This window comes from Leptospira sp. WS58.C1 (assembly GCF_040833995.1).
Taxonomy (GTDB): domain Bacteria; phylum Spirochaetota; class Leptospiria; order Leptospirales; family Leptospiraceae; genus Leptospira_B; species Leptospira_B cinconiae.
Genome location: NZ_CP162137.1, coordinates 2,823,015 through 2,938,357, shown reverse-complemented (window position 1 = coordinate 2,938,357; position 115,343 = coordinate 2,823,015). Strand labels below are relative to the sequence as shown.

Here is a 115,343-nt window from a genome sequence, read left to right as displayed (position 1 = left end):
CGGCGGGGGAGTCAAGAGCTCCGGCGCAGAAGATCTGATCTCGAAATTGGCTAAGACCCAGGATATTCCTGTAGTTTGCACTTTGATGGGTTTGGACTCCTTTCCTCAAACTCATGAATTGTCTTTGGGAATGCTTGGTATGCATGGCGCTCCTTATACGAATCGATTATTATCGGAGTCGGATCTTCTTTTGGCGTTCGGGGTTCGTTTTGACGATCGAGCCACAGGAAAGTTGGAAACATTCTGTCCGAACGCAAAAGTGATCCATGTGGACATCGATTATAAGGAAATCGGAAAGTTAAGAAAGCCGGATTTCGGATTCTGTTCCGACCTAAAATATTTTTTGGAGAATATGGGAGATTTCCCCACGCATAAAAGAGAAGAATGGAGAGAGCAAATCCGTTCTTATAAGGAATTGTATCCTTTAAATTCGATTCCTAATTCGAAAGGTTTTTCTCCTCGGGATATTATTTTGTCCGTTTCAAGATCCTTAGGTCCGAATGCAAGGGTCAGCACGGATGTTGGACAACACCAAATGTGGGTAGCCCAATATTATCCTTTCCGTAAAAGCGGAACCTTTTTAACTTCCGGCGGACTAGGCACTATGGGTTTTGGTCTGCCTGCGGCAATCGGGGCTTCTCTTGCGGATCCCAATTCTATGATCGTTTGTTTTTCAGGAGACGGCTCTATCCTGATGAATATCCAGGAATTGGATACTCTGAGCGAGTTGAAATCGAATATTAAAATTATAATATTCGATAATCGTAATTTGGGACTCGTTCGTCAACAGCAGAATTTGTTTTACGGTAGCAGGTATAACGGGAGTTCCTATCCTCCCCATTCCAAGTTTTCCAAAATCGCAAACGCTTTCGGAATCCCTAGTTTGGATCTGGGAGAGGCCGGAAAAAGTTTAGAAGACCTGGAGGATTTCCTGAAAGAGAAAGGTCCCGGGCTGATCGTTGTCCCGATCGATCAGGACCTTCAAGTTCTTCCAATGGTTCCTCCCGGAAAAAGTAATCTGGAGATGCTCTTAGGTTGAAAAACTCCGTTTACATACGGTTTTATTTACAAAATGATTTCTCGGTCGAAATTTCGGTCGAGAAATCAGGAGATCCTTTATTTTCGTCCGTTCCGTCTATCTTTACTTTTAGTATCTCTTGGTGGCCCCGCCCGGGCCAAATCGTACTTTAATATTCCTTTTTTCTAATGTGTTGCAAGGCCTTTCGGGCCTAATATTAAGGAGACGACTATGTCCATAGAAATACAAAATATCAGAAAAGAAGCAAGTTCACTTTTTCCAAGACCTATTCTCCGGCCATTCCCCTTAAAGGAACAAGGTGTCATGGAATATTTCCGAAAACTAATGGAGGAAACCGAGGTTGCACTCTTATTCGAAAGTTTGGGACCGGAATCGGATAATTCCAGATACAGTTTTATTTCGGGCTTTCCTAAGAGGATCTTCAAAGCAAAGGGAGACCGATTGGAATGTAACGGAGAAGAGATCGGTAAAGGAAATCCATACCGGTTGTTTTCCGAAATTTTTCCTCCCCGAAAATCTTTCTTAGAATGTACGGAAGCGGGCGGGGGAGGTCTCTACGGTTATCTTTCCTATGAGGCTGCTAACGATATGGAGCCAAGTCTCCTTCTCAAAGAACATCCCAAATTTCCTAAGTTTTGTTTTGTTTGGATGGAAGACGGGATCCTCTTGGATAGAAGGACGGGAGAATCCAAATATTTTCATTACGGAACGGATCGATACTCTTTGTTCGAAGAGATTTTTAAAAAGAAAAACCCCGAAAAAGGAAAATTCCAATCAGTCGATTTAGGTTTTTCTAAAACAAAGGCGGAACACAGAATGATGGTGGATGAAGTTTTAGAAGAGATCCGAAAAGGAAATACCTTCCAATGCCAAGTGGGCTTTCGAAAAACATTTTTGGTAGGAGATGGCGAGACTGCCGTATCCGGAAGAAGAGGTGATTTCGAATTATACAAATCGGTGCGAAAAATTAATCCTTCCCCTTTTATGTTTTTTATGAGTTTTCCGGGGGAAGTTCATCTGGGAGCGAGTCCCGAACTTTTATTTCGTTTAAAAGATGGACTTGCGGAAAGTTTTCCCTTGGCCGGAACCATTCGAAGGGGAGCTGACGAAGAAGAAGACCGAAAGTTTGCGTTACAACTTCTTTCCGATCCGAAAGAGATCGCAGAACATAATATGTTAGTGGATCTGCATCGAAATGACCTGGGAAGAGTTTCCAAATTCGGAACCGTAAAAGTGAGAGATTCCTTCGCTCTCAAAAGGTTTAGCCATGTGCAGCACCTCTCTACGGAAGTTTCAGGAATTCTAAGAGTCGGTCAGGATATGTTTTCCGGATTGGCTTCTTCTTTCCCTACCGGAACGTTAAGCGGTGCTCCAAAGATAGAATCCATGAAGATCATCCATAGGATAGAAAACGATCCGAGAGGTCCTTATGGAGGGGCCGTAGGAAAGTTCGGTTTCGATGGAAATTGTTCCTTTTGTATTCCGATCCGAAGTTATTTCAGAAAGGAAGAAGAGGCAGTTGTCCGAGCCTCAGGTGGGATCGTAATGGATTCGGATCCGGACGCGGAATACGAAGAGATCGGTCATAAATTAGGAGCTGTTTTGAAAGCGATAGAGGCAATCCAATGAAAGTTTTGATAGTGGACCATCACGATTCATTTTCCTATAATTTATTTCAACTCGTCGGAGAAATTTTAGAAGAAGAGTTCCCATACAGATTTAGATTGGATGTGATCCGTCAAAATGAAACGGATGTTTCTAAAGTTTTAAAGGAAAGGTACGATAGAATTCTACTTTCTCCAGGACCCGGAACTCCGGAAGAACCTGAATATTTCGGCTGTTCCATGGAGATCTTAAAACAATTAGGAGGAGAAATTCCTATCTTAGGAGTTTGTCTCGGAATGCAAGGGATGGCTTATTTTGCTGGAGCAAATATTATAAAAGCGGAATATCCTTTGCATGGAAAGATTTCCGAGATCAAAACGGACGGTAAAGGAGTTTATCGGGATCTTCCTACGAATCTCAAAGTGATGAGGTATCATTCTTTAGTCGTGGATGAGAACTCTCTGGGAAAAGAATGGGAAAGGACCGCCTATGCAGATAACGAACTGATGGGTATACGGAATCTAAAAAAAAGAATGGAGGGTGTACAATTCCATCCTGAGTCATTCGCTACGGAAGGAGGAAGGAAGATGCTTTCGAATTTTTTAATATAACAGTCCATCCGAAATGGGCTGCATATCGATCCCCTAAGTTTGAGGACTGAATAAGACTTTAGGAAGCAATAGTGGAAGGAAAATTTTTCAAAAATTCTCGGATCTTTTCTCCGAGGTCCTCTAAACGGAAAGGTTTTCCTAAATAATCGTCCATGCCGGCCTCTGCACATGCTTTTCTGTCTTCCGGGCTATCATGGGCAGTGACTGCAATGATCCAAGGAACCTTTTTGGTGCCGGGTTTCTTCTTTAGGATCCTTGCAGTTTCTAATCCGCTCAATTCCGGCATTTGGATATCTAAAAGAAGAAGATCCACATCTTTCTCCTCCCAATAAGCCAAGGCGTCTATTCCGTTGGAAACAATCGTACATTGTAATCCTAACTTCTCCAGCATCTTTTGGATTAACTTTTGGTTTACGGGATTGTCTTCCGCGACAAGTACTTTCAGTTCCCTATGTTCGGAAAAATCGAAATTACTTCGATTTTTAGATTCTGCTATTTTAATTTTTTCCGAAAGATCCGCTTTTGGAAGGGTCATTTCTAAAACGAATCTGGAACCTCTCCCTAATTCACTTTCCGCGAATATATTCCAATCCAATGCCTTACAGATCCTTTTACACAAAGAAAGCCCTAAACCTGTGCCACCGTATTTTCGGGAAGTGGAAATATCGGTTTGAGAAAATGCTTCGAATAAGGCCGCCATCCTATTTGTTTCAATGCCTATACCGGTATCTTTTACACTTAAAGAAACTGTAATATCGATCTCGCTTTCGGATCTTAACTCCAATTCTACGGTAATCCCACCTTTTTCCGTGAACTTCAAAGCGTTGGAAACTAAATTGGAAAGAATCTGTCTGATCCGTATGGAATCCGATTTTACGTCAATACTTTCCCTTGCAGGGGGAAAGATCGTTTTAAATGCCAATCCTTTCTTAAATGCCTTGTCGGAGGCTTCTTCCGCATATCTTTCCAGAAGAGAGATCATGTCGAATTCTTTAAAACTAAAATGTAAGGAACCGGATTCGGCTTTGCTGAAATCAATTACGTCATTGATCAATCGGATCAGATGTTCGGAACTCTCCGTTAAGGAATTTAAATATTCCTTATGAAGTTCCGGATCCTCAGTTTGATGTAGTAGATCGACCATTCCGAGGATACCATGTACAGGTGTCCTGAGTTCATGGTTCATATTGATAAAGAATTGTTCTTTCGCTTTTTGTAATTCTAATGCCACAGCCTGTAGTTGGATCAGCGACTGAGATTTGGCATCTAACTCCATGAAAGAAACCACTGAATTTGCCAGCGCTTCTAAAGCTTGTATTTCCACCTCGGATATTTTTTTAGGTTGTGTATCTAATACACATAAGGTGCCCAGAACGTAACCATCAGGGGTTCTTAATGGAGCGCCGGCATAGAATCTAATATTCGGTTCATTTAAAACAAGGGGATTTTCCCGGAATCTATCATCGTTTAAAGCGTCTTCGACAACCAAAACTTTATTTTCGTAAACGGCAAATTGACAAAAGGAAATTTGGCGAGGAGTCTCTTTGACATTTAGACCCATTCTAGCCTTGAACCATTGCCTTTCTGAATCGATGAGGGAAACCAATGCGATAGGTGTTCCACAAATTAGGGAGGCAGCCTTGATAATACCGTCGTATTTTTCCTCGGGCAGAGTATCCAGAATTCTATAACGTTTTAATGCATGTACCCTTTCGTCTTCGTTTTTGGGTAAGGGAGCGACGCTATAAGGAAGATTTTCCATAACCAAATACGATACTCTTTAGGACGAAAAAATAATGTAGTATAATCTACATTTAAAAGTAAAAACACAAGCATTTATCCGATCAATAATTTATACTTAAGGTTAATCATGTATCACTTGAAAATTACGAATTCCTAAGATTTTACCTTGGGAAAGGATCTCCTGCAATTTTCGAATATCCCTTCTCGTATTTTTGAATATCTTGCAGAAGATCCAGTATCCGAAAATTTTATATAATCCGGACAACTCCATTTGACTTGTAAAGAGGATCTTAGTATCCGTATCGGAACCTTTTGGGTCAGGGTAGAAGGAGAATGTCTCGGTCTGATCCGAAAATCTACTTTTGATCCGGAATACCAATCTACTAGGATATTTTGATTCTATAATCCTGTATTCGAACTTACACGGGAAAAACCAAAATCTAACTTTTACTTGAAAACCGGAAGTACTTTCATTCTTCTTAAAAGAGAGGATGTTTCCAGACCAGTCCGGAAAACGTTCGAAATTAGAAACGTAATCGAACGCTCTACTTAAAGAGATCGGCACAGTAAAAGCAATCGTTGTCGTCGCCATGGAAACTTCTCTCTTACCTTAAAAAGAATTCCCTTAGGACTCTTTTTTGAGTCCAATGTAATATAGGGAGGAAATATGGGTTTTAGACGAATAACCGGAACAAGAATCGCCGAAAAAACTATCGAGGGTGGAGGATTTCCAGTCCGCAGACCTTTTCCAGTTCCGCAATTTTCTTATTGGGATCCTTTTTTGCTTTTGGACGAAATGGGACCGGTTGTTTATGAACCTGGTAAAGCGATCGGAGCTCCCGATCATCCTCATAGAGGTTTTGAGACCGTTACGTATCTATTGTCCGGAGAAATGGAACACAGAGATTCCTGGGGACATGCCGGAAAATTAAAAGAAGGTGGAATTCAATGGATGACTGCGGGGGCAGGCCTTGTGCATTCGGAACTTCCTTCGGCTGATTTTCAATCCAGAGGCGGAAGAATGCACGGATTCCAGATATGGGTCAATCTCCCAAGGGATAAAAAACTTATTTCCCCGAAATACCAGGAAGTGGATTCTTCCGAGTTGCCTGTGGCAGAAAAAGACGGTGTTTGGGCAAAGGTGATCGCAGGAGAACTTTGGGGAACGAATGCAGTGATCCAAACTCAGACACCGATTACGTTCTTCCATTTGAAACTTTCTCCGGGTTCCTATGCTGAAGTGCCTGTACCAAAAGATTATAATATTCTGGTATATCCTTTCGTGGGGGAAGGTACTGTTATTGATACGGATGCCGAAGTCGATCTCGTAGAAGGGGAAACAGTCTTCTACCAAGGGGGAGAAGGTAGTATAGGCCTAAGAGCTCCTGAAAATTATGCCTGGGAAATTTTGATCCTTGGAGGACAACCTTTGAACGAACCTGTGGCACGTTATGGCCCTTTCGTGATGAGCACTCCTCAAGAGATACAACAAGCCTTCGAAGATTATTCGGCTGGAAAAATGGGGACAATATAATTCCCCATTCATGGAAGAAACCCAAACCAAAAAATTAGCAGTGATCGGCGGCGGCGCCGCCGGTTTTTTCGGAGCTATCCAGACTAAAATTCTTTCGAAAGAACGAATATCGGTCCAACTATACGAAAAATCCCCTAACGTATTATCCAAAGTGAAAATTTCCGGAGGAGGACGATGTAATGTCACCCATTCCTGTTTCGATCCGGAAGAATTGTCCAAACGTTATCCAAGAGGGGAGAAGGAACTCAAAAGAGCATTCGAGATGTTCCAGCCCAAGGACACGATCCGTTTTTTCGAATCCAGGGGAGTAAAATTAAAAACGGAAAGTGACGGTAGGATGTTCCCCGTCACCGATAATTCCGAAACCATCATCAATTGTTTATTGGAAGAAGCGAAAAGATCCGGAGTCAAGATACGTACTAAAATTTCTATATTAGGAATTTATAAAAATGAAGATCCGAACGGTAAAAGGTTCAGGATACAAACCGAGGAAGGAGAGGAATATTTCGATTTCGTTCTGGTCGCAAGCGGTTCTTCTCGTAAAGTATGGGGATGGCTGGAAAATATGGGACACACTATAGAATCCCCGGTCCCTTCTTTATTCACATTCGAGATATCAGATCCGTTATTGGACGGATTCCAGGGACTGACAGTTCAGGACGTAGAAATCATATTCAGAAATTCTAAACTAAAACAAAAAGGACCGATCCTTTTTACTCATTGGGGATTAAGCGGTCCTGCGGTCCTAAAACTTTCCGCTTGGGCGGCACGTGAATTATTTGATACCGATTATAAAGCGGAACTGCTCGTAGATTGGGTGCCTAATCTCTCTAGACAAAAATTGAGGGAGATATTTTTGGAGAAAAAAAAGGATAGTCCTGCCAAAAAACCGGCAAGTCGTTCCGAGTTCGATCTCCCGTCCCGATTTTGGGAAAGGGTCTGGGAGAAGTCCTGCGGTCCCGAAAAAAGATGGTCCGAAATCTCTTCCAAAGAATTACACCAAGCGGAAGAAATTTTAAAGAGAACCGTCTTGAAAGTTTCCGGCAAGGGAGTTTTTAAAGAAGAGTTTGTGACTTGCGGAGGGGTTCGCCGCAAAGAGGTGGATTTTTCCAAAATGGAAAGTAGACTCCATCCAGGGCTTTATTTTGCGGGAGAAGTATTGGATATAGACGGGATTACGGGCGGATTCAATTTCCAAAATGCGTGGACCACTTCTTATATTGCGGCAAAAGCTATGGCTGATATTTAGTTCCAAGGATCCGGATAAGAACTAAACCCTAATCGATTTCCGTCGGGATCCTTAAGATACTTCGTAAAATCCGTTTTTTCTATAAATGAATTTCCGAATAGGGAATCTATCAGATCTCTTTCTTCCTTTTTTGTGGCGGAGAAGATCAATGCATGGGGAGCTTTGGATATTTCTTCCTTTTCGATCATGATACGGATGGTTCCCGCTAAAAACCAAGAAGATCTAAGTCCACCGTCCCGGTAAAAATGATCTTTTTCGAAGGATAATCCCGGGATGGATATATAAAAATTTTTTAATGTTTCAGGGTTTTGAGTGGAGATCGCGATATGATGGATCATTCCATAATCACCAGATCCGAATATTCTGGGTGTCGCTTCAGATAGGTTTGTACAAAGGAACAATTCGGGATAACTTTTTTCGTTTCGGCCCTTGCAGTCTTTAGAGCAGCTTCCGCAAGCTGGGAAGCGATCCCTTTCCCTCTAAAATCGGTCGGAACAAAGGTATGATACAGGTCCCAAACATGGGAGCCTATCTCCCTATAAACTAGGTGAGCTTCTCTTCCGTCTTGTAGGATCAGGAATTTTTTGCCGGCGACATCGTGTTGGACTGAGTTCATTTTGCCCTCTATGGATTCGACTCTCTTCGGGTAAGCTTTGCAGAGCTAAAACAATATAAATCGATCAAGTTTTAAAAATCAAGCAAACGGAGGTTCCGCCGATATTTTTCAGATCAAGCTCGGCCTTAAGTTGGTTGCATAAAGAACGAATGATCATTAATCCCAATGAGGAATCCTGGTCGTATTTTTTGGAAGAAGTCTGGCCGAACCATTCTTGGATGCCAGGCATTCCTACACCGTCGTCTTTCACGGTAAGATGGATCTTATTCTCCTTTACCTTTAGCTGAACGAAAATATTCCCTTTGGCTTCACTCGGGAACGCATGCTTTAGGGAGTTTGACATCAACTCGGTTACGATCAAACCGCAAGGGATCGCCTTTTCCATAGAAAGTCTAACCGGATCTAGATCCGCATCGAAGCCGATCCGATTCCCGGAGGGAAAATAAGAAGTAACTAGGTGTCTTAAAAGGGATTCCAAATATGTCTTCATATCCACATTCGCAAATTTGTCCTGCTTGTAGAGATGATCATGGATCATCGCCATTGCAGTAATCCTATTCTGTGCCTTGGACAGAATTTCGGAAGTAGCCGATTCGCCGGAATACATGTTTTGTAAGTTCAGCATTCCGGAAACGATCTGTAGATTATTTTTGACCCTATGGTGGATCTCGTGAAGTAACACTTCTTTTTCCCTTAAATTTTCCTCCAAGGTCCTTTCTATTTCGATCCTTGTCGCGATCTCTTTTTCTAGAATACGCTTAGATCTGTATATATGAGCTTTTCTTAATCTAAGATTGGTAAGGTATTCGTGTCTTCTTTGTACACTTTCCTGTAATCCTCTCATTAGAATAGTAAGGGGAACACATACGATGGTATTTGCTATTAGAAAGTTCAAACCAACGACATATAATCTTTCCGGAGCCATGTGCCAAGGAAGGTTCATGTAAAATTGCGCTCTGGATGCAATAAAGACCGCGATCATATTCGCCAAAAGACCGAGTAGAGAAGGGCTCAAACCGAATAAAACTCCTGCAAGTACCGGAAAGGGAAACAACCAAAGTAATCCTCCACCTTCCGGCCCTACAAATATCAAAAGAGATAGTCCTAAACAATAATTCATCGTAAGGACTAAGGTAGCTTTAACGGAAAAATTTATTCCTTTAACCAATAGAAGAAGGTAAACCAATCCAAGTGAGAACGAATCTATCCACAATACTTCCGTCTTACCTTCCTTCCATGCGAGATACACGCTCGGAAAATACACCACTGTCCCAAGTATTGTCATAGTGAATAAGATAGAAGTTAAGATGAGTTCTCTCCAAAAGGAAAGTCCGGAAGAGACCGGAGCTTTTGGAGTTAGATATCCTTGGATCGATTTGAAAATCCGATCAAGTGGACCGGACTTTTGTCCTTTTTCCATATTTGTTATGAATAGACTACTGGAATCTATCAAAACAATGATACTCTAGTTCGAATAAAAAGCGGTAGAGAATTTTAATTGTTTCTATTTTCATAATGAATTATGTAAGATCCTTTTTCTCTTCTTTAAGTAATAGGTGGAAATCGAATGAATATTAGACCCTTATGGTTAGGCTTTTGATTTTTCAGTCATCTAGATCGTTTTTTAAAACAATTTTTCGTCGTGAAAATTGCACGTTATTCGAAAGACTGAACGATTCTTAGGATAAAAAAAAGAGGCCCGAGGACCTCTTTCAAGTTGGTAGTTAGGTATAATTGGTATGACTTATTTTTTAGAAATCGCTCCGTCCAAGGAAAGTTTTCCTCCTCCCTTGATCACTAATGCTAAGGAGATCGCTACCATCAGTAGATGGAATTCGAAACCTTCTCCTTTTTGGCTTCCTGCCCAGTTCATAAAGAAACCGTATTCTGCGTGAGGTAGTATTGCTACCGTCATTGCGACTCCGATCCCTGCTGCGGCAACTCTTGTTAGAAGACCGGAAAGTAATCCGATTGGCCCCAAAAATTCTGCGATAAATAAAAGTATTACTAAAAAACCCGGAAATCCTGCACCGGTTAAGTATGCGTATGTTCCGGAGAATCCGTATCCGCCGTACCAACCTAGTACCTTTTGTGCTCCATGTGGGAACATCACAACTGCGAGAGTCACTCTTAGGATTAACGATGTTATATCCGCGTCCGTTTTGAGAATTTTCTGAATCATGCTCACCTCCTAAATGATTCGTGTTCATATAGTCTATTGGTTAATAGTTTATTATTAAAGTAATGGGCCGAAAAATCCGAAAAACATAGATCCCTCCTAATTATTACGCGGTTTTGAGTCCGACAGTCTTACAGATCTGTCCTAAATTTTTGAGTTCTTCATCGCTGAGGCAGGACATCTTGCCCTTCAGCTGTTCCAAATAATCAGGGAAAGAAGTCCCGATGAGCTCCTTTCCTTTGTCGGTAAGATTGATAATAAAATAACGTCTGTCCTCTTCGCTTCTAACTCGGAGTACTAAATTTCTTTTTTCCAAATTGTCTATGATCTGCGTGATATTTCCCTCGCAGGAAAATATTTTTTGACCGATCTCTTTTTGGCACATCGGGCCCAGATGGTAAAGAGTTTCCAAACATCCGAATTGGCCGCTTGTCAGATTGTATTGGCTGAGGAATTTTTCCTCCATTGTGCGGATAGAATCCGCACAACGACTCAATTTGATGTAGGCATCGAGCACCTTTACATCCCTTGGTTTTCCTTTATAATGAGTGGCCATAATACTTTAAGATTGAACTATTAATGTATAGACATCCCAGAAAGAAAAAAGTCAACAAAAAAAGAAGATTAACCCGGTCGATTACGCCCCGGTGGGGTCCCAACAGGTCCGGAAGTCCTCATTCCAGGTTTCCATTTCAATCAGATCCGGCTCACTGAGCTTAAAATCGAATACTTGGGAATTTTCCAAGATCCTTTCTTTTTTGACCGATTTAGGGATAACTACCAGGCCTTTGTCGATTGCCCATCGGATTAGGACTTGCGCGGGAGTTTTTCCGTATTTTGATGCGAGCGCAACGAGTTTAGGGTCGGAAATTTTTTTGCCATGGGCGAGGGGGCTATAAGCTTCCAACATTATATTATTTTTTTTGCATGTGTTCAATAGTTCGTTTTGATTTAGGAATGGATGGTATTCTACTTGGTTCACTGCGGGAACGATCTCCGCATATCGGAATAGTTCCTGTAAATGTGGAACGGTATAGTTGCTTACTCCTATCGCTCGGACCAAACCTTCTTTATATGCTTTTTCTAATTCTATCCAGGCTTGTTTTCTGGTACCTGCAACCGGAAAATGAATTAGGTATAGATCGATCGTGTCCAGACCTAAGGTCTTTAAAGATTCATCCAAATATTTTCGCGGATTTTTTTGGTCGCTATTCCATAACTTTGTTGTGATGAATAATTCCTTTCTGGGGACTCCGCTCTTCTTGATCGCTTCTCCCACATCGGATTCGTTCCCGTAAATTTTTGCGGTGTCTATATGCCTATATCCGAATTCAAGTGCATTTAAAACAGAATCTATACATTCTTTTCCGGATCTTGTTTTCCAAACTCCCAGCCCTAAGACCGGCATCTCAACTCCGTTGTTAAGCCGGACGGATTGATCTAATACTAAATTTTGCATTTGTTTTTTTAGACTCCTGAAAAGAAAGATCGGATGATCCTTATCCCGAAACTATGTGATTTATTTTTTGGGGGAAGAAGCTAATTCCGAGAATGTCAGGGATTCTTCTCTTAAGTTCATGACGGACTCCAGAACATTCTCCGCAAATACCAGATCGTTATACCCCGGACCTTTTGGTAACCAGGAGCCCAAGGTTATAATTCCCAGAAGTTCCGCATCTCCTGGGAGTTGTTTTGCGGAAATATTTACGGCTTGGACATTGTAAAGAATATCCAAAAAGTTCCTTTGCCTGAGTCCATTAGAAGATTTTAATGCGACACATAGGATCTGATTATCTTTTTCCATTCGGATCGTGCGTACGTTTCTAATGTAAGTAATAGGGATACTTCTTTCCTTGTACAATAAACTGCTTAAAATGGGGATCCTGGTGGAGTAACGTAATTTTAATTCGAATGAATTTGCGATTATTTCCGTTTTTTTGAATAGAATAAAAATAGTCATCACGGTAACGACCCCTAAAAAGATCGCCGAAAACGGAATAAAGAAGATGAGAAAGATCAGATTTTCGGAATTTCCAAGGAAAGAATGTAAGATCGCGAACCATGCTCCGTAAAACAATGACGGAACTAGGATGGTAATGAAAGTTTTTCCTGCAGATTTAGGTTCTATAATTTCGATCTTAGTTCCTTGGTCTTTATATTCCGTTTTCACCCATGGAGAAGGTTCAATTATTTTTGGATCTTGCCCTTTAGGTATATCTTTTGTTTCCGGATCAGTGAGGAGTAGTTCGGATCTGTCCCAAATCGGAAGCGGAAGTTTTGTTTTAAAAAATTCTAATCCTTTTTTAAGAGAGTCCGCATCTCGGAAAGTTTCCAACAAGATACACCCTCCGTCTCTATGTAACAAATACAAGTCCCAGTATTTCCAAGTGCTGCCGGTAGAAGAGCTGCTACCGGAAGAGGAAGATCTTTCCATTCTGAACAATATCATATAAGAGATAAATTCGGAAAGAGGAAGTTCTACATCGGATTTACCAGTCTCTCTTAGGGAAAGTAAATAAGTATCCGTTTGGATCTCTATGGTTCTTATTATATGAGATGCTTTTCTGTAACTTCTCATCGTAATGATAAAAATAGTAACGAGGGAAATACAGAAAAAGAATCCGAATCCGGGGAAGATCTTATCTTCTGCTGTGAGGAATAGCACACCGAAAAAAAAGGAAGCAATACTTCCGAATACGCCGAAAGTTAAGATCCCGATAGTGAATATACATCCGCTCGAATAGGGGTTTTTGGTTTCTTTACGAATTCTATCCGATTCGGATATCCAAGAGTCCAAGCTCATAATAAAAAGACCTGAGATTAGGGAAGACTCTAGGAAAATCAATTTTAAAACGAATCCTTCTTGCATTTTGGTTCGGATCGGATTCTTTGTTCGTCATGCAAATTAGTACTGCTATTTCGGATTTAGTATTGGCAATCTTTGCCGCATGGGCCGGTCTTTCCGTCCAGTCTTCCGCTAAAGGAAACGTTTCTAAAAAAGGAGGAGCCTACGGTCTTTTTTTGATCGGTTTAGGAGCTCTTCTTGGCGTGGTTTTTTTCTTAGGAGGAAATTGGATCAGCCCCATCTACAGACCAATCGTTCATATTGCAGGTGTGGTCGGAGTTCCATGGATCGGGATCGCTTTTTTCCATGCCGGCTTCGGAAAGATAGACGGAAAAACTTGGAATCTGCTTAGCCTGATCCTATTAGTTTTAGCTATATTAAGTTATCTTTATCCATTAGGTTTGTATTCCACTTTGATCGGAGCGATTGCGTTGATCGCTGTTTTAGTGGTATGTATCCAAAAATACAAAGGATCTAATAAAACGACCGCATTGTATGGGATTGCAGGAGCGCTTCTATTCATTCTATCCGGACTTGTGATCGGAACCGTTGGAACGATTGCAGGACTCCCTAGAGTGGATCTCTTTCATTACGGATTAGCTGCCGCCTCTTATTGTTTAGGTTATTCTTTAAAAAGGATCGGATAATATTCGAAAACGCCGCAAAGTTGTACTCGGCCGCGGCGTTTGCCCGCCTTTTTATTCTACGATCCTTTCTTCGGATTTTTCTAATATACGATTTTTTACCGAATTCGATTTCGGATAAATTTCCTCAGTTCCGGTATCATTTTGTTTTGAGGATCTATGGGAAATTTCAGGGAGCAATTCTATCGAGATCGATCTGGTTGCTCCTGCGGCCGGCTTTGTAAAATTGGCCAAGGTATCCCCTCCTTTGATGATCGTGTGATTAGGTTGATTGAGCACGGCAAATATTATATGTTTTGCATACGTTAGTCCGGCTCTGCTTCTGGGAGGAGCTAAAGGCTCCATAGGGATCCATCCGAAGGAAGGATGCCATACTTCCGCGATCTTATGATTTAGCTCTACTTTTTCTCCTACAGGGAGCCAGTTCCAAGCCATTCTCGCCGGTATCCCGGCGCTTCTCAGTAGGGAGATTTGAGCATAACTATGCTCTGTACAAGAGCCGTGACCGTTTTGAAGAACTGTAGGTGCAGGATCAAATTTTCCATCCTGTTTATATACCATATTCTTACGGATGTATTTATACACCGCTTGGATATATTCCTCCACATTCGGAGTGGAAGACTTGAGTTCTTCTTTGATCCGAACGATCTCAGGATCGGAGATCTTATAAACGGAAGCATCTTCAAGATACTGTTTCCATTCGTTCGGTACTTTCCAATCTTCCCAAGGAGTTTGAAAGCGAGAAAGGCCTGAATCTATATTATATCTTACTAATTTAGCTGAATATACGGTTTCTTCCCAGGTTTGTCCCGAACTTAAGGCGGGGATCGGAATAATCAAGGTGCGATTATTCTGTTTGTCTTCGGTTAATTTTCCGTTCGGATGGAATTTTTCATCGTTCAGCACTTGGGAAGAAGTTTCCTGAGGCGGAATAGCTACGGCAATTTCCGTTTCCGGTGAATTTTCCTTCGGAGTGATCTTTAAATTGAAACGTACCATATCTCTGCTTGGAGAGAATCGATAGCTTAAATTTCCTTTTAATACGAGATTTTCCTCTTTTCCGGAATAATAATCGTTACCGATCCGTATTAGATTTTGATAGACTCCCGATTCCGGACTGAGAACCACTAGATCGTTTTTAAAACAGGATAGTTTTCCGGCTTCTTTTGATCCCAAATGGACCGTAAAACTGTTTTTGATCCGGTTCAAAATCGGATCATAAGAATGAAGATTTGTACCATCCTTGGAATACCAAAAGAAAATCTCTTTTCCGGAACAATCGAATGCAAAGGGTACTTTAGGAAGAGGCAAATCCTTTTGTTCTATCTCCGTTCCGGTTTCCTTATCATACAGAATGAGTTTATTTTCTCGGATCTCGAAAAGTTTTCCTTGGAGAAAGCCTATATTTCCCCAAGCGACTCCTGTTTGGTAAAAAGGGATCTTTTTCTTAATTTCGAACGAGCCGTTCTGCAATATGATGATTTCTTTTTTAAGTCTTACGTAAATTTGCCCTTCTTCCTTATCGAATGCAAGACCTCTAACCGTTTCCTTTAGATCCAACCGATTTGTAGTTCCACTCTTAATGTTTCGGATGATCAAACCCCCCGTGTTCTTTCCGTTCGTATCCGGAAAATTGGCGGGTAAAAAAAGTTCTTCTCCTATTAGTAAACTTCCTTGAACGGATTTGATCTTTTCTTCGGGAGCTAAGGGAGAAGGTGAGAATATTTCAGGAATTGCGGCTTCCCATTTCATGGAAGAATAAGCGGGTTCGGAAGCCAATTCAACAACGAATAAACAAAGGAATAGGGGGATCGAAAAAAGAGGAAGTCGTAAGCAGTTCATCCGTTCTTTGGACGGATTTCAGGTATAAAATCAAACCGGCTTAAGCAGGGATCTGTTCGGAAACCTGGGTCACCCAGGAAGCATAATAGTTGGATAATGTTCTGAGGAACATGAGATCCATATCATTCTCCGTCCCGATGGCACGTAATGCGTTTGCATATTGTGTCCTGAAATCGGTCAGAGTCGCAGTGTCTTGGATGTAATTTCGCATAGACTGAGCCTGTTCCGGACCAAAGCCGTATTCGGTAGACCATTTATCGATCAGGGTCCCGCAGTTGTACTTTCTGGAAAGAAGGATTTGGGCCAAAATATTTCGGAACATATTCTCGATGGAGACGATCGTGATCTCTCTATGATTGATCGAGATCTCAGTGATGATATCGTCCTTTTTATCTATCACTGCCTTGGAAGTCCCCATCTTATTGAAGTATTTGGAAAGGTCGTTATAAGCTCTAAAGTGTTTTAAGATCAGTTCCCTATCTTTTACATCCACCGTTCTTTGGTCTTCCGGATGACTCATCTCTTGAAGGATAGACTCTATCACTTGGAACATGATATCGAAAGTAAACTGAGTGGACTTACCTAATAAATATCGGATCTCATTTTGAAAAGCTGCATGAATAGAAGCAAAGAACGGTTCTAACTTTTCCGGGCTAAGGACGGTAGAAGTTTTGAATACGGAGATCATGTCCCGAACAAACTTTGTTCTGTCTAGAATCGGGAAAAGTTCCGGGTGATTGGAATGGGTGCGAATAAATGTCTCTTTAACTACTTTGACCGCGCCTCCCCGAACTTCTTCACTTCGAAACAATACTCGATAGAGAAGAACTGAGATCTCTCGGGAAGTTTTTTTATCTTTCAGAGTTTTTAAGTCGGAAGTTTCGAGATTTTCTCTACTTCCTGCATGCTTGCTCTGGATTTCTCCCATAAAATGGTTATGCCGACTTTCCCGAACGATTGTTAGGTCGATCTTGGTACGAAAAAGTTAATTGTAAAGCAGATTTGATTGATAGGGTAGAAATCCCATTGATTTTTCATCCGAGCGTTCGAAAATCGAGCGAAATCTATGCAAAAAATTATCGGACCCGAAAATCAAGTACACTATGGAGTGTGGGATGGTCCGATCGAATTCAATCATCTTGATTTTAGTCTTCTGGATTTTTTCGGAAAAGAGATCAAAGGGCTTAAAAAGAAGTTCGCGTTCCATTCTTTCAATTATCTAGGGATCTTGATGGAAGATTGTTTGGTCGGGATCGCGGCTGTAAGCCTAGGCTATGCGTATAACGTGTTTGCCTACCTGTATAAATTCGATCAGGGTAAGGTTTACGAATTCGACGTAAAAGGACCCGACTTAGGTCTTGCCTTAAAATTCCCAGCCAATCCGGATGAATATACAATCTCTTTCAAAAAGGGAAAGTCCTTCTTGAATATCCGAAAGTCCCATTCGGAAGGGAAACTTCTACTCGATGCAAACTTTGGAAATAAACTGGAGATCTCCGGAGAATTTCCTTACTCTCTTAGCACTCATAATCCTCTGAGAGTGTTAAATCCGTCCGAGCCTAGTCGTTGGACTTTTACTGAAAAATGTTCTCCTTTAGTTCCTGATCGTATCAGTGTCAAATATGAGAAGAAGGAACTGGTCCAAGATCCTTCCAGGACTACAATGGTCTATGACTGGTCCGGCGGTTATTTGAGAAGAGAGACAAATTGGTACTGGGCCGCTTTCTCTTCGGTTCTTCCCGACAGGACAAAGATCGGAGCTAATTTCGCTGCCTTAGTAAACGAAAGTTTTTTTCCCGAAAATGCCTACTGGATCGATTCCGAAAGACAAAGAGTGAGCAGATGTATATTCGATTTTTCTCATAAAGATCCTTATAAACCGTGGAGACTTTGGGACGAAGACGGACGGATCCGTTTGGAATTCGAACCCAAGGGGGAGAGAAGGGAAAAAGTGAACCTGATCTGGACTAAATTGTATTTCAGGCAATTTGTGGGAAAATTTTCAGGAAGTTTCAGGCCGGATAAGGGAAGGGAAGTCCAGATTAAGGATGTCTGGGGTTTTACGGAATTCCATAGATCCCTTTGGTAGTATTCGAAATTTGAAATCGCTCCGTATTCTATCCATAGATCTTTTGCGGGGTTTGACTGTTGCCGGAATGATCCTAGTGAACAATCCCGGGACTTGGTCCAATATGTATTGGCCTCTCAAACATGCAAAATGGGACGGATGTACGCCTACGGATCTGGTGTTTCCTTTTTTTCTTTTCGCAGTAGGCGCTTCCATTCCTTTTTCCATATCAAATGGAATACAAGAATTTCCTAAAATACTAAAGCGTGCATTCATTCTCGTCTTTCTAGGGTTGGTCTTGAATTTTTTCGGTGAATGGAGTTTTTCCAATCTTAGATTTCCGGGAGTTTTGCAAAGAATAGGATTTGCCTATTTTTTAGGGGCTGTTTTATACGGAGAGAAAAATCTAAAAGTCAGGATCTTTCTATTTTTATCATTATTGGTCGCGTATTGGTATTTATTGGAATTTGTACCTCCTCCCGGAGCCTCAGAACCCAGTATGAAAGAAGGAAAAGACTGGGGGGCTTGGATAGATAGACAATTATTCGGCCAAGCACATTTGTGGAAATTCGGTAAAGTCTGGGATCCGGAAGGACTTTTAACTTCCTTCGCGTCTATCGTATCGGTCTTCTGCGGGATCTTTACTGGTGAATTCGTAAAAGCCTCTTCGGAGAGGAAAGAATCTCCGCTTTCTGTGTCCGGGAAAATAGCGTTAGGCGGGTTTATCTTATTACTGGTAGGTGGGATCTGGGGAATATATTATCCGATCAACAAAAGTTTATGGACAGGGACTTATTCTCTTTGGACCGCGGGCTGGGCTCTGGTCGTTATTTCTCTATTTACAGTTTTAGAAAAATATAATATACTTGGATTTGGTAGCCTACAAAGTTTTTTACTTCCATTCGGTAAGAACGCTTTATTGGTATTTTTCGGTTCGGGGATATTTGCCAGAAGTTTAAATATCATCATGGTCACTTCTCCGGAAGGAAAAAAAATCCCATTGAAGAACATGATTTACCAAGAATATTATAAAAGTTGGATAGAATCTCCCGAGTTGAGTTCTTTCCTTTATTCGGTTACCGTGCTGGTCTTATGGTTTTTGATCCTTTTCTTTTTGGATAAAAAGAGATTATACTGGAGAATTTAAGGACCGACCGAGTGTTTTACCTCGGCAAGAAGGTCTTTGTCGTTAAAAGTTGAAATTTGATAATAAAAATAAAAACGCCGTTTCCCCGAGGAAAAACGGCGCTTATAAAATTCGAAAAATTAGAAATTAGATCTTTTCGATTACGGTTGCGATCCCCATTCCTCCGCCTATACAGAGCGTAATGAGTGCGTAACGTTTATTCCTTCTTTCTAATTCGTCTAGTGCGGTCCCGAGAAGAATAGCACCGGTTGCTCCTAAAGGATGTCCCAAAGCGATCGCTCCTCCGTTTACGTTGATCTTTTCCAGAGGGATTCCGAGAGTTTTTTGGGTATACAGCACAACGGAAGCGAATGCTTCGTTGATCTCCCAAAGATCGATATCTTCTACTTTAAGACCCGCCATTTGTAGAGCTTTTTTGGAAGCGGAAACAGGTCCGGTTAACATGATGGTCGGGTCCTCTCCCGTTGCAACTGTGGAGAGTATCTTTGCCCTCGGTTTTAACCCGTATTTTTTGATCCCTTCGTCGTTAGCTATCAAAACGGAGGCTGCACCGTCCACGATCCCGGAAGAATTTCCTAGCGTATGAATATGATTGATCTTTCCTACCTCAGGATAGGATCTTAATGCGATCGCATCTAATTCTTTTTCTCCGATAGTTTTGAAAACCGCTCCTAAGCCAGAGAGGAATGTGTAGTCCGATTCGATACGAGGATTCTCATCGGTATCTACTACTGTTCCATCTTCTAATTTAATAGGAATGATCGATTTTTTGAATGCGCCTTCTTTTATCGCTTTGTCCGCTTTCAGCTGGGAAGATTCCGCGAATTTGTCCGCTTCTTCCCTGCTGATATTGTATTTGGTTGCGATCAGGTCCGCAGAAATTCCTTGAGGAACAAGATTATAATGTTTTTGTATATTAGGATTTCCTATATTAAAATCCCTGTCCCCCAGGTCTGCTCCCATTTTTACACGGCTCATGGATTCTACTCCACCGCCTAACCCCACGGGAATTGCTCCTGATTGGACATGGTTTGCGATATTGTTTACGGCTTGTAATCCGGATCCGCAGAAACGATTTACCGTATATCCCGGAACGGAATTAGGCCATTGCGCAGCCATAACCGCATAACGAGCTATACATGCTGCTTGATCGTCCACTTGAGAGACACAACCTAAGACAACTTCTTCTACGATTTCTGGCTTTAATCCGTTTCTCTCTTGGATTGCTTTTAAAGTAGAGGCCGATAATTCTTGCGGGTGAACCGAGGCAAGTGTTCCCCTTTTTTTACCTTTCCCTCTTGGGGTGCGAACCGCATCGATTACGTATGCGTTGGACATAGTATTTCTCCTATAACGAAAGCCGTTCGGTTATTCTTGAACTTATGTTCAAAAACGAAATATGCTTCCAGCTTTAGTTTAGAAGAAAGGAGGGAAATGCAAGCTACTTCTTTTTATCCGAAGATTACTTTATCAAAGACCCGAAAATACCAGCAGTCTCCTTTTAAGTTTTCATAAAATCCGTTATGACCACCGTACTTTTGGATATATATCCTAAGCTTGGAACTTTTAGGTAGTTCCCTGAATTCGTCGGGGCGTATGATAGGATCGTCGGCGGATGTAACTATAGTTAGATCCACTTTAAGTTTTTCGAAATCTTTTGGACCCAATGTATAGGAATTAAAATAGTCGTCTGAATTTTTAAACTCAGAGGAGGATGCAACAATTCGATCCGTCATTTCCATAACTGTTTTCCCCTGCATGATATTTTGATAAGGATGTAGATCGGGGAAATGAACGTTCTTTTTCGCCAGAGATTGTCTCCATTTATCCAAGAAATACTTTCCTATAATCAGCTTAGAATCCATCATTTCCGTCGCGGACTTCGGATGAAGCGGAGGGCTCACGGCTATACAATGTTTTAAATTCGGGATACTTTGTTTGTTTCTGGAATGTTCTCGTGCGACCCGAATTGTAAAATTACCCCCCATAGAAAATCCGCCCAGGTAAACGGGAAGTTTAGGTCCGAATTCTTTGGCAACTTTGCGGATCGCTTCGTATGTCTCTCGTATTAAACTTCCATTAAATGGTTCCGGATTCAGATGATGAGTATTCCCATGATCTCTTAAGTTCAACCGGAAGATCGAAATTCCCTTATCGTAAAATCTTCTGGAAGTCCTTTGGATATAATTGGAATCCATACTGCCTTCCCAACCATGTATAAGTACGAGTAATGCTCTATTATGTATAGACTTGGAATAATGACCTAATAAACGAACACCTTTCCCCGCATCTATTACCACCGGAGAGGCGGCCTTATCCATTGGATGGTCAGGAATATTCTGCCTCATTAAGGAAGCGAGAACGGTTTGAACAAAAGGATGCCTGAGATGGATCGGAGGTTTAAAGGGACGAAGTGTGTCCATGTCGACAATTTTACGGATCAGTTCTTGTTAGACAAGCATTCGTCGGAGAAAATCGGAAAGAACTTTGTACAATTGTTTCGGTTGGAATGGTTTACTGATAAAACCTTCTTTTCCATGTTGAGTACATTTTTCATAAGCTTTGGACAAGGAACTAACGGTAACTGCGAAGATAGACGTTTTTGTATTAGAAGAATTTAAAGCGTGTGTCGCTTCCGCCGTATGATATCGGTCCATCTCCGGCTTTTGTAGATCCTATAGGATCAAGTCGTATTTTTTTATCGTTCGTATCTAATTATTTTTTTGCTTCTCTAGCGCGTAAGGCTAAGTCGGTTTTGATGTTTTACTCAAATGTTTCGATAGGATCTTCACATTGATCTCGTTCATCTTCGCAATAAGCACTTTAAATCATTTAGGATAACGAAGATCCGGAAAAGGACCCTAGTTCTCTATTAGAAGATACTAAATCCGTAGAGAAAACTGGGGATATACTCGAAAAAGGAAAGTTGGAACAGAAATTTTTTACCGTAAGAGAAAGTGAAAAATACTTCGATCAGGGAATCTCTTCCTCAGTTCCGAAGTTTAAGAATTCATTTTCAGGATTTTGAAGGGTTCGTTCCCAAATTTCCGATCTTGAAGAATAGGTTTCTAAAATTTCCGACTCTTTTTGCCTGGATTCCAGCTTTTTACATAGGTCCAGGAAGGGGTCACGAAGGGAAGAAGCTCCACGTATGCTCATATCCAGATTTTCCAATAATGAGACTCAGTATCAATAAAATCTTTTCCTTTTGAAAATTTTTCTGTTGACATAGGAAACAAAAAAAAGAGATTTTGTTTCCTATGGATGGAAACAAAATACACTATAAATGTTTCCTTTTGGGTTTTATGCAACATAGACAGAAACGATCGACCATTCATAATATGTTAAGCTTAGGCATTTTCTTAAGCGCTCTTTCTATCTCCGGAGATACAAGGGACGATTTGGAGAAGGAAGGAGTTTGGACCACCACTTCTCTGATCCGTTATTCTTTAGAGAATTCAGTGCAGGCAAAAATGAGCCGACTGGATTTGGAAAACTCGGAGTATGATTGGGAGAAGGAGAACGGTAAATATAATTTTATCGGGACCTTAACCGCCAATACTCAAAAGACGAATAACTTACCGCTTCCTCAATACACTCTGCAAGGTAGAGAGATTACAAGCAATACGATCTCCGCTGGTCTATCAAAAGTTTTTAATACAGGAACCACCGCGAGTGTAACGGTGTCCGATAACCGTTACGAAACAGACGCGGGGAAAAGACCGGAACAACAAGGAACGATCGCCCAACAATTCGCGCAACCAAGCCTTCACTTTGCGAATCTTGGTTTTACTTTGAAGCAGGAATTATTGAAGAATATTTTCGGATACCAGCAAAGAAGATCCTTAGAGATCAGTAGGAGAAATTCCGCAGTCAGAAGATTGGATGCGATGAATAATCTGTCCAGGTCCGTGGTCCAATCTCTATTATCTTTTTGGAATTTGTCCTTGGCGGACGAAAATCTCAAAACCGCAGAGTTACTGGTCAAGAGTGTGAAGAATGTAAAGGATATCACTTCTTCCAAGGTACGCATGGGAGTGGCGGAAGATTATGAGTCCGGGCAATGGAACGCACTTTTAATTACTGCGGAAAATCAACTCAGACAAGCGAAACTGGACAAGGATAGAATTCGCAGGGACTTATTGGTCTCTCTCGGAAAAGATCCGGAAACTAAAGTGAATTTTTCCTTAGTGCTGGATGATTCTCTTCCTTCTTTGGGAGCTGAAGATTCCGAAACGGAGGAAGCATTTCAACATCGATACGATTTCAAAAGTATCGCATTACAAAAACAGAATGCGGGGTCCGCTCTTGAGATCTCTAAAAACGGATTATTACCTTCTCTTTATGTGAGTGGTACTTATAATTCTCGCGAATATGATCGTAATTTTCCCCAGAGTTTTGACGGTATTGGCGCCGGAAGATTTACCCAAAATTCCGCAGAGATCAAGATGGATTATCCTCTTGGGAACGATACTGCAAGGGCGGAATATAAGAATTCCTTAACACAAAGCAGAAAGTTGGACCTACTCTTGGAACAAACAAAAGAGCAGGTCAAGACGGATGTAAGACAAGGATTGCAGAAAATCGGTACCACTTACGAGATCTTGGAAGAGTCCAAGAAAAATCTCGCTCAAGCGGAGAAGTTTTACTCGGGTATTCTGCCCAGATACCGATACGGAAGGGCCACATCCGTAAACGTTAAGAACGCATTGGACCTAGTAGCTCAGGCTAGATACGGACTGATGCAGGCTAAAGTGAATTATAACTCGGCGCTCGTACAATACGAGCTCTCTAAAGGTACACTATTTCGCAAATACGGAATGGATGCCGAAGAAGTTCTGAACCAATCCATCGGAGATCAAAAATGAATTTTGCAGAGCTATCGATCAAAAGACCGATATTTATTACCTGTACGGTTCTCATCATTCTTGTTTCGGGATATCTTTCCTTAAACAAATTAGGTGTGGACCTTTTTCCTAACGTAACCATTCCGGTAGTCACTGTGACTGTGCCTTATCCGGGAGCGGCCCCCAACGAGATAGAAACTCTGATCGCAAAACCTGTGGAAGACGAACTTTCCACGATCTCCGGAGTAAAAAGGATCCGCTCTACTTGTAGTGAAGGATCCGGAACCATTATCCTCGAGTTTACTTTGGAAACCGACGTAAAATACGCGGAACAACAGGTGAGAGATAAGGTGTCCGCGGTAAAACCTAAATTGCCTAACGATATTAAAGAACCTGTGATCAGAAGGATAGATCCTGCCGATCAGCCTATCATCATTCTCGCATTAAATGCGAACCTAAGCGAGGCACAGATCTACGATATCGCGAACGAAGAGATCAAACAAAATCTTTTAACCGCAAAGGACGTAGGAAATATCACGATCTATGGCGGGAGAAAAAGAGAGATCCATGTCGAATTGGATAGGCAAAAATTAAGACAACATATGATCCCTGCCTCCGTGGTTTCCAATCGTTTGGCTTCCGGCGGGACAAATATCCCTGCAGGTAAGGTGAGTAAAGCTGATTCCGAGTTGGTATATAGGACCATCAACGAATTCAAATCTCCGCAAGAGATCAGAGATACACCTATTTCCTTATTCGGGAACGAGGTCCCGGTTAAGATCGGACAATTGGGAGAAGTGGTAGATACTTTAGAGGACGAAAGTACTCGCGCGTACTTTAACGGTAAGAAGGCAGTCTTTTTGCTGGTGTTCAAACAATCCGGTTCCAACACAGTTGCGGTCGCTCAAGAAGTGAAAAAAAGGATCGATGATCTGAACAAAGAGCTCGCCAGAAGAGAAGGCGGCGCAGTTCTTTCCATCGCAAACGATAACTCCATTCAGATCGACGACAATATCTACGACGTAAAAGAAACGATCATCATTGGTATCGCACTTACGATTTTAGTAGTTCTGTTATTTTTGGGAAGCGTAAGATCCACGATCATCACAGGACTTGCGTTGCCTAATTCACTTTTAGGCGCGTTCATTTTGATGGCGGTGGCCGGATTTACGGTTAACGTGATGACACTCCTGGCATTAAGTTTGGCTGTTGGACTTCTTATAGACGACGCAATCGTTGTTCGGGAGAATATTTTCCGGCATAGAGAAATGGGTAAGACTGCAAGAGAAGCTTCTACGGAAGGAACAAAAGAAGTAACATTGGCGGTGATAGCGACCACTATGACTGTGATCGCGGTATTCTTACCGATCGCATTCGTAAGCGGTGTAGTAGGGCAGTTCTTAAGAGAATTCGGACTGACAGTATGTTTTGCTCTTTTGATCTCTCTATATGACGCTCTTACAATCGCTCCGATGTTATCCGCTTACTTTGGCGGAAAAATTTCGGGATCTCATGCACATACCGCTCATGGGAATTCTTCCGCTTCTCCGGAATTCTTGAGTGTTCCCACAGAAGGAAAGAAAAATAAAAAAAACGTCGCTACTACAACTTTGGAAGAGATTGCATTCTCCAAGATCAGAGCGCAAGAGGCTCCGAAAGGATTTGTATCCAGAATATTCTCCGCTTTATTCGAACTCTTGAAATTGGTCTTCGGAGTTTTAGGAAGAATTCTTTCCCCTATCGAAAAAGGATTAGATTCCGTATTATCCGGATTTAACGTATTCCAAACTTGGTTGGAGAACGTATATGCAGGAGTTTTAAAATTCACTTTAAAACGTCCGGTGTTCATCTTAAGCGGAGCGGTATTGATCTTTGTTGCTAGCTTGATGCTGACTAAGTACATTCCTAAAACATTCTTACCTGCGCAAGACCAAGGAAAATTCCAAGTTACTTTGGACATGCCGCCTGGTACTTCCGTACAAAAAATGGCGGAGATCGCTCAGGATGCTTACAAAGAGATCTCTTCTCATAAAGAAGTAAAATTGGTAGCGATGTTCAATACGAACAGGACAACCACCATGTTCGTGGAAATGATCCCGGCAAAAGAAAGGAATATGAACACATCCCAATTCAAGGACCTTCTTCGTAAGGAATTGGAATCATTCTCCTATGCAAATCCGATCGTTAAGGATGTGGATAACGTGGGCGGAGGACAAAGACCGTTCACTTTGGTAGTCAGCGGACAGAACGGAAAAGTGGTGGAAGAATATTCCAGAAAACTTTTCGAAAGATTAAGAGAATCTAAAGCACTTTTGGACGTGGACACAAGTTACAGAACGGGCGCACCGGAATTTAGAGTTGTGCCGGATCGTCAGAGAGAAGTTCTACTCGGTATCCCCGGTACTGTGATCGGAACGGAGTTGCGGACTCTCGTGGAAGGAACGACTCCTGCAGTCTACCGCGAGAATGGAGTGGAATACGATATTCGTGTTCGATTGAAAGAAGGGCAGAGAGATCTAAAGGATAACTTCTACAATTCTTTCGTGCCAAACTTCAATAATATGATGATCCCGATCCAGAACGTTGCAAAAGCGGAAGAGACCACAGGACTTGCAACCATCAACCGAATGAACAGAAACCAGTCCGTGGAGATCTATGCGGACGTTAATCCCGACGGACCTGGAATGGGGGGAGCCATGGAAGAAGTTGCAAAACTTACCCAAACGGATTTGCCTCTTCCTCCCGGAGTTCGGATCGGATATACCGGACAAGCGGAGAACTTTAAGGAGATGGGAACTTCTCTTGGGATCGCTATGGGACTTGGGGTGTTATTCATCTACATGGTCTTAGCTTCTCTTTATGAAAGTTTTATCACACCGATTGCGATCATGTTGGTGCTTCCTCTTGCACTTTGTGGCGCGTTTATCGCACTCTTCTTAACCCAAAAGTCCTTGGATATATTCTCTATGATCGGGCTAATCATGCTCATCGGGGTGGCTACCAAAAACTCGATCTTACTCGTGGACTTCACGAATCAGCTCATCCAAAGGGGAGTGGAAATGAAAGAAGCGATCATAGAAGCGGGAAGAGAACGTCTTCGTCCGATCTTAATGACCTCGTTCGCTTTGATTGCGGGAATGGCTCCTATCGCGATCGGATTAAACGAAGCGTCCAAACAAAGGACGAGTATGGGAGTTGCGATCATAGGCGGATTGATCTCTTCTACCATACTTACGTTAGTAGTCGTTCCGGCGGCGTTCTCTTATATAGAGAAGCTGAACCAGTTGGTCCGTAGAAATTCTCCGGATCCGGATGCACGATAAATATCATGGATTTCACCGAGAAAAAAGATAGGCTCCGAGTATTACTCGGGGCATCTCGGGTCTTTCAGCGGAGAGGTTATGCGAAAACGAGAATGGAGGACTTCGTAGAAGAGTCGAAAATTGCAAAAAAGACATTAGTTGAATATTATCCGAACAAAGAAGAAGTTTTAAAGGCTGTTGCCGATTATCGTCAAACAAGGGCCGCCTGTAAATTGAAAAGAATTCGAAACAATCAAGCTCTGGACTTCTCCAAACGATTCGTAAGGATGAGAAAGGAGTTATTGGATGTTTGTAAGCCTAGCCAATTCGAGTTATGGAAGGAATTGCAGGATCAAATTCCGGAAATATGGAGAATGGTGAAGGCAAAAAGAGTCCAAATCATAGATAGAGAGATTGAAAGCTTATTGGACGAGGGTAAGAAATTAGGAGAATTCAGAGCGGACTTGAGGCCCGACTTGTTCATCATGGCATTAATCGCCTGTTCGGACGCGATTTATAAGTGGGAACAAAGCCCGACCGAGCGTCGGGCCAATATAACCGAACTGGACAATATTTTTCTTTATGGCATAATACGCAGAGGAAAGAAGACGTTAAAATCGTCTTGAGATTGAAAAATCGTTTCCTAAGCGAAAGGGGGATAATAAAGTGCATAGCGCCGTGGAACAGGAACTAACCCAAGAGAAGGACGAAGTCCGTCAGAGAATATTCGAAAAATCGTTCGAGCTATTTTTACGATACGGTTTTGCGAAAACTCGAATGGAAGAGATCGCCCGAACTCTTAGGATCAGTCGCAAAACACTTTATAAACACTTCGCCAATAAACATGAATTGTTAAAAGAAGTGATGACTGATAAACACCTCAGAATTCACGGACGTATCGAAGGGATCTTCCAGGACCCGGAAAAATCCATTAAAGAAAAGATCCAGTCGATGAGAGGTTGTCTTTCCTCTGAGATCCCTCACGGAATGAACGAATTTTTAAGAGAGATCCGTGACCAAGCTCCTGACATTTGGAAACAAATACAGTCTCTAAAAGAAAAAAACATCAACAGAACGATGAGAAAGATGATCGAGACCGGCATCAAGAACGGGGAAATTCGTTCCGATGTGAATCCGGATATTGTGCTCCTCATCCATTCAGCAGCCTCCGAAGCAATGTTCGATCCTAACTTCTTAGCACAGACTCCCTATTCTATCCGAGACCTGGTCCAAGAGCTGGACAATATTATCTTTTACGGGATCGTAAAAAGAGACGATCTCTAGGATTTTACATTTCGATTTCATAATTTACGTTCGAAACGTTTCTTTTTTTCCTAAAAAGATTCGCTTAGTTTCACCATTTTTCGGATCTTACCCGTTATAACCGATTTCCGTCAAAGGCGGTTTCGGATATTTTTTTCCAATGAGCATAATCCTTTTTTTTCTCGGATGGATCCTCTCGTCCGTTTTTGTATACTTTCTTTTCTTACGATTGAAAGGACCAGGTAGAATAGGTACCGTACTTCTATCCGTAACTGCCCCTTTAGTATGGATGGGGATCGTTTCCTTTCTACTTACTATGCTTGGGATCTATAGCATAGAGAAGATCATTCTTTCTTTATATATTTTTTTTGTTCTTTCTGCCGTTTGTGTATTTTCCTTAAGAAAAGTAGAAGTCCGTAAATCGATCCGACTCGAGATCCGAAAATACGAACTTGTATTTTTAATTTTATTCTCTTTAGCGGCTTTGTATCTATATGCAGGATTTCCTACCTGGTATTTGGATGGGGGAAGGGACCAAGGACAGTACGCGACATTCGGTATAGTGATCTCCAAGACCGGCGGTTTAAACTTAGAAGTGCCGGATACAAAACTGATCCGTGAGATATTTGAAAATTCGGTACAGGTGGATTATCAATCTATCGCGTCTGAATTCAATCTAGGACTTTCGAATTCCGAAACCTATCGTTCTCCTCGTTTTTTCCATTTTCTCCCTGCGTATTTAGCGATCGGTTACGATCTGTTTGGAATGGAAGGACTTGTCCGAGTCAATGCGGTTTTTGGATTTTTTTCGGTGTTCATTTTGTATTTAGTGATCAGAAGAATTTCAGATCCTTTGTCTGCATTCTTTATTTCCATTTTGTATGTTCTAAACTCTTCCCAGTTATGGAATGTAAGATCAACATTATCGGAGGTGATTTCTCAATTTTTAATCGTATTTACCGCTTATTTAATCCAAATATTCTTTCGGGAAAAAAATCCGATCCCTATGTTTTTTATCGGGTTTGTCTTTGGGATTAGTTCCTTTACAAGGGTGGATAGTTATGTTTATCTCCCCGCTTTGATGATCTATTCCGCGTTTCTATTGGTGTTTTTCGAAAAACATTTTAAGAATTCTTTATATTTAATAGCATCATTTATTTTGATGAGTATGCTGTCATTTGTTTACGCATACTTTTATTCCAAAGTTTATATTTACCATTTATGGGGACATAGGTTTCTAAAAATGATAGGACTTGCTTGGATCCTATCATTGTCTTTACTCTTGGTAGAAGTGATAATTTGGAAGAAGGGCCGCTTAATTTTACGGTGGTTTCGGGATTTTATTCGGAAAAATGAAAGAATATTAAGAATTTCTGTATTATCTACTCTTTTTTTGATTGGCTTACTAACATATTTTCTAAGACCGATGTTTTCATCTTCCGTGCCCAGATTGGCAGCCGCTCAATATCTTACATCCAATTCTTTATCCGTATTTTTCTGGTATGTCCCTTTCTGGTTGTTCGTATTTTTAATTTTTACTTTCGATTTATTCGTTTTTCAGAAGAAGCATGTTCATTCTTCTTTCATATTTTTTATAGGGATCTTTTTATTGATCGTTTACCTATTAAGTCCAAGCATAAGACCGGACCATTTTTGGGCCTCTAGAAGATGGATGCTTTTTTCAATTCCATTCGCGACCTTTGGGTCCGTTATTGGGATTAGAAATATTCCATACTTAAAACAGAGTTGGAAAACCGCATTATTGATAATTCTGGCCGGTGCAGGGATCGTTTATACGATTTGGAGATCTAAACTCATCCTTTTCCAATCAATGATGGATGGATATGTGAGTGGATATGAAACTTTTGCAAAAACTACTCCTACCGATAATTCTTTCTATTTTACTACGAAGCGACAGATCGCAAGTCCGCTAAGATATATTTATGGGAAGAACATATATTTGATCAATGATACAGAGGAATTTTTACAGAAAGTCTCCAAGTTACTTTCTTTCGGAAAAGATGTGTATGTGATTCAAAATGGGGCATTGTCCGGTGCGGATCCTAATTTAAAATTTATACATACAGCGGACTTGATCCTCAAAGGAAGTTTTCCTGCGGAGTCTATCCAAAGATATCCCGAATTTTTATATCATAAAAACTTAAATTTACAGACGTTTAAACTAGAAATCTCTCATACAAGGGTTCTGCCAGATCCGATCAGGTTCGACTGGATCCCTGCGGAAGCAGGATTTTTTTCCAGAGTAGGAGAAATTAATCCGGATGGCACGATCTCCGCAACGAGACACCAAGGGCCTTTGGTATATGGACCGTTACTTACTTTGCCAAAAGGAAAATACAAAGTAGAATTTTTCGGGAAAAATTTATACAGAGCTCGGTTCGACGTGGTTTACAATGAAGGTTCTTCAATTTTATCTCCCGAAGCAAAAGGAAAAGAGAGTAATTCTAAATTTTTAACTTTTGAAATTAAAGATCCCCTTATCGATGATATAGAATTCAGAGTTTTTGTAGAAGGTAAATCCGGGGTCCAGGTTCGCAAAATAACATTGAAAAATATTTTATGAAATTAAAATATTTGATGTCCTAAAATATTATCGATCAATATAATCGAAAAGATTCAACTTTGTAATTTATTAAAGGATTTAGTATGAAATACGTATATTTATCTTTAATACTGATGTTTCTTACTTTTAGTATTTCCGCAGGAGATAGGGAAAAAGACGAAAAATGTACGATGGATATCCAATGCGGATTCGGTCTTCAATGTACAGGAGGAGTCTGTACAAAAAAATCCGAATTTGATCACGGCAGCAGCGGAAAATCCGGAAACGAATGTTCTTCGGACGCGGACTGTATCGGTTCCGGATCCTGCGTTAGAGGAACTTACGGAAAAAAATACTGCACTGGCAACTAGATTTGGTTTCCTAAAGTGTCCAATCTATAGCTGAAAAAGAGTCTTGGAACTGCAGGTTATATCACTAAAATTTCAGTCCAAGTAAATTCTACGGATTGGAATACTCCGAAGACACAAATATTCTAAGTTCTATCAATAACGTTTACCTAAACGGAGTCCGTATCGCAGCGCTGAATGAAGAAGGGACTACTGCATATTTCCTGACGGATCAAGTAGACTCTGTTGCTCATGTCTTGGACGAAGGAGCTCATACTTTAAGCCGTATGCAATATGAGCCTTATGGAGAAACTCTTGTCCAAAGAGGAAATCAAGACTTAACTCCTAAGTATAACTCGCAAGAATTAGATCGAGAGACTAATTTCTATTTTTATAACGCAAGGTATTATGATCCGCAGATCGCAAGATTTACGAGCGCGGATACGGTTATTGATGGGGCGCGTAGTACCCAAGGATGGAATAGATTCTCGTATGTGGCAGGGAATCCGATTAGATACAAGGATCCGACTGGGCATGTTCCTTGTATTAGTATCTGCATTGAAAGCCCAAAGACATTTAAAAAAGGAGAAGTAAATCAAATACTTGAAAAAGATTTACTAAATGAAAAAGATCCGACATTGGCAAAAGGTGTTCGCGATTTTCTTCAAAATAGTAAATTGAATGCTAAGAGTGGGATTCAGAAGCCTTTAAAAATGCCAGAAATATTAATTGGGTCAAAATATTATTATAAATTAAGACATATTGATGCAGAAAATCGGGGAATTAAACCTCCGGATTATTATATGAATTATGGTGATACATATTTAAATGTCTTTTCAAATGAAATTCGCCCTGTTTTGTCCGAAACAGGAAAGAACTGGTTAGATAATGCCAGAAAAAATTTACAAGTCGAATTAGAAAAGATCCTTAAGACGGAAGGCATCGAAGCGAAGGATGATGGAGCTGTGATTAAGACATTAATATATGATTCACATATTCCCGCATATGAAAATGCAGGTCTATATAAAGATACTAATCTCTTGGAAAAAATACTTATAGGAGCAACTCCGCGCCTCCGAGATGGTTTAGGGAGTTCAGATGGTAGAAAGCAGATGGGAATAGTTTTAGGCCATTATATGCTCTTTGAGCTGGAAAATGTTGGAAAATATGCACCGTAATATAAAAGATAAAGAAAGGAAACTAATGAAAACTTCTCTTTTTATACTTTTAACGAGATTTTCCCTTATTTTATATATTTCCTTTCATATATTTTTTTGCAGTTTTGGTGTAATAAAAAACGAAATTAACGAATTGCCAAGACTAGTTTTCAATTTCCGTCATGCGTCAGATGTATTGTTCATAAATGATGACATTCTTTTCTTTAGTTGTGAAGAGCGATATTCTGATGGTTTATTTCGTACCTTTGTTTACAAAATTTCATGGGGGGAAGGTTGGAATAAACTCCGAGAAATACGAGGATGTCTTATACAGGCAGCTGTAAAGCAGCAGGATGACAATATCGTTTATCTTTTAACAGAAAAGATTAGTGAAAATCGAATTCTATCAAAAGTAGGAATTGCAGATTTCCATTTTGATTTCAAAAAAGAAATTTATGCTACAAGTGTATCCCAAATTACTAGATTTTTTTTGGGAAATAATCATTTAATTGCTATATCGGAAGAAACGTTAGATGCTTTTAGAAAGGAACGTTTGTGGATAGGGTCCACTGAGAAAAAGGGCGGAAAAATTCTCATTGGCGAAGGATTGGGGTTACATTTTCAAAATAATTTAATTATAATTGATAATAATTTAGTTTTATCGAAAGGTTCTGAGTTATTTGTTAATAAGGGTTTCAATATTTATAACCCGAAGAAAATTTCATTTTCGGAAGGAATTTTTAATATTTCCAACGTTGATCAAAAGATCTTTATCACTTTCTTAAATACAAGCGATTATATTGAAGTTTTGGAGCGATTCAAATTAAGATATCGTATTTTGAGTTCGAATAAAGACTGGAAGTTTGCAGATTCGATTTTTTATGCTGAAAATAATAAAATGATAGCTCTATTTATAGCGAAGGAAAATGATAATTCGGGGATTTCTTATAGAATTGGCGTTTCATGTGATAATGGAAAAAATTGGACTCTTCAAAAATTTCCTGAAGAATCGTTAAGAGTTCACAATTTCTATATTGCAAATGATTTTATTTATTTGGTAAATTATAGAAATTTAATTAAAATAAGCCTTAAAGATTTGAAATGCAATTGGCAATGATATATTGACAGGACATTTTGTTCGGAAGATGTATTGCATTAGTATTTTCTTTGCGTTTTATTTGAAAAAACTGAATATAGACTGTAGAAAGAATTTGCGGATTTTTCATAAAGTGAAGTCTTGTAGCTTTGGAACTGTGAAGAAAAGGAAACCATTAATGAAGGCGAAAGATTAAGTCATATGAAAGTTTTCACTGAATGAAACGTAATGAACCTGCCTGAATTGCGTAGAAAACGAGGAATCCTTTATATAAATATCTAATTTTTAATAAGAAGTTCATTGTCATCATTCCGTCGGATCTTCTACAAACAGTGGCCGTTCTTATCGGCTGACTTTTGCACTTGTTCGTAAATCTTACCCAACGCCTGCTTTACAGACTGTTTCCAGCCTAATTGTTTAAATTCATTTTCCATTCTGTAATCTACTCCAGCAACATAATCCGATTCACCGACAGGCCAACCTTGTCATTCCAGAAGTGCAAGGGTAGAGGGTTCACATCGGACTAAGTCGATCTGCGATACTTTGTAAGCTATGAATTCGGAAAACTTTTTCTGAGGTGATAAGGTTTTGAATATCTTGTACGTTTCCTAATTCAAAAACTGTTCTACTTGCCAATCTAAGATGGTAGCTAAAGAAATTTTAAGAGAGAGAGTATTAAACTCTTTTTAAAAATCGACAAAGGCTTAAGCCCCCTCTATTAGCCTCAATTTCCCCAACTCACTCTTGATCTCCTCAATCGATAATTCTCCTCCACCATAATTTTCCGAAATCGATTTTAAGATCGGCTGCAATTTAGAAGCTTCTTCCTTGGACACAGAGATCCCGGATTGCATTAAAATTTCATAAATTGCCGATTTTCCGGATTGACTAGTAAAAGCGATCCGGTCTCCTTCCGGTCTTCCGATCAGGTTCGCGTCGAAAGCTCGATAGGCTCCTTTTTTCATATCTTTTGTTTTGGAAACTCCGTCTTGGTGGATCCCGCTTCTATGAGCGACCACATCCTCTCCGATCAAAGGCGCTTTTTCCGGAATAGGAACACCTGACATCCTGGAAACAATCCTGGAAGTCTCATAAATAGTCTGAAGATCCAAGTCTACTTTGACTCCACAATTATGAAGGGCGATCGCTACTTCATACGTATTCGTATTCCCGGCTCTTTCTCCCAAACCGTTTAACGCTGTTTCCAATTGTACGGCGCCTGCAAAAAAACTTTCCACTGTGGTGGCTGTTGCCATTCCTAGATCGTTATGTGTGTGGACAGAAATTTTACTTCCTTGGGGCAAGGATTCGGCGACTTTACGGACCATTGCTACAAATAAATAAGGTCTATATCTTTCCACTGTATTCGGAAGATTTACAACATCTGCACCTGCATCCAAGGCGGCCTGGAACGCTTCGACTGCAAAATCCATATTTTCCAAGGAATCCCCGAAATGTTCTCCGGAGAATTGTACCTCTCCGTAATTTCCGGCCAATTTACGTGCGTAAGAAACGGATCGTATTATGTTTTCTTTAACAACTTTTTCTGAAATTCCCAATACGTTGCGGATCGTAAAATCGCTGATCGGATACACGATATGAATTCTGGGACGAGGGGCCTTTCGGATCGCCTCCCAAGAAAGATCTATTTCCTTCTCCACTGCTCTGGAAAGACTGGAGATTGCAACATTCTCCGGGGCCAAAGAAGAAAGATAAGAGCATGCTTCGAAGTCTTGTTTACTTGCGGAAGCGAAACCGACCTCTATTCCTTGTACACCTAACTTTAGAAGTCTCTTAAATATGATCTCTTTTTCTTCCAGATTCCAAGGTTTTCGTAACGCTTGGTTCCCGTCTCTTAGCGTAACATCCATAAAGAATGGAGAGACGGGAGGAGTTTTCAATCCTTGTCCGGGGTTGATCATCTCTTGGATGGAAGGATACTGGGTCGCTATATCGGCATTCGATTTTTGTTCCATGGGCATTCTCTTTTTTCCGGTCTCAAAGGCGGGGATTTTGCCGGGAGAAAGGCCCTGATACAAAAAAACCCGCTCAGAGGAGCGGGTTTTTGCACGCGCAAGATTTCCGTCCTCTCAACTCGAAAGAAGGAGTAAGAGGAGACCGAGCAAATTAGCTTGGAAGAAATTCTGCGCCATACTTACCTTTAGACTCGTTAAATCGGAAAAAGAAGTCAAGTAAAAAAGAATTTAGGACCTATATTAAGAATACTTTAAAATATCCTTGAGCGAGTTTTTTACCTTCCCCTCCGCCTGCACATCCTGTGCAGAGCTCCGGGTCGCTCTGCCGTCCTGGCTCGCTCTCAGGTAAAAAACTCTCTCAAGGAGACTGTTTTGTAAAAGTTTTTGCGATAGGTTCTAAATTCTTTTTTAAAAGTTTTGGGCGACTCTTCGCTTTGCTCAGAACGCGCTGCTTCGGGCTACGCTAACGCTTCGGTCTCTTCGAGACTTCCCCTGCGCATCGCTGTCGCGGTCAGAGATCTTCCTCTCTTTGGAGAAAACTCCAGATGCCGCCTTGCTCGAATTGTTTCTCTTCCAATAATTGTTTGAGTTGGAGATATTCTTTTTTGACTTGGTCAGGGATGCCTACGATCTCTAATTTGCGGAAAGTTTCCCTGGCCTCTTCGAATCGATTGGTCCTTACATAACAAATCGCTAATGCATATAGAGTGGGGGAATCGGATAACTCAGACTCAGGTAGTCCTTTTAGTAGATCTAAGGCACGATCAAACTTGGAAGCACCGGTATAAACAGCGGCTAAATTTTTTCTAGCGAAAATATCCGTATCGTCCAATTCCAATGCCTTTGAAAGATGGAACTCCGCTTTCGGTTTATCCTTTTTTCGAGCAAATAAAACTCCAAGTCCTACCCAGGCTTGGACATGCGCAGGTTCCAGACGGATACATTCCTGCAATGCGGATTCTGCCGGAACCATCTCTCCCAATTGAGAAAGGCACATTCCTAAATGAAAAAATGCGTTAGGGTTATTGGGCTCCGAGTCCGTCCATGCGATCAGTACGGATTTGGCGGAATTCGAGTCTCCTTTTTTCAGATAATCCAATGCGGTTTTCAGTCTTGGATCCATTCTTTTTCCATTTCTTTTCTTCCTTTCGGATACGACTATCTTTTTACCCGGCTTTTTCGCTGGACAGAAATTCTTTACGGGGTTTCATAGAGGTGCAGGGCTTTCTATGAATTCATTCGATAAATATTCTTTAATACTTTTCGTTTCCGTTCTTTTTTTCCTCGTATCCTGTTCCGGAGCCGAAAAGAAAAATCCCGAAGTACAATTGCCGGCTTCCGGAGAACAAAGAGCCGAAATGCCGGTTTTAGTCCAATTCGAAGATGATTTGGAATACGACGTAAAAACTTTAATGGCAACCTTTGCTACTGGTACCGAAGGTAAGGATAGAAAGTTAGACAGAGAATACGCTCAATTTCCTATCTTAGTCGGGACAGGCGCTAGGTCCAAAGAATTGGAATTAGAAGGTACTGTCACGAGAAGAGTTTCATGGAGCAAATCCGAAAGAAAGGAAGTGTTTATCACTATCGAAGGAAATAAACTTACTCATAATTGCGGTTTGGGTATTACGGATCGATCTGTAGGACTCTCCGATCCCGCTAAAAAACCGTTTAGATCCGTTCGGTTGTTCTTTCAAAGTACGGGAGTGAGAGATACGCCTCGTACGGGATTTGCCTGGGTTCTAGGGCTCGGAACTTATTTACTGTATCCATTGATCTTTACCGGCTTCGTGGTCGAAGAAATGGACTGTGGCTTGGTTGTCGAAGGTTAGAATCGTATTTTTGCTTTCCGGATCCGTCTAATAGGAAGAATATAACAGAAAGGAAGAAGAATATGCCTTATATGGCTGTCGGATCTCGACAAATATTATATTCCGATTCTTCGGCTCCTGCATTGGTAGGCGACCAACCCAGAGAAGTAGCTTCCGTTTCGGACAACGCGATCGTGCAACCGCAAACGGTAGTCGTGCCTCCGGGGGGATTACCTCCTCATTTGGGACAGTTCCTCGATTCAACAGTTTAAGGACATAGATGTATAGACTTCTTTTTTCCGTTTTACTCCAATCCTTGGTAGTAGTTTTCGTCTTCCCTCTGATCGATTCCAGCTTTCGTGTCAGCAATAACGTTTGGGACGTAATAGTAATCGTTCTATTCTTCGGATTTTTAAATTTTATTTTAAGATGGTTCCTGGTATTGGTCACTTTTGGTGTAGGATATCTGGTCTATCTTTTTACCTTGGGACTTGCCGGTCTTGTGGTCAATGCCATCGTTCTATTCTGGGTCGCAAATATCTTTCCCGATAAAATATTCGTACCTGGTTTTTGGGCCGCCTTCTGGGGAGGAGCAATTCTTACCTTGGCAAACTACGTAGCCAAAAGGGAAAGCAGGGAAGAATATTCCGGACACGAACGTAGAAACAAAAAATCCCATTAGATTTTCCGAATGATTCGAGAGATCCAAGCAATTTTTAAGAACGACCCGGCCGCTAGAGGATTGGAATTCATACTCTATCCGGGATTACATTCCATACTTATGCATAAGTATATTGCATATCCTTTATATAAAATAAAATTAAAGTTTTTTGCCAGATTTATCTCTCAGCTCAATCGTTTTCTGACAGGTATCGAGATACATCCAGGTGCAAAGATCGGAAAAGGATTATTTATAGATCACGGGATGGGGATCGTTATAGGCGGGACTGCGGAAATAGGGGACGATTGTATCTTATTTCACGGGGTCACCTTGGGTGGAACAGGGAATTACCAAGGTAAACGTCATCCTACCGTAGGAAACAATGTACTCATCGGCGCTAGGGCAACAATTTTAGGTCCGGTGCATGTAGGTAATAATGTGAAGATAGGTGCGGAAGCAGTGGTCATCGATCATGATATTCCGGACGATTGTACTGTAGTTGGAGCTCCCGGAAAGATTGTCCGCTTAAAAGGGAAGAAGGTAAGGATCTCACTTAAAAAGACAAAACTATAAACTATCTCTGAAATGCTTTAACGTAGCCTGGGGTGGACTCTCTGCCCTCCCCTTCGCTTGCACCTCCTGTGCAAACCTCCGGGTCGCTTCGCCATCCTGGCTTCGCTCTCGGGCAGAGAGTCCACCCCAGGAGACTATTTTACAGAAGTTTTTGAGATAGATTATAGTTTAGATTTCTATAATACTTTCTTTAATGCGGAAAGCATTTCCTCTTCCAATTCGTTAAAATATTTTGGATCATGGGTCATCACATAAAACTGCGAATTTCCCTGAAATAGTTTTAAAAAAAGTTCCGCCTTCTTTCTGGAATCGAAGTTTGGAGGAAGGAAAGAAGCCCTCTTATTTTTTTCAAAATAGTTTTCTAAACAGGAGATCCAAGACCCTAATACGGAAGAACTTCTTTCCGCCAGGTCCCGTTCGGGTTTATCTAAACTTCCCATAAATCGAGCGAGAGGACATCCGAAATACTTTCCGGACTTGACTTGTTTTTTTAAAAGAGCCATCCATCTGTGCACAAACTCTTCCGGAGTTGCGGATCTCTCCATCAGACGTTCCCAGCCTTCTCGAAAATCCTTGCCTTGGCGCTCTAGGTATTCTTTTCCCAGGTCTTCTTTAGTTTGGAAATATCTATAAAAACTTGCCTTATGCGACTCCGACTCGTCGATTACCTGATTGATGGAAGTTCCCGCATAACCTTGAGAATACATCAAACGAACGGCGGTGGATGCTATCCTTTCGAAAGGACCTTCTCCAGAGACCGGTTCCGGTTTTCGTTTGCTCATCGGACTAAAATAAAATGATAGACTAACTGGTCTATCCTATTTTTATGAGGACGATTCGTAGATAGACTGATTGGTCTATTGGAGGACAGCCATGCAACAATTGTTATTTTCTAAAAGAAATCGGGTAGAATGGGAAGAAGTCCCGGATCCTAAACTTTCCGGGCCGAACCAGGCCTTGGTCCGTCCCTTGGCGGTTGCCAGATGCGATTTGGATCTTCCTATTTTGAGAGGGCAGACAATATTTCGTCCTCCCTTTCCTTTGGGCCATGAGTTTGTGGGGGAAATTCTAGAAACAAGCGAGGAATTGGCTTCTCTTTTTCCAAAAGGGACTCGGGTTGCGATTCCATTCCAGATTTCCTGCGGTCATTGTGCGAATTGTGAAACAGGTCTGACTAAAAGTTGCAGTACTGTTCCTCATACAAGCGCTTATGGAATGGGGAAAGGTGCGAAAGAATTCGGCGGCGCGATCTCCGATTCCGTTTTAGTTCCTTATGCAAGAGAGATGTTGATCCCTTTTTCGAATCAGACCGATCCAGCGGCGATCGCAAGCATAAGCGATAATATCGTCGAAGCATGGAAGTTAGTCGGCATTCATCTCAAACAAAACAAAAATAGATCCGTGTTAGTGCTGGGAGGTTTTGCTTCTAGTATAGGCTTATATACTGCGGCTCTTGCAAAACATATGGGTGCCGAGGACCTTGTATATGTGGACATGGATAAAAAACGTTTAGAGATCGCCGAATCTTACGGAGTGAAAGTGGAACAGGTGACTTCCTTTCCGAAAAGTTTCGGTAAGTTCGATATCGTCGCGGATGCAAACGGAACGGCGGAAGGTTGGGATTGCGGTCTTAGATCTCTCGGAATAGAAGGGGAATTCGGATCGGCTTCCATTTTCTGGACCAATAGTATCCCCATCCCTTATTTAGAATTATATAATAATGGTGCCACTATTCGGTTGGGCAGAGTTAGATCCAGAGAATGGATCCCGGAAATTTTGAGATTGGTAGAGGAAGAAGGTTTCGATCCTTCAAAGGTCACTACACGTAAAGCATCCTGGTCGGAAGCTGCGGATGCTTTCCTCGAAGAGGAGACTAAATTGATCGTTGTCAGATAACGTACATTGGCACTCAAGGACGAGGAAACTCGTCCTGATTTTTTAATATTGTCCTATCGATCTGAAATAATCCCCCAATAGTCCGTCCACTTCTTGAAAGGAAGAATACCCTTTTACCAAGATCCCCCTATCCAAACCGTCCGAAAATACCAGACAAGGAAATCCGGTTACGCCTAAAATGTATCCGTAATTAAAATCGTTTCTGGTTTCCATAAGTGTTTCTTCTCTATCATACAATTCCTTGAATTCATCTAAAGGCAAAGAAAGTTCGGACGCGATCTCCGAATATGTTTCGAAATCGCCAGGATCCTTTCCTTTGGAATGAAAATTTTCTAAAAGTTTATCTAAAAAGGCAAATGATATACTAGGATTGATCCTTTGGGCTGTGATGACTGCTCTGGAGCCCGGCTCGGAATCGTATTTTATACTTCGATTTTGGAGTATATCGTAGTGGAAACTTCTTTTAGAGATTCGTTCCACCTCTTTCCAGAGGTATTTTAGTTTTTCAGTAACCTCTGCATCCGAAAAATTTTCCACCTCCGGTCCGTATTTTAATCCGCCAAGTACTAATGTGAATTCTATCTTGTCGGAGTATTTTTCCCTGATCTTTTCAAAAACGGGGGAGAAACCGTAACACCAGGCACAAATCGGATCGGCAACGTATAGGATGGAATGTTTGGTATCCGGGCGTTTGAATTCTAGGCTCACGGATAACAGAGATAATTCTCCTTTTATCTTTTCCAACTAAAAAAGGCGGGAACATGTCCCGCCTTCCATTCCTTTTCAAATAGGAGGATTCTTTTTAGATTTCGTTCGGGTGTTTGACGTAGTAGAGCGACAGCCATACTACCCCGAAAAGTACCCCCGCGTAAGCTAGGATCGCAGTTGCGATGTCAATCATAGGAAGAACTGCTGCTATAGGCGTTACTTTAGCCGCAGTAATCTTCGTAGCCTCACCAAGAATTAGGAAAAGACCTCCCAATCCGATTAGGTGATAGCGATTCATCGCATCCTTGGATACTCGGGCAAACCGGGCAAACACAGGAACAGCCAAAAGCGCTAATGCGAAGATGGTCACTGTATCCATGTTCATACCTCCTTAAGGTACTAGGTTAGACACCCCGAGGTGATCTCACATTTCATCACAGTTGAAAATTTATTTTAAAAAAACATCATGTAATATAACGATCGATTAATAATAAATTTAGGTTCGTAGTTCTTAAGGGTTAAATCCTATTTTTATTTTATGTATTACGAAAGTAATGGATCCGTAGAGTTTTCCATCTGAATAATTAGTATATTATAATACTATAATGAAATATCAATCTTGTTTGAATGTGGGGTATTCGCTGGTGGAACTTGCTCCTTTGTGGCGATCATACGGTGTTTCGGTCTATCTTTCTGATTATAATTATGGGTTCGGGAGTGTAGGGTTAGATCCGATCAAACTTAATAATAGAGGTTTAAGATTCATCGAATCGTAATCTAAAAGAAAGATTTTTTTTTCGACCTGAAACTGCCGTTAAGTATGTTCGTGATTCAGTGGACGTATTATCGTACTATTTGGAAACCTATGAAGCCTGTAGAAAGGCCTTCTTATCCTACAGAAAGCAGTTAAGATCCAAGTTTGCCCGTTTCAACTATGAATGTCTGGAGATCCCGAAGGACGGGGGAGAATTGGATGTGTATTATTTAGGAGAAAGGAAAAAAACCGCAAAACGTCTGGTCATCATGAGTTCCGGCATTCACGGCATAGAAGGATTTGCGGGATCCGCATTCCAACGCCGATGGATTGAGGAGTTCTTACTAGATGAAAAAAGTTCTTATAAACTTCCTAAAAATTCCGACTTTTTAATCTTACATGGTATCAATGCACACGGTTTCAAGAACTTTATGCGAGTGAACGAAAGGAATGTGGATCTAAACCGAAACTTTGCTTTAAAAAGAGAGAAACTACACAAGAAGTTCAAAAACAAAAAGTATAGAAAGATCCGGAGTTTTTTAAATCCTTCTTCCGAGTTCGGATCTTTTTTATTTGAGTATATGTTTTTCATTATCCGATTTTTAGGCGTTGTAATCCGCTTTGGCGCTAAATATGTTTTGGATGCGGCAGTAAACGGGCAATATGAATTTCCAAAGGGGATCTATTACGGAGGCAGAAAACCCGAACCTGTGGTTCGAGTTTTAAGAAAATATTTTAAAAAAATCTTAAAACCTTACGATCGTATTTTGATCTTGGACTTCCATACGGGTTATGGGGCTAAAAATGGTCTTAGTCTAATGCATAATGCCGAAAGCGGTTCGAAAACGGACAAAAATCTCAAAAAAGTTTTCGGTGATTTCGGTCTTCTTTTAAACGAAGGAGAGGAGGATTTTTATCGGACCTCCGGGGATTTTACGGACTTCTTCGGTAAAATTTTTGCGAAAGAAAAGGATCTTTTCCCGATCACAGTGGAACTGGGAACATTCGGAAATTTGAATGTGATGGGAGCTATCCGCGGGAGTTTTTTGATGATCAGCGAGAATCGTATCCGATTTCACGGTTCCAGGTCGGAATTAGAAGCGGATAAGGTGAGGGAAGAATTTAAACAAATGTTCTATCCGAGCCGGGAGGACTGGAGACTTGCCGCCATGGATCATGTTTTCGGAATTGTTCCGGAAGCGATTACCAGGTTTTCTAAATTATAAATCTGCAGTGAGTTCCGAGTTTTAAAAACTGATAGGCTGTATCCTTCGCACTGATCGAATACGGAAGTAAAGATATGATCTCAAACTCTATCCACGATCAAAAGAGTAACATCGTCTTCGAAATCGGATCTATGACAATAGGTCCTGCACTCTTTAATCAAACTTTCCGCAGCTTCCGCAGAATGGGCCTGAGAATGGTTTCGGACCGCTAAGGTGAGCAAATCTTCGCTATATCTTCTTGTTCTCTCCGAGTTGGAATGTTCAGTAAGTCCATCCGTATATAATACCAATCTGTCTTGTGGCTGGAAAGAAGTTACATATTCTTCAAAGAATAGGTCCGGGATCACTCCAACTAACTTTCCTTTGGTTTCCAGATGTAAGGAATTTCCTTCCGATTTTCTGTACAAGATAGGAGGATTATGGCCTGCATTAGTATAGGATAAAGTATTTGTACCTGTATGGATGATTCCATAAAATGCGGTGAGAAAATTCCCCGCTAATTTATTATACAATGCATAGTTAAGCGCCGTGAAAAATTTGGAAGGGCTTCCTAATGTCTCCGAGTCGAAGGTGCTTACGATCGTATGAATGACTGTGGCAACGACGGAAGCGGAAAGGCCATGACCGGAAACGTCCGCGATCAGAACAGCACTACGATTCTCGTCTAATTTAAGAATATTATAAAAATCTCCGCCGACATTATCGTACGGAATATGTTGCACTCCGAATTCCAGGCCTCCAATGTAAGGAAGGCTGGAAGGAAGTATCTTGTGCATCACTTCTCTGGCCCGTTTTAATTCTCTGTCGGTATCCAGGACTTTATGGAATAGGTTTGCATTTTTAATGGTGACACTTAGCCTATTTGCGATCGCACCCAGCATTTCTAGATCTGCATGCGTGAATGCAAATCCTGAATATTTATTGTTTACGCTGATGACTCCTAGTAGTTCCCCTCTGAATAATAACGGGGCGGAGATAAGTGAATTCGCTTCGAATTTGTATTTAGCACTTTTATCGTATCTTGGATCTTCATCCAGATTTTGGATCAGCAAACTTTGTTTTTCATTCGCAACCCACCCTGAAATCCCTTCTCCGTAAGGGACCTGTATATTGTGGATCGCTTCTTCCGGGATTCCTCTGGCAGCCAGCACACGAAGTACTTCTAACGTTGGATCCGCTATGTAAATGGTACCTGCTTTTGCTTCTAAAAATTCCAGCACCTTGTCTAAGAGCCAATTTCCTAATTCATTGATACTCTTTTCCGCGACGGTTAACTTTTCAAATTCGTAAAGTAATCGCAGTTCCAATACTCTCTTTTTCAGAGTTTCATGAGCCTGTGCATTTTTGATTGCGATTGCAGCCATCTCGGAAAGGGAATTGAGCACCTCTATATCCGAAGTTTCGAAACTTCTGTTGTCGGATTTGTTCAGTATTTCCAGAGTTCCGATCACTTTATCCTGGACGAATAGAGGGACGCATGCAAGTGATCTGGTCCTAAATCCTGTTTTTTGGTCCAAGGCGGGATTGAATCTGGGGTCCGTATATGCATCTTCCAGGACGATTGCCTTTTTTTCTTTGGCTACCCAGCCTGCGATTCCCTGTCCGGGTTCCAGTCTTGCATATTTTTGGATGATTTCACCTTTTTCACCCAAGGCAACTTCACAATATAAAAATCCGTCTTTCTCCTCCAAAAGAAAAAGGGAGCTTGCTTCCGCTTCCAACAGATCTTTGGAATACAACATGATCAATGGTAGAAGTTGGTATAGGTCTAAATTTGCGTTTAGGATCGTACTCGTGTTCAGTAGACTTTTGTATTTTCTGGCTTCCGAGTCAATGGTGGACATAGATGGGGCAAGACTCTCACGTATCGGCGAGTAAGTCAACGGATTGTCGTTTTCTGTAGGAACAAAATGTGAGAAAGGCGGTTTTTAGCGGAACTCTTACTCCTTTTTTCGGTCGGATATATTAGTCCGATGGATGGAGTTCGATTTGCAAAGGTTATTGATTTTTCTCAGCGTTTTTACCGTAATTCTTTTAATAGGTTATTCTTATGCGACCAGTCGTTTAATCGAACCTTTCGAACTCGAAAGTTTTGAAACGGTTTTGCTCTGGATCGGAGTGGTTTTTCTGGTCCTTCTCACCCCTAGCGCTTATCTTTTAAGTATCTTTTATAAGGAAACCCGATTACAGAAGTTCTGGGCGTATTCCGCTTTCACTACTTTGGGGTTTGCGACCATCCTCGTATCTTTTGTGGTTTTTAGGGACCTGGGAAACTTGGTTTGGAAAGGTGTAATTTATCTTTCGGATCTTCTGCAATCGGGTAGTATTTCCGTCGCATCTACTCGGACCGAGGTATTGTTCGCGGGAGAAAAATTCGGAAGAGGGGAATTTTTAGCCAGAATCTCTTCTTTTACCCTTTTGGGGATCGCAGGCGGTTTAACCGTTTTCGGATTTTACCAGGCGAAAAAAACACCTAGGGTTAAACATGTGAAGATCAAGGTAAAGGATCTCCCTGACGGTTTGCATGGATTTAAGATCGCACAACTCTCGGATATCCATATCGGACCTACGATCAAAGGGAATTTTTTAGAAGGAGTTGTTTCTAGGACAAATTCGTTAGAACCTGATCTGGTTGCTATCACCGGGGATCTGGTGGATGGAACGGTAAATATGCTGAAACATCATGTTTCTCCGTTGAAAGACCTGGAATCCAAATATGGCACATTCTTTGTGACAGGGAACCATGAATATTATTCCGGAGTGATCGCATGGATCCGGGAACTGGAAGATCTTGGAATACACGTATTATTAAATCAGAATAAACTAATTGATCATAACGGTGCTAAGATAGCTGTTGCAGGTGTGACCGACTATAAGGCTCACACGATCATCCCCGGTCATAAGACTGATCCTATGCAGGCTTCTCTCGGAACGGAAGAGGCTCATTATAAGGTGCTGCTTGCACACCAACCGAATTCTATTTTTGAGGCGGCAAGGGTGGGTTACGATCTACAACTTTCCGGTCATACTCATGGAGGCCAATACTTTCCCGGAAATGTGTTTATTCATCTGTTCCAAAAGTTCGTGGCGGGTTTGAGCAAATGGGAAGATACCCAACTTTACGTGAGCAGGGGAACCGGATATTGGGGACCTCCGTTGCGAATAGGAGCTCCTTCCGAGATCACTCTGCTTGTTTTGGAAAAACAGTCTTAGAACTTTATTGACATTCTGAACTTCCCGGGCTCTCTGTAGGGAATCCGGGATCCAGAATGATCAAAAAGATTTTCAGTTCGACCGTCTTATCCGTATTCCTATTTTCCAGTTCCTTCTTCTTTTCCAATTGTTCCAAACCGAAACCGAAATCCAACCCGGAGATCGAAAGATTAAAACCAAAAAAGAAAGCGGATGATAGGGATCAGGAATCTGATCTTTCTTCCAGAGAATATTTTGATGAGGATGCGGATGGCAAACCGATCGAAAGGAAACCGGAACCGAGTCCGGGAGTCAGCCTTAGATCTTTTGCAAGCGGCTCTCCGGGATGTAAAAAAGGAAATTGTAGGAACGGGGAAGGTATCTATGTTTACGATACCAAAGACGTTTACTCGGGTAGATTTGTGGGGGAGATGCGAGAAGGTTGGGGAACCTTAGCGTATTCTGACGGAGATAGATACGAAGGTAATTGGTCCGAAGATAAAAAATCAGGCTCAGGACGTTATGTGTTTCGGGACGGTTCCGTTTTTACCGGATCGTTTACGCAAGAAGGTAATGGGAACGGTAAGTATACGAAAGCGGGCAAAACGAAAAAATGCAGATTGGAAAATAGAAAGTTATTCTGCAAATAGGCTTTTTTTAAACGATAATCCTTTCGGATGAGTTTACACATATATTAATAAACGATTGTTCGATTATATAGGATCTCTTTTTTACAAGAGGTCTTGATTTTCAAAAAAAGAAAGATAGAATGTTCCATCACAGGACGGAGGTCCGTATGGAAAAATGGCATGATTGGTTAGAGACTCATCGGGATTGGTGGATCGATATGGTCCGCGTGTATTTAGGCGGGGTTCTTGTGTATAAGGGGTTGGCGTTCCTTGCGGATACGGATGCACTTATCCGACTCATGGAACTGAATAACGCTCCTTATGCTTCCACATTGCTCGCTCATTATATTGTGATTGCTCACATTTGCGGTGGTGTGCTGTTGATGGTCGGACTTCTGACTAGATTTTCAGCGATTTTACAATTGCCTGTTCTAGTCGGGGCAGTTTTGTTCATTCATGCAAGAGAAGGTTTTGTATCCCCTGGATCAAATCTACCTTATGCATCCATGATTCTACTTTTACTTTTACACTTTTCTTTGTATGGTTCCGGACGTATCTCGGCCGATTTCTATATAGAAACGCATAAGAGTGTTTAAGGGAGAATTTCGTTAGCTCTTTGGACGTATTCTAAAAGAGCTAACGGTCCTGCTTTTTAAGCGGGTACAGACACCTTGTCTAATAGGCCGACCCAGTCCGTTCTTTCCGGTTGTCCCGGTTTCCTTTTCCCGAAAAACTGAACGATTAGTTCACCGTTTGCGTCGTATACTTCCATGGAATGGATCACGCCGTCTTTGGAAGGTTTATCCACTATATACACTTTAGAGATCAGATCGGATCTTAAATGTAAGTTGAATTCAGGATCCAGAACATTCCACCAAGATTCTAAAACCTTAATATTTGTGACTTCTCCCGTATGGATCTGGATGGAACCGGGGTTTCCTACAAAAACCATGATCGGTGTTCTGTCCAAGGATGCCATTTCCAACATTCGTAACACGGCTTTTGTCTCTACGGGTTTAGTGAATTTACCATTCGCAATTTCCATAGATTGGATCCTGGAAATACCATGTTTTTTTAATAGAGAGAAAAATTCATGGGTATCTTCCAATTTTCCCCAATCGTTCAGGAATTCGGTTTTGGTTTCTTCCTTAAGTTCTTTGTTCTCTAGAATGGAAGTTTCAATTTTAGTTTCTGAGGAGAATAAAGAGGAGAAGTCGGGAGATCCGTTTTGGAATTCCGATCTTAGTTTTTCCCAAGCGGATACGTTCGATTTGTCCGTAAGGAAAAGTTTGAACATCGCTTCTCCCTTCTCGTTGAAGAACTGAAAGGATCTTTGAACCGAATCTTGTTTAGGTTCTTCCACGGAAAATCCGAATTTCCAAATCCCGGGAAAAAGCCTGAGGTCGATATCCGGACCAACGACTAAGATATGTCCCGGACCGGAACTCACTTTTTCGAATATTCCTTTTCTTTCATGTACACAAGCCTCATTACGAGTCAGGACCATTACATGCCCCAATTCTCCGAATCTGGCGAATAATTCTCCCCAATTGGTTTGTAGGGAAGTAACTTGAGGAAATCCTTCCGCTTTGGAGATCTCGGAGGCGGCCAATAATCCGCCTTCCGAAGTTTTGAGTTGGGAAGCGATCTCTCTCATTCTAAGACGAGGTTGTGTTTCTTTGATCTGTTTCCAATCTTTGATGATATTCTCGATTTCTAACGATTCAGCGATGGACATTTTCTTTTACTCCTTTAGCATCTATTGAATAGGGCAGGTTGTTTGTAGCGTGTGTTTCTGCGGGACCGAGGGGTATGAGATAATGCCCTCCTTCCGGGAAAGGTATCTTTTTAGTTCGCAAGCGGAAATGTTCTAAGACAAATTTTTCGTCCAGTATATTCTCCGGAACTCCGTCCTCCAGTATTTTACCTTCTTTTAATACTGCGATCCGATCCGCATATCTCAAAGCTAGGTTCAGGTCATGAAGTATGCAGAGTACTCCTCTTCCTTCTTTACTGAGTTGTTTCGCTTTTTCTAATAAAGAATGGATTCTGTTCGGATCTAAAGATGCCCCCGGCTCGTCCAAAAGAACATAACTTTCTCTTTGGGTAGGTTCCTTGTCTTGGACTAGGACCCTGGCCATCTGGGTCCTTTGTTTTTCGCCGCCCGAAAGTTTATTATAGGTTTGGAATCTTTCTCTATCTCCAAGGTGAACCGCATGAAAAGCATCTTCAGTGATCCGATCTTCTAACGGTTTAGGAACTCTTAATTTGGAGCAGGACCTTCCCATACGAACGATCTCATCCGCGATAAACGGAAAATGGATCTCGGATTCTTGGGAGAGAACACTTCTGCGGAACGCTAGGTCTTCGGAATCGTACTCGGACAAAGGGATCCCATCCAATAGCACCAATCCTTTGTCCGGCGATATTTCTCCGGAAAATAATTTTAATAAGGTGGATTTTCCGGCCCCGTTCGGACCGAGCACGATTAAAAGTTCACCCGGATACAAACTTAAGTTAATCCCCGATAATAGGAACCTTCCGCCTCTGGATAAGGAAACGTCCGACAATACGAGACTCATCTGAATTCTCCTTCTCTACGTTTTGCTTGCAGGATTAAGAATAGGAAGAATGGACCACCTATACCGGCTGCGATGATTCCGATCGGAAGTTCGGAAGGAAAGGCAACAGTTCGTGCCGCTAGGTCCGCTATCGCCATCAGCAATGCTCCTCCGAATAATGAAGCAGGGAGTAACGTTTTATGGCCTGGTCCTAAAACCGTTCTTAGAATATGCGGTACAATCAAACCTACGAACGCGATATTTCCACAGATCGAAATACTTACGCCGACTAATAGACTTGCGAGAACGATGGTAAGATTTCGGATCCTTCTTACCTTAAAACCCGTGTGAAAAGCTTCCGCTTCTCCTAAGGCCAAAGCGTCCAAACCTCTGGCGAGTACCGGAAAGAAAAACGTTACGATGAGAAGTACAAAACCTAACAGATAAATTTTATGCCAACTTGCGACTGCCATACTTCCCAAACTCCAGAAAGTAAGGTTCCTAAGTTGTGTGTCGTCTGCGAGATAGGATAAAAATCCTAAAAGGGAAACAACCGTCGCATTCACCGCGATCCCTGCCAAAACTAAAACTAAGGAGAACCCGCCTCCTTCTCTTTTGGAGACCAAATGTAAGAAGAAAGAAACGGCAAGCGCTCCGCAAAAGGCGAATAACTGTAGAAGGTAACTTTCTTTTCCTTTTAATTCAGGGGGGAAAAAAGTGAGTATCTTTTCGGAAAAAACGATCCAAGTGGAAGCCGCTAATGCCGCTCCGGGGCTCACTCCAATAAATCCCGGTTCGACTAACGGATTTCGAAATAGTCCTTGAATACAAACTCCAGCGGAAGCAAGGCAGGCTCCGACTATCATAGATAATAAGAGCCTAGGCATTCTCAAATTCCAAACGAGAACGGAATACGGGACCTCCAATTCGGATAAGGAGTCTTGTCCTAGAAGCAATACTTTCAGGATCTCTCCCATAGAAAGTTGTATCGATCCGAATTTAAGGGAAAGTATTCCTATCCCGAAAAGTCCGACAGCTAACACTATAAATACGAGGATCGGCGGGACCTTACGTCCTTTTTTTTTCTTCTTTTCTTCCCCTGAATTTTTTATTATAGGAGAGGATGTTTCCGGAGAGGGTACAATCATTTTTTCTCAGAAGTTTTAGAATGGAATGATTCGAATAATTCCTCGATACCCTGACCAAGTCTAGGTCCGAAACCTAAAAGAACTAGATCGTCTATCGAAACCACTCTCGCTTTTTTTCCGGCAGGGGTATCTTTCACACCGGGAAGGGAGAATACTCCGTCTTTCCCGCCAAGACTTTCTAAACCTCTGCTTGGAATTAGGATGATATCAGGTTGTGCCGCGATTACGGCTTCCGGCGTGATCGGTTTAAAACCTTTGAAACCGTTCACCGCATTGATCCCTCCTCCGAGCCGGATCATTTCATCCGCGGGAGTTTCCGTACCGGACACTTGCGCGAGGCTAGTTCCTCTATGATATACGAATAGTACTTTCGGTTTGGATTTTAATTTGGAAACCTTCTCCGCAATTTTGGAATGTTTTTTGCGGATATCTTGCACGATCTTTTGAGCTTCTTTTTCCGCTCCGATGTCTTTTCCGATAGCGAGAATATTATTCAATGCAGGTTCCACTCCGGGTGATCCGGGATAAATGATCACTTTTATGCCGGCTGATTTGAGTTGTTCGATCACTTCAGGGGGACCTGCGTATTCTAGTCCAAGGATCAGATTCGGTTTTAAGGAAAGAATACCTTCCGCTGAAAGAGCTCTTTGATAACCTACTTTAGGAAGCGCTAAAGCTTCCGGAGGATAAAGGGAAGAAGTGTCATTACCCACTACTAATTTACCTTTCCCTAATGCAAAAACGATTTCGGAAACTGTTCCGTTTAATGTTACGATCCTAAGATCCTTTGCCTCTGCGAAAATAGATGCAGGTAAACAGAGGAACAAAGCCAAGGTTATGAGTTTTTTCATATCGGTTCTCTCATTTAAAATGTTTTTACCGGACCCCCGGTATAGGCGAAGAAGAAGGGATCGGCGCCGCAGAATAATCCGCAGGAGCCGCACCCGCACTGAACCGTCCATCTATCCCCACATAATAGAATCTAGGTCTTTGCGGATTATAAGTAAGGTCGAATGTGTCTAGAAGGTTGTCCACACCTGCGAATAATTCAAAAGTCCCTAATATTTTTTGGGAAACTCTGATATTCAAATTCGTATGAGGGTTTACCATTCTCACTCCGTAAGTAGGTCCAGTTGTACAATAGGATATGTTTCTTTCTGTACAATATTCTTGGACCCCGCCCGGAATACTTCCGAATAACGCGTTGATCGTATTCGTTGCTTGTGTAGTAAGCTGAGCGCTAAGAGCGGAAAACTCCGTAGGCAATTGAGGATCACACCAAAGAGGATTTTTTTGACAGTAATAAGGTTGTTTTCCGAATATCACCGCGAATAAGGAAAAGCTGAATCCGCTAGGTTGGTGATCTATACGTATATTCGCATTCCATCTATGATAACCTCTTCCTTCAAGGGGGAGATTGGTCAATTCGTCCCTAGTATCGGTATATGTATAACCGCCGCCCAGTGAAACATTCTGATGGACCCTAAGAGTGACGGAAGATTCGAATCCTTTTGTGAGCGCCTTTTGGTAATTGGATGTATTAAAGATCTGTAATCCGGATGCATCCCTGGTCGGGTTTGTCCTAAATCCGATCAAATTATCGATATTATTATAGAAGAAGTTAAAGCTGAACCAGAATAACTTATTCGGTTCCCATTCTCCCCCTAAGTTATAACTGCGAGAAAGTTCGGGTTTAAGGTCCGGATTTCCCGCCACTCTATAACCCACGCCTGGGTTTATGAAATTATAATATAGATCCTGGAAGCTGGGAGCCCTATACCCTAAACCGTTGGCTGCCCTAATACGGAATTTATCGGTCACATCATAACGGACCGCTAATTTAGGGAGGATCTGTCCACCGTAAATGGAGTCATGGTCGGAACGGATCCCTGGTACAATTTGGATCCTAGGTGCGCTGGATACTCTCCATTCGTCCTGCACATAAAATGCATTTCTTTGTCTTTGGGCGTATCCGTTTTGGGTTTGGTACGGATCCGTTCCCCCGAGAATATCACTCGCGCAGATATACGGAAAATTTCTCTTACAATCCGGGGCGATCCTGGCGGAAGAGAATTGGTCTATCAAAGTTTCCGCTCCGTAAGAGATCACATGTCCGTCGGAGATTTTATGATCTAAACGGGTTCTGACTTCCGTGACCGCGTTGTCTAACTTCTCTCTTCTATCTTGGGCGTCCGACTTTCTTTGGTCGTATGTGTAGGTATCGAAAAATCTGGCGTAGTTTGTGTTTACGTTTAAGTTTAAAGTTTTTGTTATTTCCCAATCCGCGTTGACGGCACCCATGAAGTCGTGAGTTTTATTGCTTCTATCGTATACTCCTCTTGGAGGAACAGCATCTACCGCATTTTGGTTCAGATATCTATAATAGAATTGGAAACCTATCTTAAATGTTTCGGAGACCTCGAAAGTGGTCTTATTGGAAACGTTTATATCTTCGAATGCACTCCCTGAAGTGGATTCTAGAGGGCCTTCATAAGGTAGTCTTCTGCGAAAAATATAAAGTTTGGTCCAAAGTGGGGTGTCGGTGGGGAAGGGGGAATAACTAGGCGAAAGGCTTTCTATCCTTCCGTTTTTAGGACCTAAGGTGGCATCCGGAGTTAGATCGTAACCGTCTCCTCTATGCCAACCTGCGGTAAAATTAGTGGAAACGATTCCTTTACGGACTCCCACAGATGCATAGTTACGGAATTCCGTTCCGGTACCGTAATAAAGAGGATTTCCTCCTCCCATAAATGTCCTAAAATTCGCAGAGTACGGATCTTTTTGCTCCTTAGTGATGATATTGATCACACCCGCGATCGCATCCGAACCGTAAAGTGCGGATGACGCACCTTTTACGATCTCTATCCTTTCTATATCTTCCGCTTTAAATCTGGTTAAGTCTATGGAGCCGCTGAACCGTCCAGTGGTCCTCTGTCCGTCTACTAGGATCAGAACGTTTTGGCCTGCAAGACCTTGCAAACGAACTGTGGATCCTCTTTCTCCTGCTTGAGCGGGACGAACTTCTATCCCGGGAACGTTACCCAGAGTTTGGGAGATGTCTCTCGCGCCCATGGCATCTATATCTTTTCTGGTGATCACTTCCGTAGTGATGGTGGAATCTTTTAAAAAACCCTTTCTACGAGTACCGGTAACGGTGATGATAGACCCTCTATCGTTATTCCCATTACTAATTTCCTTTCCGGCTTCCTGATTTACTTTGGATTTATTAGGATCTTCTTTTTTCTCCTCCGTCTTTTTTTCGGGAAGAACTTCTCCTTGGGAGAAGATAGGAACTCCTAAAAAACATAAACCTGAAAATAAGATCAGGCAAAGAATTTTAGGAAAGGAAGAAGGTTTGCTCTTCCCCATCAAAGTTCCTTCCAGATAAATGTGGGAAATCCGCTTGTGCCTGCATTGTCGTAATAGTCGGTGATCTCTACGGCAAAGTTGCTAGTTCCATCCGAGCCTTGGATCAGATATCCGATTGGATGGGGGGTAAGAACATGAGTGGTGCCGTTATAATTGTACCAGGTCCATAAAGAAGGACTGGCACTTTCGGTTGCCGTTCCGAATCCGCCTCCACCGGTTTGAGATTGGATCGAATCGAGTTCGATCGTACATCCGCCTATCGTCACGTCATTGATATCGGTTGCAGGATCACCGTCTCCGACCCTACAAGAGCCTCCGTTTCCAGTTCCACTGGTCCCGCTATTCGTTCCCATTACGAACCTTTTGAATCTCATATCCCAGCTACCGGACTTGGTAGTCTCTACTCCGCCTGCCTTTAGGTTTATATATACCCAACAGCCGCTGGCAGTTGCGTTAACTACGGTGGTAAAAGTCCCGGAACCTGTTGTAGTCGTTTCGCCGGGAGCCTTGATACATCCTCCGCCTTCTTCCAATGCGGCTAAAATCGCAAGACCGTCGTCTCCTCCGGTGCTAGGCCCGCAGAAAACAGTTAAAGTCGCCATGAGAATAATGAAAATTGAATATAAAGTTTTCATTATAGAATACCCCCGTTACTCAAAAAATATAATGACAATAGGCGGCCGAAACCGGCCGCCTAAAATTCTTAAAGCGCAGTAGTGCTGTATGTCACAACCTTAGTCGCAGTTACCCCGGAAGCAGAGCTACCGGTTTTGTAATATGTGCTCGTGCTGCCTGTGGAGCCAATCCCGGCGCCGCTTGGCCAATCCGCTTTATTGATGATCGCATTGGACTCTGTAAGAGTACATCTTTTCTTACAGTTCGCACCTTTGTATCCACTTCCCCAAACGGTAACCTTTGGAGTAGTGTCCGCGCTGATATCGAAACAAACATCGCTTGCAGTGGACGTGAAGGAGGAAAACAGGCTAGTTCCAGTTCCACCGAGTGCCGCAGTTGCAGTTCCATCGTCCGTTCCGTAGGCTGTGGTTGCAGAATAGCCTGCGTAAACCATAGGTCCACCTTGGTAAATGTTCAATACGAGTCTTCCGTCGCCTGCTGTTGTAGTAGGCGTGCTAGAAGTACCTGCCAAACCATCCGTATATCCTGTGGCAAGGTAGATGGTTCCATGTCCACTAAGGGCTTGGATCAATGCTCCTTCTAATCTGATATGTCTTGCTGCACCTGCCGTTGGAATGGAAATCAATTGGAAAGTGTTGATTCCTGCAGTGATTGCGGTTTCCGCGATCTCATCATCTGCAACTGCTGCGTCTACGCAGGTACTGTTTATGGCCCCGAGCACTAGAGCGGCATTCGACTCTTTCGAACCTTGGTCGCAATTCATTAAGAAGGATATTCCTAGAATCATCGTCAATAGCGTCTTGGTTGTGTTCCGTTTCATGGTTTCTCCTGTTGAGACTCAATTCTCATTAGTAGGAGTCATGTTTTCTGTATTTAGGTTTCGAAATGAGTCTAAAACTCAAAATCAAAACCTATCGGGATCTGTCAACCAAGAATGAGAACAATTCTCAGAAGCGATGCTGAAAAGTCCACCAAAGAATTCCCGCGAAACAATAGATTCTGGGTGTGTTTTCGATTGATATTTGTCTGCGGACCGGGCTATGTTCCGCGGTTTTTTTGGGTTTAGAGAGATTCCACTTTATCACAGGAAGTATATTTCATTTTTCTAATCTTTTTATTTTCGAAAGTATCCGTATTTTATCAAAACGATCGTTATGGATTTATTAAACAAAATTTGTTTCTGATCTTTTTCATGAAAGTAGAAGGTTTTGGGAAAAGTAATTGATAGCTCTCTCTCTTTGGGTTAAAACTACCTTCGCCGAATTCCGAACCTTTCGGTGGCGGAAAGTTTCATAAATAGGAGGGTACAGTATGAAGAAAAAATGGGTGGTGGTTGCAAACCGAAGTGAGGCAAAAATTTTCGAATACCAAGGACCGACTAACGGTTTGAAGCTGGTGCAAATGATGGAAAATCCCGAAGGAAGACTGAGAAATTCGGATCTAGTTACGGACGCGGGTCAGGCTTCCAGGTCGGATTTTGGTTTTTTTCGCGAACCGAAAAAGAGAGTGGCTGCGGCTTTTGCCGGTAAACTTTGCGATTTTATGAACTTGGAAAGAAAGAAGGACTCTTTCTCTAATTTTATTTTGGTTTCCGAGCCGGGCTTTATGGGAATGATCCTAGGTAAATTGGACGAGAAGTCCAGGGAAAGGATCTATCATAAGATGCCTAAAGATATCGTGCATGAAAAAGAATCAAATTTGATGAATCATCTTAAGAGTGTGCTTGTAAGCCAAGCGTAAGTAAGATCCATTCGAGTCGATATTATTAAGGCCGCCTTCATGGCGGCTTTTTTATTGACGCAGCCGAATCCTAATGGATTCTACCTCAGTAAAAAAATTGGAGAGAGTCATGGCCGCCTTAAAAGAAAAATATATTCTTTCTATCGATAGTGGTGGAAGCGGGATCCGAGCTATCGTATTCGATAAGAAGGGCAGAATTGTTTCTCGCCAATATGAAAAAACTCCTCCGATCATAAGTGAACCTGGCGCATTGGAACATGACCCTGAAAAACTTTGGCAGGCACTTGTTTCCATTCTTAAAAAAACTTTTAAGAACAAAAAGTTCCAAGCTGCAAATATGGATTCACTCGGGATCTGCAACCAAAGAGGTTCTTTTCTCCTTTGGGATAAAGAAAGCGGAAAACCTTTAACAAAACTAATCAGTTGGGCGGACGTACGAGCGGGTAAAACTTCAGAGGAGATGAACTCCAATAAAATTTGGAAAGTGATCCAATTCGTTTCAAGGATCTTGGGGGCGATCACGGGCAATCCAATGATGATCGCAACTTATATGCTCAAGTTTACTACCGATCATGCCTCGGTCCGTTTGAAATGGGTACTTGATAAAAATCCTGAACTAAGAAAAAGAGCCAAGAAGGGAGAGATACTTTTCGGTACATTAGATACTTGGTTCGTATACAAACTTACAAAGGGAAAAGAACATGTGAGTGATCCTTCCAATGCTACGGTGACCGGTATGTTCAATCCTTTCCAATTACAGTGGAATGCTCCACTTTGCGGGATCTTCAATATCCCTACGAAAATTTTTCCGAATGTGAAAGATACGTCTGCTGATTTCGGAGTTACGGATCCTTCTCTATTCGGTATAGGGATCCCGATCAGGGCGGTGGTAGGAGATCAGATGGCGGCTCTATTCGGACACGCATGTTTTGAAAAGGGAGGAGTAAAAATTTCCCAAGGTTCGGGTGCGTTTGTGGACATGAATATGGGAGATAAACCTAAAATTTCCAAAAGAGGTTTATTTCCGTTGGTTGCATGGAGACTGGGCGGAAAACCTACGTATATGTTAGAGGGTTATACCGGAACTGTGGGGACTCTGATCGACTGGCTTGGGAAAGGGATCGGTCTTTCCGATACTCCGAAAGTGTTGAACGAACTCGCTTCTCAAACAAACGACACGGAAGGAGTGATCTTCGTTCCGACTGCCTCCGGGATGAGATTTCCTCATTTTAATCCGAATGCAAAGGCTTCCGTATTCGGGCTTTCTTTAGCAACTCACAGAAGACATGTGGCAAGAGCGGTACTCGAAGGAATCGCATTATCTTTATTTGATATATTAGAAGGGATCAAAAAGGACACGAATGTCCACGTAAGCTCCATCATGGTGGATGGAGGAGTCTCCCAGTCGGATATTCTTCTACAATGTCTTGCTGATTTCTGTAATGTGGAAGTAAAACGTGCACCGGAGCCGGATATGACCGCAACGGGTGCCGCTTATCTTGCCGGACTTGGTTCCGGTTATTGGAAAAATTTAGAGGAATTAAGTAAACTCGAAAGAGGTTATAAAATTTTCAAACCTAAGATGGATCCAAAATTCAGAGAATCGAAGTTGGAACGTTGGCATAGAGCGGTACAATCCACTCTGAAGATAGATTAGATCATTCCTGGATACGAATTGAGCTGACCACGGTGGTCAATTGTTCCGCTAATTCTTCGGTAGGCTCCTCGTCCCCATTATAAGTGACTAGGATCATTCTTTTTTTAGTGGAAACTAGATAGACCATCCAATGTCTTCCGTCTTCTTTTAAAAATTCACAGGCGATGATCTTAGCGCCTTCATTGTTTTCGAAGAAAGCAGCCATTTCTCTTACGTATTCTATTTTATGGGTCGCAAGATATCTTTCTAGTTCCTGTTCCGGATCGAATCCACCTTCTTTATTTTCGAAAGCGTAAACTTGCATGGCACCTGCACCATCTTCCTCGAAAAAAGCGGGAATACCTTCGATCACAATATTCTGCCAATGGCCTGGAATCACCATGCTGTACCAGCCGGCGGGAGAACGATAAAGTCTGTAATCTAACTTTTTATCCATTGTTAGAAACTATTTCGTCATCTTAATTCGGTTAAAAATCCAGGCAAGCATGTTTGGGAATACTTGACATTCGTGTTGTCTCGGTGAACCTTTCTCTGTTGTGATCGCAATCCTAAAAAACAGAAGAGGCCCGTTTTATCTGATCACTACGTTTTTCGCGATCATATTTTTTGCGGTCTTCGCTTCTTCGCTTGCGATCCTATTTTCCTTATTTCTGATCGCCGTCCTGGTTTTATATCCTATTTTATTGGACTGGTTCTCTCGTCTATACGGTCAGGAAGATATTGCAGACGAACTTCATTTTGCAAAAACCAAAGATGGATGGAATATTGCATTACACAGACATATTCCTCCCATCCCGAATTCCGAACTTGCTCCGGTGATCGTTGTACATGGGATCGCTACGAACAAGTATGTGATCGATTTGGACAAAAGACATTCTCTTCCTTATTATCTAAAATTGAGAGGTTACGAGGTATTCGCCGTTTCTTTGAGAGGCGCGGGGAGTTCCTTCCATGAGAGTAGGGGAGGATACGAGGACTTCACGTTTGATGATTTAGTAAAATACGATGTTCCCGCGATCATCTCTAAGGTTCTTTCTTTGACGGAAAATAAACGTGTGAATTGGGTAGGCCATTCTATGGGTGCTATGATCTTCTATTCATACCTCGGGATCGCATCCAAATCCGAAAAAGAAAGGATCGCAAGTTTTGTTTCTCTGGGTGGTCCGGGGAATTTAAACCATTTAGGATTGAGTTTGATCGGTCTACTTTCTAGATTTCCTCGAGCTAGAAAAGTTTTGGATCTAAAGTTCGGGGCTTCTATGCTCGCTCCGCTTGCCGGGGAAATTTACACACCTATTGATCAGATACTGTATAATCCGAAAGCGACCCGTCCTAGGACCGTTAAAAAGGTAATGAAAAACGCGGTCGAAAATATCAGCGAAGGATTGATAGAACAATTCATGTCTTGGATAGAGACAAAGAAGATGAGTTCTCTAAACGGATTTTACGATTATATAGATCTTCAGAAAGAGATCACCGTTCCGAGTCTTTTTATTGCGGGTGCAAATGATGCAATCGCAACGCCTGACACTGTACGATCCGTATACGAAAGAGCAGGAACAAAGATAAAAAAATTTCACGTAATCTCTAAGGAAGAAGGAGCCAGCGACGATTATGGTCACGGCTGTTTGATCCTTGCGGAGAAGGCGGAAGACGATGTTTTCCCTAAGGTAGAAACTTTCCTAAGAGAATACGGGACCTCTAAAAAGCAGAGCTGGTTTTTGAAATTAAAAAGAAAATTCCGGCAAAAAGTGAGAGCCTAACAAGACATAAACCCTGATTTACTACCTTAAAAGAGTGGCATTCTTCCTTTTATCTCACCAGCTCTAAAGTATGTCTCAATGTAAATATGCCTAGATAATATACACACTATCTCGTTAGTCCTATAAAATAGGCAGAATATGTGAATTTGGAGAATTGGTACGCTAATTGCATAAGAACTCGGTAGAGCGAAACGAATCCAGAGAGAAACAGAATCGGATACGTAGAGGTGCTTGACCATGATAGAACTCAAATTTGGGCAAAGAAAAGTCGTTAATTTTCGCGGAGCAAGGAAGGTCGTCGGTGGTTTAACCGAGAAGAATAAGATCGATATCCTTCTCTACATCAGTAAGGAATTCGCAAACGCAGATAAGGAAGAGGAACTTTACGATATCGTAATCAGCCTCTGTAAGGACATTTTCGAGTGCGATAATACCACTCTCAGGATGTGGAAGGGAAATCTTCTGGTCCCTTCTCGCTTCTTAAAAGAGACAATCCCGCCTCGCAGAGATCTGAGCCAGGATGAAGGTTATTCTGGGTTCACTTTTAAGACCCGGATGCCCTTGCTCATTCAGGACTTAACACATCATGCGGAATACATAGACGAGGGAGAAACTACCCGAGCCGTTATGTGTGTTCCGATCATGTACAAAGAAGATTGTCTCGGGACGATTGCCGTGGAATCCGACACGGAATTTTTCTATAGAGAAGACGATTTGGAGATCTTAGAAGCTCTAGGTTCTCAGCTCGCTCTTGCGATCACAAGCGTTCGTCTGATCCAAGGTTTGGTCCAGGCGAATGAAAGAGAGGCTCAGATCCTGAAACAATTGGAATGGGATATGAGAATGGGGCGTAACGTCCAGAGCCAGATCGTAGAGACTACGATCTCTCCTTGGAACGGTCTACATTTCGGGACTTATTACGAGCCTATGACGGAAGTTTCCGGAGACTACTTTAATGTGGTTCGACAAGGGAATTCCATCACTGCGATCATAGTGGATGTTTCCGGCCATGGTATTCCTGCCGCGTTAGTCACCATGTCCATCCACTACCAATTTCAACGTTGTACTTCCCTTGGTATGGGACTGTCCGAAACTTTGGCCGAGTTGGGTGAATCCATTCGGCCACAGCTTCCGGATGGAACTTATTTCACCGCTTTCATTTTGAAGGTTTACAGCGACTATACTTATTCTTACGTGAATGCCGCTCACCAAAAAATGTTACATTACCATAACGGTCATGGAAGAATTGAGGAGCTGGATACCCAAGGAGTTCCTCTCGGTATTTTCGAAGTAGAAAGAAGTAATTTTGAAGAAAAACACGGAAGGATCCTTCCTGGAGATATTCTCTTCTTACCTACGGACGGTATTACGGAACAGAAGAATGAACAACGCCAGGAGTTAGGAAACCAACGTTTTATAGAATGGATCCGTCAGGAAAAATCCACTATAGAAGAACAAAGAGATAAGATCTATGTTTCCGATCTAGTCGGTTCCTTGATCGGAAGATTCAAAAGATATAAGGGAGATGTGAGAAACGGGGACGACGTTTCCTTGCTCGCACTTCAATGTAATCCCGAGCTTGGAAAAGCGAAGACCCTGCTTTCTCTCGCAAAGTCAGCCGCGAAAGCGAAAAAGGATCAGGTGGCTTACGACAAAGCTTTGGAAGTTTTCTCCATGGATGAATCTCTCAAAGATAGTTTAGTCCTTCTCGGAAAAATGTATTACAGAGATCGAAATTTCGAAAAGAGCGTACAGTTCTTGGAGAAATATATCAAAACGAGCGGAGAAGAATCCGAGCACATTCATTATCTTTTAGGCAGAGCGTATTATGAATTGGAAAATATCCCGGAAGCGAAGAGAGCGTTAAAACGTTCTCTTGCTATCGACCATACGTACGCTAAATCCAGCTTAAGGCTGGCGAGATGTTATTTGAAAGATAATGAAACTCCTAAGGCGATCAAGGTCCTGCAACAAGGGATCAAGAGTGCGCCTACGAATGAGTATCTAAAAATTTCCCTTAAAAAACTGGAGGAATTAGTAAAAAGAAAATCAGGAGATCTAGTCGTTTCGGAACAAAGAAAAGAAGCGGTTTAATTTTTAAAGCGAAGTTCAAGGGATCGTGTTGAAAAATATATAGGAGATTTAGGAAAAATATGCGCATATTAGTATTACTTACGCTCGCCGTTGCCTCGAGCGGAATTTGGGCCGACGATACAGCCCCGGTGACCGCCGAATCTGCGTTGAGCGCAGTCGCAACTTTAAGAGATGAAACGAACTGGTTATGGACCTGTATAGCAGGCTTTCTGGTATTTTTTATGCAGGCCGGTTTCGCTTTGGTGGAAGCTGGATTTACAAGAGCCAAAAATACGGTGAATATTCTCATGAAGAACTTCATGGACTTCTCCTTGGGCTCTTTGGCGTTTTGGTTGATCGGATTTGCGATGATGTTCGGACCTCAGATGATTAGCGGTTTCGGATTCGGTTCCATATCTTTGGCCGACAGTCTTTTGGTCGTAGACGGGAAACCTGATCCGGGCAAGTTCACATTCTTCATATTCCAATTGGTGTTTGCAGGAACTGCTGCGACCATCGTTTCGGGAGCTATGGCGGAACGGACCAAGTTCGTGGATTACGTGATCTTCTCCGTATTGATTACTGCTTTTGTGTATCCGATCTTCGGTTCTTTGGCATGGTCCAACCTATTCGATCCGGATAATAAAGGTTATTTGGTAGAAGCAGGATTTATAGACTTTGCAGGTTCCACCGTGGTGCACTCCGTAGGCGGCTGGGCAGGACTTGCAGGAACCATAGTGCTTGGACCTCGTCTGGGAAAATACCAAGACGGAAAAGTCCTTCCTATCTTAGGTCATAATATGACGATCGCGGCTCTCGGGGTTTTTATTCTTTGGTTAGGCTGGTTCGGTTTTAACCCGGGATCCACTACTTCCGTTGGTGGAGGAACCTTTGCTATCATAGCTGTTACGACTAACTTTGCGGCGGCCGCAGGTGCGGTTTCTTCCATGTTGGTTACCTGGATCCTTTTCAAAAAGCCGGACATAGGTCTAACCTTAAACGGCGCTTTGGCGGGACTTGTGGCGATCACTGCACCTTGTGCGAACGTCAGTATTAGTTCAGCGATCATCATCGGACTGGTTGCCGGGGTGCTTGTAGTATTCAGCGTGTTATTCTTTGATAAGATCAAAGTAGACGATCCTGTAGGAGCGGTATCCGTTCATGGTGTCTGTGGAGCATGGGGAACCATCGCTGCCGGCCTATTCGCTGAGGAAGCTTTCGGCGGAGTGAACGGTCTATTCTTCGGCGGTGGAATTGACCAATTATTGGTTCAGCTCCAAGGAGTAGGGATCGGATTTATTTGGGCATTCGGAGCGAGTTTATTAATCTTCTTTGCGCTCAGATTCACTATCGGTTTAAGAGTTTCCGAAGACGAAGAGATCCAAGGTCTGGATATTCTGGAACACGGAAACGAAGCATACCCGATTTCCAAATAAGACTTTCGAATATGTGAAAACCTCCGCGGTCGACTGCGGGGGTTTTTTCTTTTACCGTTGACGAAAAAGAAAGGTTCCGTGCGAATTGAGGTATGCGATCGGGCTTTTCCATCCGCTTCTTCCAGAAATCACTTTTTTTACTCTGTTTTCTTTTATTCGGATGTTTCGAATACGAAGAGACTCTCACTATCAATTCCAACTTAAGCGGCACTTTGGAAATCTCTTATGTGGTTCCGACCAAACGTAAGTCGGAAGAATCATTGATCAAATTCCTTCCCACCAGAAAAGAAGAGATCCAAAACCGATTGAATAAAGGATTTTTTTCCAAAAGCCTCATATTAAAAGATTATACCTTTCAAAAATTAGAAAGTTCCGAAGCCGAGCCTGGCGCATTCCGAGAAAAAGCAAAAGTCACTTACAAGGTTGATTTTACGGACATTTCTCAATTGGAAAATGTACTTCTCGGAAACGTTCAGATCAAAAAAGAAAAGGCCAATACGATCTATATCAAAAGAGAATTTCCTTCTATCAGCAAATCCTTGGAATCCATGCAGATGGACGGAGAGAAAAAGATCCTGAGTGAAACTTTAAGACTCATCCGAGGAAATGCACTCAATTTTAAAGTGAATTTCCCGATCACTTCCGTTTGTTATACGAACCGAGGAGAACAAGGTTTAGGGAGGCTGGTTTATAGATTACCTCTCGCGGATACTGTGGAGAAGTTCGGAAATAAGTCCTGGGATTACAGGATCACCTTCGTCTATTAAATTTCTAGGTGAAGATTGGGTGCTTGCCGCAAGGCCTTCGGCACATTGCCCTTTGGGCAACGTCGGCAAGCTTGTGCTTAGGGTGATTTTGTTTAGATGTGAATTGTGAATCGCTGCCACGTTGTTGGGCCGGGCAGCTTGATGTGTGGATTTGTATGCGATGCTGCCACGTTGTTGGGTAGGGCGGCTATTACTATAAGATCCCTAGGTCGTTGCAATATTTTCCGAACAGTTCGAAACCCTTGCGGTCGCTTTCCGTTATTTCATAATGTAGTTCTTGGGTGAGATAAGTTCGGACCAGGTCGGCAGGGAGTCTAGATTCTTTTTCGATGATTTCTTCGATATGAGCAAGGCCGTATTTTAAGGAATCCTCATAGAAACTGTCAGGTAATTCTAACGGTTTTTTAGAGGCCCAAAGTGCGAATATGAACGAAGTCCCTGTGGTTTCATACCACCATTCCGCTAGGTCTTTTACATCGTACACTTCCGGATCCCATTCTGCGAATAACGCGTTGTCCCCGAATAGCATATGGGACCCTCTTCCGATGGAAATCTCCTGTTTGATGATCTTTGGATCCGTAGGGGCAACTTCCGGCAATTGTCCGGAATCGTTATGTACTAACACCCTAACCAAGGCCATACTTGTCCTGGAACCGTTATCTGTGAGTATTCGGTAAGGAGGGTAGGCTTCCTTTTTATTTTTGAAAAACTTTATGGAGCGTACCTGATCGGAGGCGCAGACCCCAACTTTCATAGAAACGGAAAGTACGTCGGAGTTTCTAAGACATTCGATCGAGGAGATCAACCCTACGTCCACCAGGCCCCGTAATAGATAATCCTTTAATAGGGAGGGATTTTCCGGTACGACTATATGTTCTGAATTTTGCTCGAATCCCCAGGTTAAGGGACGGGCATTCAGATGTTTGACGATTCCAATTCTCACTTAACGTATTTTTCCAGAAAAAAGATCCGTATTTTCCGCCTATTTACCAAAAAAACGACACTTCACTTCTAAGCCAGAAAAATTAGTTTTTCCTTTTCTTTTCCAGGCAGTTTCCCGACTGTATTCCGAGGTAGGGACCAATTCGTCCAATCTTATGGAATGAGTCCTTCGGAACCGATGCTGATCAAAGTAGATTATGAGATCCTAAACGGTGATCATGAGGCTTTGCGTGCCTACTTGAATTCACATGTAGAAGGGAATCCTGCATCCGTAATTTTGGATCTGGATGAAGTGCAGGTGATTACTTCGGTCGCTTTAGGGACTTTGGTAGCGTTTGCAAATCGTCTCCGGGGCCAGGGTATTCTTTTGGAAACGATCAATGTCAGTCCTAAATTACTGGAAATTATTAAGTTAGTCTCTTTGGACCAGGCATTGGGTATTCGTTGATTTATGGATGAAAGTTTTTCCAGTTTTTCTCAGATAACGGACGAAGAATTCAAATTCATTAAGGATTTGATGTATAAGGAAACCGGAATATTTCTGGCGGATCATAAAAAGATAATGGTCCAATCCAGGTTGAATTCCAGGGCCAGAATGTATAAGATGCAGAATGTTTCGGAATATATCCGAGGTCTGCAGGCCGATCGTAAGTTTTTCCAAAGCGAACTTACGGAACTTATTAATCGTATCACCACCAATAAAACCGATTTTTTCCGCGAAAACCATCATTTCGAATTTTTAAAGGAAACCTTTTTTCCATCCGTAGAGGAGAAGGCTTTGAAGTCCGGAAAAAAGCAGCTACGCATCTGGTCCAGCGCTTGTTCTACCGGGGAAGAGCCTTACTCAATCGCAATCACTTGTGCGGAATATTTTATGCACAAGCCGGGTTGGGATATTAAAATTTATGCATCCGATATCGATACGAACGTGGTACAAACCGCTCAAGAAGGAATTTATAAAGCGGATCGTTTAGATCCGGTCAGTGAGACTCTCAAAAAAAGATATTTTCTAAAAGTGAAGGATCTGACCGGCAAAAATCAGGACACCTATCAAGCAAAACCTGAGATCAAGTCCATGATCGAATTTCATAAGGCAAATCTTTTAGAAACTCCTTATCCGATACGGGAGAAAATGGATTGTATCTTTTGCAGAAACGTGATTATCTATTTCGATAAGCCTACCCAAAAGAAAATTTTCGAAAATTTCGAACATGTGCTGAAAGATAGAGGGCTTTTGGTGATAGGCCATTCCGAAACTCTATTCGGTATCTCGGAAGCGTACAAGTTCTTAGGTCATACTGTATATCAGAAAAAGCCTATAATTTAATCTTGATCGGGGAGTGTTTTATGTTTCGGACATTTTATATTCTTCTAATAATAACTCTTTTTTCTTTCTCTTCCTGCAAGAATAAGGAAGACAGGGAACTTGTAGAATGGGTGGAGAAGGGCGCCCTAGTCCTGGATGTTAGAACTCCGGATGAATATGAAAAACGTCATTTTCCCGGAGCTGTCAATATTCCGATCGATAGTTTACCGTTGAGATCAGATGAACTAGGCCCGAAGGACAGGCAAATCATTTTATATTGTCAATCCGGCGGCGGACGTAGTCAAAGAGCCAAATCCCTCTTAGAGGAAAAAGGTTTTTCTCATATACGGAACGCCGGGGGAATCGACCATCTATTTTCGGTAATATCAAGTGAGTAACGGAAAGGTTCTCTTTCGGGCGATTATAATTTGAATTTTTCGGAGATATTTTTGAGTATCTCCGCCGTATTAGACAAATTCCTGGAGGAGGAAGACATCTGTTCCGCTCCGGATGCAGTGTTGATCGTATGTTCGTTGATCTGCATGATCACCTGAGAAATTTCCGAGACTGCTTTTTTCTGCTCATCCGCGGCTAATTTTACCGCTTCCGATTCGGTCTTTACTTTACCTGCGTTATCCGTCACTGCTCGATTTATATTTGTTTGGGAGCCGGTGATGGAATACAATCTGTCCATTGCATCCGACACTTGATCCACATTCCGGATGATCGCGTGGATGATCTCAGTAGATGCCTGGATCCCTTTGGCTCCGCTGTCCAGTTCTCCCGTGTTTTTAGAGATCATTGCGGAGATAGATTTGATAGAAGAAGCTGTCTTTTCTGAAAGTTTGGAGATCTCTTCTGCAACAACTGCGAACCCTTTTCCTGCTTCGCCTGCTCTCGCCGCTTCTATCGCTGCATTCAATGCGAGCAGTTGGGTTTGGTCGGAAATATCGTTGATGATTCCGATGATAGCAGTCATTTCTCCGGAGGATTTGAGAATATTCGAGATCATCGCATTCATTCCGGACAGGGATTCTTCTCCCTTTTTTGCCTGAAGGGAAATAGACTTGGCCATGTTTAGGGTATTCTGAATCTCTTCTCCGATTTGATTCACACTTTGGGAAAGTTCTGTGATCTTTATCTGGAATTCCGAAATATTCCGGTACTGATTGTAGATGGAGCCGGAGATATTGTCCATCCCCGCGGACATCTCTTCCACAGTTGCTGACATTTCCTCGGTAGAAGCCGCCGTGGATTGGGCTCCATTGGAGAAATTTTCCGAACTCGCGGATAATTCTTCCGCGGAAGATGCAAGTTCTTGGGAGATCTTTTGGATCTCTCTTACCGAGGTTCTTAGACTTTCTAAGAACGAATTGGTATCCTTACTTAGGTCTCCTATCTCGTCTTCATGATAGATCTTTAGGCTCGCAGTCAGATCGCCTGTGGACATGGAGCGGAATAGTTCTCTCGCTTCCTGTAAAGGATGAAGACGAATATTTACTATTTTATAAATAATGAATATGGAGGCTACCAGGAAGACGAACGCAAATGCTATGATCCTAAATAACATTTGATGGACTACTTCTGCGAGTTCGTCCTTGGACACCACTGCTGAGACTCTCAGGCCGTACTCCGGAACATCGTAAACCGTGGCAATTTTTTCCTTTTTGAAAAAATATTCCATATGTTGTTCGGAAGGGAGGGTTAGTAGTTTTTTACCCCAATCCGTTTTGCTCAGATCTAATTTTAGTATCAGCGACTTATCGGGATGTCCCACTACAACTCCGTTCATGTCCGTGATCGCTATGTATCCGTCCGATCCGATCGTAATTCCGTTCACTATAGTCTCTGTCATTTTGTTAAGAGAGATCGCAAAACCCAGGATACCTACTATTTGATTTCCTTCCTTAGTCGGAACCGTAAGAACAGCAACCGCTTCCCCAGTCACTGGAGAAGGGTTTACCTTACTTAAAAGATTTTTTCCCTCTAATGCAGCCTTTATATTTGCGTCAAAGCCGGTCCCTCCCCAGCGGAAATTGTTCGCTTTGCCTGTGGCATCTGCGAAAACCAAGGGATTTTCCTCCGGAGTGGATAGGAACACATTCTCGTAAGTATCATATTTTTTGAATATATTTGCGAGTATGGGATTCAGACTTCCCTTATCCCTTGCTATCGTAGCTTTGATGAACGGAGTATTGGAATTTACGAACTCGGCCAAAGTGGTTTGCTGATCGAAGAAGAACTTGATATGTTTTCCGGCTAATTTCGAGACCTTTTTCATCTCGTCTATGTAAGCTTCTTCCACGTATTTTTTGGCGGTAAAGTATGCGAAGGAGGAAATCCCCACCGTAAGTAGAACGATAGTGATCGTACTTACTGCTAGGATGATGATCTTTAAACTGTTTCTTTGCATCGTATGGGTTAAACCGGGATCGAATTAGATTTTAAATTTTTCGGTTATGTTTTTTAATATTTCCGCTGTAGTGGCAAGGTTCTGCGCGGAGGAAGACATCTGTTCCGATCCCGAGGCTGTATTTAAGGTATGCTCGTTGATCTGAGTGATCACCTGGGAGATCTCTCTTACGGCTCTTTTTTGTTCATCTGTTGCGAGTTTTACACCTTCTGCCTCCGTTCCTACACGATCCGATTGTTCGTCCACGGACTTGTTTACGGATTCTTGCGCGGAAGTGATCTCGAATAGGTGACTCATTGCTTCCCCTACGGAGTCTACGTTTTTGATGATGCTATGTAAGATCTCCACAGAGGAACGGATCCCTTTGGCGCCTTCGTCCAATTCGGAGTTGTTCTTATTGATCATCTCTCCGATGGATTTAATGGAGGAAGCCGTTTTAACTGAAAGTTTGGAGATTTCTTCCGCAACAACTGCGAATCCTTTTCCAGCTTCTCCTGCTCTTGCCGCCTCGATGGCTGCATTCAATGCGAGCAACTGTGTTTGGTCGGAAATATCGTTGATAATTCCTATAATGGATTTCATTTCTCCGGAGGACTTCAGGATATTTTCTATCATATTGCTCATTCCTGTTAGCGAACTCTCGCCTCTTTTCGCTTCTCGGGAAATGGATTCTGCGATCTGCAGGGTATTTTTGATCTCCGAGCCTATCTTTCTGACTCCGGAAGACAGTTCTTTTATTTTAGTATGAAATTCTAATATATTCGAGTATTGCCTATCGGTGACCGAGGAGATATTTTCCATTCCTGCGGACATCTCTTCCACGGTTGCCGACATCTGCTCGGATGAAGCAGCGGTGGATTGAGCGCCGGTCGCAAAACTTTGGGAAGAAACCGTCAATTCCTCCGCAGAAGAAGCAAGTTCCATCGCGATACGTTGGATATCTTTCAAAGAAGATCTTAGGCTGGCAATAAAAGAATTCAGATCCGCACTCATTACGCCAATCTCATCGTTGTATACGACTTGGATGTCCGAGGTTAGATCTCCTTGCGACATGGTTTGGAAAAGCCTGCTCGCATTTTCCAATGGATCCAGTCTCTTCTTTAGAAGAATATAAAATAGAAAAACGGAAATTCCTACTGTGATTAAACTTGTAAGCCCTATAGAAAGCAGAAGTTCTACTAATGCTTCCCTAACTTCCGCTTTGGGTTGGATGGCAATTACGGTCATTCTCCATTGGTCCAATCTGGAAACGGTGGAGTAACGATCCGATCCTTTGAAACTGAATTCGAAAATTTCTCCTGATTTCAATTCCAACATTTTTTGGCCGTAGGGTTCTTTAGCTACGTCCAAATTCATGATCATTTCCTTCTTAGGATGAGCGATCACCAAACCGGTTTGACTCATTACGGAAACATAACCTTGTTCCCCAATTCGGATCTTATTGATCACTTTTTCCGAGATATCCTCGAAGGAGAGGGCTATGTTCAAAACTCCAATGATATTCGCTCCGTCACGTATCGGAACGGAGATCACAGCAACCGGAAGTCCTGTGATGGGAGATTTTTGAGGAGGGCCTAAGTAATGTTTTCCTTCTTTTACTGCGGCGACATTGTCCTTTAGCTCGTCACCTTTCGCTTTATAACCTAGAGATCTTCCATCCAAACTATCCGCTAGGATCCTTTTTTCTCCATCCAAGCTCATAACGAAAATGTTCTCGTAAACCCCGTATCTTTGGTGGACTTCTTTAAAGAAGTCGCCCGCAATCGGTTTGCCTGTGATAGCAGTTTGTATGGCTCTTGGATCTGCGGCTAACGTTTTTGCTACGTTGGTATGGGTTAATAAGAATGCGTCGAACTCTTGAGCGACCACTGCTACGACATTCTGCATTTGATTCAGATGGTTTTCAGTGATTTTTTTCTGACCGAAGTAGTAGGCATTCCCCGAGATCAATAACGTTAATACTGTGAGAATGACGATGCCTGCGCCTAGAAGGATGAACTTTAAACTGCTTTTCTGCATACCAATAATAAAGCCTTCCCGAAGAGGCTAAGAAGTAATAAAAATTTGTCGGCCTAATCGGACAATTCCTTTCAGGCAGTTTAGCACCAGAGCGGATTTTTATTTATGGAGAGACGCATTCTATCTAGTAAAGTGTAGTAGTCAAGAATTTAGTGCTTTCGTGTTAGTTTCTATCTCAAAAGTACTTTAAAATAGTCTGGAATGAATTCTTTGCCTAAGTGCGAAGTCAAAAGGGCGTCATGTGCTCAGGGATTTGTACAGGATGTGCAAGTGAAGGAGAAGCTAAAGTATAGAAAACTGGTACGGTTCTTAGTTGCGTTTTGGATGAGCGGGTAGAACTTGGAAAACGAATTGGAACCTGTCCATTATTCGGTGCTCTATCGGGAGATACTTACCTTTTTCCTTTCCGTATTCGATAAGGACCGAGAACTCCTTTTTTTAGACGGAACAGCGGGAGAAGGAGGACATAGTCTTCTACTCTTAGAACAATTCCCAAATTCTAAACTGGTTTTAGTGGATCGGGACTCTGTCATGTTGTCCAGGGCTAAAACAAGACTTTCCGCTCATTCTTCCAGAGTGATTCCTATCGAAGCCAATTTTTCGGATCTCGATTCCGAGTTCTTGAACAGCTTCGGGATTTCCAATCCGCCGGACGGCATTCTTTTGGATTTGGGGATTTCTACCTTTCACCTTTTACACGCAGGAAGAGGTTTCAGTTTTCGAGAGAATGAACCTTTGGATATGAGACTTTCTTCTTCCGGTGGGATCTCGGCAGAAGACGTGATCAATACGTATCCGGAAAAAGTTTTAAGTAAAATTTTTTACGAGTATGGGGAAGAGCGTTGGACCAAGAAGATCGTAGAAGCGATCTTAGAAAGAAGAAGACATTCTCGGATCGGTTACTCGGGAGATCTTGCACAATTGGTTTCCAGAGTGATTCCCAGAAAGTTTTGGCCTCCGGGTAGACACCCGGCGACTCGGGTCTTCCAAGCTCTGAGGATCGAAGTGAACCAGGAACTTCTTCATATAGAGATCGGGGTAAAAAAACTTTTGGATCTGGTCGCAAGGGGCGGGCTCTTACAAGTGATCTCTTTTCATTCACTGGAAGATAGGATCGTTAAAAACTTGTTCAGGGACTATGCAAGAACTGGAGAAGCGAAACTTCTTACCAAAAAGCCCGTGCTTCCGACGGATGCCGAGATGAAAGAAAATCCTGCTTCTCGTTCCGCAAAATTACGTGTCATCCATAAATCCCTTCCGACCGATATTGAAGAGGAAGAGGAGGATGAAGAAGAATGAGTAAGGTTTCCGAATTTTTATCCATCCGTCTTTGGCCTGATCTAGGTTTTTTGTTTCGAATATTCGGTTGGATAGTACTCCCTTTTAGTATCGTACTTTTATTCGTTTGGCAGAATGTACAGGTTTCTAGACTAAACAGAGAACTATCAATCGCCTCCCAAGAAAAAGAAAAACTTTTAAAGAAAAATGACGATTTAAAGATCGGAATGGCGACTTATACTTCTGCACGTAGGATAGAAGCTTTATATCGTAAAACTTATCATTATTTGCCGATCACTGTAGGTGATCGTATTATTACCGTGACTCTTCCTCCGGAAAGAAACGAGGCGGAACTTGAAACTTTCAGAGCTCCTTGATCTTTTTCCGAATATTAAATTAATTTCAGGTTCTTATACTTCCGACGATAAGATTGAATTTGTCCGCACTGATTCCAGAAAGTTAGGACCGAATGACCTATTTTGTCTCCCCGATTCTTCGGGAGATAAGGGAGCAGAATACGCCAAGGCCGCTTCCTCTAAATATATATTAATAGGATCTAAATTACAAATTCCGAAATTAGAAAACAAGATCGTTCTTAGAACTGATCTGGACCCGGAAAGTTTAGCCGGTCCGATCGCTTCTATTATTTTAGATAATCCCTCTTCCAAACTAAAAGTGATAGGAGTAACAGGGACTAACGGTAAAACTTCCTTAACTCATATCTTAGCTTACTTGGGAGAATCTCAGGGAAAATCCTGCGGGATCATAGGAACCACAGGCGTAAAATTTAAGGGTATATTATCCGACACAGGATACACCACTCCGGATCCAAGTAGCCTTCAAGCCATTCTGAAAGAAATGTACGATTCGGGAGTGGAATATGTTTTTATGGAGGCGAGTTCTCACGGTTTAAAACTCGGAAGAACCAACGGGGTCCAATTTAAGGCAGGAGTATTTTCTAATCTCACTCAAGATCATTTGGATTTTCATCCGGATATGGAAGATTATCTAAAAAGTAAGGCGCTTCTGTTTTCTTCCGTAGCTTCCTATCCGGAAACTTTCGGTGTTATAGATTCGGATGCTCCCGGTGGAAAAGATTTTAAATCCACAGTGGAGGTTTCTTCTCCGGCCCTAAAACTTTTCTCCCTCGGTAGAAATTCAGGAGAATTCGAGATCCATTCCGAATCATTCTCCTTGGAAAAAACTTCTTACCTGATCCGTCTTTCCGAGGTTTGGGGCGGAGATACGAAGATTACCACAAATCTTCTTGGCGGTTTTAATGTAAGGAACACCGCGCTTGCATTTGTGACCGCACTGGGATTGGGTTGGGATAAAAGATCCCTTCTATCCGCTTTGGAAAGTATTCCTCAGATTCCGGGAAGATTTCAGATCTACTATAGTAAGGATAGGTCCAAAATGGCGGTCGTGGATTATGCTCATACTCCGGATGCCCTGGAAAATATTTTGAAAAGTATCCGAGAATCGAAACCGAAAGAACTGATCGCACTTTTCGGATGTGGTGGGGATAGGGACAAGAGCAAACGTCCTAAAATGGCGAAGATCGCTCAAGAACTTGCAGACAAGGTGATTCTCACTTCCGATAACCCAAGAACGGAAGATCCGGAAAGTATCTTGGATGATATACAAGCAGGTTTTTCCTCCGGATACTCCCCAATGCTCAGAGAAGTGGATCGAGCAAAAGCCATTCTATACGGGATCTCCCACTTGAAAGAAGGCGGCTGTCTTCTTGTAGCCGGAAAAGGACATGAAGACTACCAGATCATAGGTAGGGATAAAAGGTATTTTGACGACGGGCAAGAGATCCAAAAGGCATTCGGTTCCTTCCATCAATAATCACAATCCTCCTGAAGTCTCGGGCGCGGTATGCTAGATATAAATTTCCAGATCCAAAAAAAATGGCCCAGATCCGGACTTACGTCGATAATTAAGTCGGAGAAGAAGATTTCCTTTTTTACGTTTACTCGTATTCTGCACGGATGAATCTGTCTTCCTAGAAACGATATGTTTTATTTTTTATACGAAAGATTTTTCCAAGATCTAGATTCCTTAAGGCTTTTCAGCTATGTAACCGTTCGGGCCTTGATGGCCGGATTAACTTCCATGTTCCTGACTTTTTGGTTCGGGGGAAGGGTGATCGATTTTTTACACGGATTAAAATTCAGGGAAAGTGTACGGGACGACGGACCGAAATCTCATAGCTCCAAGTCGGGGACTCCTACAATGGGCGGTCTTATGATCGTATCCGCTTTGGTTGTATCCGTTTTACTTTGGGGAAATTTAAGAAATTCGAATGTTCTTCTCTTACTAATTTGTTCTATTTCATTCGCTACCTTAGGATTTATCGACGATTATATGAAGTCGGTAAAAAAGATCAAGGGTGGAATGAGAGCCCGCACTAAGTTTGCCGCTTCGGTGGTTTTAGCCGCGATCTTTTGCGGAGTTTTTTTGTATTCTACGGGAGAGGCTCCGAAAGGTACTACAGGTAAGATCCTATTCCATTTGACGGATCTATTCTTACCTTTCGTGAAAGGGCCGATCCTGTCTTGGGGATATTTCGCGATCCCGTTTTCGATTTTAGTAATATTAGGATCTTCTCATGGAGTCAATCTGACCGACGGTTTGGACGGTCTTGCCGGCGGGACCGCAGGGATTGTTGTCGGAACTCTCGGGTTGATAGCATACGTTTCCGGAACACCTGTCGCTGCAAATTATTTGAATATTCCTTATCTTCCTCATGCGCATGAATACAGTGTTTTCCTTGCAGCATTGACGGGAGCATTGATCGGGTTTCTTTGGTTCAATAGTCATCCTGCCCAGGTTTTTATGGGAGATACCGGGTCCTTATTTTTAGGAGCCACCATCGGGCTCACCTGCGTAATGTTAAAAAAGGAGATCCTACTTATTATTTTAGGCGGGATTTTTGTCGCAGAATCCTTGTCTGTGATCCTACAAGTCGGTTCTTTTAAGCTGACTCAAAAAAGGATTTTTAGAATGGCTCCATTACATCACCATTTTGAATTGGGAGGGGTGCCTGAAACAAAAGTGGTCATCCGCTTCTGGATAGCAGCCATTATTTTAGCGATCATCTCCTTATCTAGTTTGAAAATACAATGAAGGCGCTCGGGAGAAAGTTCAAAGATTTTTGGGAATCTCCCGATTCCCCTTTCGATCTGGTCCTAGTAGGATCCGTGTTCTTTCTTTTACTCTTCGGAATATGTGTGATGTATTCCAGTTCCTCAGTCACAGCATGGAGAGAATTCCAAGACTCGGAGTATTTTTTAAAAAAACAATTGGTCTGGGCCGTTATCGGTCTTGTGGTTTTTTTCTTCTTTGCGAATTTTCCTTACAAACGTTTGGAAAAATTCGCGTTAGGCGGGATTATAATCAGCATTCTTCTTTTGGTCTTAGTTTTTATTCCAGGCATTGGAAAGTCGGTCGGGACTTATTATGGAAGGAACTTCCATAGATGGATCGGGATCGGACCTTACCAATTACAACCTTCCGAGATCGCTAAATTGGCGGTGGTAGTTTATTTATCTTCTCTCATGGTAAAACTAAAATTAAAAGAGAATCGAGATCCTAAAAGATTTATTATTCCTGCGTTACTATTACTCTCTGTCCTGATTTTGATCTTAGCGGAGCCCGCATTCGGGACCACGATGGAAATTCTATTCGTTGTGATTGCTTTCGTATTTTTATTCGGATTTCCCGTCCGTAACCTTCTTCTTGTAGGTTTGGTATCTCTTCCTTTAGCGTATCTTCTTATCAGCCAAGTAGGTTATAGAAGGAAAAGAATGGAAGTTTGGTTGGATCCATACCGCTTTCGTTACGATGAGGGTCACCAATTAGTGACTTCTTTTAGGGCCTTTTTGGACGGAGGCTGGTTTGGAAATAAGTTGGCCAGCGGATATGCCCATAGATATCTAACCTATAGTCATACTGACTTCGTTCTTGCCACCTATGTGGAAGACTTCGGATTTATAGGATTTTTATTCTTCTTTACTTTGGTTATGGTTCTTCTTTCCAGAGTGTATGTTCTTCTCAAAAGAGTAGATGATCCGTTCGGTTTTTATTTGGGAGCGGGCCTATTGTTTATTTTAGGGACCCAGTTCGTTATTAATAGTTATGTGGTCACCGGTCTTTTTCCGATCACAGGGATCAGCTTGCCGTTTATGAGCTATGGAGGATCTTCCCTTCTCGTGGTTTTGGCGGCCTTCGGAATTCTTGTCAATATAACTAGAAAAGAAAACATAGGCGTATGAGATCGGTTTTAATCGCAGCCGGAGGGACCGGAGGCCATATTTCCCCAGGGGTTGCGCTTGCGGAAAGTCTTGTGGACCGAAAAGATTCCTTAGGGATCTCTAACGTTTTTCTACATTCTTTGATCCGAAACAAGGATAATCCGGATTTAAAACAAGCTCCTTGCGAAGTAGTCTGGCATAATACTCCCTCTCTTTCCGGAAATTTTCTTTTATTACCTTTTCGATATATATTCCAACTTGTCCGATCCTGGATCAAGTTCAGGCAACTAGGTGTGGACGCTGTGATCGGGATGGGCGGATATTCCAGCGTTCCGGCACTCTTATACGCGGTGATCTTCGGCAAAAAATTGTATTTATGCGAACAGAATTGTATCCCTGGAAAAGTGAACCGGATATTTTTCAGATTTGCGGATAAGGTGTCCTTTAGTTTTCCTCCAAAGGACACAAAGATTTCCTGTAGTTGGGAAATATTAGGAAATCCTTTAAGATCCAAAACGGTCCCTAAACTTGCTTTAAAGTTTAGCGAAAAATGGGATCCTAAAAAGAAAAAACAATTTAACGTTTTAGTAATGGGCGGTTCTCAGGGAGCAAGACAGATCAATAATATGGTAGTCAACCTGATGAAACACGAAATGATCCAGGAAAGGTTCCGTTTTAGGATGTTGACGGGGACCGCGTTATACGACGAGGTTTCTAAAAAGACAAAGGATGCGGACCTGATCTCTTATTCGGATAATATGGCGGAACATTACGACTGGGCTAACCTGGTCATCGCTCGGTCCGGTTCCGGGGTCCTTTCCGAATGTGCCGCTTACGCTCTCCCTATGATCTTGATCCCATATCCTTTCGCAAAAGACGATCATCAAACAGCGAATGCGAAATACATGGAAGCGAACGGTGCAGCAGCCTTGCTCGAGCAACGGGATGAGGACGAAAGCAAACTTTTCCGCATCTTGGACGGATTTGCTCAGAAGCCGGAACTATTAAATGAAATGTCTATTAGATCATTAGAATGTTCTCATGTAGAAGCCTCTACTGAAACGGTAGGTTTCTTTTTCGAAAATACGAAATAATGGAAAGCGGGTCCATCCAAAAAAGACTGGGATTTTCCAAACCTTTTTTCCTCGGCATCGGCGGCTCCGGCATGTCTAGTCTCGCCCATATATTGGCGGATGCAGGTTTCGAAGTTTCCGGTTATGACGGAAAAAAAAGTCAGGTCACCGAAAACTTAGAGAAGAAGGGTGTAAAAATTTTCTCCAAACTTTCCGATCTTGGAGAAAATATTGAATACGACTCCGTAATTTATTCTTCCGCTATCCGATTGGATTCCCATCCTATTGCTTCCTTCTTTAGGCAAAAAGGGGTCCGATTCTTTCATAGATCCGAAGTTTTGCATCTCTGTTTTGAAGATTTGACTTGTATAGCGGTCGGCGGTTCTCATGGAAAGACTACAACGACTGCGATGACCGCCCATATACTCGATGATCTGGGATATTCCCCTTCCGTAATGGTAGGTGGGGATGTTTCCTTTTTGAATGGAGTAGGTGGAAGATTTTCCGCCGGTAAGTTTGGGGTCTTTGAGTCGGACGAATCCGACGGAACATTCTTAAATCATAAGGCCCAAGTGCGTATCCTTACGAATATAGACGAGGATCATCTGGACTTTTATCATACCCGTGAGAAATTATTGGAAGCATTCTCCCGATTTATTTCTTCCGGAACACAAACGGTCGTTTTAGATCTGGATGATCCGGGTATAACGGATTGTTTGGAACTGGTGCAAGATAAATCCAAAATATTCGGCTTTTCTTCCTATAATACCAATGTTAAAGCGGCCGACTTTCAAAATTTAGTACATTATAAAATAGAAAATAAGAAACTGACCTTCTTCCTGAATGGAAGGGAATTCGAGATCAGTTCCCGATTTCCCGGAAAACATTATCTTACGAATTCATTGGCTGGAGTACTTGCGGCTTATTCTATAGGAGCGGATCCTGAAAAAGCAGCCAAGTCGGTTTCCGGATATGCCGGAGTGAAACGCAGGCTGGAATATATCGGAAATAAAAATGGTGTGGATATTTACGATGATTATGGGCATCATCCCACCGAGGTCCAAGCAGTGCTTTCTTCTGTCCGAGAGTTATCCGGAGGAAGGGGAAAGCCTGTGATCCTATTTCAGCCTCATAGATATACTCGGACTAAAAACTTATACGAGGACTTCGCCAAAAGTTTGGACCGAGTGGAAACAGTTCTACTTCTTCCCATTTATTCCGCTGGAGAAGATCCTATCCCGGGAGTCTCTTCCGAACTTATCGCGGACAAAATGAAGATACGGCCTAAAATCCTTTCGGGTAATCTTGGAGCGGATCTATCCGTCCTGAAGGAAATACTTAGCCCCGGAGACGTATTCGTAAGTTTAGGAGCGGGGAATGTTCGGGATTGGGGACTTGGACTTTTGAAGTCTTGAATTCGATTTTCGAATTTCTAATGTGTTTATTCATAAATACAAATAACAGTGATATGTTCTTTTTCTAAATCGGATCATTTCAAAAAGTATTGGACGAATCTTGAAAATCCACCATTTTGACGAGTAGTAGAATGAAGTTAGTAATCAATATACCTTGCTATAATGAGGAAAAAACTCTTTCTGCGGTACTTGCCGAGATCCCTAAAAAGATCCCAGGAATCAAAACGATAGAAGTCCAGATCGTGGATGACGGTTCTACGGATCGCACTTCGGAGATTGCAGCTTCTTACGGGTGTAAAATAATTTCCCACAAAAAAAACTTAGGACTGGGAAGAGCATTCAAATCCGGAGTGGAGGCTGCTCTGGAAAGTGGTGCGGATATTTTCGTAAACACGGATGCGGATAATCAATATCCTTCTTCTTATATTCCTGATCTGATTGCTCCGGTCATGACAAGTTCCGTGGACATAGTGATCGGGAACAGAGTGCCTTGGAAGGTGGAACATTTTTCTCCATTAAAGAAAACTCTACAATGGTTCGGGAATCTAATCGTTCGAAATCTGATCGGGACCGATATTCCGGATACTGTCTCCGGCTTCCGGGCTTATTCTAGAGAAAGTCTATTAAGACTAAATGTAACCACTAAGTTTTCTTACGTTTTGGATACAATTGTGCAAGCAGTCAAAATGGATCTGACTGTTTCTTCCGTTCCGATCCGTACGAATCCTCCTACCAGAAAGTCTAGGTTATTTAAAAATATATTCCAGCATATGTGGAAGTCCGGTACTTCTTTGGTAAGATTATTGATCATATACAGACCATTTCAATTTTTTGGGGTCTTGGCTGTTGCTTCGTTTGTTCCTGCATTAGCGATTGCGATCCGATTCTTGGTCTTTTTCTTTTTGGGAATAGGTAAAGGAAATGTGCAGTCTTTATTGTTTGCAGTTGTGTTAGTGATTATTTCCGGTCTGTTTTTGGTTTCCGCGATACTGGCGTTTTTGGTCGGTATGAATAGGAAATTGAACGAAGAAATTTTGTATTATGAGAAGAAGAGAACTTTTTTGCCTTCTTCTCAACTAAAGAATAGAAAAATATAAAAGTAGACGGGTTTTATATTCCGATCAGCCCCGTGAGATAAAAAAGTTCACAATATTAATAATATTCGAATAATCTGAAATTGGTTTTTGAAAATGAATACGAAAAAGGCTAATCGAGAAAAACCTAAGATCGCCTTATTCGGTCCAATGCCTCCTTTTAGAGGAGGTATATCTCAGTATACATTTCAACTTCAGAGGGTATTAGAGAAGAAATCCGATCTGCTCACAATCTCCTTTCAAAAACAATACCCTCGTCTTTTGTATCCGGGCAAAACCGATTTGGACCCCTTTTATAAAGGAAAATTAATCCAAAAGGTCTATTATATTCTCGATGCATTAAATCCATTCTCTCTACTTAAAGCTGTGAACTTAGTGGTAGATTACGGATGTGAAATAGCGATACTTTCTTGGTGGACTTTATTTTGGTCGCCTGGTTTTTCCTTTATCTCCTCTCGCTTGCGGAAAAAAGGAATTAAGACCGTTTTTTTGTGCCATAATTTGTTCGATCATGATTCGGGATCCTTAAAGAAGTTTATTACGAAAATATTAATTAGAAACGCGGATGGGTATTTGGTCCATAGCTCCGAACAGAAGGCAATATTAACTTCAATGTTTCCTGACAAAATTGTATTACAAAATCCGCATCCGATATATCAGCAATTCCCGGATCCTAAAAAACGTCTCAAGGCAAAAGGAAAGTTGGAGCTTCTTTTTTTCGGATTTATACGTCCATACAAAGGATTAGATCTTTTGTTGGAAGCTTTGGCGAAGTTGAATGACCCCGAAATCCATTTAACGGTAGTCGGAGAATCTTGGAAAGATCCTAACGAATTGATCTCCTATTCCAGGGGATTGGGGCTAAAGAATGTCGAATTTCATTTGGAATATACCGATGAGGTTTCCGTATCTGAATTTTTTCAACGTTCGGATCTTGTCGTATTACCTTATCGTTCCGCAACTGGTAGCGGAGTGGCAACCATTGCATATCATTTCGAAAAACCGATATTGGCGACTCGGGTCGGAGGTTTTTTGGATATGGTAATAGAAGGTAAGACCGGTTTTTTGATCGAAGCAGGTAATTCGGATCTAATAGCTAAGAAGATTGCCTCTCTTTCCAGAAAGTCTTTGGAAAAGATGAAACCGGCGATCCGGGACTTCAAAAAAAGTTTTACTTGGGAAAGTATGACCTCAAAAGTTTTGGAATTTCATTCCCAATTAGTAATAAGAAAATAGAAGTTCTTATTATATTCGATTTGCGGAGAAAAAATGAAGAAAGCAAAGCCGAAACAAAATAGATCGCGTAAGAACGAATTTAAAAATTCTAATGTTCTTTTGATCGGGACTTATTCCTCTGAAAATAAAGGGGATGCAGCCATGGAGCTAAGTGTTGCGAATAAGATCCGAAATGAATTAGGTGCTACGGTCAGGATCTCTTCTCCATTTCCACATATTGATAGGACATTCTACTCAGATTTCGAAGTAGTGTTTTCTCAGAGGAGAAAGTTGATTAGAGCAAGTATTCAATTATTTTTGGCGTTCATTTATTCTCTTTTTCCGAAGTTGATCCAAGAAAAATTTTCCTTTTTAATTCAGTCCGACGAAGGGAAGGCCATCCTAGATTCCGATTTAATCATAGACTTGAGCGGTGATATGTTGACTGAAGATTACGGTCCGCATGTGGCATATTCGCATTTTATTCCGATCCTGATGTCGATCTTTCTCGGAAGGAAGGTTTTTCTTTGCGCCCAATCGATCGGTCCTTTTAAGCTTACTCTTTTTTTGGCTAGATATATTTTTTCAAAAGTCTCTCTGATTACGGTTAGGGAATCTATTTCGTACGATTATATGAGACGTTTCGGGTTTACCGATTCAAAGCTGACTAAGACTGCGGACGTCGCTTTTTTGCTGGAGCCATCATCTGCGGAGAAAGTAAATGAGATATTAAGGTCGGAGGGACTCTCTCTTCCTAAAAATCGTATTATCCTAGGGGTTTCCGTAAGCGATATTGTTCAAAGAAAATATGATGCGAGATCTGATCGTAACGGTCGATTCGAAAACGAATTTGCTTCTATGCTGGATAGATTGATCGAAACGGATCAAGTTTTCGTTGTTTTTATAAGCCATGTAACTGGACCCTCAGAAACTAAGGACGATCGGAATCTTTCGAAAAGAATATTTTCTAAAATGAAAAACAAAAAATCCGGGTTCGTATTGTCCGGAAATCACAGACCGGAAGAGATTAAGAAGATCATTTCGCTGTTTGATATATTTGTCGGAGCGAGAATGCATGCGAATATCGGAGCTCTTTCCGTCGGAATTCCTATAATTGCAATTTCCTATAGTCATAAAACTCCCGGAATTATGAGGGAATTCGGATTGGAAGATTGGGTCCATCCTATCGAAACTTTGAATATTGAACAGTTACAAGATTCTATTTTAGCAATGTATAAAAAGAGGAAAACGATCTCTTCCCAAATTTTAAAATCGAATAAAAGGATTAAGTCGATTTCGGAAGAGAATATCCTAAAGATCAAAGAACTTCTTTCCTAGTCCTATTGATAAAGATTAAATCCTTTTTTAGGTCGTGTTTTGAAAAATGCTCGACCTAGGATGGAATGGGATGCTTGGATAAACAGTAAAACAAATATTTCCGATACAAGAGATCATAAACAAAATCGTATCGGAACGAGGGGTTTCATGGAGTATTTGTGCGGATGTTTATACAAAAATTCCATAAAGAAGGATGGACATGTATCCATCAAAGAGCGGTTATCCAAATACCACGGTCAGTCTCCTAAAACTTTCCTAGATAAACCGCAGATCGAATTATTTTCTTCCGCCATCGGATCTAGATTTCTTTCCGGCCAACATTCCGAATCAGATGTATATGTTATTTTTTTAGGACCAGTTAATGGAATCTGGAAAGATTCTTATAGTGGCTTTGATTTAGAAACACCGGACCTCGCGGCAAAATATATCTTAGATTTTTACTTGAAGAACGGCGTTACAGATCTAGGCAAATTGATCGGACAATTTAGTTTAGCAATTGTCGATAACCGAAATGGAACCAAAGTTTTTCTGTTGGGAGATTCTACCGGAATGAGATCTTGGTTCGTTTGGGACGAAGGGGACCGGTTCCTATTCGGAACACATTTAAGCTCCGTTGCAATAATGGGGGAATCCGTAAAAATAAATCAGACTTACGAAGATTTCTTTCTGACTTATGGATTTATACCTTTTTCTAAAACCGTATATCAAGGTATTGAAGTTGTGCCGACCGGAATGTTTTTAGAGACCGGAATCCAAGATGGAGATAAAAGTTATTCGTATAAACCTTTGACGAAACCGGAACAAATTTCTGAAAACCTGGATAGTTTGTCGTTATCGGAAATGGTGGATCGATTGGATGAAACATTCTTATCTTCGTTAGCCTCTCAGGTCCCTTCCGGACAAAAAAACGTGGCAGTTTTATTAGGGGGATTCGATTCGGCATTGGTTGCCTCCGGCTTAACTCGATTGGGTAAACAGGTCCATACATATAGTTTCTTTTATGAAGATGAAAGCTTTAACCAACCTCATACCGATACTCTATCCAGATTTTTAGGGAACAAACACAGTTGGATTAAAGTGGATGAGAAGGTCATTTTAGACGGTCTCAATCATTTTTCCGAAAATTTCAATTATCCCACGAACTGGCTGAACTACTTAGTGCAAACAAATCATCTTGGAAAGCGGATCAAAGAAGACGGAAACGATTTCGTATATACCGGGGACGGATGTGATGTGGCGTTTATGGGTTATCCGAGGACACATTTTGTTGCACATTGGGTTAAATCTATTAACCGTTTGATCCCTAAATTCCTGATTGGTTCAGTAATCGGATTGATAGAGGCGTTTAAATTCGAATTATTAACCGGTAGGCCAAGCAGAGTTCTAGTTGGATTACTCAGAAATTCCATGTTTAGATCCGATCTGCGTGGATTCATAAATTTTAGGATATTCGACGAATCCTCGGTAAAATTGTTAAGAAAGAAGAAAACTATGCCTGCTCAGACGAATGAAATGATCTTAACGAAATTATTGCAAACTGGATCGACTCTTTCCATCGACCGAAAGGCATATCTAGGTAAGTCCCTACAGTCTCCGAATAAGGCAAAAATTATCGGAACTTCGGATACGAACGGTTTGGTGATCCAAGGGCCCTATCTTCATCCGATCCTGAAAAATTTCGCGATGAGAATTCCCGATTCGATGCTTAGGCCGAAAAAAAGTACGAAAAATTCGAAAATAGGTAAATATGTTCTCTCTTTGATGGCAGAATCGAAAAAATATCTTCCGGAAGAAATAATATACCAGAAGAAAGTCGCTGCGGTAGATGCTCCGGTTGATGTTTGGTTTAAAAGGTATTTAAGAAACGATATATCCAAATTGATCCTCGAAAACTGCCCTTTCGAAGTGAATCCAAAATATTTAAATAGTCTTTTCGAAGAAAAATCCATCGAAGAATTTTACCGGAATAAGATCTCTTCGGATACGATCACTACTCATGAGCTTTCGCTGCTTGCTACTTATTCCTCTTTTGCAAAATTAAGGACAAAGGATTGAAATTAGTTTCGAGTTCAAAAGCGAATAAAAACATTGTCTTAAAGTTTATTTTCGAATTGTATACTTTTCGAAAATAAACGTTTGGTACATGAAACTTCAACACATTAAAAGTTATTTATTTTTCTTTCTTAGGATCTTATTTGCGATCGGGTTAGGCACCTACGTTTTCTTGACTGTGGATTTTGCCTCGGTTTGGAATGCCCTTCTTCGATTTAGTCTCCCTCTTTTTGCACTTTCATTTTGTTTAAGTACTATCTGTTCGATAGTAATTCCGGCGATGACTACAAATCGCGCGCTAAAGGTGAGCGGTATCGATATTTCACTTTGGGAATCGATAAAGATAAATTTTTCAATGAGGCTTTATGTAATGATATTGCCTCAAGTAGTAAGCTCCGGTATACGTTGGTTCCGATATAGGGGACCGGAGAAAGGAAAGGGTTGGGAAGCGGCCTCTATTATCTTTTTTGAAAAGATAGTTCAACTTTTTTTTATTACTTTTAGCACGTTTGTTTTCTTCCTGATCAAGATCGATACCATTCCGTTAGCATTAAAGAATTCAATACCCTTGATCGGCATATTAGCGATTGGATTTTTCTCGTTGATCGTTCTATTTCTTTCCCCTTATATTTTTAAAACGTTTGGATTTATATTTAAATTTGCGCGGGATCATTTCCCTCATTTTGTCGCTAAGAGGGTGGATAAAATCGAAGATGCGATCCAAGTTTATCATAAATTGGGAAATCGTTCCGTAGCTTTTATGTTTTTCGGGTATCTATCCGCTCATTTGATTTTTATACTTAGCTCTTACGTATTAGGGGCTGGGCTCGGGATCGGAATGGACTATATCGATATGGGATGGGTGAGATCTATTGTTTTGACGCTAAGCGCATTACCGATCACTATTGGTGGTTTGGGAGTTCGGGAATTGGGCCACATTTACCTAATGGGGTATTTGGGAGTGGCTAAATCTGTGGCGGTTACTTTTTCACTTTTGATTTTCGCCATTCAAATCCTAATCGCCTTACTGGGGGCCTTTTTCGAGATTTGGAGATTTTTAGCGCATTCGAAAAGGAATTTAGGAAAGTAAAAAGGATTTTATGTATAGTTTTTCCGAAAACGAACTGATCGTCTTAGCCATAAAGGCCGGTTTGGAGACTGTAGCTCTTTTCTTTATTCTTTGGTTATTATTCTTAAAGTTTAGAATATTAAAATATTTTCAAATATTAAATCACACCTCGATCTTATGGTTTTTGCTCTTCGTCTTTCTTTGGACAACTGTACAAGTTTTGGATCGATGGCAGTATTTTTTCCCGCAAAAAGTGAGCTTTTATCCGCTTGCTCGTTTTGCGATGTTTCAATTAGGCAAAAAGAGAGAGATTAGGGAAAGTTATATTTGGACTGTCAAACTGGAAAATGGAGAAGAACAGGACTTTAATCCGGTATCTTCATTTTCTGCAATCGGTCAGCCATCTTTAAGCACCAGACTGGAATTGTTACGGGAAGAATTAGATTCAGAAAAAGACTCCAAGAGGGAGCATGGTCAAAAGGAAGCCAAACTTTGGGCAAATTCCGTAAGGAATTATTATCAGAGTAAAAATGCAAAAAAAGTAAATTCGGTAATATTTTATAAAACCGCTTCGCCCGACGGAAATAGTATCTTAAGGACGGAACTTTTTTCGGTGGTATTTTAAATGAAAAAGGTCCTTTTACACGCGGATGCGGACTCTCGAACTCTGGGTTTTGCCAGGATCTTCATTTTCGCGATCGTATTTACGCATGTATTTTTTGATCGAACCTTAGTGTTGTCTTATCTCGATTCGGCTCTTTTTTTTCCTCAAGGGATACTTAAGCTCGTGCCTTCCGATTATTGGATCGGGATCAACTCGGTCGGATTCCTTTTAGTCTTTAAAATTCTTTTATTGTACTTTTTATTCGGAGCGATATTAGGAATCAATCATTGGTTTCTCTATGCTTCCTATATAGGATTTGCGATCTTTTTAGGGATCGAGAAAGGTTTTGGCGGACATGTCGATCACCGAGAGCTCTTTCTGGTGTATATTATGTTTTCCTTATCCTTAACCCCGTGTTTAGATTCGTTGAGCGTAAGCAGATCCGAGCCTCCGGATGAAAAAAATCCCGAGGTCTATAGGGCTGCGATGTTACTCGTTTTGATGGTCCCGATCCTGGAATACGTTTATATAGGAATTGCGCGATTGTTTATCGGCTTTCCGGAAGTGTTTCATCCGGACATCATGAAAGGTTGGATCCTACATGGAATGATCCGTCCAACTAGATTTCCTTCCACGGGGATCGCCGGTTATTATCTTTCTCACAGCTGGTTGAATTGGACCTTATATTTTATTTTAGCGTTTTCTACCGTTTTGGAACTTTTGGCCTTGTTATTTCCATTTCTTAAAGAGTGGCCGAAACGTTTGCTTATTTTTTCTCTTATGGGATTTCATATTAGCATTTTCTTAATAATGAATATTGTCTTTATAGAAAATCTTGCAGTTCTTTTCTTGTTCTTTAATTATGGACCCTATTTGAATAAATGCCTCGGACTTTTTCTAGAAAAAGGTAAGGTTTTACGGGATTTAGGACATAGGGCCCTTTTAAATTTCAAATATCCGACCTCTGAAAAAGCGGATTGAAACGTTAGGTTGGCCGGAAAAGATCATGATTAATGATTGCGTCTTGCCTTGCAAAAGTAAGAATGCCTTAACTTCTCTCAAAACTCTCTGTTATAAGAGCTCTAAAATATAATCATGAAACATAACGACGCAGTTACTTATCGTCCGGATATCGACGGTTTAAGAGCGATCGCTGTTCTTTCCGTAGTTCTATTTCACGCTTTCCCAACCGTGATACGGGGAGGATTTGTCGGCGTTGACGTTTTTTTCGTAATTTCAGGATACTTGATCTCAAGCATTCTTTTTAAAAATCTTCAAAAAGGTACGTTTCATTTTTTAGATTTTTACGCACGCAGAATACGTAGAATTTTTCCCTCTTTATTGGTAGTTTTGACTTTCTGTCTAACTTTGGGATATTTCGTATTATTGAGCGAAGAGTATAAACAATTAGGAAGACATACTTTCGCAGGAAGTTTCTTTTTCTCGAATATAGCTCTTCTGGACGAGTTATCGGATTATTTCAATGTTGCTGCGGAATTAAAACCTTTACTACACTTATGGTCTCTGGGGATTGAGGAACAATTTTATATAGTTTGGCCGTTGGCATTGTATATTGCTTGGCGATTTAGATTCAATTTGTTCTTCATGACGATCGTCTGCGCAGGGATTTCTCTAATCTGGAATTTAGCCGAATACAAAAGAAATCCTATATATACTTTCTATTTACCTTATACAAGAGTTTGGGAACTTCTGTTCGGAGCTACTTTAGCTTGGACTCAATTATATAAGGCTGAAAGTATTAATGATCTACTTCCTTCTTTCACTCGGAAACTCGAGTTTTTCAATAAACCTCTTTCTTTTTCGAAGTGGAATGATTCTAGAATATGTGACATTCGTTCTATCTTAGGTTTTATTCTCATATTAGTACCTGTGTTATTTTACGGTAAAGAGACACCTTTCCCGGGGATTGCTGCATTGGCTCCGGTATTGGGGGCGGTCTTGATCATTTCGTCAGGCCCGGAAGCGATCATTAATCGGAAAGTTTTAGCTACTAAGCCCTTGGTCTTCGTTGGGTTAATTAGTTTTCCTTTATATTTGTGGCATTGGCCTTTATTATCTTATACCGCAATTTTGGAATCCGGATCTCCTGCTCTCCAATGGAGGATGATTGCAGTTATACTTTCTTTCATACTTTCGGTATTAACTTGGCATTATGTAGAAAAGAATCTACGTTTTCGGGAGAATACTTGGGTCCTTGTCTCTTTATCCGGGTTACTGATTTTTGTGGCATTATTCGGTCAGACGATTTATAAAAAAGACGGGTGGTCGTACCGTGTTACTCAATATAGCGAGAATGCGAAAATTTTCGAGGGTTGGATGATCTCCGATCCAAAATGTATTGATAAATTCAAATCGGAATACGGCTCCAATTTAGTATATTGTATCGTAGGAGATCCTAACAAACAGCCGGATGCAGTTTTGATCGGAGATAGTCATGCAAATGCATTGGCATACGGATTGGTTCGGAAATTTTCCAAGGAAGGATTAAATTTACTGCATATGGGTTTGGGGGGTTGTCCTCCTTTTTTTGGGATAGAGGCGGATCCGAAACGTCCTTGCGAAAGAGAAAATAGAACTTTGGAAATGTTAGAGAAGAACCCTAAGATTACTAAGATCATACTAAACAGCAGAGGTCCTAGGTATTTGACCGGACACGGTTACGGAGATTTAGAATCAAATGCGGTAGGGGCGGCAAAATATCGCTTTAAGCCCGATATAACAGATCCTCATCAGGCTTTTAGGGAAGCGATGCGAGATACTTTGAGAAGATTGACTGCCGCCGGAAAGGAAATTATTTTTGTAACGGATGTTCCTGAGATTGGATTCGATCCGAAACGTTGTGTTTCTCTTCGGCCTTTTCGACTCGAATTCGAGGATCCAGAGAAGGTTTGCAAAATACCTAGGCGAAGTTTTGATGAAAGAACTTTAGAATATCATGAATTAGTAAATTCGGTTTTAAAGGAATTTCCAAATGTTAAGCTATGGGAAACTTGGAAAAATTTTTGCGACGAAGAATATTGTTATGCTCTCAAGGACGGCAAGCTGCTATATAGGGATAGTAATCATATCTCTTTAGAAGGCTCCTACTGGTTAGGAGACAAATACGATCCGAAATGAAGATTTAAAATAATAGATTAGCTCGAGCTAATTAGTCGGGCTAATCATTCCTATCCGACCTTAAAACGCCTTTTCCGGTCTTTCTCCCACATAATTCCAATGTCCCATTTTCCGATCTTGTCTCGGCTCGGACTTGCCGTAAAGATGTAACGTGTATCTTTCGTCCGCAAGATATTTCGCCCAAAGAGTCGAATCGGGAAGATAGTCCTGGCCTAATATATTTTTCATGGAAGATGGATGAGAAGAAAGTTCTGAAGGAAGCGGAAGTCCCGTGAGACATCTGAGTTGGAGTTGGAACTGGGAGATATTCGCTCCGTTTTGCGAGAAATGACCTGAGTTATGCGGTCTTGGAGCAAATTCATTTAGGACGATCTTATCACCTTTGATAAAGAATTCCAGACCGAATACGCCTACATATCCGATTCCTTTTGCAAGGATTTTGGCGGATTCGACCATTTGTCTTTTGATCGAGTCCGTAAAATTTCCAGGATGGATAGTGGTGTCCAAGATATGATTTTTATGAATATTTTCGGAAGGTGAATAACATAGTGTATTTCCTTCTTGGTCCCTTGCTAAAATGACAGAACCTTCTTTGTCGAACTCGTACCATTCTTCTAAGATCAGATCGAGCGGTTCTTGTCCCAATGAACCGACCCATGCCCTGAATTCTTCTTTGGTTCTGAATTTTGTCTGTCCTTTTCCGTCGTATCCGAAAGAGGAAGTTTTTAGGACAGCGGGGAACTTGGATGTCTCTGCCGCTTTTTCAGCTTCCGCTTTATTTGTGATCGGATAAAAAGGTACAGTAGGAAGTCCTAATTTAGAAAATAATGTTTTTTCCCTGATCCTATGTTGTGCGATCCGGATACACTCCGGACTTGGAAAGACCGGGAGAGAGGATTTTCTGGAATATTCGGAGATGAAGTTCAATTCTCCTCCGGGTATATTCTCGAATTCGAATGTAAGTGCGTCGATGGACCTTAGAAATACTTGAAGTGATTCTTCGTCTTCGTATGGTGCAACAGTCTCATTAGCTCCCACTAAGGAGGCGGGACTATTTCGCTCCGGAGAATAAACGGATACCTGATAACCCATTCGGATCGCTTCTTGGGCGAACATTCTTCCAAGCTGCCCCGATCCCATCACTCCAAGCCTTGCGGGAGGAAGTAGATTTTTTTTCATATTAGGTCTTTGTTCTTGGACAATGCTTCTTCTTTAATATCGTTTCTGTATTGTTCCAATTTTTCGGATAAGTTTTCGTCTTGCAGGGATAGTATTCTTGCAGCTAGTAATCCTGCATTTTTCGCACCCGCAGTACCGATCGCAAGCGTTCCGACCGGAACTCCTCCCGGCATCTGCACTATGGATAATAAACTGTCTAATCCCGATAGTGCCTTACTTTGAACAGGCACTCCTAATACAGGCAGAGTTGTAAGAGACGCCACCATTCCTGGAAGATGGGCCGCACCACCGGCTCCCGCGATAATAATCTCGAATCCTTTGGATCTCGCGGTTTTGGAAAATTCGAATAATAGTTCTGGAGAACGATGTGCGGATACGATCTCGGTATGACTATCTATCCCGAACTGTTTCAGGATGGAGACCGCTTCTTTCATGGTTTCCCAATCGGAACTGCTTCCCATTATAACGGCAACTTTCGTTTTCACACTAGCAAATTCCTTTATGGTCGACTCCGAGGCAAGTCCGAAAACGTTTCAGAAACCGTTGATTCCTGAATTTAATTCTTCTACGGCTCTTTCTAATTTCATTCCTCGCGAGGCCTTTGCTAATAGATAAGAACCCTTGGGTACTTCTCTACGGATCGTATCCACTAAGTTTTTGAGTCCTTCTTCGTTTCCCGGAAAAGAAAAGGATAGAAGGCCGGACTTTGCTTTTTTCCGGAAACTCTTTAGCGCATGAGAAGATTCCGATCCGAATAAAAAGATTCCTTTGCAGTTTTTTAAACTTGCGGCAAAATTTCCGATCTCGGTATGGAACTTACGGGAATAATTTCCCACTTCTTTCATGTCTCCGAGTACTGCATAAAATCCTTCTTCTCCGGAAATTTGGGAGCAAGCCTCCAGAGAAGACAACATGGATTCTCTATTTGCATTATACGTATCGTTTAGAATTTTATAATTTCCTTCTTGGAAATCCAATCGTTTGTCGCCGGATCTGAAGTTTTGAATGCCGTTCTGGATCCAATCCGTAGGAGTTCCTAATTCCTCCAAAACCGAAACACATAATGCCAAGTTTTCCAGGAGTTTGATCCCTGGAAGGCTCCAATCCAAAGAATAATTTAGGAATGAGATCTTAAATCCTTCCCTAGTGGTTTCGACGATCTCTAATCTTCTTTTTAGAGGGATCGATTTGAATTTGATCCCGTAACGTAGGCATCTTCGCTTTAGAAAATTCTTATATTCTCCGGATTCAGGATAGAATAATACTCCATCTTTGTTCATCCCTTCCAGAATTTCCGATTTTGCTTTTGCGATCCCTTTTTTAGAACCTAATAATTCTATATGTGCGGTTCCGATCGTTGTGATAACTGAATAATCCGGCCTTGCCATTTTGGTTAACCTGGAAATTTCCCCGGCATGGTTCATTCCCATCTCGCAGACAACGTATCTGGTTTTAGAATTGATCCTAAATAATGTGAAAGGCACTCCGATCTCGTTATTATAGTTTTTTTCAGTGACTACCAAACCTTCTTCCAACGGGGAAAGGCAAGAGGAAAGGATTTCTTTCGTGGTAGTCTTTCCGCTGGAACCTGTGACTGCGATCAAGACGGGGTTGAATCTGGATCGATGAAATAAAGCCAGTTTTCCTAGAGCGAGTAATGTGTCCTTGACTTGGATCGCTTTCGATCTTTGTTCCTGGGTGAGAGTTTCTAAAATTGGATGGCCTTTCTCGCATAAAAAATAAGAGGCTCCTTTTTCCAAGGCATCTAAAATAAATACATGTCCGTCCCGATTTCCCCTCAAGGGTACGAATAAACTTCCCGGTTCCACCATTCCGGATGCCGTGCTTATGCTTGTGATCTCCGATTCTTTTTGAAAGGAGAAGTCCGACGGGCATTGTAATATCCTTCTTACAGTTTCCGGATCGTATTGGAATGGGGCTTTCATGCGCCCAATATCTTCCCTCCTAAAATACTCGCAGTCTATTTTTAAAAATTCCTCTTGCAGAGTTCCGGTCCGGGTTATCAAGTATGCGGATGCGAAAAACCAAGGTTGTTTTAATCGGTTTGGGACGGATCGCTTCTTCCTTGGAAAAAGATCCATATCGGTCCAAACCTTGCACTCACTCCGGCGTGTTATTTTCTTCTTGGGGGAAAAAGAATTTTGAACTTGTGGGGGGAGTGGATCCGAATCCGGATAAAAGGGAGACGTTTCGCAAACAGTGGAAATTCCCCCGAGATCTGACCTTCTCCGATCCAGATCATTTTCCTTCTAATATAAAACCGGACCTTGCGATCATTTCAAGTCCTTCCGAATCTCATTATCGTAATGCGTTGGAATGGATCGAAAAAGGTATTAAAAATTTTCTGATCGAAAAACCGGTTTGTGAGACTTTCCTTCAGGCTAAGGATTTGGAAAAAATTTCGCGTAAAAAAGGGATCCGTATTTGGATCAATCATGAGAGAAGATACCATCCCAAATATCTATGGGCTAAGGAGGTTCTGGATTCCCGCAAGTACGGACCTATACGAACGATCCGCGCCTCGGTTTTGACTTCCGCCTTGTCTCCGGGTAGAGCCTTCCAAGGAAGGACAGGACCCTTATTCCATGACGGAACTCATGCTGTGGATTTGGTGTATTGGTTTTTGGGTAAACCGGATCGGATCCGATCTTCTTTAACTAGAAGAAAGGGAATTCCGATAGAAGATCGAGCGCTCGCGTTCTTGGAATATAAATCCGGCCCTGCCGTGTTTTTGGAGGCGGGGGGAATGAGAAAATATTTCCAATTCGAAATGGATATTATGACCGAGGAGGCCCGTATCCTTCTTTCCAATGACGGTATGAGACTTTTTGTTTCCAAACCTTCTAAGAAATACAAGGGATTTAATAGTTTGACGGAAGTCTCATTTCCCGAAAAATCATTCCTCGGATCGAACCCGTTTATGAACCTTTATGCGGAGATACACAAAGTTCTTACGGGAAAATCGGAAAGAATGACCGGGGACATCGGAGAAAATCTAGGCATCATGGAACTTTTACATAAGATCAAGACCGGCGCCGAGATCAGAACGGTTTCGGAAATCTAATCGTATGCAGGTAAGCCCCCAGTCCACAAATTCCAATCAATTACCTTCTTATTCCGCAAGAGGAAGATACTACAGAGGGAGTTTCTTTCTTTGGAAAAAAATATTCAGTCTATTCTGGTATTATAAATTCGTAAGATTATTTCTTTCATCCAAATCTAGAGAAGAAAGAGAATTAGAATTTTATAAATCATTGGGCTTAGAATGTAGGGACTTCTTCCTGAAGATGGGAGGAGTATACATAAAACTCGGTCAATATTTCGCGTCACTATCTCATTTATTCCCTGAAAGTTTTACCGATCCTTTGCAAGATTTGCAGGATCGTGTTCCCCCTCATCCTTTTGCGGAAATTAAGGAAAGATTCAAAAAAGAATTCGGAAAAGAGATTGCGGAAGTTTTTCCGGATATTTCGGAAGCACCTCTCGCTTCGGCATCCATTGCTCAGGTGCATTCCGCCACTTTTAAGGGAGAAAAAGTAGCGGTTAAAATTTTATATCCCGGCATCGAAGATATAATCGAAAAAGATCTAAAGGCCGTTCGTAAATTCCTAAAAAGGATCAACCGATTCCTGGTCCGATTCGATTTTAAGATCGTACATAAGGAAATTGCAAAGTTAGTCGGTAGAGAAACGGATCTTCGATTAGAAGCGGAGTCCATGGATCGTATGGCAAGATATTTTGCGGAAGAGCCGGATTACGTTTTTCCGAAACTCATCCCAGAATGGAGCGGTAAGAGTGTTTTGACCGCTCAATTTATTGAAGGGATCCGTATTACTCAGGCAGGCACTTTAAAAAAAGGACAAGCTAAGTCCAGACCGGTGGACCTATTGATCAGAGCTTATATTCTTATGATATTCGAATATAGGTTTTATCATGCGGATCCTCATCCGGGAAATATGATCTATACTCCGGATGAAAAACTTTGTTTTATAGATTTCGGAGCAGTGGGAGAAATTCCTCCCAGCCAGGCAATTGCACTTAGAAAGATTATACTATGCGCAATGACAAAGGACTATCCGGCACTCGTAGAGGCATTGGATGAGTTGGGACTCGTTTCCAAAAAAGCGGATAGGGATAAGGTAGAGGAAGTAGTCCGCTATTCCATGGAAAAACTGTCCAAGTTCCTATCTGATACGGACTCTTTTCAAAATATCAAGTTCGAGCAGATCCATACTCCTGAAGATCTGAAATTTCTAAAAGAGATCAATTCCAGTCTTCGCGGGCTTCTCCGAATGATCCAATTGCCGACCGCACTTGTTCCTTTGGAAAGAGTGCTCGGCCTTCTAGTCGGGATTACTGCAAGCCTGGATCCGTATCGTACTGTCTTGGATTATGGGGAAAAACCGTTTAAGGGCCTGGTCTTCCAAGGAGAGAACCAATGGCAGAAGGTATTGGTCCAGGAAGGCGGTATTTGGGGTCAGGCCGTTTCTCTGCCTGGGGAATTATTACAGGCGGTTAAAAATTTAAACCGAGGAAAGCAGGCCTATAAACTTCCGGATCTGGAACAACATACCAAGAAAATATACTCTTTAGGTCATCAGATCATCAGCACCGCATTTATACTTTTCGGTATCCATTATGGAACCGATCGATTGGATAAAGGGATCGAAACTCAAGCAATGGTGGCTTATGGAGTATCCGTTTTCTTCGGAATCCTCCTTGCTCTATCAGTTATCAAAAATAAATTCAGCACTAAAAGGAATCGTCAGTGAAATATTTCGAAAAGAAATTCTTAGAGGTATACCCGCCTATCTTCATCATCAGTGTGATTATTGGAACAGTTATAGATCTGGTTACCAAGTATATCGCGATCTTATACCTAAGACCTCATAACCCGATCGAATTGTTAGGGGATTTTTTCCGTTTAACCCTGACCTTCAATACGGGTTTTGTGATGGGTCTTTTCCAAGGATTTCCAAGGACTTCTCTGGCTTTGACTGCAGTTGCGATCTTAGTGCTGATCGCATATCGTTGGAAAAATTCGGACCTAGGCCATCCTGCCGGTTGGGCATTGGTAATGTCAGGAGCCTTCGGGAATTTTATCGATAAGTTTTTCGTAAAAATTATCGGGATCGGAGCCGAGTTCGGATTTGTAGAAAATCGTTATGAAGGAAGATTTATCGGAGTAGTGGACTTTTTAGACTTCGATTGGCCGAACTGGCTTTTGATCGATAGATGGCCCGCATTTAATTTTGCGGATTCCTGCGTGAGCGTGGGACTGGTGATCCTGATCCTTACCATGAAAATCGAAGAGGATAAGAAGTAGTTTTGAATTTTCTGCAACTCCCCATTTGGAAGAAAATAATAAAGAAGAAGGGAACCTCCAATCCGGAGATCATACGTTTCCTTCGAGAAACATCCGTATTCGGAAAATTGAAAAGAAGGACCTTGCACGAGATCGCAAGACTTGTCCACGTTAGGCAATATTCCGAGGGAGAGGAAATTTTCAGACAAGGGGAAGCCGGAGCAGGATTTTATATGATCTTTGACGGAAAAGTTGCCATTCGTTCCGTTAGGGACGGAGTGGAATTGGATTTGGCCCATTTGGATCAACATTCATTTTTTGGAGAACTTTCCTTATTTTCCGAAGAGAGAAGGACGGCAACCGCGATTGCCCAAGAGCCTTCCACTTTACTCGGGTTTTTCCAACCTGACTTGAAGGAAATTATAGAAACCAAACCTAAGATAGGTATAGAGATCTTATTGAGTCTAACCGGAGTTGTAGTAGAAAGGCTTCAAAAGACCAATCAGTTATTGGAAAAAGCATATTACAAGGGCAGACAAAAAAATGCCTGATCCTACGAAACCGCTCTCCACACATGTAATCCGATTTATATTTTTCTTTTTGGTCGGAGCGGCCATCGTATTTTTCGCAATAGGCCTTCAACTTCTGATTGTTCCTATCGCTCTTTCTTTAATTCTATTCTATATATTTAACGGCTCCATAAACTATTTCGAATCATTGGGAGTGCCAAGGATCTTCTCGGTAGCGATCCTGATCTTTTTAATCTGTCTTCCTATCTATTTAGTCGCTACCGAAGTAGCTCCACCCATTGTTTCCACTTTGCAACCTATAATCAAGAATTGGAAACAAGACATGGACGAAGCCAAGTTCAAATATTTGGTAGTGGGTTTCCAGCTTAGGTTCAACGATTATCCGGCGAGCTGGGAAGATACGATCCGTCCCGACGAACTCGTAAAACAAGCTGCCGAGTTGATCCATGCTCAGGTTAGTGGGCTCGTTTCGGTGATCCCTACGTTGATCGGATACTTGGTTGTCACACCGTTGTTTGCATTTTTGTTTTTATTAAATGGGAACGGAGTTTACAAAAATATTGTAAGCTTGGTCCCGAATCGATATTTCGAAATGACCTTGATGGTGACCGCAAAAATTAACGAACAGATCACCAATTATTTGAGGAGTTTGGTAATCCAAAGCGCGATCATCACTGCCGTGTCAATGATCGGATTTTATGCGATCGGTTTAAAATTCTTTTATATATTTGCTTTATTCGTAGGGATCGCAAACTCCATTCCGTATTTAGGGCCTATTATCGGTATGGTTCCTCCATTGTTCATGACCCTCACGCAAGGTGCAGGGATTTTTAATCCGAATTCGATCAACGACGGAATGGGAATGTACGAACTCATGTTTGCGATCTTTGTGGTCATCTTGATCGCGCAAGCAGTGGATAATTTTTTCGTTCAACCTGTTATCATTTCGGATGCGGTTTCCCTCCATCCTGTAATCGTAGTGGGAGCTGTCACAGTAGGAGGCAGTCTACTCGGAATCGCCGGAATGCTTGTAGCAGTTCCCCTGGCGGCAATCCTAAAAGTGACTATCGCTTCTCTTTACAGATCCATGAAAGATCATAAGCTGCTTTAGATAAGCGGCTTTCTTTCCCTTTTTTTATTCCGCACCGATTCCAAGATACACTCTGACTTTTTCGGATTCGTATTTTGCAATGGCATTATCATCCGGAAATAATTTAGAAAAAATGAATGCGGAGAGAAACGCCAAAGACATGGAAACGATCGCTGGATTTTTCAGCGGGAATATCGCCTGGTCAAATTTAAATACATCCACCCAGACCGTAGGACTGAATATTATAAACAAGGTCGCCGAAATAGAACCGATCAGAATGGAGAACACTCCTCCCAACGTGCTGAAATTTTTCCAAAGAATGGATAAGATTAGTGCAGGAAAATTTCCGCTGGCTGCGATCGCAAATGCCAGTCCGACCATAAATGCCACATTCTGATCCTTAAATAAGATCCCGATAAGAATGCTGGCAATACTGAATATTACCGTTGCCTTCTTAGCGACGGAAACCTCTTCTTTTTCGGTCGCTTTGCCTTCCGTGAATACATTGAAATAAAGATCATGAGAAATGGTAGAAGCCGCAGCTAATGTCAGACCTGCTACCACTGCGAGAATTGTTGCGAATGCAACGGCGGCGATAAATCCTAAAAAAGGTGTGCCGCCTAATAATTCCGCTAAAAGTGCCGCCGCCATATTACCGCCTTTATCTATTCCTGCGATCTGTTCCCTTCCTATGAGAACTGCAGCCGCAAAACCTACGATCGGAATGATGATGTAAAAGTATCCAATGAATGTGGTTGCATAAGCCACCGATTTTCTGGCTTCTTTTGCGTCCGGCACGGTATAAAACCTCATTAGAATATGAGGTAAACCTAATAGACCGAACATTAAAGCGAGTCCTAACGAAATAGAATCGATCGGACTGGCCGCAAATCCCCCCGGCTCTAAAGCGGATCTTCCGAATTTGCTCTCCACTGCGGAAAATAAATTCTCTAAGCTGAAACCGAATTGTGCCAAAGATAAGATCACGAGTAGAGTGACACCGAAAAGTAGAAGACAGGCTTTTATGATCTGCACCCAAGTAGTCGCGATCATTCCTCCGAAAAGAACGTAAAGAAGCATTACCCCACCTACGATCAAAACCGCAAACTCGTAAGGAAGGCCGAACATTAGATTGATCAGTTTTCCGGAACCGACGATCTGAGCGATAGAGTAGGTGATCGTTACTAAGATCCCGCCGATGGAAGCGACGATCCGGATCGGTTTTTGTTTTAAACGGACGGCTAAAACATCGGCAAACGTATATTTTCCTAAATTACGTAAAGGTTCCGCTAAAAGGAACATGAGAGCCGGCCAACCCACCAGCCAACCGACCGCATAAATGAGCCCGTCATAACCTTTCAGGGCTACCATACCGGAAATTCCCAGAAAGGAAGCCGCAGACATAAAATCTCCGGAAAGGGCTAAACCGTTTTGAAGACCCGTAATGGATCTTCCTGCGGCATAAAACTCGTTGGAAGTTTTGGTTTTTTTTGCAGCCCAATAAGTAATTCCTAATGTAAGAATTACGAATAGTACGAAAAAAAGAACGGAGATGACATTCGGTTGTCCTAAGGAGGAACCCATTATTTATTCTCCGATTCTAATTTGGATTTTAATACTTCGACTTCTTGGTCGTAATATCGATTGGCCCAGAATACGTATAAGAATGTGAGGAGCCAAGAAAACAGGATTACTGAGGCTCCGGCATACAATCCATAGTTGCCGGTTCCTAGTTTGTTAGTGACCCATTCCTTTTTTAAGGAGATGATCAGTATAAATCCGTAATAATTCAGGAATAGGAAAAACAATAAAACGAAACTAACTGTCCATCTATCTCGAACTAATTTTTTGAACTCGATGGATTCGATCAATTGATGAGCTTTTATCTTCATAGTGAAGTCCTTGGAACGGCGGAGAGAATAGGATTTTGCCTCTCGTTGGCAAGGAGAAAAAGCCTTTTAGAAATAAATCTGATCCGACTCTTTGTTAAAAAGTCGGCTATCGATAGATCGGGTTAAAATAGACCGTTAATTCCGTTTATGTTAACGGTTTTGATGATCTCTTTTTCCTGTTCCGTCTCTGCTACTTTCCAAGTGACACCTGTTGGCGTGGCAAGAAGACTTCTTCCTATCCTCTTTTTGCCGAATGGAATGCCATAACCGGAACTGCGGACCAAGAATATTCCGTATTGTGAGGAAAGATCCGCATAATTTTTCAGATCCTGAGAATAATTTGTACCGTTATCCGAAACAGAGTCCAAATGGAATGCCAAATTGATCCTATCCGACTTTAATTTTTCCAGTTTGGACTTATCTTGGATCTCTTTGCCTGCGAAGATCCCGAAACGAAATCCGCCCAAGATCAAAGAGTCCTCTCCGGAGCCTGGGATCGCAGGAGAATCTTCGGAGGATAAACCTTTTACGTCGTACCAATCCACTAATACTATGTTCTGTACGATCGGAATGGAGAATCTTAACTGCCCTTCGTCGTCTCTTCGGAACATTCCTCCGCCGAAGATGGCGCCTTTATAAACTTCCGAGACCGCATAGATCTCATCTAGGAAAGTTTTTGCACGAGAAGCCAATGATTCCGGAGAACCGTTTCCTCCACCCGGAAAATATAACGGTAGAATGAGGAAATCCGATTTCTCCTTAGAAAGTTTGGATCTTTGCTCTGGAGAGATCGGTTGGGATAGATCCTTTTGGAAAAGGGTTATTTTTACTGAGGTCACTCTTTACCTGCGATTTACATTTAATCGGAAAGTATGGATGGGTCCACACCGAAACTATCGTCTTCTCCGCCGGACTCGGCCCCAGGGCTTAAAATTTCAGCTTCCGGAGCGGCGTTCGTGGTCTTGATGCCGAATTCTTTTTCCATCTCTTCCGCGGAAAGTTCAGGAACTCCACCGAAAAGATCTCCGTTTTCTAAACGTTCGGCAAACGCCAGAGCATAACAATAAGATTCCATAATACATTGTTTTATGGGTTTCTTATTCAATCTCTTTTTGGATTCCATGAGATCGAAAGTCATTAAACTTTCCATATTGGTTACGATCTCTTTTTTGCCTTTCATATCCGCTATCAATTTGGATAGAAGTTCCGCACCCTTCTGAAAAAAGTCCTTTGCGGTGACTCTTACGTTACGCGACTGTTGGCTTCTTTTAGTCTCCAAGGCGGAAGTTTTTTTGGAAGCTTCGATATAATTTGCACCCGGATTTTTGAGATGGTTTTCCAGTTCCTTATAATATTGATCGTAGATCCTGAATTGTTCGTGGATCCCTCTTGTGGTTTCGTAAAGATCGATCAATTTTTCACGGTAATCCATTTTGGATCCGCCCACAATCGTGGGTTTTAGATCTATCTTTTTGGTCGTCATTACGAAGGAATATTCATCGTCGAACTCCTTGAAAAATAACCAGGTCAAGAAGGCTTTGTCTCCGGCGGGAATTACATCGTGTTCTCCTCTGGAATCATGACGTTTTCTTAATTGATCTAAGGACAAGGATCTCATGAGTTTTAGACCGTATTTTAGCTCTTTACTTAAGCCTTCTTCCGGATCTATCGGCTTTTCTTCCGGAGTTTCTTCGGTATCTTCTTCTTCCGGTTGGGCTCCGCCGGAAATTTCGTCTAACTCTTCTCCTTGTTTTCTTTGGCCGAGTTTTTCTTCCGGAAGGATTCCCAGGACATTCTCCATGTATGTGCTCAATAGCGGGATGTTTTTGTTCTCACTTCTTAGGATTGCAAGATAGAGTTTATCAAAAATAGTCCCGTACAGAACGTCGAATTCCTGAAGGGCCCTTTTTCGTTTCGTATTGTAAACCGTAGCGGGTTTACCTTCCAGTTTTTCAAGAGCTTGGTAGCCCAAGGTCACGGCTTTTACGTAAGAACCTTGGAAAGGATACATATAATACAGTTTTTTGAATATAGAATATAGAGGTTGTCTCACTCTAGTGATCGATAATGGAAGATCGGGAGCTGCGTTATGCCCTTCTAAAAGTTGGTTCAACTCGTTGCTATCATAAACTTTGTGCATTCTACCCAAAAGTTCTATGTATAGGGGATTTTGCCCGTCCAGTTCCTTTGCGATCTTGGAAGCGTAAGCCGGGTTTCCTAAAAGATCGTTACCGACAAAGTTCATTTCCAGAAGAGCTTTTTTTCCCGCGATATTTAGCTCGGACATAAAAGCGGGGAGCAGGTCGCTGGAAGAAAATGACGTAACGCGAGAGATCCAGCATTTGAATCGGACCGCCATACGATTGAAAAAATTTCCCATCTCATCTTCTAACGCCTTACGATCCATGATCGGGTTCGGCTTAGAAGGTGCAGGTTTTGCGGGCGGTTTTCCTGATTTAGAAGATTGGTTCTGTTTCGGGTCTCTCCCCCCGGCTTGGCTTCTTGCACCTTGGCGGATTTGGGGTTGCTCTTTCTGTTTGCGAAGAGCTTCTTCCCGTTTTTTATCCTTATCAGAGACAACTTTTCCCCCGGCGGACTGAAACTTGTCGAACATTTCCCGCCTGGCTTTATCATCTAGGTTATTGGCACCGATAGTTTTTCTGGTTTTATCGAATTCGGACATGGACTGGATTCCTTGGAAACCGCTCTGATTGTATCTTGGCTTTCAGGCGAAATAAATCAACAAAGATACTTATTTCTTGACATACTCCGAATTCCTGGGCCTGTTATTTTCCCATGATTCTTAAAAGTCTCGCCCGAGAAAATCACCTGGTACTTTCGGTCCAGGAGGATATCTTGATGGATAATTCCCGGGACTTTTACCTCGAGTTTGAGGAGAGCGTTCGGGAGGGATATCCCCCTGTGGTTAGTTTCCATTTAGGTCTCGTAAAGTTTATCGACTCTTCCGGAATAGGCATTATAATCAAAGTCCGAAATCAGATCCGGGACCATAGGGGAACAGTGAATATATTCGGACTAAATAAGTCCCTACATTCCGTTTTTAGGCTTTCCGGTCTAGACAGAATTGTAAATCTGTACACCATCGAAGAATTTCTGGAGAAATACCCCGACTTTCGGGAATTTCTGACGATAGAATGAACCGGAAAGTCTTCTAAAAAGTTCCAACAAATAGATGAATCAATTCGGCAAGAGTCCTGTAATGAATTTTTCACTTTTAGATCCTATAAAGGGAAAAGCTCTCCGTTCTTCCCTGATCCTTTTTTTAGCCTTCAGTTTTTCCGGATGTTATCCTTATTTTTTCAAGGACCGAATGTTCCGCTCTGAGGGGATGGGATTTTTTACCATAAGTATTTCCGATCTACCCGATTTTGATAAAACTTCCAAGAATGAAGATATTAAATTGGAACATCCTATCCAATTGGATCAGGCCAAAATTAAGGACTACTTTGGAAATTTACGATATTCTAAACGATCATCCGTAGGTTATTTTTCGGATTTCGTTTTTTCAGATCATGAGCTTGATCTGTTGGCAAGAGACCTTCCTTATACCCTAAAAAATCTTCCGGAAGACAAACTTCTTCTGATCATCTCCAAATATGATGACACACAATCCGTTATCTCTTTCGACGAGGTTACCAGTTGTGTTCTTTGGGCGAGAGAAGGTAAGATCAATCTTCTATTCGGTCGAATCAAGCGAGAGCTTGTGGATCGGGACGCTGCCCTGGATTTTAGCCGTTGGACCCGGATCGAGAAGATTAGGCTGGCTCATGGCTTTGATGGGACTGAGATTGCAGAAGGCGAGAATGTGGACTTCGGTCAAATAGACGGACTTCCATTGCGCAAATGGGTGGTTTTCGATCTAAAAAATCCGAGCAAATACAAATTTACTCCCAGAAAACAATATCAACCGGTCAAACTTACCGACGAAAACGATAGGCCTTAAATTAAGGCCTTAGACGGCTGCCGCACAACGTTTACAAAGTCCGTTCTGTCTTTCTTCCGCAGGATGTCTCCAACAACGAGGGCATTCTTCTTCCTTCGGTTTTAGTACTCTAACCGAGAAATGTTCGTCCGAGTATTCCGACAATTGTTCTCTGTCCGTTTTTTCAAAACCTACTTGAGAAACGGTGAAGATCAGCTCCAAAGTTTCTAAAGAGAAATCTTTTTGGAGTTTATTCTCCGCTTTAGGAGAAATTTCGACTGCGGCTTCCAGGGATTTTCCTAATTTTCCTGCCTGTCTTGCTAACTCCAAGGACTTATGCACCGTTTCTCTTGCTGCCAATACTTCTTCGAATTTGGTCTCAAGTTCCTTGTTTCTTAAAGAAGAAAGATCCGGGAATTCTTCCGTAAAGATGGATTCTTTTTTGCCGTTCTCTTTCCAAACTTCTTCCGTGGTAAAACTTAAGATAGGAGCGGAGAATATACAAAGAGTTTCTAATACGATTTGAAGTGCCGTACAGGAAGATCTTCTGGTTTTGGAATCTCTACGATCGCAGTACATTCTATCACGGATCATTTCGAAATAATCTTGGGAAAGTGTTACCGTACAGAATAAAAGAAGTTTTTGATATACTTGGTGAAACTGGTAATTCTCGTAATGGTTTTTGAGTTCTTCCGAGAGTTGTGCCAGTTTAGAGAGATAATATTTGTCCACTTCTTCCAGATCGGAAACGCCGAGGTTTTGGTCCGAAGAATGCCCCGCCAAATTTCCTAATAGATATCTGAATGTGTTTCGGATCTTTCTGTAATTATCGGCGATGATCTTGAGTCCATCTTTTCCGACTCTTACATCGTCTCTGAAATCCTGAGAGCTGACCCAAAGTCTGAGTATATCCGCTCCGTATACGTTGATGATATCCGTTGTTGGATCTATTCCATTGCCCAAAGATTTGGACATGGCCCTTCCTTGCTCGTCCAAAACATATCCGTGAGTGAGAACGGATTTGTAAGGTGGAATTCCGCGTAATGCCATGGAAGGCCAAAGGCTGGATTGGAACCAACCTCTATGTTGGTCGGAACCTTCTAAATAAAGATCCGCCGGAGGTTCCTGGCCTCTTTCTTTTAGGACCGCAAAGTTGGAAACTCCGGAATCGAACCAAACATCTAAGATATCTTTTCCTTTTCTAAAGGAAGAAGATCCACATTTGGAACATTTTGTTCCGGGAGGAAGGAGCGAATCCGCAGGTTCGCTATACCAGATCTCGATTCCTTTGGTTCTTACAAGATCGGTGAAGAACTTTACGGATTTTGCATCTAAATGGGTTTCATTACAATTTTCGCAAGTGAATGCCGGGATTGGGACTCCCCAGTTTCTTTGTCTGGAAAGACACCAGTCAGGTCTAGTTTCTACCATGGAGCGGATCCTGGTAATTCCCCAGTTCGGGACCCAGCTTACTTTATCGATCGCCTCTAGGGATTTCTCTCTTAGCTCTTTATAATCTATTTGGAAAAACCATTGTGGAGTTGCACGGAAGATCAGGGGCTTTTTACTTCTCCAGCTATGAGGGTAACTGTGTTCGAATTCGGAATAATGAAGAAGTAGATTTTTTTCTTTCAGCAATTCCACGATCTTAGGATTTGCATCCCAGACTTTGATCCCTTTCATCATCGGGAATTCGTCAGTATATCTACCGTAATCGTCTACAGGAGAATAAGGTTCTAAACCTGCAGCCAATCCGATCTTATAGTCGTCCTGCCCATGACCAGGTGCCGTATGAACGGCTCCGGTTCCTGCATCCAGAGTCACATGTTCTCCGAAAAGAGGAATGGAATCTTGATCTAAGAAAGGATGGCGAAATACCATTTTTGAAAGTGTTTCTTGGGAGACGGGGTCTTTCTTGTTAAGTTGGACTTCTGCGGCTTTTTCTACCGCCTCTTTAAGTCCGTCGGCGATGAGTAGCTCCTCTCCGTCAGGAGTCGCATAAAAGGAATATGCGAATTTCGGATTAAAGCTAATTGCTAAATTTGCAGGAAGGGTCCAAGGAGTAGTGGTCCAGATCAGACAGAATTTTCCGGATTGTCCTTTGATCGGGAATTTAACATAGATGGAAGGAGATTTATGAGGGTAGTATTCTATCTCCGCTTCCGCATGAGCGGTCGCTAGTTCGATACACCAATAAACGGGTTTTTTGCCGCGATATACATAACCTTTTTCGAATAGATCTCCGAATACTTCTACGATCTTTGCCTCGAAATCGGGGCTCATGGTTTTGTAGATCTTACCTTCTTCCCAAAAACATAAGAAACGGGAAAGGTCCTGTCCTTGTTTTTGAACGTATTGTTCCGCATATTCTCTACAAAGTTTTCTTAATTCTTCCGGGCCGATCTCTCTCGCCTTTTTGCCCAGGTTTTTGAGGACTTGCACTTCGATCGGAAGTCCATGGCAATCCCAACCCGGGATCATATCCGTTTGGTAACCTGCGAAAAATTTGGACTTAACGATCATGTCCTTTAGGATCTTGTTGAGTGCATGTCCTGTGTGAAAATTCCCGTTTGCATAAGGAGGTCCGTCATGAAGAATGAACTCCGGACGCCCCTTTCTTTTTTCCTGCATTTTGCGAAGGATTTTTTCCGACTGCCAGGTTTTGATCTGGTCAGGCTCTCTAGTGGAAAGTCCGGCCTTCATCGGAAAATCCGTTTGAGGTAGTATTACGGTATTTGAATATGGATTCTTTTTATCTTCTTCTTTCATCGGATTAAAATTCTATCTTCACTTTAGGGAGAAGTTTTCTTGCGGATTCTATTTGAGACGGTTTTAACCCTGTCTCTTTTAAGATCAGCAGTCTTAGTTTAGGATGGCTAGCCAAAAATCCCAAGTTTTTAGGGAATGATCCGATTTTTCTGTTCCTTGCCAGATCCAAAACTTCTAGTTTTGGAAATCCCATTAAGATATCTATATCGGATTCCTTGAATTCGATCTTATTCGAATCTAAATAGATGGCTTCGACGGAAGTTCCGGTCAGTTCTGCTGGAATTCCCTCGAAATCGTTATTTCCCGCGAAAAAAAATCTGAGTTTGGAAAGTTTAGAAACGGACCCGGGTAGCTTTTCTATATCGTTCCCATATATATTTAAATGTTCTAAATTACTCCAGTCCCCGGCATTTTCCGGTAGAGAAGTAAGTTCGTTCATTCTCAGGTCCAACCATTTCAGGTTAGGGAAAAGGAATAGGGAAGGAGGAACCGTTCCAAGTTTGCCTAACCCCAGATCTAATTTTTCTACCGAGGTTGGGTTTTTTGCCGCTTCGTTTAAAATTTCGGAAGCGGAACGCCTGCAATCGGAAATGATAAACGCAGCGCAAAGAATTAAATAAGCGATGCCGACTTTCTGAATGGTTCTCATCTGAATATTTCCTCTAAGCCGGATTCATATACCGATTTAAGTTCGTTTGAAGTGATGGAGATCCCATATCCTTCTACCTGGAGTTTTGGGTCGGGTTCTACGGTTCCGATGGAATGGAAATCCAAACCCTTGGAGGCGACTAATGATTTGATACTTTCCTCTTTTCCTTTTTCGTAACCGATCAATACGGAACTTGCACTTTCGCCGAAGAGTGTCAGATCTTTCCTGCTTTGTTTGATTGCACTTAAGTCCGCTTTGATCCCGAGGTCGGAGAGTATTACGATTTTGGCAAGTGCGACACCAATCCCTCCTAAGGAAAGATCCTTGGCAAAGGAAAGATCTGCGTTCTTTCTCAAAGAGACTAAAACCTCTAATAAGGATTTTTCGTCGGCAAGATCGAATTTAGGGATTTGTCCTTCGACTTTGCCTAAAAAAGTTTTCTGGTATTCGCTTCCGCCCAGGCTCGGTTTAAATTTACCGATTAACGCTAAAGAGAGTCCCGCTTTTTTAGGAGCACCCCAGACCGCTTCTTTTTGTTTGTCCAGGATACCTACCATACCTATGGTCGGAGTAGGAAAAATCGGCCCTTCGGGCGATTCATTATAGAAGGAGACATTTCCTCCTGTGACGGGGAGCCCTAAAAATCTACAAGCGTCTCCCATCCCTCGGACACATTCGGAAAACATATAATAGTTTTCCGGAATATATGGATTTGCAAAATTTAGGTTATTAGTCACTCCGAGAGGTTCCGCCCCTGTGACTGCTACGTTTCTTGCGGCTTCGCAAACTGCAAAGGCCGCTCCCCAATACGGGTCCAAATAGGTAAATCTGGAATTACAATCGGTTGCGGTCGCCAACGCCATATCGGTATCAGGGATAGCGGATAATCCCCCGTCGGCTCCAGGCCCGATCAATTTTACCAGACCAACTTCCGTATCGTATTGTTCGATGATCGGTTTTCGGGAGGATATATTCCAAGAATTTAATAGTTTTAGCAGCTTTTTACCCGCTTCGTTCTCTTGCAGATCGGGAGTGGAATCCGGAGTCCATGTAGAGACTTGGTCCAAATATGTAGGACGTTTTGTCTCTCTGACGTATCTAGGTGCGCCTCCGCCTAAAACTAAAGTGTCCGCAGGGATTTTGGCTTTTAGTTTTCCGTCTTTATACACTTCTAATAGACCTGTGTCCGTGACTTCTCCGATCTGGACCGCGTTTAGATTCCATTTTTTGAATATAGCGATCAGTTCTTCTTCTTTCCCTTTTTGTGGGATTACCAACATTCTTTCTTGGCTTTCGGAAAGCATTGCCTCGTAAGCGTTCATTCCGGTTTCACGGAAAGGGACTAGGTCCAGATCGATTTTCATTCCGGATTTTCCTTTTGCGCTCATCTCGGAAGTTGCGCAAGAAATTCCGGCAGCACCCATGTCTTGGATACCGACCAAAAGTTTTTTCTGGATGGCTTCGAGAGACGCTTCCATCAGTAGTTTTTCCATGAATGGATCTCCTACTTGCACGGCGGAACGTTTCGACTCGGACTCTTTGGTTAAGTCCTTAGAGGCAAAGGATGCACCGTGGATACCGTCTCTTCCTGTGGTAGAGCCTACGATGAATACTGCGTTCCCCACCATTCCTCCGGTAGTTGCGCTTGCCATTTGGTCGTGCCTGACGATCCCAACGGTCATCGCGTTCACCAAAGGGTTCTTGGAAAAACATTCGTCTATGAATAGTTCTCCTCCTGAGACTGCGATCCCTAATGAGTTACCGTAATCTCCGATCCCTTTGACTGCTCTGGATAATAAATACTTATTTCTGGGTTCGTCCGGGTTACCGAACCTAAGAGAGTTTAAGGATACGATGGGTCTTGCTCCCATGGTGAAAATATCTCTCATGATTCCGCCCACTCCCGTGGCTGCACCTTGGTATGGTTCCACTGCGGTAGGGTGATTATGACTTTCGATTTTAAAAACGACAGCTAAACCTTGGCCGATGTCCATGGCTCCGGCATTCTCCTCTCCCGCTTGAGCCAAAAGTTTGTCTGACTTTGTAGGAAGAGTTTTTAATTGGAGGATAGAATTTTTATAAGAGCAATGCTCCGACCACATTGCGGAGAAAATTCCGAGTTCTGTGGAGTTAGGGATTCTGCCTAGGATTTCCTGGATTTTGCTAAATTCTTCTGAGGTAAGACCGTGTTCGAGAGCGTCTTGGAGGGAGACGGATTCTTTTTCCATTACGGGACCAGTTTTTCGGACTTGGCCCCCACTGAAAACTATTTTAGGGCGGAAATCACTTTCTTAGGGTTCAGATATTGTAGTAGTTCCTACGGTAATACAAAAGAGGTCTTTTGGAGTCATCGGATACGGCGAATAAGACTCGTCCGATCACTATGGTATGATCTCCTCCATCCACTTGTTTTTCCAGTTCACATTCTAACCTGGCCAATGTTCCGTTTAGGAAAGGCGCTCCATTATGCCCTAAATCACAGGCTAATTTTTGGATCAGTTCGTGTTTGTCGATTTTTCCGGAAGCGAATTGGTTGGAATATTCCTGTTGGTCGGAAGCTAGAATGTTAACTGTGAAAAGACCTGATGCAAGCAAAGGATCGTGACTTGTTATATTCTTTTGGAGATTGAAAAGTATTAAAGGTGGATCTAAAGAAAGTGAACTAAAACTGCTGACTGTAAGTCCTCCGGCTCTAGTCGTGTCGGAAAAAGTCACCACGGTGACGCCGGATGCAAAATGAGAGAGTGAATTTTTGAATTCGTCCGCGCTGAAAGACATAGGAAGTAATTAGTTTTAGAAGCGTATTTGTAAAGTGGGAATTCTGAAAAAAAAATTAGGTTTTCCTGACCGAAACCGACCTCAAGTGTAATAGAATAATTTTGGAGGATGTATGAGCATACAAGGAATTCAAGGATTGTCGGATGCGGAGATACGTTCAGAGGTGCAAAAGGGCGGAAAGTTCGTGTATTATCTTTATACGTTTTCCATTTTGATTATGACATTTAAAAATCCTTCTAAGGTATATTTCATTCGTGCGAGGGAAAATTCCGTTTTAAAAGGATTAGGATTCACCATCGTGACTCTGTTCTTTGGCTGGTGGGGATTTCCTTGGGGACCGATCTATAGTATTCAATCCTTGTTTACGAATTTAAGCGGCGGAAAGGATATTACTCCCGAAGTTTTGAGTTCCTTCGGGCCGGAACAAAAAATAGATACGGATCGTTTTTAAACCTTTTAGGCCTTTTTAATATCGGCCCATGGTCTTTCCTTTTCTAACTGACCGGCCAATCTGAAAAGAAGATCTTCTCTTCCTCTTTTGGAAGTGAATAACATTCCGATCGGTAGACCGAGAGTCGTTTTTGAAAGTGGAACCGACATGGAAGGTTGTCCTGTTAGATTTGCCAGCTGGGTGAATGGAGTCCTAGAAAGATTTTTTTCCACTAGTTGATCCACCATGCCGCTGGCTAAAAGTAATTTACCTGTTCCTATTCTACCTATGATCTGCATCGCAATTTCTTCATATAGTTTGGGTGCAAGTTCTCCGATCTTAGCGGGAGGTTCTGCGGTGGTCGGGGTGAGATACAGATCATAATTTTCTAAGAAAGATTCCGAGATGTAAGCCGCCTCATCCCAATATCGGATTGCGGATACAAATTCTCCGGCCGAAACCGATCTTCCTAAAAGTCCTAGGATCCAAGTGGTGGATTCCACATCTCCCATTCTGGCTTTTCTTCCTAAAACCTTGTCTAAATGAGAGATCTCTGAGGCAACTTCTCCGAAATACATCGTAACATACGCTTTTGCTAAACGTTTTCCATCGATCAAAGGGGAACTTTCCTCTAATTTATGCCCCAATGATTTTAGGAGTTTCACGGTGTCGTGTAACGCGTCTATATGATCTTGATTGACCGGAGTTCCGATGGGAGAAACGAAAGAATAAGCGATTTTTAATTTACCCGGAGATTTTTTGGCTTCGGAAAGATAGGAAGTTTTGTTTTTCTCCATCGAAAAAGCTTCTTCTATCCCGACACCGGAGACTAGATCCAAAACGGCTGCGCTATCTCTGACCGATTTAGTAAGTACATGATCTTGGGAAGCTCCTTGCCAGACTCTTCCATACGGGCGGACTGGAACTCTTCCTCTTGTCGGTTTTAAGCCGAATAATCCGCAATAGGCGGCAGGGATCCGGATCGATCCTCCTCCGTCCGAACCTGTCGCGATTGTTGTCATGCCGGAAGCGACTGCTGCTCCTGCTCCCCCACTGGAACCTCCTGGAGTTCTTTCCGGATCCCATGGATTTCTGGTCGGTCCATAAAACTTAGGCTCCGTAATTCCCATTAAGGCGAACTCGGGAACATTCGTAGTACCTATAAAAAGAAATCCTGCCTTTCTAAGTCTTGAGACAAAAACGCTATCATCGGAGGCTATATAATTCTTATACGCCTTAGAGCCTGAAGTGATCTTTTGTCCCTTCACATGATGCAGTAGATCTTTGATCAGGAGTGGAATTCCGTAAAAAGGTCCTTTAGGTATTTTGCCGGACCTTAACTCTTCTCTTGCTTTGTCGATTGTGTTCAAAACAACGGCGTTCAGCTCAGGATTGAATCTTTCTATTTTTGCTTCAGAAAAATCTAATAATTCCTTGGGTTGGATCTTCTTTTTTCGGATCAGATCGGTAAGCCCGATGGTATCATAAGAATCGAATTGGAATTTTACATTGCTCATACTTTTCCGCCAAAAGGGTTTTAGGACCCGGTCGAAGTGGCAAATCCAGGGCAGAATCCCGGGAACCATTTACCGAATAAAAAGCTCTAAGGGAGAGAGGCATACTGTTTGGCCCACTTGGGTCAAGGATATTCCCCAGCTGTAAGGAATTTTCATTTATAGAATCGCAGCTAAAATCAGGATGGGTAAATATCGGTGATCGGAATAATGGACTTATTGGCAAAATACGGAATACTTAGACGCGAAACATGGGCTATGCTCGTTTTCGTCTGCAGTTTAGCGGTTCAGGCCAATACCGAGCTGGACAAACAGTTTTTATCCGCAGTAAAAGAAGGCGACCTCAAAAAGGTAGAATTACTTCTGAACCAAGGTGCCACAGTGGACGCAAAGGACGAGGAAGGCCGCACTGCGATCATGCTCGCCGAAGGTGAGGATGTAGTAGAGTTTCTTATTAAACACGGGGCGAATATAAACGCCCAGGATGCGGATGGGAATTCCGTATTATTCTATCGTTTGCTCCCTATCCTAAAAGTAAAGATCCCGGATATGGATGATCTAGCCGAGGCAAAACGCCTAATCGAGTCAGGAGCTCAGGTAGAATACACCGCTCGAAAAGGTGAGGACCAAAAACCGGTTTCTTTACTTAATATGGCGATCCGGAACCAAAGTCTTGTTTTAGTAAAATTTTTGATAGAGAACGGAGCCAATCCGAATCATGATCCGGGTGGGATCGAAGAATATCCACTCTTCTTGGCTGTTGGTGGAGCCTCTTCTCCTCCTAATTTGGCGATTGTAGAATTTTTATTAGCGAACGGATCCAAAGCAGTATTCACAAGCAGATTGAAAGATGCCAATACTCCGAATGGAACTCACCAAATCGGAGCAAGAAATGCGTTTCATTATGCTACAGAGCCTAAACAAACCGATTTGAAAATTTTGGATGTTTTAGCTAAGGCAGGAACCAATCTGAATCATAGGGATGCGGAAGGAAAAACTCCTCTGATGGAAGCAATCCAAAGAAAGAATATATCCGTAGCTCAGAAGCTGATCCAGCTTGGAGCCGACCTTACACTTGCGGATAACCAAGGTAAGACGGCTCTAGATCTGGCAAAAGAATATCATCTGGATGAAATAGAACGGATTTTGACCGAAAAACTTTCTTCCAAGACACAATAATACAAAATCTTTTTAGTATACAGTTTTTAGAGTATACCGAAGCCACCATTTCGGTATACGATACTTTTTCTAAAAACCGCTAACAATTGTAAGGTTGTCATGTAGATCAGTCGTCATATCAACGTTATATAGGCGAAAATTTCTTTCATGATTGTTCCATGTGAAGACTCAGTTGATTCTGATAAAGAAGACCCGGATCCTAAGAAGAAAGAAAAAGCTTTAGGACAATTTTTCACGCCTTCCGACTTGGTCGAGCCTATGCTAGAATGGGTTTCCGAGACTAAGGCCGTTCTGGAAGGAAATAAAATCAAAGTGTTGGATCCAGGTATGGGGGAAGGAATTTTTTTCCAAGAATTCCAGAACCGTTTTACCGATGTAGACAGCGAGTTTTACGGTTGGGAGATCGATCCGATCCTATATGAGAAGTGTGTACGGAATAAAGAGAGAGCCGGAATATCCAAAAATCGTTTTCATTTGATGCTCGGGGACTTTCTGCAAGATGAAAAGAAAGAATATTACGATATCATTCTCTGCAATCCTCCTTATCTCCGATTGAGCCATTCTAAACATGGAAAAAAAATGATCAGACAATTCGCGGAGGACATCAAAGAGGAAATCCCAGGTACTGCGAACTTATACGTATTCTTTTTACTTCGTATACTAAGGCTCTTGGCGCCAGGAGGAAGGGCATCCATACTTGTTCCTTATGAATTCTTGAATGCCGGATACGGAGTTCCGATAAAAAAAGCGATCATTCAATCAGGATATCTTCGTCGTATACTAATCTTAAATTCTTCCTGGTCCTTGTTCGCAGGAGCTGTGACATCTTCCTGTATACTATTCCTGGAAAATTCAAGAACGAACGAAGAAGGTTTTCTTTGGTCTAGAACCTCATCATTCATTAAAGGAGAAAGTATAGAGCTTTCCGAGATGGTTTGGAGAAAGGTCCGTCCCGATGCAGAGGCAAAGTGGACTAGATTATTGAGCGACAACTCGGAACAGATACAAAAAATAAAAAATGATGATAAAAATTCACCTAACAATAATTATGTGACTATGTCCGAAGATATTCGTCAAGGATGGGTCCCTATTAAGGAATTCGGAAGTTTTAGGAGAGGAATCGCGACAGGGGACAACGGATATTTTCTTTTATCCGAAAAAGACGCTTCGAACTTATCCATTCCTAAAAACTATCTTAGATCTTCTATTCCGAAAGCTCAGTACGCACTTTCTCCTTTTTTTACCGGAGATGATTGGAACACTTTGAAGTCACAAGGAGCCAAGGTCTGGCTTTTGGACGCTAAAGAGGTCCCGAACAACGAGGAAGAAGAAGGTATCAACAAATATTTGGAAGAAGGGATCAAAAGAGGTGTTCCTAAACGTTTTCTTCCATCTAAAAGAAAACCATGGCATTCTCAGGAGAACAGAGGACCTTGCAGGATCTTGGCAACTTCTTTTCATAGGGAAGAAGTACGATTCGTTTTTAACCAAAGTCCCGCAGTACATCTCACTTGTTTTCACGGATTTTCCGCAAAGCCCGAGTATGCTCATTTCGAAGAATATTTATTTGCTTATTTGATCACCCCTCATGTTCGCAAAGAATTGGAATCTAGAACTAGAGAATACGCCCAAGGGCTAAGAAAAGTAGAACCTGGAGATCTGAATTCTCTTCTTGTACCCGATTTCAGAAAATTAAAAGAAGCGGAGAAGGAGAAGATCGGAAAATTACTCCATAATTACAGGAATATGATCCGTCCTTGGACCCCGGGCCGTAGACAAAAAGGGGAAAAAGGGATCAGAAACCCGGAAGAAGAAGCGGTACTCAAAAGTATTGAGACCGAATTCCTTACCGGGCTATAAGGAAACTACTTTAGATTTTTGTAAAGTTTATCCAAAAGCCGGACAAGATCCTTCTTTTCCGGCTCGGTAAACCCTTTATAAAGACCTGCGAGTAATGATCTGGAGATACCAAGCATCACAGGACGAATTGAATAAGCCTTGCGAGTTAATTGCAGATTCACCACCCTCTGGTCTTGTGTGTCTCGAACTCTTTCCACGTAACCTAAATCTTGTAGTTTATCCACAAGCGCAGTCAGAGTAGACTTGTCCCTATCTATCATCCGAGCAATGTCTTGCATCGGAACTCTTTTAGACATTGCCAAAGCGAATAAAATATCCGCATGAGTAGTCGTCAATTGACCGAGGCCCTTGTCCTTCAGTTCGGAATTCAATCTCCTATGGAATTCGTCCCTGATCCTAGAAATCAGATAAATGATCGTGCGAGGATTCATCTTAGAATACCTTTCCGATCAGGCGAATTGATAGAGGTAGATCACTTCGCCGATAGCGGCAGGCTTTGCGGCGCCTTCCACTTCGAAGCTAAGTTTTAACGTCATTCTTGCAGTCCCTCTAAGATCCTTTAATTCCACCAATTCCGCTCTAAGTCGGAGCTTGGAACCCACTTTGACGGGATCTAAAAAGCGGAGTTTTTCCATTCCGTAGTTGATCCCCATCTTGATATTTCGTAATTCCAGTATCTGGCTTAAAAGATAAGGAGCCATGGAAAGTGTAAG

Annotated in this window: 104 protein-coding genes and 1 pseudogene (2 of these 105 cut by a window edge); 59 read left to right on the top strand and 46 right to left on the bottom strand. The window is 41.9% G+C overall.

Annotation, left to right across the window (positions count from 1 at the left end):
- The 3 genes from ilvB to AB3N61_RS13425 all read left to right on the top strand — a co-directional run.
- Positions 1-1,039, top strand: partial view of a biosynthetic-type acetolactate synthase large subunit gene (gene ilvB / locus AB3N61_RS13435; protein WP_367897828.1) — the 3' portion only. The gene continues 689 nt to the left of window position 1, outside the view; the window shows 1,039 of its 1,728 coding nt (coding positions 690-1,728); its start codon lies off the left edge, out of view; the stop codon is at positions 1,037-1,039.
- A 210-nt stretch (positions 1,040-1,249) separates the two neighbouring features.
- Positions 1,250-2,668: an anthranilate synthase component I family protein gene (locus AB3N61_RS13430; RefSeq protein WP_367897827.1), complete on the top strand. Its 1,419-nt coding sequence runs from the start codon at positions 1,250-1,252 to the stop codon at positions 2,666-2,668.
- The gene (locus tag AB3N61_RS13425; RefSeq protein WP_020770985.1) at positions 2,665-3,255 is read left to right on the top strand and encodes an anthranilate synthase component II; all 591 of its coding nucleotides are present in this window, start codon (positions 2,665-2,667) and stop codon (positions 3,253-3,255) included. The genes AB3N61_RS13430 and AB3N61_RS13425 overlap by 4 nt, the downstream gene beginning before the upstream one ends.
- A gap of 58 nt (positions 3,256-3,313) precedes the next feature.
- Here AB3N61_RS13425 and AB3N61_RS13420 read toward each other — a convergent pair whose 3' ends face one another.
- Complete coding sequence (locus AB3N61_RS13420; protein WP_367897826.1) at positions 3,314-5,017, bottom strand: response regulator; 1,704 nt, start codon at positions 5,015-5,017, stop codon at positions 3,314-3,316.
- A 102-nt stretch (positions 5,018-5,119) separates the two neighbouring features.
- On the bottom strand, positions 5,120-5,590 hold the full coding sequence (locus AB3N61_RS13415) for an LIC13081 family protein (protein ID WP_367897825.1): 471 nt from the start codon (positions 5,588-5,590) through the stop codon (positions 5,120-5,122).
- A 75-nt stretch (positions 5,591-5,665) separates the two neighbouring features.
- On the opposite strand from AB3N61_RS13415, the gene AB3N61_RS13410 reads away from it, so the two are divergent.
- Together AB3N61_RS13410 and AB3N61_RS13405 are read left to right on the top strand one after the other, a co-directional pair.
- A complete protein-coding gene (locus AB3N61_RS13410; protein WP_020771018.1) occupies positions 5,666-6,532 on the top strand; it encodes a pirin family protein in 867 nt (288 codons plus the stop codon).
- A 10-nt stretch (positions 6,533-6,542) separates the two neighbouring features.
- Entirely contained in the window at positions 6,543-7,781 is a 1,239-nt protein-coding gene (locus AB3N61_RS13405; protein WP_367897824.1) for an NAD(P)/FAD-dependent oxidoreductase, read from the top strand.
- Here the strand turns inward: AB3N61_RS13405 and AB3N61_RS13400 are convergent.
- From AB3N61_RS13400 to AB3N61_RS13370, 7 genes are all read right to left on the bottom strand, one after another.
- A complete protein-coding gene (locus tag AB3N61_RS13400) occupies positions 7,778-8,119 on the bottom strand; it encodes a VOC family protein (RefSeq protein ID WP_367897823.1) in 342 nt (113 codons plus the stop codon). The two genes, AB3N61_RS13405 and AB3N61_RS13400, sit on opposite strands and share 4 nt — an antisense overlap.
- Positions 8,116-8,397 carry a GNAT family N-acetyltransferase gene (locus AB3N61_RS13395; protein WP_020770987.1) on the bottom strand — a complete coding sequence of 94 codons (282 nt, stop codon included), beginning with the start codon at positions 8,395-8,397 and terminating at the stop codon, positions 8,116-8,118. Before AB3N61_RS13395 ends, AB3N61_RS13400 begins: the two co-directional genes overlap by 4 nt.
- Positions 8,398-8,461: 64 nt before the next feature.
- The gene (locus AB3N61_RS13390) at positions 8,462-9,817 is read right to left on the bottom strand and encodes a sensor histidine kinase (protein ID WP_020771007.1); all 1,356 of its coding nucleotides are present in this window, start codon (positions 9,815-9,817) and stop codon (positions 8,462-8,464) included.
- A gap of 324 nt (positions 9,818-10,141) precedes the next feature.
- A complete protein-coding gene (locus tag AB3N61_RS13385) occupies positions 10,142-10,579 on the bottom strand; it encodes a DoxX family protein (RefSeq protein WP_367897822.1) in 438 nt (145 codons plus the stop codon).
- 103 nt (positions 10,580-10,682) lie between these two features.
- Complete coding sequence (locus AB3N61_RS13380; protein ID WP_020771002.1) at positions 10,683-11,132, bottom strand: MarR family winged helix-turn-helix transcriptional regulator; 450 nt, start codon at positions 11,130-11,132, stop codon at positions 10,683-10,685.
- Between the two features lie 81 nt (positions 11,133-11,213).
- Positions 11,214-12,035 (bottom strand): aldo/keto reductase, encoded by an 822-nt coding sequence (locus AB3N61_RS13375; protein ID WP_367897821.1) that lies wholly within the window; start codon positions 12,033-12,035, stop codon positions 11,214-11,216.
- 60 nt (positions 12,036-12,095) lie between these two features.
- Positions 12,096-13,445, bottom strand: coding sequence for a hypothetical protein (locus AB3N61_RS13370; RefSeq protein ID WP_367897820.1), 1,350 nt, complete (start codon positions 13,443-13,445; stop codon positions 12,096-12,098).
- Between the two features lie 29 nt (positions 13,446-13,474).
- Here AB3N61_RS13370 and AB3N61_RS13365 point away from each other — a divergent pair, with 29 nt between their 5' ends.
- Positions 13,475-14,068, top strand: coding sequence for a DUF6962 family protein (locus AB3N61_RS13365; RefSeq protein WP_020771005.1), 594 nt, complete (start codon positions 13,475-13,477; stop codon positions 14,066-14,068).
- 51 nt (positions 14,069-14,119) lie between these two features.
- Here the strand turns inward: AB3N61_RS13365 and AB3N61_RS13360 are convergent, their stop codons facing one another.
- Both AB3N61_RS13360 and AB3N61_RS13355 read right to left on the bottom strand, forming a co-directional pair.
- Positions 14,120-15,907: a transglutaminase-like domain-containing protein gene (locus tag AB3N61_RS13360; RefSeq protein WP_367897819.1), complete on the bottom strand. Its 1,788-nt coding sequence runs from the start codon at positions 15,905-15,907 to the stop codon at positions 14,120-14,122.
- A 40-nt stretch (positions 15,908-15,947) separates the two neighbouring features.
- Positions 15,948-16,835, bottom strand: a complete 888-nt coding sequence (locus AB3N61_RS13355; protein WP_020770988.1) for an LIC_13029 family protein — start codon at positions 16,833-16,835, stop codon at positions 15,948-15,950.
- 138 nt (positions 16,836-16,973) lie between these two features.
- On the opposite strand from AB3N61_RS13355, the gene AB3N61_RS13350 reads away from it, so the two are divergent.
- Both AB3N61_RS13350 and AB3N61_RS13345 read left to right on the top strand, forming a co-directional pair.
- The gene (locus tag AB3N61_RS13350; protein ID WP_020770993.1) at positions 16,974-17,996 is read left to right on the top strand and encodes a DUF2804 domain-containing protein; all 1,023 of its coding nucleotides are present in this window, start codon (positions 16,974-16,976) and stop codon (positions 17,994-17,996) included.
- A gap of 67 nt (positions 17,997-18,063) precedes the next feature.
- Positions 18,064-19,122, top strand: a complete 1,059-nt coding sequence (locus AB3N61_RS13345) for an acyltransferase family protein (protein WP_367899101.1) — start codon at positions 18,064-18,066, stop codon at positions 19,120-19,122.
- A gap of 126 nt (positions 19,123-19,248) precedes the next feature.
- Here AB3N61_RS13345 and AB3N61_RS13340 read toward each other — a convergent pair whose 3' ends face one another.
- The 4 genes from AB3N61_RS13340 to AB3N61_RS13325 all read right to left on the bottom strand — a co-directional run bounded on the left by AB3N61_RS13340 (position 19,249) and on the right by AB3N61_RS13325 (position 22,281).
- Positions 19,249-20,460, bottom strand: a complete 1,212-nt coding sequence (locus tag AB3N61_RS13340) for an acetyl-CoA C-acetyltransferase (RefSeq protein WP_367897818.1) — start codon at positions 20,458-20,460, stop codon at positions 19,249-19,251.
- A gap of 113 nt (positions 20,461-20,573) precedes the next feature.
- Positions 20,574-21,545 carry a YheT family hydrolase gene (locus AB3N61_RS13335; protein WP_020771012.1) on the bottom strand — a complete coding sequence of 324 codons (972 nt, stop codon included), beginning with the start codon at positions 21,543-21,545 and terminating at the stop codon, positions 20,574-20,576.
- A 27-nt stretch (positions 21,546-21,572) separates the two neighbouring features.
- Positions 21,573-21,779 carry a hypothetical protein gene (locus tag AB3N61_RS13330; protein ID WP_367897817.1) on the bottom strand — a complete coding sequence of 69 codons (207 nt, stop codon included), beginning with the start codon at positions 21,777-21,779 and terminating at the stop codon, positions 21,573-21,575.
- 316 nt (positions 21,780-22,095) lie between these two features.
- Positions 22,096-22,281, bottom strand: a complete 186-nt coding sequence (locus AB3N61_RS13325; protein ID WP_020770986.1) for a hypothetical protein — start codon at positions 22,279-22,281, stop codon at positions 22,096-22,098.
- 101 nt (positions 22,282-22,382) lie between these two features.
- Between AB3N61_RS13325 and AB3N61_RS13320 the strand changes: the two genes are divergently transcribed.
- The 8 genes and pseudogenes from AB3N61_RS13320 (at position 22,383) to AB3N61_RS13285 (ending at position 33,718) form a co-directional block, all read left to right on the top strand.
- The gene (locus tag AB3N61_RS13320; protein WP_367897816.1) at positions 22,383-23,990 is read left to right on the top strand and encodes a TolC family protein; all 1,608 of its coding nucleotides are present in this window, start codon (positions 22,383-22,385) and stop codon (positions 23,988-23,990) included.
- Positions 23,987-27,292, top strand: coding sequence for an efflux RND transporter permease subunit (locus AB3N61_RS13315; RefSeq protein WP_367897815.1), 3,306 nt, complete (start codon positions 23,987-23,989; stop codon positions 27,290-27,292). The genes AB3N61_RS13320 and AB3N61_RS13315 overlap by 4 nt, the downstream gene beginning before the upstream one ends.
- Positions 27,293-27,297: 5 nt before the next feature.
- Positions 27,298-27,897 carry a TetR/AcrR family transcriptional regulator gene (locus tag AB3N61_RS13310; protein ID WP_367897814.1) on the top strand — a complete coding sequence of 200 codons (600 nt, stop codon included), beginning with the start codon at positions 27,298-27,300 and terminating at the stop codon, positions 27,895-27,897.
- Positions 27,898-27,937: 40 nt separating this feature from the next.
- Positions 27,938-28,555, top strand: a complete 618-nt coding sequence (locus tag AB3N61_RS13305) for a TetR/AcrR family transcriptional regulator (RefSeq protein ID WP_020771009.1) — start codon at positions 27,938-27,940, stop codon at positions 28,553-28,555.
- A 139-nt stretch (positions 28,556-28,694) separates the two neighbouring features.
- A complete protein-coding gene (locus AB3N61_RS13300; protein ID WP_367897813.1) occupies positions 28,695-31,118 on the top strand; it encodes a hypothetical protein in 2,424 nt (807 codons plus the stop codon).
- 83 nt (positions 31,119-31,201) lie between these two features.
- Positions 31,202-31,468, top strand: coding sequence for a hypothetical protein (locus AB3N61_RS13295; RefSeq protein ID WP_367897812.1), 267 nt, complete (start codon positions 31,202-31,204; stop codon positions 31,466-31,468).
- A 77-nt stretch (positions 31,469-31,545) separates the two neighbouring features.
- Positions 31,546-31,980 (top strand): annotated as a pseudogene (locus AB3N61_RS13290) (RHS repeat-associated core domain-containing protein); the annotation flags it as partial.
- Positions 31,981-32,647: 667 nt separating this feature from the next.
- On the top strand, positions 32,648-33,718 hold the full coding sequence (locus tag AB3N61_RS13285) for a hypothetical protein (protein ID WP_367897811.1): 1,071 nt from the start codon (positions 32,648-32,650) through the stop codon (positions 33,716-33,718).
- A gap of 683 nt (positions 33,719-34,401) precedes the next feature.
- On the opposite strand, the gene leuA2 is transcribed toward AB3N61_RS13285, so the two are convergent.
- Together leuA2 and AB3N61_RS13275 are read right to left on the bottom strand one after the other, a co-directional pair.
- A complete protein-coding gene (gene leuA2 / locus AB3N61_RS13280) occupies positions 34,402-35,619 on the bottom strand; it encodes a 2-isopropylmalate synthase LeuA2 (protein ID WP_367899100.1) in 1,218 nt (405 codons plus the stop codon).
- A 565-nt stretch (positions 35,620-36,184) separates the two neighbouring features.
- Entirely contained in the window at positions 36,185-36,796 is a 612-nt protein-coding gene (locus tag AB3N61_RS13275; protein ID WP_020768853.1) for a tetratricopeptide repeat protein, read from the bottom strand.
- A 106-nt stretch (positions 36,797-36,902) separates the two neighbouring features.
- Between AB3N61_RS13275 and AB3N61_RS13270 the strand changes: the two genes are divergently transcribed.
- The 4 genes from AB3N61_RS13270 (at position 36,903) to epsC (ending at position 38,718) form a co-directional block, all read left to right on the top strand.
- A complete protein-coding gene (locus AB3N61_RS13270; RefSeq protein ID WP_020768945.1) occupies positions 36,903-37,505 on the top strand; it encodes a hypothetical protein in 603 nt (200 codons plus the stop codon).
- 62 nt (positions 37,506-37,567) lie between these two features.
- Positions 37,568-37,756, top strand: a complete 189-nt coding sequence (locus AB3N61_RS13265) for a hypothetical protein (RefSeq protein ID WP_020768856.1) — start codon at positions 37,568-37,570, stop codon at positions 37,754-37,756.
- Positions 37,757-37,764: 8 nt separating this feature from the next.
- Positions 37,765-38,166, top strand: a complete 402-nt coding sequence (locus AB3N61_RS13260) for a phage holin family protein (RefSeq protein ID WP_367897810.1) — start codon at positions 37,765-37,767, stop codon at positions 38,164-38,166.
- Positions 38,167-38,175: 9 nt separating this feature from the next.
- Positions 38,176-38,718 (top strand): serine O-acetyltransferase EpsC, encoded by a 543-nt coding sequence (gene epsC, locus AB3N61_RS13255; protein WP_020768832.1) that lies wholly within the window; start codon positions 38,176-38,178, stop codon positions 38,716-38,718.
- A 176-nt stretch (positions 38,719-38,894) separates the two neighbouring features.
- Here the strand turns inward: epsC and AB3N61_RS13250 are convergent, their stop codons facing one another.
- The gene (locus AB3N61_RS13250) at positions 38,895-39,500 is read right to left on the bottom strand and encodes a TetR/AcrR family transcriptional regulator (RefSeq protein ID WP_367897809.1); all 606 of its coding nucleotides are present in this window, start codon (positions 39,498-39,500) and stop codon (positions 38,895-38,897) included.
- Between the two features lie 91 nt (positions 39,501-39,591).
- On the opposite strand from AB3N61_RS13250, the gene AB3N61_RS13245 reads away from it, so the two are divergent.
- Positions 39,592-40,614 carry a zinc-dependent alcohol dehydrogenase gene (locus tag AB3N61_RS13245; RefSeq protein WP_367897808.1) on the top strand — a complete coding sequence of 341 codons (1,023 nt, stop codon included), beginning with the start codon at positions 39,592-39,594 and terminating at the stop codon, positions 40,612-40,614.
- Between the two features lie 42 nt (positions 40,615-40,656).
- On the opposite strand, the gene AB3N61_RS13240 is transcribed toward AB3N61_RS13245, so the two are convergent.
- Together AB3N61_RS13240 and AB3N61_RS13235 are read right to left on the bottom strand one after the other, a co-directional pair.
- Complete coding sequence (locus AB3N61_RS13240) at positions 40,657-41,358, bottom strand: DsbA family protein (RefSeq protein ID WP_367897807.1); 702 nt, start codon at positions 41,356-41,358, stop codon at positions 40,657-40,659.
- 58 nt (positions 41,359-41,416) lie between these two features.
- Complete coding sequence (locus tag AB3N61_RS13235) at positions 41,417-41,701, bottom strand: LIC10816 family protein (protein ID WP_036089130.1); 285 nt, start codon at positions 41,699-41,701, stop codon at positions 41,417-41,419.
- Between the two features lie 455 nt (positions 41,702-42,156).
- On the opposite strand from AB3N61_RS13235, the gene AB3N61_RS13230 reads away from it, so the two are divergent.
- The gene (locus tag AB3N61_RS13230) at positions 42,157-43,302 is read left to right on the top strand and encodes a M14 family metallopeptidase (protein ID WP_367897806.1); all 1,146 of its coding nucleotides are present in this window, start codon (positions 42,157-42,159) and stop codon (positions 43,300-43,302) included.
- 80 nt (positions 43,303-43,382) lie between these two features.
- Here AB3N61_RS13230 and AB3N61_RS13225 read toward each other — a convergent pair whose 3' ends face one another.
- Positions 43,383-45,146, bottom strand: coding sequence for a GAF domain-containing SpoIIE family protein phosphatase (locus AB3N61_RS13225; RefSeq protein WP_020768790.1), 1,764 nt, complete (start codon positions 45,144-45,146; stop codon positions 43,383-43,385).
- Positions 45,147-45,279: 133 nt separating this feature from the next.
- Here AB3N61_RS13225 and AB3N61_RS13220 point away from each other — a divergent pair, with 133 nt between their 5' ends.
- The 3 genes from AB3N61_RS13220 (at position 45,280) to AB3N61_RS13210 (ending at position 47,719) form a co-directional block, all read left to right on the top strand.
- Positions 45,280-46,515 (top strand): metallophosphoesterase, encoded by a 1,236-nt coding sequence (locus AB3N61_RS13220; protein ID WP_020768902.1) that lies wholly within the window; start codon positions 45,280-45,282, stop codon positions 46,513-46,515.
- Positions 46,516-46,571: 56 nt separating this feature from the next.
- Positions 46,572-47,144, top strand: a complete 573-nt coding sequence (locus AB3N61_RS13215) for a hypothetical protein (RefSeq protein ID WP_367897805.1) — start codon at positions 46,572-46,574, stop codon at positions 47,142-47,144.
- A gap of 146 nt (positions 47,145-47,290) precedes the next feature.
- On the top strand, positions 47,291-47,719 hold the full coding sequence (locus tag AB3N61_RS13210; protein WP_020768845.1) for a DoxX family protein: 429 nt from the start codon (positions 47,291-47,293) through the stop codon (positions 47,717-47,719).
- A gap of 56 nt (positions 47,720-47,775) precedes the next feature.
- On the opposite strand, the gene AB3N61_RS13205 is transcribed toward AB3N61_RS13210, so the two are convergent.
- From AB3N61_RS13205 to AB3N61_RS13175, 7 genes are all read right to left on the bottom strand, one after another.
- Positions 47,776-48,861, bottom strand: coding sequence for a hemin-degrading factor (locus AB3N61_RS13205; RefSeq protein WP_020768881.1), 1,086 nt, complete (start codon positions 48,859-48,861; stop codon positions 47,776-47,778).
- Positions 48,848-49,705, bottom strand: coding sequence for an ATP-binding cassette domain-containing protein (locus AB3N61_RS13200; RefSeq protein WP_367897804.1), 858 nt, complete (start codon positions 49,703-49,705; stop codon positions 48,848-48,850). Before AB3N61_RS13200 ends, AB3N61_RS13205 begins: the two co-directional genes overlap by 14 nt.
- Positions 49,702-50,832 (bottom strand): FecCD family ABC transporter permease, encoded by a 1,131-nt coding sequence (locus tag AB3N61_RS13195; protein ID WP_367897803.1) that lies wholly within the window; start codon positions 50,830-50,832, stop codon positions 49,702-49,704. The genes AB3N61_RS13200 and AB3N61_RS13195 overlap by 4 nt, the downstream gene beginning before the upstream one ends.
- On the bottom strand, positions 50,829-51,683 hold the full coding sequence (locus AB3N61_RS13190) for a heme/hemin ABC transporter substrate-binding protein (RefSeq protein ID WP_020768908.1): 855 nt from the start codon (positions 51,681-51,683) through the stop codon (positions 50,829-50,831). The genes AB3N61_RS13195 and AB3N61_RS13190 overlap by 4 nt, the downstream gene beginning before the upstream one ends.
- A 25-nt stretch (positions 51,684-51,708) precedes the next feature.
- Positions 51,709-54,201 (bottom strand): TonB-dependent receptor plug domain-containing protein, encoded by a 2,493-nt coding sequence (locus tag AB3N61_RS13185; protein ID WP_367897802.1) that lies wholly within the window; start codon positions 54,199-54,201, stop codon positions 51,709-51,711.
- The gene (locus tag AB3N61_RS13180) at positions 54,201-54,836 is read right to left on the bottom strand and encodes an HmuY family protein (RefSeq protein ID WP_020768780.1); all 636 of its coding nucleotides are present in this window, start codon (positions 54,834-54,836) and stop codon (positions 54,201-54,203) included. Before AB3N61_RS13180 ends, AB3N61_RS13185 begins: the two co-directional genes overlap by 1 nt.
- 68 nt (positions 54,837-54,904) lie before the next feature.
- Positions 54,905-55,657 carry a hypothetical protein gene (locus AB3N61_RS13175; RefSeq protein WP_367897801.1) on the bottom strand — a complete coding sequence of 251 codons (753 nt, stop codon included), beginning with the start codon at positions 55,655-55,657 and terminating at the stop codon, positions 54,905-54,907.
- Positions 55,658-56,148: 491 nt separating this feature from the next.
- On the opposite strand from AB3N61_RS13175, the gene AB3N61_RS13170 reads away from it, so the two are divergent.
- Together AB3N61_RS13170 and AB3N61_RS13165 are read left to right on the top strand one after the other, a co-directional pair.
- The gene (locus AB3N61_RS13170; protein ID WP_020768770.1) at positions 56,149-56,577 is read left to right on the top strand and encodes a host attachment protein; all 429 of its coding nucleotides are present in this window, start codon (positions 56,149-56,151) and stop codon (positions 56,575-56,577) included.
- Positions 56,578-56,686: 109 nt separating this feature from the next.
- Positions 56,687-58,234 (top strand): glycerol kinase 5, encoded by a 1,548-nt coding sequence (locus tag AB3N61_RS13165; protein ID WP_020768886.1) that lies wholly within the window; start codon positions 56,687-56,689, stop codon positions 58,232-58,234.
- A gap of 1 nt (position 58,235) precedes the next feature.
- On the opposite strand, the gene AB3N61_RS13160 is transcribed toward AB3N61_RS13165, so the two are convergent.
- A complete protein-coding gene (locus AB3N61_RS13160) occupies positions 58,236-58,670 on the bottom strand; it encodes a hypothetical protein (protein WP_367897800.1) in 435 nt (144 codons plus the stop codon).
- A gap of 100 nt (positions 58,671-58,770) precedes the next feature.
- Between AB3N61_RS13160 and AB3N61_RS13155 the strand changes: the two genes are divergently transcribed.
- The 4 genes from AB3N61_RS13155 (at position 58,771) to AB3N61_RS13140 (ending at position 64,273) form a co-directional block, all read left to right on the top strand.
- Complete coding sequence (locus AB3N61_RS13155; RefSeq protein WP_020768874.1) at positions 58,771-59,997, top strand: alpha/beta fold hydrolase; 1,227 nt, start codon at positions 58,771-58,773, stop codon at positions 59,995-59,997.
- 237 nt (positions 59,998-60,234) lie between these two features.
- Positions 60,235-62,091, top strand: a complete 1,857-nt coding sequence (locus AB3N61_RS13150) for a SpoIIE family protein phosphatase (RefSeq protein WP_020768894.1) — start codon at positions 60,235-60,237, stop codon at positions 62,089-62,091.
- A gap of 59 nt (positions 62,092-62,150) precedes the next feature.
- Positions 62,151-63,506, top strand: a complete 1,356-nt coding sequence (locus AB3N61_RS13145) for an ammonium transporter (RefSeq protein ID WP_367897799.1) — start codon at positions 62,151-62,153, stop codon at positions 63,504-63,506.
- Between the two features lie 92 nt (positions 63,507-63,598).
- Positions 63,599-64,273: an LIC11874 family lipoprotein gene (locus AB3N61_RS13140; protein ID WP_367897798.1), complete on the top strand. Its 675-nt coding sequence runs from the start codon at positions 63,599-63,601 to the stop codon at positions 64,271-64,273.
- Between the two features lie 193 nt (positions 64,274-64,466).
- Here the strand turns inward: AB3N61_RS13140 and AB3N61_RS13135 are convergent, their stop codons facing one another.
- Positions 64,467-65,216: a menaquinone biosynthetic enzyme MqnA/MqnD family protein gene (locus AB3N61_RS13135; protein WP_020768899.1), complete on the bottom strand. Its 750-nt coding sequence runs from the start codon at positions 65,214-65,216 to the stop codon at positions 64,467-64,469.
- Between the two features lie 177 nt (positions 65,217-65,393).
- Between AB3N61_RS13135 and AB3N61_RS13130 the strand changes: the two genes are divergently transcribed.
- From AB3N61_RS13130 to AB3N61_RS13120, 3 genes are read left to right on the top strand one after another with little or no spacing between them, the layout of a single operon-like run.
- On the top strand, positions 65,394-65,663 hold the full coding sequence (locus tag AB3N61_RS13130) for an STAS domain-containing protein (protein WP_020768761.1): 270 nt from the start codon (positions 65,394-65,396) through the stop codon (positions 65,661-65,663).
- Between the two features lie 3 nt (positions 65,664-65,666).
- Positions 65,667-66,542 carry a CheR family methyltransferase gene (locus AB3N61_RS13125; protein ID WP_020768922.1) on the top strand — a complete coding sequence of 292 codons (876 nt, stop codon included), beginning with the start codon at positions 65,667-65,669 and terminating at the stop codon, positions 66,540-66,542.
- 20 nt (positions 66,543-66,562) lie between these two features.
- The gene (locus AB3N61_RS13120) at positions 66,563-66,919 is read left to right on the top strand and encodes a rhodanese-like domain-containing protein (protein ID WP_020768851.1); all 357 of its coding nucleotides are present in this window, start codon (positions 66,563-66,565) and stop codon (positions 66,917-66,919) included.
- 23 nt (positions 66,920-66,942) lie between these two features.
- Here the strand turns inward: AB3N61_RS13120 and AB3N61_RS13115 are convergent, their stop codons facing one another.
- Both AB3N61_RS13115 and AB3N61_RS13110 read right to left on the bottom strand, forming a co-directional pair.
- Positions 66,943-68,934 carry a methyl-accepting chemotaxis protein gene (locus AB3N61_RS13115; RefSeq protein ID WP_367897797.1) on the bottom strand — a complete coding sequence of 664 codons (1,992 nt, stop codon included), beginning with the start codon at positions 68,932-68,934 and terminating at the stop codon, positions 66,943-66,945.
- A gap of 24 nt (positions 68,935-68,958) precedes the next feature.
- Entirely contained in the window at positions 68,959-70,953 is a 1,995-nt protein-coding gene (locus AB3N61_RS13110; protein WP_367897796.1) for a methyl-accepting chemotaxis protein, read from the bottom strand.
- A gap of 339 nt (positions 70,954-71,292) precedes the next feature.
- On the opposite strand from AB3N61_RS13110, the gene rsmH reads away from it, so the two are divergent.
- The 15 genes from rsmH (at position 71,293) to AB3N61_RS13035 (ending at position 89,491) form a co-directional block, all read left to right on the top strand.
- Entirely contained in the window at positions 71,293-72,252 is a 960-nt protein-coding gene (rsmH, locus tag AB3N61_RS13105) for a 16S rRNA (cytosine(1402)-N(4))-methyltransferase RsmH (protein ID WP_020768925.1), read from the top strand.
- On the top strand, positions 72,249-72,608 hold the full coding sequence (locus AB3N61_RS13100; RefSeq protein ID WP_020768942.1) for a hypothetical protein: 360 nt from the start codon (positions 72,249-72,251) through the stop codon (positions 72,606-72,608). The genes rsmH and AB3N61_RS13100 overlap by 4 nt, the downstream gene beginning before the upstream one ends.
- Positions 72,586-74,085: a UDP-N-acetylmuramoyl-L-alanyl-D-glutamate--2,6-diaminopimelate ligase gene (locus AB3N61_RS13095; RefSeq protein ID WP_020768927.1), complete on the top strand. Its 1,500-nt coding sequence runs from the start codon at positions 72,586-72,588 to the stop codon at positions 74,083-74,085. The genes AB3N61_RS13100 and AB3N61_RS13095 overlap by 23 nt, the downstream gene beginning before the upstream one ends.
- A gap of 168 nt (positions 74,086-74,253) precedes the next feature.
- Positions 74,254-75,366 carry a phospho-N-acetylmuramoyl-pentapeptide-transferase gene (mraY, locus tag AB3N61_RS13090; RefSeq protein WP_020768771.1) on the top strand — a complete coding sequence of 371 codons (1,113 nt, stop codon included), beginning with the start codon at positions 74,254-74,256 and terminating at the stop codon, positions 75,364-75,366.
- Complete coding sequence (locus AB3N61_RS13085) at positions 75,363-76,514, top strand: FtsW/RodA/SpoVE family cell cycle protein (RefSeq protein WP_020768897.1); 1,152 nt, start codon at positions 75,363-75,365, stop codon at positions 76,512-76,514. The genes mraY and AB3N61_RS13085 overlap by 4 nt, the downstream gene beginning before the upstream one ends.
- Complete coding sequence (locus AB3N61_RS13080) at positions 76,511-77,587, top strand: UDP-N-acetylglucosamine--N-acetylmuramyl-(pentapeptide) pyrophosphoryl-undecaprenol N-acetylglucosamine transferase (protein ID WP_367897795.1); 1,077 nt, start codon at positions 76,511-76,513, stop codon at positions 77,585-77,587. The genes AB3N61_RS13085 and AB3N61_RS13080 overlap by 4 nt, the downstream gene beginning before the upstream one ends.
- Positions 77,587-78,981 carry a UDP-N-acetylmuramate--L-alanine ligase gene (gene murC, locus AB3N61_RS13075; RefSeq protein ID WP_257588188.1) on the top strand — a complete coding sequence of 465 codons (1,395 nt, stop codon included), beginning with the start codon at positions 77,587-77,589 and terminating at the stop codon, positions 78,979-78,981. The genes AB3N61_RS13080 and murC overlap by 1 nt, the downstream gene beginning before the upstream one ends.
- 131 nt (positions 78,982-79,112) lie before the next feature.
- Complete coding sequence (locus AB3N61_RS13070) at positions 79,113-80,078, top strand: glycosyltransferase family 2 protein (RefSeq protein ID WP_367897794.1); 966 nt, start codon at positions 79,113-79,115, stop codon at positions 80,076-80,078.
- A 93-nt stretch (positions 80,079-80,171) separates the two neighbouring features.
- Positions 80,172-81,311, top strand: a complete 1,140-nt coding sequence (locus AB3N61_RS13065; protein WP_367897793.1) for a glycosyltransferase family 4 protein — start codon at positions 80,172-80,174, stop codon at positions 81,309-81,311.
- 33 nt (positions 81,312-81,344) lie between these two features.
- Positions 81,345-82,628, top strand: a complete 1,284-nt coding sequence (locus AB3N61_RS13060; protein ID WP_367897792.1) for a polysaccharide pyruvyl transferase family protein — start codon at positions 81,345-81,347, stop codon at positions 82,626-82,628.
- A 147-nt stretch (positions 82,629-82,775) separates the two neighbouring features.
- On the top strand, positions 82,776-84,683 hold the full coding sequence (locus tag AB3N61_RS13055; RefSeq protein WP_367897791.1) for an asparagine synthase-related protein: 1,908 nt from the start codon (positions 82,776-82,778) through the stop codon (positions 84,681-84,683).
- 88 nt (positions 84,684-84,771) lie between these two features.
- Complete coding sequence (locus tag AB3N61_RS13050) at positions 84,772-85,770, top strand: lysylphosphatidylglycerol synthase transmembrane domain-containing protein (protein ID WP_367897790.1); 999 nt, start codon at positions 84,772-84,774, stop codon at positions 85,768-85,770.
- 10 nt (positions 85,771-85,780) lie between these two features.
- Positions 85,781-86,374, top strand: a complete 594-nt coding sequence (locus AB3N61_RS13045) for a hypothetical protein (RefSeq protein ID WP_367897789.1) — start codon at positions 85,781-85,783, stop codon at positions 86,372-86,374.
- Positions 86,375-87,334, top strand: a complete 960-nt coding sequence (locus tag AB3N61_RS13040) for a hypothetical protein (RefSeq protein ID WP_367897788.1) — start codon at positions 86,375-86,377, stop codon at positions 87,332-87,334. It begins immediately after the preceding gene.
- A gap of 114 nt (positions 87,335-87,448) precedes the next feature.
- A complete protein-coding gene (locus tag AB3N61_RS13035) occupies positions 87,449-89,491 on the top strand; it encodes an acyltransferase family protein (RefSeq protein ID WP_367897787.1) in 2,043 nt (680 codons plus the stop codon).
- Positions 89,492-89,551: 60 nt separating this feature from the next.
- Here AB3N61_RS13035 and AB3N61_RS13030 read toward each other — a convergent pair whose 3' ends face one another.
- From AB3N61_RS13030 to AB3N61_RS13020, 3 genes are read right to left on the bottom strand one after another with little or no spacing between them, the layout of a single operon-like run.
- Positions 89,552-90,670 carry a 5-(carboxyamino)imidazole ribonucleotide synthase gene (locus tag AB3N61_RS13030; RefSeq protein WP_367897786.1) on the bottom strand — a complete coding sequence of 373 codons (1,119 nt, stop codon included), beginning with the start codon at positions 90,668-90,670 and terminating at the stop codon, positions 89,552-89,554.
- Positions 90,667-91,155: a 5-(carboxyamino)imidazole ribonucleotide mutase gene (gene purE / locus AB3N61_RS13025; RefSeq protein ID WP_020768763.1), complete on the bottom strand. Its 489-nt coding sequence runs from the start codon at positions 91,153-91,155 to the stop codon at positions 90,667-90,669. The genes AB3N61_RS13030 and purE overlap by 4 nt, the downstream gene beginning before the upstream one ends.
- Before the next feature lie 48 nt (positions 91,156-91,203).
- Complete coding sequence (locus AB3N61_RS13020) at positions 91,204-92,616, bottom strand: UDP-N-acetylmuramoyl-tripeptide--D-alanyl-D-alanine ligase (RefSeq protein WP_367897785.1); 1,413 nt, start codon at positions 92,614-92,616, stop codon at positions 91,204-91,206.
- A gap of 89 nt (positions 92,617-92,705) precedes the next feature.
- Between AB3N61_RS13020 and AB3N61_RS13015 the strand changes: the two genes are divergently transcribed.
- The 5 genes from AB3N61_RS13015 to AB3N61_RS12995 are packed head-to-tail and all read left to right on the top strand — an operon-like array spanning position 92,706 to position 97,637.
- Entirely contained in the window at positions 92,706-93,755 is a 1,050-nt protein-coding gene (locus tag AB3N61_RS13015; protein ID WP_367897784.1) for a Gfo/Idh/MocA family protein, read from the top strand.
- A 4-nt stretch (positions 93,756-93,759) separates the two neighbouring features.
- A complete protein-coding gene (locus AB3N61_RS13010) occupies positions 93,760-95,463 on the top strand; it encodes an ABC1 kinase family protein (protein WP_020768822.1) in 1,704 nt (567 codons plus the stop codon).
- Positions 95,460-96,017, top strand: coding sequence for a lipoprotein signal peptidase (locus AB3N61_RS13005; protein WP_020768772.1), 558 nt, complete (start codon positions 95,460-95,462; stop codon positions 96,015-96,017). The genes AB3N61_RS13010 and AB3N61_RS13005 overlap by 4 nt, the downstream gene beginning before the upstream one ends.
- A 2-nt stretch (positions 96,018-96,019) precedes the next feature.
- Positions 96,020-96,547 (top strand): cyclic nucleotide-binding domain-containing protein, encoded by a 528-nt coding sequence (locus AB3N61_RS13000; RefSeq protein WP_020768888.1) that lies wholly within the window; start codon positions 96,020-96,022, stop codon positions 96,545-96,547.
- A complete protein-coding gene (locus AB3N61_RS12995) occupies positions 96,540-97,637 on the top strand; it encodes an AI-2E family transporter (RefSeq protein ID WP_020768882.1) in 1,098 nt (365 codons plus the stop codon). Before AB3N61_RS13000 ends, AB3N61_RS12995 begins: the two co-directional genes overlap by 8 nt.
- Positions 97,638-97,661: 24 nt before the next feature.
- On the opposite strand, the gene AB3N61_RS12990 is transcribed toward AB3N61_RS12995, so the two are convergent.
- The 4 genes from AB3N61_RS12990 to AB3N61_RS12975 form a co-directional block, all read right to left on the bottom strand.
- On the bottom strand, positions 97,662-99,200 hold the full coding sequence (locus tag AB3N61_RS12990) for a sodium:solute symporter family transporter (RefSeq protein WP_367897783.1): 1,539 nt from the start codon (positions 99,198-99,200) through the stop codon (positions 97,662-97,664).
- The gene (locus tag AB3N61_RS12985; protein WP_020768833.1) at positions 99,200-99,508 is read right to left on the bottom strand and encodes a DUF485 domain-containing protein; all 309 of its coding nucleotides are present in this window, start codon (positions 99,506-99,508) and stop codon (positions 99,200-99,202) included. Before AB3N61_RS12985 ends, AB3N61_RS12990 begins: the two co-directional genes overlap by 1 nt.
- Positions 99,509-99,630: 122 nt before the next feature.
- Positions 99,631-100,347, bottom strand: a complete 717-nt coding sequence (locus AB3N61_RS12980) for a hypothetical protein (protein WP_020768935.1) — start codon at positions 100,345-100,347, stop codon at positions 99,631-99,633.
- Between the two features lie 20 nt (positions 100,348-100,367).
- Positions 100,368-102,191, bottom strand: a complete 1,824-nt coding sequence (locus AB3N61_RS12975) for a hypothetical protein (RefSeq protein WP_020768964.1) — start codon at positions 102,189-102,191, stop codon at positions 100,368-100,370.
- Positions 102,192-102,304: 113 nt separating this feature from the next.
- On the opposite strand from AB3N61_RS12975, the gene AB3N61_RS12970 reads away from it, so the two are divergent.
- Together AB3N61_RS12970 and AB3N61_RS12965 are read left to right on the top strand one after the other, a co-directional pair.
- Complete coding sequence (locus AB3N61_RS12970; RefSeq protein ID WP_036089120.1) at positions 102,305-102,667, top strand: STAS domain-containing protein; 363 nt, start codon at positions 102,305-102,307, stop codon at positions 102,665-102,667.
- A 61-nt stretch (positions 102,668-102,728) separates the two neighbouring features.
- Entirely contained in the window at positions 102,729-103,472 is a 744-nt protein-coding gene (locus tag AB3N61_RS12965; protein ID WP_020768972.1) for an LA_1326/LA_4305 family lipoprotein, read from the top strand.
- Between the two features lie 9 nt (positions 103,473-103,481).
- Here the strand turns inward: AB3N61_RS12965 and ileS are convergent, their stop codons facing one another.
- The 4 genes from ileS to AB3N61_RS12945 all read right to left on the bottom strand — a co-directional run bounded on the left by ileS (position 103,482) and on the right by AB3N61_RS12945 (position 109,647).
- Positions 103,482-106,220 carry an isoleucine--tRNA ligase gene (ileS, locus tag AB3N61_RS12960; protein WP_367897782.1) on the bottom strand — a complete coding sequence of 913 codons (2,739 nt, stop codon included), beginning with the start codon at positions 106,218-106,220 and terminating at the stop codon, positions 103,482-103,484.
- A gap of 4 nt (positions 106,221-106,224) precedes the next feature.
- Positions 106,225-106,869, bottom strand: coding sequence for a leucine-rich repeat domain-containing protein (locus AB3N61_RS12955; RefSeq protein ID WP_020768928.1), 645 nt, complete (start codon positions 106,867-106,869; stop codon positions 106,225-106,227).
- On the bottom strand, positions 106,866-109,097 hold the full coding sequence (gene purL / locus AB3N61_RS12950) for a phosphoribosylformylglycinamidine synthase subunit PurL (RefSeq protein WP_367897781.1): 2,232 nt from the start codon (positions 109,095-109,097) through the stop codon (positions 106,866-106,868). Before purL ends, AB3N61_RS12955 begins: the two co-directional genes overlap by 4 nt.
- A gap of 70 nt (positions 109,098-109,167) precedes the next feature.
- The gene (locus AB3N61_RS12945) at positions 109,168-109,647 is read right to left on the bottom strand and encodes a flavin reductase family protein (RefSeq protein WP_020768910.1); all 480 of its coding nucleotides are present in this window, start codon (positions 109,645-109,647) and stop codon (positions 109,168-109,170) included.
- A gap of 112 nt (positions 109,648-109,759) precedes the next feature.
- Between AB3N61_RS12945 and AB3N61_RS12940 the strand changes: the two genes are divergently transcribed.
- A complete protein-coding gene (locus AB3N61_RS12940; RefSeq protein ID WP_036089118.1) occupies positions 109,760-110,098 on the top strand; it encodes a hypothetical protein in 339 nt (112 codons plus the stop codon).
- A gap of 5 nt (positions 110,099-110,103) precedes the next feature.
- Here the strand turns inward: AB3N61_RS12940 and AB3N61_RS12935 are convergent, their stop codons facing one another.
- Positions 110,104-111,594: an amidase gene (locus tag AB3N61_RS12935; RefSeq protein ID WP_020768883.1), complete on the bottom strand. Its 1,491-nt coding sequence runs from the start codon at positions 111,592-111,594 to the stop codon at positions 110,104-110,106.
- Positions 111,595-111,849: 255 nt separating this feature from the next.
- Between AB3N61_RS12935 and AB3N61_RS12930 the strand changes: the two genes are divergently transcribed.
- Together AB3N61_RS12930 and AB3N61_RS12925 are read left to right on the top strand one after the other, a co-directional pair.
- The gene (locus AB3N61_RS12930; protein WP_036089165.1) at positions 111,850-112,770 is read left to right on the top strand and encodes an ankyrin repeat domain-containing protein; all 921 of its coding nucleotides are present in this window, start codon (positions 111,850-111,852) and stop codon (positions 112,768-112,770) included.
- 147 nt (positions 112,771-112,917) lie between these two features.
- Positions 112,918-114,630 carry a class I SAM-dependent DNA methyltransferase gene (locus tag AB3N61_RS12925; protein WP_367897780.1) on the top strand — a complete coding sequence of 571 codons (1,713 nt, stop codon included), beginning with the start codon at positions 112,918-112,920 and terminating at the stop codon, positions 114,628-114,630.
- Between the two features lie 5 nt (positions 114,631-114,635).
- Here AB3N61_RS12925 and AB3N61_RS12920 read toward each other — a convergent pair whose 3' ends face one another.
- Together AB3N61_RS12920 and AB3N61_RS12915 are read right to left on the bottom strand one after the other, a co-directional pair.
- Entirely contained in the window at positions 114,636-115,061 is a 426-nt protein-coding gene (locus tag AB3N61_RS12920) for a MarR family winged helix-turn-helix transcriptional regulator (protein ID WP_008594860.1), read from the bottom strand.
- Between the two features lie 18 nt (positions 115,062-115,079).
- Positions 115,080-115,343, bottom strand: partial view of a MaoC family dehydratase gene (locus AB3N61_RS12915; RefSeq protein ID WP_020768808.1) — the 3' portion only. It continues 201 nt past the right edge of the window; the window shows 264 of its 465 coding nt (coding positions 202-465); the start codon falls outside the window, past its right edge; the stop codon is at positions 115,080-115,082.

Coding starts and splice junctions, on each gene's coding strand:
- AB3N61_RS13430 (WP_367897827.1), top strand. CDS start 1,250: ATGTCCATAGAAATACAAAATATCAGAAAAGAAGCAAGTTCACTTTTT.
- AB3N61_RS13425 (WP_020770985.1), top strand. CDS start 2,665: ATGAAAGTTTTGATAGTGGACCATCACGATTCATTTTCCTATAATTTA.
- AB3N61_RS13420 (WP_367897826.1), bottom strand. CDS start 5,017: ATGGAAAATCTTCCTTATAGCGTCGCTCCCTTACCCAAAAACGAAGAC.
- AB3N61_RS13415 (WP_367897825.1), bottom strand. CDS start 5,590: ATGGCGACGACAACGATTGCTTTTACTGTGCCGATCTCTTTAAGTAGA.
- AB3N61_RS13410 (WP_020771018.1), top strand. CDS start 5,666: ATGGGTTTTAGACGAATAACCGGAACAAGAATCGCCGAAAAAACTATC.
- AB3N61_RS13405 (WP_367897824.1), top strand. CDS start 6,543: ATGGAAGAAACCCAAACCAAAAAATTAGCAGTGATCGGCGGCGGCGCC.
- AB3N61_RS13400 (WP_367897823.1), bottom strand. CDS start 8,119: ATGATCCATCATATCGCGATCTCCACTCAAAACCCTGAAACATTAAAA.
- AB3N61_RS13395 (WP_020770987.1), bottom strand. CDS start 8,397: ATGAACTCAGTCCAACACGATGTCGCCGGCAAAAAATTCCTGATCCTA.
- AB3N61_RS13390 (WP_020771007.1), bottom strand. CDS start 9,817: ATGGAAAAAGGACAAAAGTCCGGTCCACTTGATCGGATTTTCAAATCG.
- AB3N61_RS13385 (WP_367897822.1), bottom strand. CDS start 10,579: ATGATTCAGAAAATTCTCAAAACGGACGCGGATATAACATCGTTAATC.
- AB3N61_RS13380 (WP_020771002.1), bottom strand. CDS start 11,132: ATGGCCACTCATTATAAAGGAAAACCAAGGGATGTAAAGGTGCTCGAT.
- AB3N61_RS13375 (WP_367897821.1), bottom strand. CDS start 12,035: ATGCAAAATTTAGTATTAGATCAATCCGTCCGGCTTAACAACGGAGTT.
- AB3N61_RS13370 (WP_367897820.1), bottom strand. CDS start 13,445: ATGCAAGAAGGATTCGTTTTAAAATTGATTTTCCTAGAGTCTTCCCTA.
- AB3N61_RS13365 (WP_020771005.1), top strand. CDS start 13,475: ATGCAAATTAGTACTGCTATTTCGGATTTAGTATTGGCAATCTTTGCC.
- AB3N61_RS13360 (WP_367897819.1), bottom strand. CDS start 15,907: ATGAACTGCTTACGACTTCCTCTTTTTTCGATCCCCCTATTCCTTTGT.
- AB3N61_RS13355 (WP_020770988.1), bottom strand. CDS start 16,835: ATGGGAGAAATCCAGAGCAAGCATGCAGGAAGTAGAGAAAATCTCGAA.
- AB3N61_RS13350 (WP_020770993.1), top strand. CDS start 16,974: ATGCAAAAAATTATCGGACCCGAAAATCAAGTACACTATGGAGTGTGG.
- AB3N61_RS13345 (WP_367899101.1), top strand. CDS start 18,064: ATGATCCTAGTGAACAATCCCGGGACTTGGTCCAATATGTATTGGCCT.
- AB3N61_RS13340 (WP_367897818.1), bottom strand. CDS start 20,460: ATGTCCAACGCATACGTAATCGATGCGGTTCGCACCCCAAGAGGGAAA.
- AB3N61_RS13335 (WP_020771012.1), bottom strand. CDS start 21,545: ATGGACACACTTCGTCCCTTTAAACCTCCGATCCATCTCAGGCATCCT.
- AB3N61_RS13330 (WP_367897817.1), bottom strand. CDS start 21,779: ATGGACCGATATCATACGGCGGAAGCGACACACGCTTTAAATTCTTCT.
- AB3N61_RS13325 (WP_020770986.1), bottom strand. CDS start 22,281: ATGAGCATACGTGGAGCTTCTTCCCTTCGTGACCCCTTCCTGGACCTA.
- AB3N61_RS13320 (WP_367897816.1), top strand. CDS start 22,383: ATGGATGGAAACAAAATACACTATAAATGTTTCCTTTTGGGTTTTATG.
- AB3N61_RS13315 (WP_367897815.1), top strand. CDS start 23,987: ATGAATTTTGCAGAGCTATCGATCAAAAGACCGATATTTATTACCTGT.
- AB3N61_RS13310 (WP_367897814.1), top strand. CDS start 27,298: ATGGATTTCACCGAGAAAAAAGATAGGCTCCGAGTATTACTCGGGGCA.
- AB3N61_RS13300 (WP_367897813.1), top strand. CDS start 28,695: ATGAGCATAATCCTTTTTTTTCTCGGATGGATCCTCTCGTCCGTTTTT.
- AB3N61_RS13295 (WP_367897812.1), top strand. CDS start 31,202: ATGAAATACGTATATTTATCTTTAATACTGATGTTTCTTACTTTTAGT.
- AB3N61_RS13285 (WP_367897811.1), top strand. CDS start 32,648: ATGAAAACTTCTCTTTTTATACTTTTAACGAGATTTTCCCTTATTTTA.
- leuA2 (WP_367899100.1), bottom strand. CDS start 35,619: ATGATCAACCCCGGACAAGGATTGAAAACTCCTCCCGTCTCTCCATTC.
- AB3N61_RS13275 (WP_020768853.1), bottom strand. CDS start 36,796: ATGGATCCAAGACTGAAAACCGCATTGGATTATCTGAAAAAAGGAGAC.
- AB3N61_RS13270 (WP_020768945.1), top strand. CDS start 36,903: ATGAATTCATTCGATAAATATTCTTTAATACTTTTCGTTTCCGTTCTT.
- AB3N61_RS13265 (WP_020768856.1), top strand. CDS start 37,568: ATGCCTTATATGGCTGTCGGATCTCGACAAATATTATATTCCGATTCT.
- AB3N61_RS13260 (WP_367897810.1), top strand. CDS start 37,765: ATGTATAGACTTCTTTTTTCCGTTTTACTCCAATCCTTGGTAGTAGTT.
- epsC (WP_020768832.1), top strand. CDS start 38,176: ATGATTCGAGAGATCCAAGCAATTTTTAAGAACGACCCGGCCGCTAGA.
- AB3N61_RS13250 (WP_367897809.1), bottom strand. CDS start 39,500: ATGAGCAAACGAAAACCGGAACCGGTCTCTGGAGAAGGTCCTTTCGAA.
- AB3N61_RS13245 (WP_367897808.1), top strand. CDS start 39,592: ATGCAACAATTGTTATTTTCTAAAAGAAATCGGGTAGAATGGGAAGAA.
- AB3N61_RS13235 (WP_036089130.1), bottom strand. CDS start 41,701: ATGGATACAGTGACCATCTTCGCATTAGCGCTTTTGGCTGTTCCTGTG.
- AB3N61_RS13225 (WP_020768790.1), bottom strand. CDS start 45,146: ATGTCCACCATTGACTCGGAAGCCAGAAAATACAAAAGTCTACTGAAC.
- AB3N61_RS13220 (WP_020768902.1), top strand. CDS start 45,280: ATGGAGTTCGATTTGCAAAGGTTATTGATTTTTCTCAGCGTTTTTACC.
- AB3N61_RS13215 (WP_367897805.1), top strand. CDS start 46,572: ATGATCAAAAAGATTTTCAGTTCGACCGTCTTATCCGTATTCCTATTT.
- AB3N61_RS13210 (WP_020768845.1), top strand. CDS start 47,291: ATGGAAAAATGGCATGATTGGTTAGAGACTCATCGGGATTGGTGGATC.
- AB3N61_RS13205 (WP_020768881.1), bottom strand. CDS start 48,861: ATGTCCATCGCTGAATCGTTAGAAATCGAGAATATCATCAAAGATTGG.
- AB3N61_RS13200 (WP_367897804.1), bottom strand. CDS start 49,705: ATGAGTCTCGTATTGTCGGACGTTTCCTTATCCAGAGGCGGAAGGTTC.
- AB3N61_RS13195 (WP_367897803.1), bottom strand. CDS start 50,832: ATGATTGTACCCTCTCCGGAAACATCCTCTCCTATAATAAAAAATTCA.
- AB3N61_RS13190 (WP_020768908.1), bottom strand. CDS start 51,683: ATGAAAAAACTCATAACCTTGGCTTTGTTCCTCTGTTTACCTGCATCT.
- AB3N61_RS13185 (WP_367897802.1), bottom strand. CDS start 54,201: ATGGGGAAGAGCAAACCTTCTTCCTTTCCTAAAATTCTTTGCCTGATC.
- AB3N61_RS13180 (WP_020768780.1), bottom strand. CDS start 54,836: ATGAAAACTTTATATTCAATTTTCATTATTCTCATGGCGACTTTAACT.
- AB3N61_RS13175 (WP_367897801.1), bottom strand. CDS start 55,657: ATGAAACGGAACACAACCAAGACGCTATTGACGATGATTCTAGGAATA.
- AB3N61_RS13170 (WP_020768770.1), top strand. CDS start 56,149: ATGAAGAAAAAATGGGTGGTGGTTGCAAACCGAAGTGAGGCAAAAATT.
- AB3N61_RS13165 (WP_020768886.1), top strand. CDS start 56,687: ATGGCCGCCTTAAAAGAAAAATATATTCTTTCTATCGATAGTGGTGGA.
- AB3N61_RS13160 (WP_367897800.1), bottom strand. CDS start 58,670: ATGGATAAAAAGTTAGATTACAGACTTTATCGTTCTCCCGCCGGCTGG.
- AB3N61_RS13150 (WP_020768894.1), top strand. CDS start 60,235: ATGATAGAACTCAAATTTGGGCAAAGAAAAGTCGTTAATTTTCGCGGA.
- AB3N61_RS13145 (WP_367897799.1), top strand. CDS start 62,151: ATGCGCATATTAGTATTACTTACGCTCGCCGTTGCCTCGAGCGGAATT.
- AB3N61_RS13140 (WP_367897798.1), top strand. CDS start 63,599: ATGCGATCGGGCTTTTCCATCCGCTTCTTCCAGAAATCACTTTTTTTA.
- AB3N61_RS13130 (WP_020768761.1), top strand. CDS start 65,394: ATGCTGATCAAAGTAGATTATGAGATCCTAAACGGTGATCATGAGGCT.
- AB3N61_RS13125 (WP_020768922.1), top strand. CDS start 65,667: ATGGATGAAAGTTTTTCCAGTTTTTCTCAGATAACGGACGAAGAATTC.
- AB3N61_RS13120 (WP_020768851.1), top strand. CDS start 66,563: ATGTTTCGGACATTTTATATTCTTCTAATAATAACTCTTTTTTCTTTC.
- AB3N61_RS13115 (WP_367897797.1), bottom strand. CDS start 68,934: ATGCAAAGAAACAGTTTAAAGATCATCATCCTAGCAGTAAGTACGATC.
- AB3N61_RS13110 (WP_367897796.1), bottom strand. CDS start 70,953: ATGCAGAAAAGCAGTTTAAAGTTCATCCTTCTAGGCGCAGGCATCGTC.
- AB3N61_RS13100 (WP_020768942.1), top strand. CDS start 72,249: ATGAGTAAGGTTTCCGAATTTTTATCCATCCGTCTTTGGCCTGATCTA.
- mraY (WP_020768771.1), top strand. CDS start 74,254: ATGTTTTATTTTTTATACGAAAGATTTTTCCAAGATCTAGATTCCTTA.
- AB3N61_RS13085 (WP_020768897.1), top strand. CDS start 75,363: ATGAAGGCGCTCGGGAGAAAGTTCAAAGATTTTTGGGAATCTCCCGAT.
- AB3N61_RS13080 (WP_367897795.1), top strand. CDS start 76,511: ATGAGATCGGTTTTAATCGCAGCCGGAGGGACCGGAGGCCATATTTCC.
- murC (WP_257588188.1), top strand. CDS start 77,587: ATGGAAAGCGGGTCCATCCAAAAAAGACTGGGATTTTCCAAACCTTTT.
- AB3N61_RS13070 (WP_367897794.1), top strand. CDS start 79,113: ATGAAGTTAGTAATCAATATACCTTGCTATAATGAGGAAAAAACTCTT.
- AB3N61_RS13065 (WP_367897793.1), top strand. CDS start 80,172: ATGAATACGAAAAAGGCTAATCGAGAAAAACCTAAGATCGCCTTATTC.
- AB3N61_RS13060 (WP_367897792.1), top strand. CDS start 81,345: ATGAAGAAAGCAAAGCCGAAACAAAATAGATCGCGTAAGAACGAATTT.
- AB3N61_RS13055 (WP_367897791.1), top strand. CDS start 82,776: ATGGAGTATTTGTGCGGATGTTTATACAAAAATTCCATAAAGAAGGAT.
- AB3N61_RS13050 (WP_367897790.1), top strand. CDS start 84,772: ATGAAACTTCAACACATTAAAAGTTATTTATTTTTCTTTCTTAGGATC.
- AB3N61_RS13045 (WP_367897789.1), top strand. CDS start 85,781: ATGTATAGTTTTTCCGAAAACGAACTGATCGTCTTAGCCATAAAGGCC.
- AB3N61_RS13040 (WP_367897788.1), top strand. CDS start 86,375: ATGAAAAAGGTCCTTTTACACGCGGATGCGGACTCTCGAACTCTGGGT.
- AB3N61_RS13035 (WP_367897787.1), top strand. CDS start 87,449: ATGAAACATAACGACGCAGTTACTTATCGTCCGGATATCGACGGTTTA.
- AB3N61_RS13030 (WP_367897786.1), bottom strand. CDS start 90,670: ATGAAAAAAAATCTACTTCCTCCCGCAAGGCTTGGAGTGATGGGATCG.
- AB3N61_RS13020 (WP_367897785.1), bottom strand. CDS start 92,616: ATGAAAGCCCCATTCCAATACGATCCGGAAACTGTAAGAAGGATATTA.
- AB3N61_RS13015 (WP_367897784.1), top strand. CDS start 92,706: ATGCGAAAAACCAAGGTTGTTTTAATCGGTTTGGGACGGATCGCTTCT.
- AB3N61_RS13010 (WP_020768822.1), top strand. CDS start 93,760: ATGCAGGTAAGCCCCCAGTCCACAAATTCCAATCAATTACCTTCTTAT.
- AB3N61_RS12995 (WP_020768882.1), top strand. CDS start 96,540: ATGCCTGATCCTACGAAACCGCTCTCCACACATGTAATCCGATTTATA.
- AB3N61_RS12990 (WP_367897783.1), bottom strand. CDS start 99,200: ATGGGTTCCTCCTTAGGACAACCGAATGTCATCTCCGTTCTTTTTTTC.
- AB3N61_RS12985 (WP_020768833.1), bottom strand. CDS start 99,508: ATGAAGATAAAAGCTCATCAATTGATCGAATCCATCGAGTTCAAAAAA.
- AB3N61_RS12975 (WP_020768964.1), bottom strand. CDS start 102,191: ATGTCCGAATTCGATAAAACCAGAAAAACTATCGGTGCCAATAACCTA.
- AB3N61_RS12970 (WP_036089120.1), top strand. CDS start 102,305: ATGATTCTTAAAAGTCTCGCCCGAGAAAATCACCTGGTACTTTCGGTC.
- AB3N61_RS12965 (WP_020768972.1), top strand. CDS start 102,729: ATGAATTTTTCACTTTTAGATCCTATAAAGGGAAAAGCTCTCCGTTCT.
- ileS (WP_367897782.1), bottom strand. CDS start 106,220: ATGAAAGAAGAAGATAAAAAGAATCCATATTCAAATACCGTAATACTA.
- AB3N61_RS12955 (WP_020768928.1), bottom strand. CDS start 106,869: ATGAGAACCATTCAGAAAGTCGGCATCGCTTATTTAATTCTTTGCGCT.
- purL (WP_367897781.1), bottom strand. CDS start 109,097: ATGGAAAAAGAATCCGTCTCCCTCCAAGACGCTCTCGAACACGGTCTT.
- AB3N61_RS12945 (WP_020768910.1), bottom strand. CDS start 109,647: ATGTCTTTCAGCGCGGACGAATTCAAAAATTCACTCTCTCATTTTGCA.
- AB3N61_RS12940 (WP_036089118.1), top strand. CDS start 109,760: ATGAGCATACAAGGAATTCAAGGATTGTCGGATGCGGAGATACGTTCA.
- AB3N61_RS12935 (WP_020768883.1), bottom strand. CDS start 111,594: ATGAGCAATGTAAAATTCCAATTCGATTCTTATGATACCATCGGGCTT.
- AB3N61_RS12930 (WP_036089165.1), top strand. CDS start 111,850: ATGCTCGTTTTCGTCTGCAGTTTAGCGGTTCAGGCCAATACCGAGCTG.
- AB3N61_RS12925 (WP_367897780.1), top strand. CDS start 112,918: ATGATTGTTCCATGTGAAGACTCAGTTGATTCTGATAAAGAAGACCCG.
- AB3N61_RS12920 (WP_008594860.1), bottom strand. CDS start 115,061: ATGAATCCTCGCACGATCATTTATCTGATTTCTAGGATCAGGGACGAA.